General features: G+C 41.1%; 82 protein-coding genes and 4 pseudogenes. 37 read left to right on the forward strand and 49 right to left on the reverse strand.

The genetic code is table 11. The annotated features are described in order from the left end of the window. From IQ274_RS24895 to IQ274_RS24920, 6 genes are all read right to left on the reverse strand, one after another. On the reverse strand, positions 1–586 hold a 586-nt coding region (locus IQ274_RS24895; protein ID WP_194143766.1), incomplete at its 3' end, for a hypothetical protein. Between the two features lie 2 nt (positions 587–588). Continuing rightward, complete coding sequence (locus IQ274_RS24900) at positions 589–1,056, reverse strand: hypothetical protein (protein ID WP_194143767.1); 468 nt, start codon at positions 1,054–1,056, stop codon at positions 589–591. Positions 1,057–1,124: 68 nt separating this feature from the next. Then, positions 1,125–1,340 (reverse strand): hypothetical protein, encoded by a 216-nt coding sequence (locus tag IQ274_RS24905; RefSeq protein WP_194143768.1) that lies wholly within the window; start codon positions 1,338–1,340, stop codon positions 1,125–1,127. A 55-nt stretch (positions 1,341–1,395) separates the two neighbouring features. Beyond that, the gene (locus IQ274_RS24910) at positions 1,396–2,430 is read right to left on the reverse strand and encodes a tyrosine-type recombinase/integrase (protein WP_194143769.1); all 1,035 of its coding nucleotides are present in this window, start codon (positions 2,428–2,430) and stop codon (positions 1,396–1,398) included. Between the two features lie 233 nt (positions 2,431–2,663). Continuing rightward, complete coding sequence (locus IQ274_RS24915; protein ID WP_194143770.1) at positions 2,664–7,109, reverse strand: caspase family protein; 4,446 nt, start codon at positions 7,107–7,109, stop codon at positions 2,664–2,666. A gap of 32 nt (positions 7,110–7,141) precedes the next feature. Then, a complete protein-coding gene (locus IQ274_RS24920; protein ID WP_163937875.1) occupies positions 7,142–10,945 on the reverse strand; it encodes a caspase family protein in 3,804 nt (1,267 codons plus the stop codon). 1,079 nt (positions 10,946–12,024) lie between these two features. Here IQ274_RS24920 and IQ274_RS24925 point away from each other — a divergent pair. The 10 genes from IQ274_RS24925 (at position 12,025) to IQ274_RS24970 (ending at position 23,419) form a co-directional block, all read left to right on the forward strand. Then, positions 12,025–14,040, forward strand: a complete 2,016-nt coding sequence (locus IQ274_RS24925; protein ID WP_194143771.1) for an AGE family epimerase/isomerase — start codon at positions 12,025–12,027, stop codon at positions 14,038–14,040. A 10-nt stretch (positions 14,041–14,050) separates the two neighbouring features. Continuing rightward, complete coding sequence (locus IQ274_RS24930; protein ID WP_194143772.1) at positions 14,051–14,713, forward strand: DJ-1/PfpI family protein; 663 nt, start codon at positions 14,051–14,053, stop codon at positions 14,711–14,713. A gap of 16 nt (positions 14,714–14,729) precedes the next feature. After that, on the forward strand, positions 14,730–16,547 hold the full coding sequence (locus IQ274_RS24935; protein ID WP_194143773.1) for an EthD domain-containing protein: 1,818 nt from the start codon (positions 14,730–14,732) through the stop codon (positions 16,545–16,547). A gap of 80 nt (positions 16,548–16,627) precedes the next feature. Further along, entirely contained in the window at positions 16,628–17,554 is a 927-nt protein-coding gene (locus tag IQ274_RS24940; protein ID WP_194143774.1) for a nuclear transport factor 2 family protein, read from the forward strand. A gap of 115 nt (positions 17,555–17,669) precedes the next feature. Continuing rightward, positions 17,670–18,116 carry a nuclear transport factor 2 family protein gene (locus IQ274_RS24945; protein WP_194143775.1) on the forward strand — a complete coding sequence of 149 codons (447 nt, stop codon included), beginning with the start codon at positions 17,670–17,672 and terminating at the stop codon, positions 18,114–18,116. A gap of 99 nt (positions 18,117–18,215) precedes the next feature. Further along, positions 18,216–18,578 carry a carboxymuconolactone decarboxylase family protein gene (locus IQ274_RS24950; protein WP_194143776.1) on the forward strand — a complete coding sequence of 121 codons (363 nt, stop codon included), beginning with the start codon at positions 18,216–18,218 and terminating at the stop codon, positions 18,576–18,578. 70 nt (positions 18,579–18,648) lie between these two features. Further along, positions 18,649–19,221, forward strand: a complete 573-nt coding sequence (locus tag IQ274_RS24955) for a hypothetical protein (RefSeq protein ID WP_194143777.1) — start codon at positions 18,649–18,651, stop codon at positions 19,219–19,221. 19 nt (positions 19,222–19,240) lie between these two features. After that, positions 19,241–19,870 carry a DJ-1/PfpI family protein gene (locus IQ274_RS24960; protein ID WP_194143778.1) on the forward strand — a complete coding sequence of 210 codons (630 nt, stop codon included), beginning with the start codon at positions 19,241–19,243 and terminating at the stop codon, positions 19,868–19,870. A gap of 38 nt (positions 19,871–19,908) precedes the next feature. After that, complete coding sequence (locus tag IQ274_RS24965) at positions 19,909–22,428, forward strand: alpha-amylase family glycosyl hydrolase (RefSeq protein ID WP_194143779.1); 2,520 nt, start codon at positions 19,909–19,911, stop codon at positions 22,426–22,428. A gap of 94 nt (positions 22,429–22,522) precedes the next feature. Next, the gene (locus IQ274_RS24970; protein ID WP_194143780.1) at positions 22,523–23,419 is read left to right on the forward strand and encodes an SMP-30/gluconolactonase/LRE family protein; all 897 of its coding nucleotides are present in this window, start codon (positions 22,523–22,525) and stop codon (positions 23,417–23,419) included. A 327-nt stretch (positions 23,420–23,746) separates the two neighbouring features. Here IQ274_RS24970 and IQ274_RS24975 read toward each other — a convergent pair whose 3' ends face one another. The 3 genes from IQ274_RS24975 to IQ274_RS24985 form a co-directional block, all read right to left on the reverse strand. Continuing rightward, positions 23,747–24,115 (reverse strand): hypothetical protein, encoded by a 369-nt coding sequence (locus IQ274_RS24975; RefSeq protein WP_194143781.1) that lies wholly within the window; start codon positions 24,113–24,115, stop codon positions 23,747–23,749. Positions 24,116–24,960: 845 nt separating this feature from the next. Continuing rightward, positions 24,961–25,938, reverse strand: coding sequence for an aromatic ring-hydroxylating oxygenase subunit alpha (locus IQ274_RS24980; protein ID WP_194143782.1), 978 nt, complete (start codon positions 25,936–25,938; stop codon positions 24,961–24,963). Positions 25,939–26,050: 112 nt separating this feature from the next. Beyond that, entirely contained in the window at positions 26,051–26,344 is a 294-nt protein-coding gene (locus tag IQ274_RS24985; RefSeq protein ID WP_194143783.1) for a hypothetical protein, read from the reverse strand. A gap of 234 nt (positions 26,345–26,578) precedes the next feature. Here IQ274_RS24985 and IQ274_RS24990 point away from each other — a divergent pair, with 234 nt between their 5' ends. Together IQ274_RS24990 and IQ274_RS24995 are read left to right on the forward strand one after the other, a co-directional pair. Then, the gene (locus IQ274_RS24990; RefSeq protein WP_308189921.1) at positions 26,579–26,719 is read left to right on the forward strand and encodes an aldo/keto reductase; all 141 of its coding nucleotides are present in this window, start codon (positions 26,579–26,581) and stop codon (positions 26,717–26,719) included. Positions 26,720–26,882: 163 nt separating this feature from the next. Next, positions 26,883–27,806 (forward strand): annotated as a pseudogene (locus tag IQ274_RS24995) (Rieske 2Fe-2S domain-containing protein); the annotation flags it as partial. A gap of 192 nt (positions 27,807–27,998) precedes the next feature. Here IQ274_RS24995 and IQ274_RS25000 read toward each other — a convergent pair. Continuing rightward, a protein-coding gene (locus tag IQ274_RS25000; RefSeq protein WP_194143832.1) for an ISAzo13 family transposase occupies positions 27,999–29,221 on the reverse strand; the annotation gives its coding sequence in 2 pieces (ribosomal slippage) (positions 27,999–28,741 and positions 28,741–29,221; 1,224 coding nt in all). Between the two features lie 1,042 nt (positions 29,222–30,263). Here IQ274_RS25000 and IQ274_RS25005 point away from each other — a divergent pair. The 6 genes and pseudogenes from IQ274_RS25005 (at position 30,264) to IQ274_RS25025 (ending at position 36,683) form a co-directional block, all read left to right on the forward strand. Next, positions 30,264–30,689, forward strand: coding sequence for an SDR family oxidoreductase (locus tag IQ274_RS25005; protein ID WP_322745323.1), 426 nt, complete (start codon positions 30,264–30,266; stop codon positions 30,687–30,689). Positions 30,690–30,822: 133 nt separating this feature from the next. After that, positions 30,823–32,133: a glycosyltransferase gene (locus IQ274_RS25010; RefSeq protein WP_228058356.1), complete on the forward strand. Its 1,311-nt coding sequence runs from the start codon at positions 30,823–30,825 to the stop codon at positions 32,131–32,133. Positions 32,134–32,314: 181 nt separating this feature from the next. After that, positions 32,315–32,470, forward strand: a complete 156-nt coding sequence (locus IQ274_RS25015; protein WP_322745318.1) for a hypothetical protein — start codon at positions 32,315–32,317, stop codon at positions 32,468–32,470. A 363-nt stretch (positions 32,471–32,833) separates the two neighbouring features. After that, a pseudogene (locus tag IQ274_RS36720) lies at positions 32,834–32,980 on the forward strand (transposase); the annotation flags it as partial. A gap of 31 nt (positions 32,981–33,011) precedes the next feature. After that, on the forward strand, positions 33,012–36,098 hold the full coding sequence (locus IQ274_RS25020; protein WP_194143786.1) for a BTAD domain-containing putative transcriptional regulator: 3,087 nt from the start codon (positions 33,012–33,014) through the stop codon (positions 36,096–36,098). Between the two features lie 18 nt (positions 36,099–36,116). Continuing rightward, on the forward strand, positions 36,117–36,683 hold the full coding sequence (locus IQ274_RS25025; RefSeq protein ID WP_194143787.1) for a nickel-binding protein: 567 nt from the start codon (positions 36,117–36,119) through the stop codon (positions 36,681–36,683). A gap of 181 nt (positions 36,684–36,864) precedes the next feature. On the opposite strand, the gene IQ274_RS25030 is transcribed toward IQ274_RS25025, so the two are convergent. Further along, the gene (locus tag IQ274_RS25030; protein ID WP_194143788.1) at positions 36,865–37,890 is read right to left on the reverse strand and encodes a hypothetical protein; all 1,026 of its coding nucleotides are present in this window, start codon (positions 37,888–37,890) and stop codon (positions 36,865–36,867) included. A gap of 404 nt (positions 37,891–38,294) precedes the next feature. On the opposite strand from IQ274_RS25030, the gene IQ274_RS25035 reads away from it, so the two are divergent. Beyond that, positions 38,295–39,230 carry a hypothetical protein gene (locus IQ274_RS25035; RefSeq protein ID WP_194143789.1) on the forward strand — a complete coding sequence of 312 codons (936 nt, stop codon included), beginning with the start codon at positions 38,295–38,297 and terminating at the stop codon, positions 39,228–39,230. A gap of 142 nt (positions 39,231–39,372) precedes the next feature. Next, complete coding sequence (locus tag IQ274_RS25040) at positions 39,373–40,707, forward strand: DMT family transporter (RefSeq protein WP_194143790.1); 1,335 nt, start codon at positions 39,373–39,375, stop codon at positions 40,705–40,707. Between the two features lie 327 nt (positions 40,708–41,034). Here the strand turns inward: IQ274_RS25040 and IQ274_RS25045 are convergent, their stop codons facing one another. From IQ274_RS25045 to IQ274_RS25060, 4 genes are all read right to left on the reverse strand, one after another. Next, a complete protein-coding gene (locus tag IQ274_RS25045; RefSeq protein WP_194143791.1) occupies positions 41,035–41,445 on the reverse strand; it encodes a hypothetical protein in 411 nt (136 codons plus the stop codon). Continuing rightward, the gene (locus IQ274_RS25050) at positions 41,442–41,852 is read right to left on the reverse strand and encodes a hypothetical protein (RefSeq protein ID WP_190938091.1); all 411 of its coding nucleotides are present in this window, start codon (positions 41,850–41,852) and stop codon (positions 41,442–41,444) included. The genes IQ274_RS25045 and IQ274_RS25050 overlap by 4 nt, the downstream gene beginning before the upstream one ends. 160 nt (positions 41,853–42,012) lie before the next feature. Beyond that, entirely contained in the window at positions 42,013–42,669 is a 657-nt protein-coding gene (locus tag IQ274_RS25055; RefSeq protein WP_194143792.1) for a TVP38/TMEM64 family protein, read from the reverse strand. 4 nt (positions 42,670–42,673) lie between these two features. Further along, the gene (locus tag IQ274_RS25060; protein ID WP_194143793.1) at positions 42,674–43,276 is read right to left on the reverse strand and encodes a CDP-alcohol phosphatidyltransferase family protein; all 603 of its coding nucleotides are present in this window, start codon (positions 43,274–43,276) and stop codon (positions 42,674–42,676) included. 435 nt (positions 43,277–43,711) lie between these two features. Between IQ274_RS25060 and IQ274_RS25065 the strand changes: the two genes are divergently transcribed. Further along, positions 43,712–44,182: a DNA polymerase IV gene (locus tag IQ274_RS25065; protein ID WP_322745320.1), complete on the forward strand. Its 471-nt coding sequence runs from the start codon at positions 43,712–43,714 to the stop codon at positions 44,180–44,182. Positions 44,183–44,562: 380 nt separating this feature from the next. Here the strand turns inward: IQ274_RS25065 and IQ274_RS25070 are convergent, their stop codons facing one another. The 4 genes from IQ274_RS25070 to IQ274_RS25085 all read right to left on the reverse strand — a co-directional run bounded on the left by IQ274_RS25070 (position 44,563) and on the right by IQ274_RS25085 (position 49,460). Beyond that, entirely contained in the window at positions 44,563–44,748 is a 186-nt protein-coding gene (locus IQ274_RS25070) for a hypothetical protein (protein ID WP_194143794.1), read from the reverse strand. A gap of 86 nt (positions 44,749–44,834) precedes the next feature. Beyond that, positions 44,835–46,757 carry a response regulator gene (locus IQ274_RS25075; protein WP_194143795.1) on the reverse strand — a complete coding sequence of 641 codons (1,923 nt, stop codon included), beginning with the start codon at positions 46,755–46,757 and terminating at the stop codon, positions 44,835–44,837. A 57-nt stretch (positions 46,758–46,814) separates the two neighbouring features. Beyond that, complete coding sequence (locus tag IQ274_RS25080) at positions 46,815–47,264, reverse strand: response regulator (protein ID WP_194143796.1); 450 nt, start codon at positions 47,262–47,264, stop codon at positions 46,815–46,817. 225 nt (positions 47,265–47,489) lie between these two features. Beyond that, a complete protein-coding gene (locus tag IQ274_RS25085; RefSeq protein ID WP_194143797.1) occupies positions 47,490–49,460 on the reverse strand; it encodes a CHASE3 domain-containing protein in 1,971 nt (656 codons plus the stop codon). 212 nt (positions 49,461–49,672) lie between these two features. On the opposite strand from IQ274_RS25085, the gene dinB reads away from it, so the two are divergent. Beyond that, entirely contained in the window at positions 49,673–50,812 is a 1,140-nt protein-coding gene (gene dinB / locus IQ274_RS25090; RefSeq protein ID WP_228058349.1) for a DNA polymerase IV, read from the forward strand. Here dinB and IQ274_RS25095 read toward each other — a convergent pair. Beyond that, positions 50,783–50,986, reverse strand: a complete 204-nt coding sequence (locus tag IQ274_RS25095; protein WP_194143798.1) for a CopG family transcriptional regulator — start codon at positions 50,984–50,986, stop codon at positions 50,783–50,785. The genes dinB and IQ274_RS25095 overlap by 30 nt on opposite strands. Positions 50,987–52,667: 1,681 nt before the next feature. On the opposite strand from IQ274_RS25095, the gene IQ274_RS36725 reads away from it, so the two are divergent. Next, positions 52,668–52,898 carry a hypothetical protein gene (locus IQ274_RS36725; RefSeq protein ID WP_228058350.1) on the forward strand — a complete coding sequence of 77 codons (231 nt, stop codon included), beginning with the start codon at positions 52,668–52,670 and terminating at the stop codon, positions 52,896–52,898. Positions 52,899–53,284: 386 nt separating this feature from the next. After that, on the forward strand, positions 53,285–54,028 hold the full coding sequence (locus IQ274_RS25105; RefSeq protein WP_194143799.1) for a class I SAM-dependent methyltransferase: 744 nt from the start codon (positions 53,285–53,287) through the stop codon (positions 54,026–54,028). 175 nt (positions 54,029–54,203) lie between these two features. Here the strand turns inward: IQ274_RS25105 and IQ274_RS36730 are convergent, their stop codons facing one another. From IQ274_RS36730 to IQ274_RS25135, 8 genes and pseudogenes are all read right to left on the reverse strand, one after another. Next, on the reverse strand, positions 54,204–54,344 hold the full coding sequence (locus tag IQ274_RS36730; protein ID WP_228058351.1) for a hypothetical protein: 141 nt from the start codon (positions 54,342–54,344) through the stop codon (positions 54,204–54,206). A 110-nt stretch (positions 54,345–54,454) separates the two neighbouring features. Beyond that, positions 54,455–54,610: a hypothetical protein gene (locus IQ274_RS25115; RefSeq protein ID WP_194143800.1), complete on the reverse strand. Its 156-nt coding sequence runs from the start codon at positions 54,608–54,610 to the stop codon at positions 54,455–54,457. Positions 54,611–54,655: 45 nt separating this feature from the next. Further along, entirely contained in the window at positions 54,656–54,868 is a 213-nt protein-coding gene (locus IQ274_RS25120; protein WP_194143801.1) for a DUF1392 family protein, read from the reverse strand. Beyond that, positions 54,865–55,500, reverse strand: a complete 636-nt coding sequence (locus IQ274_RS36735; protein WP_322745324.1) for a DNA cytosine methyltransferase — start codon at positions 55,498–55,500, stop codon at positions 54,865–54,867. The genes IQ274_RS25120 and IQ274_RS36735 overlap by 4 nt, the downstream gene beginning before the upstream one ends. Further along, complete coding sequence (locus IQ274_RS37780; RefSeq protein ID WP_322745321.1) at positions 55,385–55,810, reverse strand: hypothetical protein; 426 nt, start codon at positions 55,808–55,810, stop codon at positions 55,385–55,387. Before IQ274_RS37780 ends, IQ274_RS36735 begins: the two co-directional genes overlap by 116 nt. Next, positions 55,780–56,076 (reverse strand): hypothetical protein, encoded by a 297-nt coding sequence (locus tag IQ274_RS36740; protein WP_228058352.1) that lies wholly within the window; start codon positions 56,074–56,076, stop codon positions 55,780–55,782. The genes IQ274_RS37780 and IQ274_RS36740 overlap by 31 nt, the downstream gene beginning before the upstream one ends. Further along, the gene (locus IQ274_RS25130; RefSeq protein WP_228058353.1) at positions 56,073–56,261 is read right to left on the reverse strand and encodes a hypothetical protein; all 189 of its coding nucleotides are present in this window, start codon (positions 56,259–56,261) and stop codon (positions 56,073–56,075) included. Before IQ274_RS25130 ends, IQ274_RS36740 begins: the two co-directional genes overlap by 4 nt. Positions 56,262–56,514: 253 nt before the next feature. Next, positions 56,515–56,838 (reverse strand): annotated as a pseudogene (locus IQ274_RS25135) (transposase family protein); the annotation flags it as partial. Positions 56,839–56,972: 134 nt separating this feature from the next. Here IQ274_RS25135 and IQ274_RS25140 point away from each other — a divergent pair. Further along, positions 56,973–57,377: pseudogene (locus IQ274_RS25140) on the forward strand (amidohydrolase family protein); the annotation flags it as partial. Between the two features lie 125 nt (positions 57,378–57,502). Here IQ274_RS25140 and IQ274_RS25145 read toward each other — a convergent pair. The 11 genes from IQ274_RS25145 to IQ274_RS25195 all read right to left on the reverse strand — a co-directional run bounded on the left by IQ274_RS25145 (position 57,503) and on the right by IQ274_RS25195 (position 66,252). Beyond that, entirely contained in the window at positions 57,503–57,850 is a 348-nt protein-coding gene (locus IQ274_RS25145) for a hypothetical protein (RefSeq protein WP_194143803.1), read from the reverse strand. Positions 57,851–58,063: 213 nt separating this feature from the next. Further along, a complete protein-coding gene (locus IQ274_RS25150; RefSeq protein WP_194143804.1) occupies positions 58,064–58,441 on the reverse strand; it encodes an ASCH domain-containing protein in 378 nt (125 codons plus the stop codon). A 10-nt stretch (positions 58,442–58,451) separates the two neighbouring features. Continuing rightward, the gene (locus tag IQ274_RS25155) at positions 58,452–58,832 is read right to left on the reverse strand and encodes a hypothetical protein (RefSeq protein ID WP_194143805.1); all 381 of its coding nucleotides are present in this window, start codon (positions 58,830–58,832) and stop codon (positions 58,452–58,454) included. A gap of 45 nt (positions 58,833–58,877) precedes the next feature. Continuing rightward, on the reverse strand, positions 58,878–60,242 hold the full coding sequence (gene dnaB / locus IQ274_RS25160; protein WP_194143806.1) for a replicative DNA helicase: 1,365 nt from the start codon (positions 60,240–60,242) through the stop codon (positions 58,878–58,880). 53 nt (positions 60,243–60,295) lie between these two features. Then, complete coding sequence (locus IQ274_RS25165; RefSeq protein WP_194143807.1) at positions 60,296–61,630, reverse strand: helix-turn-helix domain-containing protein; 1,335 nt, start codon at positions 61,628–61,630, stop codon at positions 60,296–60,298. A gap of 62 nt (positions 61,631–61,692) precedes the next feature. Further along, entirely contained in the window at positions 61,693–62,292 is a 600-nt protein-coding gene (locus tag IQ274_RS25170; protein WP_194143808.1) for an alpha-ketoglutarate-dependent dioxygenase AlkB family protein, read from the reverse strand. Continuing rightward, positions 62,280–62,978, reverse strand: a complete 699-nt coding sequence (locus IQ274_RS25175) for a hypothetical protein (RefSeq protein WP_194143809.1) — start codon at positions 62,976–62,978, stop codon at positions 62,280–62,282. Before IQ274_RS25175 ends, IQ274_RS25170 begins: the two co-directional genes overlap by 13 nt. Continuing rightward, positions 62,975–63,433, reverse strand: a complete 459-nt coding sequence (locus tag IQ274_RS25180) for a hypothetical protein (protein WP_194143836.1) — start codon at positions 63,431–63,433, stop codon at positions 62,975–62,977. Before IQ274_RS25180 ends, IQ274_RS25175 begins: the two co-directional genes overlap by 4 nt. A gap of 284 nt (positions 63,434–63,717) precedes the next feature. After that, positions 63,718–64,653 (reverse strand): hypothetical protein, encoded by a 936-nt coding sequence (locus IQ274_RS25185; RefSeq protein ID WP_194143810.1) that lies wholly within the window; start codon positions 64,651–64,653, stop codon positions 63,718–63,720. A gap of 343 nt (positions 64,654–64,996) precedes the next feature. Beyond that, the gene (locus IQ274_RS25190) at positions 64,997–65,272 is read right to left on the reverse strand and encodes a hypothetical protein (protein ID WP_228058354.1); all 276 of its coding nucleotides are present in this window, start codon (positions 65,270–65,272) and stop codon (positions 64,997–64,999) included. 167 nt (positions 65,273–65,439) lie between these two features. Continuing rightward, positions 65,440–66,252, reverse strand: a complete 813-nt coding sequence (locus tag IQ274_RS25195) for a hypothetical protein (protein ID WP_194143812.1) — start codon at positions 66,250–66,252, stop codon at positions 65,440–65,442. Positions 66,253–66,395: 143 nt separating this feature from the next. On the opposite strand from IQ274_RS25195, the gene IQ274_RS25200 reads away from it, so the two are divergent. Both IQ274_RS25200 and IQ274_RS25205 read left to right on the forward strand, forming a co-directional pair. After that, a complete protein-coding gene (locus IQ274_RS25200; protein ID WP_194143813.1) occupies positions 66,396–66,686 on the forward strand; it encodes a helix-turn-helix domain-containing protein in 291 nt (96 codons plus the stop codon). Between the two features lie 151 nt (positions 66,687–66,837). Further along, positions 66,838–67,791: a hypothetical protein gene (locus IQ274_RS25205; protein WP_194143814.1), complete on the forward strand. Its 954-nt coding sequence runs from the start codon at positions 66,838–66,840 to the stop codon at positions 67,789–67,791. Here IQ274_RS25205 and IQ274_RS25210 read toward each other — a convergent pair. After that, entirely contained in the window at positions 67,781–68,443 is a 663-nt protein-coding gene (locus IQ274_RS25210) for a peptidase M15 (RefSeq protein WP_228058355.1), read from the reverse strand. The genes IQ274_RS25205 and IQ274_RS25210 overlap by 11 nt on opposite strands. A gap of 308 nt (positions 68,444–68,751) precedes the next feature. Between IQ274_RS25210 and IQ274_RS25215 the strand changes: the two genes are divergently transcribed. Beyond that, positions 68,752–73,206 carry an NACHT domain-containing protein gene (locus IQ274_RS25215; protein ID WP_194143815.1) on the forward strand — a complete coding sequence of 1,485 codons (4,455 nt, stop codon included), beginning with the start codon at positions 68,752–68,754 and terminating at the stop codon, positions 73,204–73,206. 106 nt (positions 73,207–73,312) lie between these two features. Here the strand turns inward: IQ274_RS25215 and IQ274_RS25220 are convergent, their stop codons facing one another. Together IQ274_RS25220 and IQ274_RS25225 are read right to left on the reverse strand one after the other, a co-directional pair. Continuing rightward, positions 73,313–74,584 carry an IS1096 element passenger TnpR family protein gene (locus IQ274_RS25220; protein WP_194143816.1) on the reverse strand — a complete coding sequence of 424 codons (1,272 nt, stop codon included), beginning with the start codon at positions 74,582–74,584 and terminating at the stop codon, positions 73,313–73,315. After that, a complete protein-coding gene (locus tag IQ274_RS25225) occupies positions 74,577–74,753 on the reverse strand; it encodes a hypothetical protein (RefSeq protein ID WP_194143817.1) in 177 nt (58 codons plus the stop codon). Before IQ274_RS25225 ends, IQ274_RS25220 begins: the two co-directional genes overlap by 8 nt. 14 nt (positions 74,754–74,767) lie before the next feature. Between IQ274_RS25225 and IQ274_RS25230 the strand changes: the two genes are divergently transcribed. The 4 genes from IQ274_RS25230 to ybaK are packed head-to-tail and all read left to right on the forward strand — an operon-like array spanning position 74,768 to position 76,158. Next, positions 74,768–75,016, forward strand: coding sequence for a hypothetical protein (locus IQ274_RS25230; protein ID WP_194143818.1), 249 nt, complete (start codon positions 74,768–74,770; stop codon positions 75,014–75,016). A 12-nt stretch (positions 75,017–75,028) separates the two neighbouring features. Further along, on the forward strand, positions 75,029–75,283 hold the full coding sequence (locus IQ274_RS25235) for a hypothetical protein (RefSeq protein ID WP_194143819.1): 255 nt from the start codon (positions 75,029–75,031) through the stop codon (positions 75,281–75,283). Further along, positions 75,280–75,678: a type II toxin-antitoxin system tRNA(fMet)-specific endonuclease VapC gene (gene vapC / locus IQ274_RS25240; RefSeq protein WP_194143820.1), complete on the forward strand. Its 399-nt coding sequence runs from the start codon at positions 75,280–75,282 to the stop codon at positions 75,676–75,678. The genes IQ274_RS25235 and vapC overlap by 4 nt, the downstream gene beginning before the upstream one ends. Before the next feature lie 9 nt (positions 75,679–75,687). Next, a complete protein-coding gene (gene ybaK / locus IQ274_RS25245) occupies positions 75,688–76,158 on the forward strand; it encodes a Cys-tRNA(Pro) deacylase (RefSeq protein WP_194143821.1) in 471 nt (156 codons plus the stop codon). 26 nt (positions 76,159–76,184) lie between these two features. Here ybaK and IQ274_RS25250 read toward each other — a convergent pair whose 3' ends face one another. From IQ274_RS25250 to IQ274_RS25270, 5 genes are all read right to left on the reverse strand, one after another. Beyond that, positions 76,185–81,533 carry a DEAD/DEAH box helicase gene (locus IQ274_RS25250; RefSeq protein ID WP_194143822.1) on the reverse strand — a complete coding sequence of 1,783 codons (5,349 nt, stop codon included), beginning with the start codon at positions 81,531–81,533 and terminating at the stop codon, positions 76,185–76,187. Positions 81,534–81,591: 58 nt separating this feature from the next. After that, positions 81,592–83,082 carry a B12-binding domain-containing radical SAM protein gene (locus IQ274_RS25255; RefSeq protein ID WP_194143823.1) on the reverse strand — a complete coding sequence of 497 codons (1,491 nt, stop codon included), beginning with the start codon at positions 83,080–83,082 and terminating at the stop codon, positions 81,592–81,594. A 56-nt stretch (positions 83,083–83,138) separates the two neighbouring features. Next, positions 83,139–83,696, reverse strand: a complete 558-nt coding sequence (locus IQ274_RS25260) for an AAA family ATPase (protein ID WP_194143824.1) — start codon at positions 83,694–83,696, stop codon at positions 83,139–83,141. A gap of 168 nt (positions 83,697–83,864) precedes the next feature. After that, entirely contained in the window at positions 83,865–87,797 is a 3,933-nt protein-coding gene (locus tag IQ274_RS25265) for an Eco57I restriction-modification methylase domain-containing protein (RefSeq protein ID WP_194143825.1), read from the reverse strand. A 64-nt stretch (positions 87,798–87,861) separates the two neighbouring features. After that, complete coding sequence (locus IQ274_RS25270; RefSeq protein WP_194143826.1) at positions 87,862–90,708, reverse strand: helicase-related protein; 2,847 nt, start codon at positions 90,706–90,708, stop codon at positions 87,862–87,864. A gap of 763 nt (positions 90,709–91,471) precedes the next feature. Between IQ274_RS25270 and IQ274_RS25275 the strand changes: the two genes are divergently transcribed. The 3 genes from IQ274_RS25275 to IQ274_RS25285 are packed head-to-tail and all read left to right on the forward strand — an operon-like array spanning position 91,472 to position 96,855. Continuing rightward, on the forward strand, positions 91,472–94,138 hold the full coding sequence (locus tag IQ274_RS25275; protein ID WP_194143827.1) for an NERD domain-containing protein: 2,667 nt from the start codon (positions 91,472–91,474) through the stop codon (positions 94,136–94,138). 26 nt (positions 94,139–94,164) lie between these two features. Continuing rightward, a complete protein-coding gene (locus IQ274_RS25280; RefSeq protein ID WP_194143828.1) occupies positions 94,165–95,877 on the forward strand; it encodes a PhnD/SsuA/transferrin family substrate-binding protein in 1,713 nt (570 codons plus the stop codon). Between the two features lie 39 nt (positions 95,878–95,916). Further along, complete coding sequence (locus IQ274_RS25285) at positions 95,917–96,855, forward strand: 5'-nucleotidase, lipoprotein e(P4) family (protein ID WP_194143829.1); 939 nt, start codon at positions 95,917–95,919, stop codon at positions 96,853–96,855. A 181-nt stretch (positions 96,856–97,036) separates the two neighbouring features. Here the strand turns inward: IQ274_RS25285 and IQ274_RS25290 are convergent, their stop codons facing one another. Further along, positions 97,037–97,366, reverse strand: a complete 330-nt coding sequence (locus IQ274_RS25290; RefSeq protein ID WP_194143830.1) for a hypothetical protein — start codon at positions 97,364–97,366, stop codon at positions 97,037–97,039. Positions 97,367–97,527: 161 nt separating this feature from the next. On the opposite strand from IQ274_RS25290, the gene IQ274_RS37470 reads away from it, so the two are divergent. After that, positions 97,528–97,656 (forward strand): hypothetical protein, encoded by a 129-nt coding sequence (locus IQ274_RS37470; RefSeq protein ID WP_265578566.1) that lies wholly within the window; start codon positions 97,528–97,530, stop codon positions 97,654–97,656. A gap of 117 nt (positions 97,657–97,773) precedes the next feature. Here IQ274_RS37470 and IQ274_RS37475 read toward each other — a convergent pair whose 3' ends face one another. Beyond that, a complete protein-coding gene (locus IQ274_RS37475) occupies positions 97,774–97,896 on the reverse strand; it encodes a hypothetical protein (RefSeq protein ID WP_265578567.1) in 123 nt (40 codons plus the stop codon). A gap of 154 nt (positions 97,897–98,050) precedes the next feature. Here IQ274_RS37475 and IQ274_RS25295 point away from each other — a divergent pair, with 154 nt between their 5' ends. Beyond that, a complete protein-coding gene (locus IQ274_RS25295; protein ID WP_194143831.1) occupies positions 98,051–98,599 on the forward strand; it encodes a glutathione S-transferase N-terminal domain-containing protein in 549 nt (182 codons plus the stop codon). Positions 98,600–98,991 lie beyond the last annotated feature (392 nt).

The following is a 98,991-nucleotide window of genomic DNA, read 5'->3' on the forward strand; positions in this document are numbered from 1 at the left end:
CCAACCATACTTCTACCATCGGCATTTCCAACGCACATTGCAGTTTAACTAAAGAAATCTCATCTTTGACATTTATCAGGTAGTTAGCGATGGCGCTCTGCCATTTTGGTACATCTTCATCTGATGCTAGGTTGCGAACATCTTCTAAAGTTGTCACCTCATCGAGCATTGCCAAAACATTCGCTTTTTCAACAGGTGCTGCTACAGAATCACCCAACTCAGTAGGAGATGAAAATTGGTGTGGCCCATGTGGTTTAAAGGTTTGTGGTGTTTGCGGTTCAATCAAATCATCTAAATCTAGGTGCATTGTTGTCCGCACTAGACCAGCAAAAAGATCGGTGCTAATAATTGGCCCCAAAAGACTATTGCGATCGCGGGTATCTTGCAACAGCACTTCGGCACGAGACTTGAGAATATCCGCAATTTGACTGAAGGCAATACCTGCGGTTGATAACTGTGCCTCCAAGGGTAATTTTTCTAACTCGGCATCTAAACATTCCCACATCGGTGCTAGTGTTGATGTCGCTGGAGATTCTGACAACTCATCAAGCACATCCCAAATTGTTAATTGACGATATGTGGTCATCTCTAAGATTGTGGATGCAAGGGGCAAGGCCGCACTGGGCAGTAACTTGAGGTAATTTCAAACATATCCTTATATTGATATAGTGAAACACTATATTGTCTGGCAAAAGCCTGCAACACCTGATCTGTATAGGCGCGGATCTTGCCAGCCGTTAACCCAAAGCAGTGAATTGGTTCTAAGCGGCAAACAGGTTTTTGCCCCAACCAGAGTTCTGCGCCCAAGGCGTGCAATGGCTTATCTCCTGGTTCTTTATACAAGTACAGCACTGCAAAATATGTTGCTGGGGGTTCGATTGCGATTGCATCAATTTCTGCTGAATTATTCTGGGAGCGGTGGCGATAGAATGAGCGGCGATTGTGGCAGACTTTGGGATTCCAACACCCATCCCCTGCTGTTCCATGTAAAACTTTAGCTTGGGCAGTTGGTAACTTGGCACATAACTGACACTTGGGATCTAACGGCTTGGGCATCGTTTAGTCTATTGATTCCTCTGTAACATACTTCCACACCTATAGGGCGGCTTGGGTATGCGAGTATGTCACTTTTTGCTGTATCTACTAAAATCTGGTTGCGGATAAAATTGTTCTATACGCTTTTTTACTGTCTTACGTAGTTTTTCTTGACAAATAGGACAGTTCGTAAACATATTGGAAGCATCTGAATAACTAATTGTTTGACCACATAAACTTAATACATGAGCAAGATCATGTCCTAATTCTGGTACAAAGTGAATAATTTTTTCGGAATTGGACATAGTTTGTATTTCCTTAATTCAACGTATCCCTCTCCCTCTAGCCGATGAACATCCTCTACTGTTCTGCCTCCTCACCGATTGCCCGATAATAAGCAGCAATCGCCGCTTCTTGTTCGCTGCGAAGCGTATACCGCCGAAACGCTTTCTCGCTTTGATGCCCTGTTAATTTTCGTGCATGGCTGGGGTCAACTCCCAATAGCAATAAGTCAGTGGCGTAGGTATGACGAAAGGAGTGAGGGTGCAAATCCTCAATGTGAGCTATTTCACCAATTTTTTCTACAGCGAAGTAAATGCCGTGATAACTTAAGCGTTCACCTTTGTACGAAGCATGGTGTGAAATCATTAATGGGCTAAGGCTGTTTAACACTTCTCCTTGCTGTGAGCGCGATCTCAAATACTCTGCTAAAACTTCCCGGCTCTCTTTTTTTAGTGGTACTAGGCGCGGTTCATTGGTTTTGGTGTCTGGTAAAAATAGCAGCTTGCCATCAAATGAGCCAACATTTAGCTGTACAACTTCCCCAGCCCGGAGTCCATGACTGAGAATGTGGACGAGTGCTGTATCTCGTTGCTTTGTTTCTCCCAACAATTCCAACGCTGACCAAACCTGTTCCATTTGTTCTGGGGTTAAACTCTGGGCTGGTGGCAGTGGTACTTTTTCCAGTTTAATCCCCAGTGTAGGATTAGTAGCAATAATTTCAGGATACGTGTAAGACATCCATTTGAAAAAGCTTTTGAGTGCCGCAATTCCCGCATTAATGCTGCTTTTTGAAAGCGGTTTACCAACATCAGTCCGCAGTTCATCCCGCAGATATTCTTTATATAGTGCGAAGTGACGCGGGCGTAGCTCATGATAATGCAGCTCACTCCATACCAAAAACCGCTTTAGTTCTCGTTCGTAAAGCTTGCGGCTGTTGGGTGCGAGATTGTTGCTGCGTAAAAATTCCAGTACTTTTACCCACCGGATATCAGTGGGTGCAGCTATTTTTCCTGCCCTGCTTCTAGATTCTCCCTGTAGGGTTGATGGTGCTTGATCCTGTATGTGGATCAACTTGATTGGTGGTAGGTTGTCAAACTGAGGATTATTTACCATCTTGATCGCGATCGCCTAGAAGCAGTGTGGAACTAACACCCAAAATTGTATGTGACTTTAGGGAAAATCTGGCTAGCGTGTCACTAGAATGCTTCTCAATCTTGGTACTGAGGTGAATTGTTGAAAATGTTTACAAATCTTGGGTAAGTGAACTAACTGTCCTTTTATAGCCGCCATAATCGGACAGTCGCTTTCTGGGTTTTTCTTAGCAACTTAATGTCTGTAGTGATTTTTTACGGTACACTATGCGATCGCTGTATATTGTTTTGATAATCCTGCACTTCCTGGCGCGCCTGCTGCATCAAATTATCGAAAGATTGAATCCACCACAACTTAGCCGTACTGTCATCTCCAGCACTAGCCAGCATTTTACCATTTTGGCTAAAACTGACGTTCCTGACTTCGCCTTGATGTGCTTTCCAAGCGGCGAACTGTTCCTTATTTTGCCAGTTCCACAATTGCACGTTACCTTTTTGATCACCAGTGATAATCATCTTGCCATCGGGGCTGAATACTACTGAGTTCACTGCTGCACCAAAGTTCACAGCCACCACAAATTCCTGAAATGGTTGTGGTTTGCCCTGCAAATTCCATAACCTCATAGTACCGTCATCTCCAGCACTAACTAGTCGTTTGCTATCTGGACTGAATGCCACACTATAGACAGGGCCTAGATGACCTGGAATTTCTGCGAACAATTGCTGCTTTTGCCAGTTCCACACACGAATAATCCCGTCATTTCCGGCACTAGCCAATAGCTGATTATCTGGGCTGAAAGTGACTTTGCAAAAATGTTTTTTTCTGGGGAATTTATCCATACGGAATTTTGCCAGTTGCCGGTGCTTGCGCCAATCCCACACCATAACAACACCGTTTTCGCCCACACTAGCCACTAATGTGCTGTCTGGACTAAAACTAGCGTCGCATATATGCTCTGGATAACCAGGAGATTCTGCCATTGATAATGCTGTCAAATGCTGACCATGCAAGTTCCACAGATGGACATTGCTATCATCTCCAGCACTAGCCATAAACTGACCATTGGGACTAAAAGTAATGCTGTGGACTCGTTTACCATTATGTGCAATCCAGTTTCGCAACTTTTGACCCTTTAAGTTCCAAATACGGATGATGCCGTCATCTCCTCCTGTGGCGACCTGTTGACCATCCGGGCTGAAATTAATGCTGAGAACTCGCTTTTGAGATCCTTGTAATTCTTTCACCTGCTGATGATGCAAGTTCCACACACGGACGGTTTTATCATCTCCGCCGCTAGTTAGTAGTTGACCATCTGGGCTAAACCTGACACTTCTAACTGGGCCTTGATGCCCAGAAAATTGCTTCAACGCCTTACCCTGCAAGTTCCATAAACGGACAGTACCATCTCCGGCTGCACTAGCTACTTGTTTACTATCTGAACTCCACATTGCACACCAGATTCGGCCTTGATGCCCTGTAAAAGGTTTTCCCAACGCCTTACCCTGCAAGTTCCACAGGCGAACAGTTCTGTCTTGCCCACCACTAACTATTAACTGACCATTTGGGCTAAAACTGACACTGCTGACAGGCTGTTGATGTCCTGTAAAAGGTTTTTTCAACAGCTTACCCTGCAAGTTCCATAGGCTGATAGTACTATTTTTTCCGCCTGTCGCTAGCATCTGCTGATTGGGGCTAAAACTGACGCTATTGACCGAGTTTTGATTTGCTTTCCATCCTCGCAACTGCTGACCTTGTAAGTTCCAAATGCGGATTGTATCGTCATCGCCACCGCTAGCGATGAGCTGGCCATCTGGGCTAAAACGGATACTCCTAACTCGACTTTGATGCCCTTTCAATTCTGCTAACAGTTGACCCCGTAAGTTCCATAAGCGACCAATGCCGTCCTCTCCTGCTGTGACCAGTAGCTGCCCATCTGGGCTAAAATCGACGTATCTGACTGGATTTGTCTTCCATACAGCTTGCTCCTGACCTTGTAAGTTCCACAAGCGAACAATACCGTCCTCTCCGGCGCTTGCCAGTAACTGTCCATCTGGGCTAAAAGTGCTTCTGACAGTGCCTTGATGCCCTGCGATACGGTTGCGCTCTTTGACTGTATAGACTGCCTTTTGTAATGTTCCTTGCACCTGAGTTTTTAGCTGTTCTGGCTGGAATAACTGTACCAAGGGTTGATTGAGAAGTGTTCCTGCTCGTAAGCTGGCAATCATCCCATCTAATTGTGGAGTTCGCAAATCTAATTCTGCGTTTTCTCTAAACGTCCTGATTTGGGCAATTTGGGCATCTCTTAAATTTAACAGAGCGTAAAAAGTCAATCCACTTAACCCCAGCATAACTGCGATCGCAATGCGCCATCGCCAAGCCATATTCTTGCGTTTCTGCACAACGCTACGCTGTACAAACTCGGCTTCTAACTGGTTGAACCAATTTTCATTGGATTTAAGTTGTTCATTCAAGACATCGAGATAGGGATTAGCATTCCAAAGAAACTGTACCTGTTTTTCTTGACGTTGCTGTTGCTCATGATTTTGTGTCCGTCGCCATAACCTTGCTAGACCTGCATTGATTTTGTCAAACGAGTTTTCTACAACGTAGCAACTACTATCCAACCAATTCAAAACAGGTTCTAGCTGGTGTTGCCAACCTGATAAACGTTCCTTACTTTGAACCCTTTTCCACTCAGCAGCAGCAGGTGTAAGTTGTCGTTGTAGCATTAAATTTTCTGCTTCATCTTGTTTCCAAGCCAGTAGCTTTTGCCATCCCCGCACCAAGGCATCATGGGCAGGCTCTACATAGGGTTGACCCCCAGTATCTTGTCCTTGAACTAGCAGACGTGCTGCCGAAAAGCCTCGAATTACCTCTTGTACCCGTCCGTTTTCTGGTTCTGAGTACACCATCTCTGATAAAGGTACTCGTCTGCGTGCCAACTCACCTGCACCAACTGCTACCATACGCAGCATCACATGACTAATTGTTGGCGCGTAGGCTGGATCTTTTTTGACGAACTGATCATATTCATAGTCTGCTCTTTGGGTGAGACTTTGAATTACTCCTCCCAATTCTTCATAATCTACTTGTGTAATCGCTCGGTTATGTCGTTTACTTTCACGAATAGCTTTTAAATACTTGAGGTAGAGTTCACTTAAGGTAAAGGAAAGTAGCGGTAATGCACCTGGCATTTGTGCTACTTCATCTATTAACTCATCTACCAGACTGTGCGGCTCAAAATACATCACTCTCTTTGATGCTGGTTCTTCAATGCAAGAGCGTAATTCCTCCCGCGTCATTGCTGACACTATAAATCGGCTAGTTTGCCAATACGGTTCTAAGGCAAAATTTCGCAACTGAGGTTCAAAATCTGAACGCAACGTGACTACTAGACGAAAATTATCTGCGTATTGGTCTACAGCTTGGGCTAATACATCCAAAAATATTTGCCGTTCTTGCTCGTTCCGGCAAAGGGTGATCACTTCTTCTATCTGGTCAATTACTAGCAAAAATTTTAACTGAGGATAAAGCTGACTTTTATCTGCTAAACAGCCGAGCAGGCTTTCCCGTGATAGTGTGTTCTCTAAAGCGTTTAAGGGAAACTCCCCAGGACGCATGATTCCGAGAATTTGCCAATGCTGCTGACTTCGCAAGTATGGTATTAATCCCGCTTTTACCAAACTTGATTTACCTGTGCCAGAAGCCCCTAACACCACAGTTAGCGGCTGATTACTGACAAATTCGCCTAATTTTTCACTCAAGGCTTGTCTACCAAAAAACAGTTCGCTGTCTTCCTCCTCAAAGGATTCCAAACCGCGATAGGGGTTGAGTGATTCGTCTAGGGGTGGTGCTGGCGGTAAATTTAAGATATGCCCAGGAGTGAGAAAGATATACTCTCCTTTATCGTGTTTCTTTAGGGGCCAAATACCAGGGGTTTGTCGGAAACGATCTTTGATAGTAGTCGGCTCAATGCGATCGCGCAGATAAAGGTATAGTTTGGTAGCGGTAATTACCCCGTCTCCTGAAGGTTGACCATGAGTAGCAGGATATAAGTCAACTCCTTTTGTGAGAGCTTCTAACAAAGCGGCAGCAAAGGGTGAATGCTCCCCAACTTGACCACGGCAATCTGCATTGAGTGTATAAGCATCTAAAGCTTTTTGGTCGTAGGCAGCAGAAGTAATCACTTGCCATGCTGGGTCACAGATAAAGCGATCGTAGCGTTCTTGATGAATCACCTCTGGCACAGTTAACAAATCTCTGGTACTAGACCAGCGAAAAGTCCCAGCAAAACAGCAATCAAGGAATCCCAAAAAATGGCGACAAGGCAATTTTTCCAAAGCTTTTTGCAACTGGGTCATCGGTAAGTAAGTTTGAGTTTCTCCCAGGATGGCATCTTGGGGAATTAAATAACCCTTTGGCCCATCATCAGCATTCAGGGCAATTCCATGACCAGCAAAGTAAAACAATAAACGGTCATCTGATTGTACTTGTTCTGGCAGTGTTTTCCACAATAGTTCATTCAGGTTAGAGAGGGTTGCTACCTCATCCAAGCATACCCACACCTGATACCCATGCTGTTCGCGCAGAACCTGTACCAATTTTTTGGCATCATGAATAGCATTTTGAAGTGGAGAAATCCCGTTTCTGTAATTGTTAATTCCAATTACAATTGCCAAATTATGCAAAAACTCAGACATGATATCAGCCCCTTTTGATGTGGACTACTCAATCAATCTTTTAGGGACTTATTGAGTTGATTTTGATTTTGGGGTTCTGTGTAATTAGATTGTTGATATTGCCACAATCCGATCATTGCTATTGCTGCTAATACACCCAGCAACGCAGCAATTAACCATTGAGGTCTTCCTTTTCGCATTGATGAATTACCGATAGCGGTATTCAGAGTGCTAATCATTAAGGGACTATAGGCTTCAGCTGGAAGTGAATTTATGCTATTAAAGGACGACACAGGCGTGCTAAGTCTGTTTCTAGGAGATTCTCCTCCATCCTGTTGAATAGTGAAATAATCTCCTGACTTGACAGGACTAACCATAGCCATCTCTAAATGATCAACCTGAATGCAGGACTTACAAGTATTCGCCAATGCGGCTAATCCTTCGGAACAATTGAAATATGTAAAATGATCACAACTAACTTCTGAAACTTGGGGTGGAGGCTGACGTTCTTGACTCACACTTTTGATACTGTATACAGTTGCAGCTAGGTCGTTTGGTTGACCAAAGAAAGGTAAGCTCACTGTCTGATAAAACAACTTTTGCATTAGGCGCTCTAAAGGACTAGAATGCTGATGAGCTTCTGGTTTGATAGCGGTGGGAACAATTGATGTATTACCTGCAATAATCGTGTAAGGAACACCAGGGTCAGGGCTAGCTGCCAAGCTTTGCAAGAATTGAGAACCCGGACGCATTTCATCTAAAGCAACATTAATAGTTTTAATTGTCTCAACAGATTTAGTAATAGCCTTAAGCAACATTCCCAGAACTGGTACAGGCCAAGTAATGCTTGACAGACCATTTAACCCAATACTTAAACTAGCCAATGCCCAATCTTTGATAGTAGCCCAAGGAAAGCCAGCATTTGGTGTACCCAGCATAATTAAGTTTTGCACGATGCCAGCACCTGCTTCTTTTTCAATCAACCAACGAGAAACCAAGCCTCCCATTGCATGGGCGACAATGTGTAAGATTTTTCCGTGATTTTCTCCTAAACCAACTGCGGCAAGTTTTTGCTTCAGTAATTTGGCATTTTCTTCAATGGAGGTGTTGAGGCTTTCATAGTCAAAGGTGAGAACTAAATCATATAAGTCAGTAAGTTCTGCTCGTTGTATACTCCCCACCATGCTTTGAGTATCGCCGATGATGCCGTGGATGTAGAGAATAATTCGCTTTGCTTGGGCTACCCGTTGCTTAACTGGCTCGATTTCATTTGTGTAATTAACTATACCGTCTGGGTTAACATCTGCAACCGCTAAAATGGGGTAATCAAACTGTAATCCCAGGTTTTGAGACAATATTTTGTGAAAGAAAATGCGGATGGAACCGCCAAGACTACGCTTTCCTTCACTCACAGGTTCCGTTAACCTTTCCAAGACTATTTCTGTTGTGCCATCAGCAAGACTGTAAGCTTGTCCCAAAGGGAGAAAAAACTCTCCATCATAGCTGATTGGTAAGAGATATTCGTCTGATTCTAAGGGTGAATCAACAACTAGTTTTAAAGGATGATCCGGTGTGACAACAGATGGGTCTTTTACCTGATTCAACTCCAACACAGTTAAACCTGGATCAAAACCCCGACTAGCAGTAAATTGGAAGGGTTTGATTCCTGAATTATCAGCCATCAGCAGAGGTGGCAACAGATGATTACCTAGATCCCTGGTAGATTGGGTGACAGTTGTCAGCCTAACATTAGCATTTAAACTGGGATGCGATCGCAACCTGACACCAGACCCCAGAGATACACTGTCTTGTCCCCTGGGAATTGGTGTGCTGTTTTGTGGGTGGACAGTTGTGATCATGATTTGGCTTGTTACCCAGTCGTCGCAAATTTCCGCTTCGGGTTTAGCTTTGAGGTCGCGGGATGGAATCCTATTCATTAAACGGTTCAATGTGCCTTGGCCTCGTTGGGGTGTTGGTGTAGAACGAGAAGGTAAATCAAGCTCATCTTGTGTCAGCAAGGTTGCATCAAATTCGGCAGTGCTGACAATTAATTTGAGCGTATCTTTAACTTCAGTAATTCCTTGTTCCCGCCATAATTTTTCCGGCACTTCGGCATAAATTGAACTACCACCCAAAGCCCAAACTTCATCTCCTATCTTTCCACTTGGCTGTAACCAAATTCCTCCTGTTTCATACAAATCAGCACTGACTGCAAAACGATCTGTTAAATTCAAGAGGGTGCAATACACTGGTTCATTACCAGTATTTTTTAACTTAATTTGGAAATGAGGTTGCTGCCATTTGCCATTTTCTTGTTGATACTCTAGACGTATCTCGGCTTCTTGTCGCTCTTGCCCATCTTGATAAATCAGTATTTGCACTGCGTCGGGTGAAATTCTACTGGTAGCTGGACTAGAAAGTTCGTAAATATTAGTCCAACGGGCAATATGTTCTAATCTTTGTATTGCCTGCCCAGCAGTTGCCTTTGTATAACCTGAAATTGAGGCAACTAAAGGACGGTCATCGGCTGGTCTTGTAATCAGATATTGATTATTTTGAGCCAGCAATTTAAACTCGGCAGTTTCCGGTGTTATCTCTTCCCGCAGGTATAGAGATTGTTGATTGTGCGGCCCAGCCGTCAGCAGCGCGGTGCGTGCTAATTCTACTCCTACATCTTCACCAGTAATTAAAATTTTTTTAGGTGGTAAAGGTAGGCTAGTAACAACAGCCTTGAAAGTCATTTCTGTATTTAAGTCTGTAACACCGCTAATTTGAACTTTACTCAATTGCGGCATGACTTCAATGACTTGAGCTTCACCTATTGCCATTGATAATTGATGTAACTGTGCGGAGGGGAGATTAAAGGGAAACAATGCAAGTATTGTTGTTTCTTCTCCAGATGGTTGCCCAATTCCATGAATATATCCACCATCAATTACCCATGTATGGTTTTTGTGATAACTAACTGTAAAGTAGGGAGTATGTGCTGCGATCGCTCCTCCTAGAAATGGTTGGTTTAAATCACCCTCAACTGTTGCTTCGATTTGGGGAGACTGAGCCGCAATTTTGCTACGAACTAAGGCATTAGTGCGTTTAAACAAATCTCTATAACTGAGACTACCATTGGTTTTTCTTAAGGTATCTAGTAAAAAGTAAGAAAATGCCCCCCGATGTTGCCCATCTACAATGTACTCTTTAGCTTCCTCGTAATCTTGGCAAGCTGCAAAAAAGATATGTTTTCCTGGAGGTAAAATCCAACCAGCAGAATTTTTTACCAAACTGCGGGAATTAAATAGTTGATTAACTTCTGTCGCAGAACAAATAAAGCTTTCTAAAGGTCGCTGGCGGTCATCAATGGGTGCTTTACGAACAGATGTTTCTACTTCTAAATCGCCCCGAATACCAGAACCTGAATGGCAGCAGTCCATGATAATCACGATATGAGGGTTTTTATTTGCTACCTCACCAACTAGCTTCCCTAATTCTTTATCTGCTAAATCCCAACCTCCAGGTTCACGGCTGTCATAACACACTAGAGTTTCATCTAGCCGATCTGGTTCTAAAGTCCAAAATTCTTCAGGTGTTGCTTGTTGACTACCATGTCCTGAATAGTAAAAAAAGACAATATCTCCACTACGAGCTTGACACAAATGTTGACGGAAACCGTCCATAATTGCCTGACGGGTGGCATCTTGGTTTAAAAGTATGCGTAAATTTAGTGAGTAACCTTTGGGAGTTATTCGCCCTAAGAAATACTCTTTCAAATTTAAAATATCGTTGATACAGCCCTTTAAAGGAGGAATAGGATTGAGGTACTCATCAATACCAACCAGTAAAGCATAGATATTACGAGTCATGCTGAACTCACTTGTTAAACTTGAGAAGATGTAGTGTTTTTTTCCAAGCTAATTAGAAATCTTAAATTGAGTAGATTAAAAAATTTACAACCTTGGGAAAAATATTAGCAATATATCCTTGTTTTCCAACCCGATGATATGGCTTGATTGACTTATCACTTCATTAAGCAACAAACCCCATAACTTAAACCTACTCCTAAAGTAAGATTGTTATTATTTATTTTGGTAGATAATACAAACAAACTATTGAGCGACTTTAGTTAGATTAGATAACTAAGTAAAGATACAATAATAGGTCGCAAAAATATAGAATAAATTTAAAATCTTTGCTCATTTTGGTTACTTTAAGGAATAAGAAAAAATTTAACTATATTTGGTTACTTATTTCTATCTCAAGCTACATGAAAACATGAATCCGTATCTAAATACACTAAATATTATCTAACTTAAGATAGACGATTGTTACTTTCGTCTAAACTAAATTCATAACTAATAGCAGTAAATGCTTGAGATGAATTTAGAACAACTGAATAATCAATAAAAGTTGCAGTTCTATTAATATCTGTTTGCTAGAGTATTTTGTTAGTAAATCTTAATTTACACCTGAGAATAAATTTGAGGAGGTAAATCAAGGGTGTAAAATTAACGAAGGTTTTGCATTTACTTAGCAATGTTTAAATACGAAGCAAACCTGAAAATTTATTTTTTGGCAACTGTACTTCATTGCAATGTTGTATTAAAGAAATCACGTATTTATTTAGTTTTTTGGCATTTAAAAAATATTTAATTCTCACAAACTGAGAAACAAATAAAATCTAAAAAAATGGTCGTTAGGAGTTAACTTATCCAGTAATTAACATTACTGAAGATTCAATTCGACTAATTCATACCATTTCACCAAAAAAATGATACAGATGCAAACGCCCAAACCTATGCCACTTCTCACTTTCTTAATTTTGAATTTTGCGGAAAGTTCTGTAGGCGGGTTTTCCGCCGTAGAAAACTTTCCAAGACGAATGGGCGAATTTTGAATTGGTATCAAACCTAGATTGTGAATGCAAAGTAACAACAAGGAAGTTATGAAACAATTTACTGTTAACACAACCCTAATGGGCAAAGTTACTGATGTTGCACAAGAACAAGGCAGATTTAATATCAAATGCCGTAGTGGAGATGAATTCTTGGTTGCAGTTAGTACAGAAACACGATTTCAATTTCTACAAAATTTGGATGGTATAAACCGCGATCGCGTCCCAACTCCTGAAGATTTTCATCAGTCCTCACCATCTGATTTAGTGAGAAAATACATCCAGTCGGATAGCTTAGTAGTTTTGCAAGGGGTGTATCTAGAAAATAATGGTAGCCGCCAATATGATGCCCGCATTGTTAACTTACTAAATTCATATAGAGGTCAAGATGAATTAGTTTTTGAGCAAACTCACTGGTGGCTGACCCAAATTGCCCGTCTAGCAGATAGTTGGTTAGGCTTTTTATTTCCAAATAAACAAACCTATGAAATAGATGATTTTGCTCTTTACCGAACTAACCTAAATATCATCGGTTTACCAACAGATGATGAGATTCAAGAATGTGCTACTCTTTCCAGACTGATCTATGGTCTTTCCTCTGCTTACTTGCTAACTGGAGGTGAACGCTATCTTTCAGCGGCTCGTGCTGGAGTTCAATACCAACGTGAAACTTTTCGCAGTTTGACATCTGATGGCAAACATTGTTTTTGGGCATTTGGCAAGCGCAAGACAAAGTACAGTTATCAGTTGTATATACGTTCTCTCAATGAGGATGATAGAGATACAATCCCAGTTTACGAACAAATTTACGCTTTAGCTGGATTAGCTCAGTACTATCGAATCACTTTAGATTGGGAAGTACTTGATGATATCAAGCGGACTGTTCGTGTCTTTAATGATTTCTTCACTGATCCAGAATCAGAGTACGGTAAACATGCTTACGGTGATTATTTTTCACACCTTGATTATGTGACGTTAAATTGGGATAGTCCTGCTCTTGGTGATAACCAAGCCAGAAAAAATTGGAACTCGATTGGGGATCATATACCGGCTTATTTAATTAACGTGATTTTGGCATTAGAACCTTTGCCATTAACTGATCATGGTCATGAAGAAATCGGGAAATTTTTAGAAACCTGCAAAAAGATTCTCAAAACAGCCTCCACAATCATTGCCGATAGATTTACCGATCCAGATCCTAACGTTCCGTTTGTGAATGAGCGATTTTTGCGAGATTGGAAACCAGACCATAATTGGCGATGGCAACAAAATCGTGCAGTTGTTGGACATAATTTGAAGATAGCCTGGAACCTGACTCGTGTTGCTAACTATTATTACTCCTTAGCCGTCCAATCTGCTGCTGATAACGCGCAAGAAGCCGAAGAATCACTACGTTTAGCTGATAAGTTGATGAAGCTAACAGACAATTTAGGCATGAAGATGGCAGAGATTGGCGTAGATTTATTTAGGGGTGGAATCTTTGATACTTTAGAACGTAATCCTCAAAATGGAACGCCACTAGAATTTCCTTGGTTCAACACTAAAGACTTCTGGCAACAAGAACAAGCCCTATTAGCCTACTTAATTCTTCATGGTTGCAGTAATGAAAATCATGACCAAAAACAAGAGTATTTGCGGTTAGCACGAGAAACTGCCGCATTTTGGAATCTATTCTTTCTTGACCAAGATAATAAAGGTATTTTCTTCCGAGTCAGTGAGAGTGGAGATGCAATTACTTCAGGACAGTATGCACAAAAAGGCGGACATGCAATTTCTGGATACCATGCCTTTGAGCTAAATTATTTGGCTCATATCTATATCAGTAGCTATGTGACAAAAGAACCCTTCTGTTTGTATTTCAAACCTGACAAACATTGTCGCCAGCGCTCTCTCAATGTTTTACCAGATTTTTTTAGACCCAATACTTTGGAAGTTAGCAGAGTCAGCATTAATGGTAGCGATCGTACCACAATCGATCCTGATAATTTTCAAATTGAACTGGGAGAGAAAGAATTTGAACTTGGTTCAGAAGCAGAAATCATTGTGGAATTTACACCCAAGAGTTAGGGGATAAATTATGGTAAACGGGCTGCTAGAAGGAAAAAAAATCGCCATTCTTGTAGAAACTGAGTTCATTCCGGAGGAAATTACCGCCTATCAACAACGTTTTGGGGAACTTGGGGCGACTGTGCATTTAATGTCTCGGTTGTGGGGTCACGAAAGTTTGTGTTTTGTTAGTGATGTTGATATGGTGAGCAAGCCCTTAGAATACCTGAACGTAAACATTGATTTTCAAGCTGTAGATATTAATGAGTATGCGGCGGTGATTATCTCTGCTGGTTACACCAGTGTGCGTCTGCGTTATTTCCAGCCTCCAGAAGGTTGCCCCATCAGTCCAGAACTAGCGCGTACTGCACCGGCAGTCCAATTTTTTGCTCAGGCGATAGCAAATCCCAAGATTGTAAAGGGGGCTATTTGTCATGGATTGTGGCTGTTGACACCGATGCCAGAACTACTGCAAGGACGAAAAGTTATCTGTCACGAAGTTACCATCGCAGATATTGCTAATGCTGGCGCTGTTTATGTTCCGTCTGCTTCAGGAATTGTTGTTGATGGTGACTTAGTTACGGGGCGATCAGCTCATGATGTGAGTGCATTTATCGATGCGATCGCCAAACTGATTATCCAACACAATACAAAACCAGGGCAAAAACAGGAATTTATAGGAGCTACATCGTGACTTTAGGAGAAAAGCAATGAGAACAGCTAATTATGCACAGCAAGATCAAGCAGCACAAGTAGTTTTTTACGTCGCACTGTGGAAGAGAAAGGGAATTTCTTTAGAGTTGTTTGATGATTACTGGCGAAATGTTCACGGCCCAGTCTGCGCCCGTTTACCTGGTCAGTACGAATATTGGCAGTTTCATGTGGCTCACAATGAAGGAGGTATCTGGCCTAGCATTAAGGGTATAAATTATAATACACCCGAAGAAGATCAGTTTGATGGAATTGCTGAATTAACCTTTAAAACTGTTGCAGACCGTCAGACATGGTTTCAGGCTTCTACCATTCTTATGGATGATGAGCATAACTTATTTCGTAAGGCGATCGGTTATAATACTAACCCCGGTAACTCCATAACCTATGTTGACGGGATTGAAAACGCCACTCCTAACGGTTTAGTTGGTGTTGAGAAGTTTCATGTCATGCTCAAGAAAGCAGATGAAGTAAGCGTGAAAGATTTCCGTCAATATTTTAAAGAAAGCTTTGCTTCAGAGATGATCAAGAGTGACTTAGTGCTGAAGTTACGAATACATTTGTTTGAAGAAGTAGATAATTCCCGCCCAGACGCAGCCGGAGTATCTCATTTTGAACCACCTCAACAGCAGTATAATGCAGCATTTGAAATCGCCTTCTCAAACCGCCTAGAAATGGAACAATTCTTTGCATCAGAAACATATGCCGTAGCTATAAAAGACCAAGCAAAGTATATCAAACAAATTAGCCCCTTCCCAGAACGAACTGCTTACACCTTTGTGTATGGCGGTCAGATAACTCTTTCTGGTCAGCGGAGTTCTACAGTTGCCGATCTAATTACCAAAATAGGAGCTGCTAATCAAATCAAAGAAGACATCATTTCTCTGATGAATGGTTCTGAGAAACCTACCCAAAAATGCAAAATCTCTACTCCTAAAGAAAAAACTGATATCCAAAACAATACTCACTCTACTAAGTCTAGTTTGGGCTATTTACTCCAAGGTGTGCAACATGTCGGTGTAACCGTTGAGGATATGGAAAAGTCCCTGGAATTTTACACAGAGGTGTTAGGGGGAAAGCTTGCTGTGGGCGAAAGTGAGCTAATAGGTGATCTCATCCAAAACACTCTTTTCCAAAAAGAAGAACTGGATGCAATCACTGAGGGAATCGACCTTGAAATACTTGATATTCCCAACCTCAGAACTGGCAATAAAGATGCATTAGACGTAAAATTTGTTTCTTTTGGAAACATCGTTATTGAATTAATATATTTCAGAGAAGTAGGGAATCCTAACGCACCTCATAGTTCAGCTAAAAGCCTTTCTTCCCATATTGGTCATGTCAATGCTATGCATATTTCTTTTAATGTCAAAGAGGGAATTGATCTAAATGTATTTGCTAATGTTTTTGAAGAAGAATGTCACAAACGAGGGATGAATAATGTAGTTTGTAACCGCATTATTCACGTTAATTCTGAAAATGAGAGGCAAGCTGTTGCCCACTATTACAATTCTTTCAAATTTTGGAATGAGCCAGAGTTATTAGTAGCAGATAAACCACCTATAGACTGGAATAAAGATCCAATGGAAGGCTGGTCATTATTCTACTGCAAAGGGCCAAATGGGGAACAACTGGAATTTAACCAAGTCACCCGTAAGGTCAAAACTCGCTTCCAAGAAGCATTGCAGGAATATAACCAGGCCAATAACACCTCTTTCACCTTCCCAGATACCAAAGTTTCTCAGAATATTCTAGGTACCGGACAAAGTTTTAAAATTTCTGATATCCTTTATAGCCAAACCCAATACTCTACTTAACAGCAAATAAGGTATTAAATAGCAATGAACTTAAAATAAATCACCAACCTAAAAAAACGGTAAAAAATTGGAGAATCCACATGGATAACAAACTTCCAGGAACTAATACCGAGTTAGTCCAACGTGTCTTTGCCAGAGGTGAAGCTTTTGATTCGCAAGGATTTATTACCTTTTTTACTGACACACCTCTATATCAATTTGCTAACTTCGATGTGTCTTTGGATAAAGCATCAATCAAGAAATCGGCGGACGAATTATTCAGTAAAATATCGGCGGTTTACCACGAAATCAAGATGATTTGGGAAGTAAGCAATTTTGTCTTCGTCGAAATGGATGTCCTCTACTGGCGCAAAGATAATTCAATGGTTACACTTCCTTGCACCGACATTTTTCGGATCGAGGGAGAAAAAATCAGCGAACTGCGGATATTTATGGATGTGAATCCCGTATTTGATCCATCAATTCCCGTGACTGAAACAACTTCAGTATTTACTGAAAATGAAGGAAAGAAGTTTATACCTCCCGGTACAATGAAGAGGTTTTACACTGAATATCTAGATGGAAGAGAAAGAGTCTCCACGGGATTCGCCCCTAAGTGGTCAATAAATGGGCCAAAATGGCCAATAAGTGCAACATCTTCTGGCAACTTGCTCTCGAAGGCAGAAAACATGGTAGAGGTACTGACGGCAGAAGATTGGGAAGCGTTCTATCTCTATTTTACTGAAGATTTATTTTACAAGGTGGGTGCAAATAACCCCTTACATGGACCTAAAGCGGCAGCGGGATTTTTATCTGACTTTTATAAAATAATCAAACCGACAAAGCACGACATCAGAGGTACTTGGCAAATAGGAAACACGGTAATCATAGAGATGGATGCCAATTACAAGCGTGTGAGTGACGGCAAGAAAATAACAGTTCCCTGTACCGATATTTACAGATTCCAGGAATATTTGATCCAAGAATGGAGGGTTTACCCAGATATGTCCACCGTCGGATCTGCCTAATCTTCAGGTAACTTAATCCCGATTTAGATTATCGGTCTATCTAGATATTTCTCCAGTGAGTAGATATATAGACAAAATTAAAAAAGATCTCATGGGTATGAAGGAGAAAAACTAAATGTCAGCGCAAGGGATAATCACTGATCAAATGAAAGTAGTTCGCAGCCAGCTAAAATCAGCCGAAGGTGAGCAGGCCAATTATGATATCTTCGTTTCTTATTTTACAGAGGATGCAACATACCAGTTTAGTAACTTTGATGTCCGCTGTGGACGAAAGGCTATTAGGCAAATTTTTAATGACTTACATCCACTAGTCAAAGGTTTCTCCCAAGTAACTATTGGTCACGATATTAAGAGATTGGATGAACTAGGTAATAAAGTTTTTTGCGAAATGTACACTCTCTATTTCATTGATGGAGAAGAAAAACTTAGAATTCCTTGCTTCGGCGTGTACACATTTGAAGGCGATCTCATCAAGAGCTTTAAGTTGTTTATGGATACTTCTCCCTTATTGTTTGATACTTCTAAGTTAATTCCTTTTGGTAAGCCTTACAAGGGACTGTAAATCTAAATTACCAATAAGCTTGATATTAATAAAGCTAATGAAAAGGATAAACTATCTCTGTAACTTACTCAGTTTTGAATTTATGGATATGAGGATAAAATGGTTTCTGAAAATTTAATCAAAAAAAATGCAGTTCTTGATGATAAACAACTGCAAGCAGATTTGAAGGCTATTAACCCAAAGTTTGGTGATTTTGTGGTTCGTGTCGCAGGCGAAGCTTGGGGTCTACCATTAATCGACCAAAAAACCAAAGCTTTAATCACCATTGCTGTTGATGTAGTGAATCAGGATCATGTTGGCCCAGATAATCCCTTTGGCGCTCATGTTCACATGGCTATGCAGCAAGGTGCTACCCGTGAAGAAATAGAAGAACTACTTTTATTCTTATGTGTCTATGCAGGATTTAATAAAGCGGTTGGTTGTTTTGGTGCTTTGAATAAAGTTTTGGATGGTTCTAAATAACAAGCTCATGAAGAAGAATATTTGGATCACAAAAAACTCGAAGTAATCGCAAGTAAATAGGAAATAGATTATGAAAAAGCGTATTAATTATTACAAAGATTTAAGTGCTAATTATTCAAAACCAGGGCTAGTCTCTCCAGAATTAGCAGAAAAGCTGATCTTTGAAGCTGAAAAACTTATTTCCTTAAAAGAAGACCATTTTCCGACAATCACTCCAGATTATCCATTAGAAAAGGTTGAACAAGAAAATAAAGTATGGTGGCCTACCCATTGTGAAGCATTGAGACAAGGTAGAGGAGACATTTTAGCGGGAGAATATCGCCAAGAATTAGTTTATTTTTGTCAGGATGGACCCTATTACGGTCTAGAAGAACAAAAAGAACGAGAGCAACATTGGTGGGCTTTAATAGTCCAACCTGGTGTGACTATGTGCTGGCCAATTGTCATGTTTCATGGTGAATTTGTCTGGTTTGAATGGTATTGCCTTGATAATGCAACTAACGAAACAATTGCTAAAGGTAGTGTCGCCTGGTTGCGTCGAGGTCATCGGGGTGGGTGTTATATCAAGGGTGAACAATTGACTTTCTATCGTGATGTTTTTGCGCCTGATGAACTTTTGAAATTGATTACTACAGTTCACTAAAAAATAAACAGGGGATAATATGGCTACTGAAGGTAAAGGCAAAATTGGTGTACTTATTGAAGAGCATTTTGATCCATTTGAATTTCGGGCTTTCAATGAATACTTTCCTCAACAGGGTTATCAAGTTGATTACATTTCTCACTTATGGGGCAATAAAGAAATAAAATTTCACAGCAATTCTGAGGATGGGGTAATTAAAGAAAATGTAACTGTAACCACAGAAGTTAATGACATTAATCCAGCCGATTATAAGGCAATAATTTGTATTGGTGCCTATGCAATGGATCGGCTGAGATATCAAGAAAAAGTAAGAAAAGGTCAGCCAAGTCAAGCCCCAGCAGTTGTATTTATTCGTAAAGCCATGCAAGAACCTAATGTCAAAATAGCAGTGATTTGTCATGGTTTATGGCTACTTTGTGCTGCTGATGTTTTGGAAAATCGGCGAGTAACTTGCGCCCATAATATTCTGGTTGATGTAGAAAATGCTGGCGCTGAGATTATTTATGAAAATGATTTAGCTGCTGACATTGTGATTGATGAAAATTTAGTTACAGGCAGACATCCTGACCTTGTAAATAATTTTATGGAAACCTTGGTAAAAGAAATTGAGAATAAACAGCGCAGTCTTCATGCAGCGATGACTGTTTAAATATTGTAATTTTTGAATGTTCGCAAAGGGATATCAATATGGCTAAGATTCCTATTCAGTTTACCTATTTTACAGGTATCAAAAAAGCAATTTTTAACAATCCCCGTTTAATTGGCACTTGGGATGAAAACGGTCGCTATTCTCAACAATGGCGATCGCACCAAATGCAGCAAATCATTTGTGAAGATGGCTGCCCTGGCTTTCAAACTACGGTTGAACTTGATGATTCCCAAATTGGTTGGTTATTTTGCTGGGGTATAATGCTAGATAGTCCAGCCGGAAATAATTTATGGGGGATTCCTACTGAAATTAATGATTCTAATTCGCGCGATCGCTATCGTAGTTTTACTTTACAATCGCCTCAAAACGGTCAGTCTCAACAAGAGAAATATTATCTAGTTCATAGCCGCAGACTAGGCGCACAACCATATTATCTTCCTGGTCAATCTAACCCAGCGCTGCGGTTTGCTGTTTGGTCACCAAATGCTCAAAATGTGGAAGTTGTGTTTGGTAACAGCACTAGCGGGTATATTGCAGACGATGCTTTTCGAGATGATCCAGATTTCGGTATGAATCCCAACCTGGGGCCATTTCCTATGTTGCGGACAGAGGAAGAGATTTGGCAAACAGATGTCAAAATATCACCAGAACTAGCTGATTTCTCTCGCTTTGACCATTTTCCTTATATGTTTAGAATTGTCAATGAAGCGGGACGGGTAGTTTATCGCACTGATTTATATTCTCGTTGTCAAATTGGGAAAGGTAAGATAGATCCTGACGGTAAACCTTTTAGCGGTAGGTATACAGATAGAGAGGAAATCCCATTTTCAGGAAATTATCAAGATTTGGATGGTACTAAAAGCTGTTCTGTAGTTGTTAATCCAGATACAGTAACTAGACATTTTCAAGAAGCAGTTTGGCCCGAACTGGAATTCATACCCGACAAAGAGTTCTGGAGTAATGAGTTTTCACTAGAACGCCCTATTCCCCAGCGTGTTGAGGATTTAGTAATTTACGAACTCCATGTAGGGGCTTTAGGGGATGGTCAAAACAGACCAGGAAATTTTGCGGATGCGATCGCTTTACTCCCCTACCTAGTCGAACTGGGAGTTAACGCTGTCGAACTCTTACCGATGTCAGAATTTCGAGACGAAGTAAATTGGGGCTATGAAACATCTCATTACTTTGCTCTCGAATACAGTGCTGGTGGTAGAGACCAACTGAAACATTTTGTTAGGGAATGCCATCGTCATGGAATCGCCGTAATTTTAGATGTGGTGTACAACCACTTCAATCCTGATGGAGAACGGGCTGAATGGGCTTATGACTCAGATATCCCCGAACACAATATCTATTACTGGTATGAGGGTAACTCTGGCGATTATTTCTACACAGACGGCAGACGTTTCCCAGAAGGCGGCTATCTTGATAATTTGTCTACAGGTTTTGCACCTCGGTTTTATGAAGAGATGGTGCGGAAAATGTTTATTAGCAGTGCAGCAACTTTAATGGAGGAATTTCATGTAGACGGATTCCGGGTTGATCAGACAACTTCTATGCACCTGTACAACCAACTGCACGCTGATGGTAGGTCTGTAGGTAATGCCAATGTTTTTGGTGCTAAATTCCTCCGAGAATGGACAAGAACAATGAAGCTAATCAAACCAAATGCCATTTTGATAGCAGAGGATCATTCTGATGGGGAAGCAGTGGCAGAATCACCTGATGTTGGTGGTTTGGGCTTTGATGCCGCTTGGTATGCCAATTTTTATCATCATTTAATTGGTGATACTAGACAAGGAACGGAATATGCCAGATTAATTCCTACGGCTGGATATGGTACAAATGAACCTCTAGCGATGGATTACTTTGCAGGAGCGTTAGGATGGTCTGGGCATAATAAGGTTGTTTATCATGAATCTCATGATGAAGCAGGTAATGCTTTTTTTGAAGCAGGAGGGCAGAGAATTGAGTCTCGCCGCACCATTGTATCTGCTGTGAACGGCGCACCATTGATTGGGGAAACTCGACGTTATGCGGAAGCACGTTGTCGCTTTGCATTTGGTATGTCTGTTTTGTCGGCTGGCACGCCAATGTTTTTAATGGGTGAGGAAATTGGCGCACAAAAACCCTACAGATTCAGCGATTTTATCAATAACCGGGAGGATTTGTTAGGCGATCGCCTAACACATGGTCAAACATTATTCCGATTTTATCAAGACCTGATTCAACTACGCCGCAACTATTCAGGACTGCGATCTCACTTGATTGATATTCTCTACGTCCACAATGCCAACCGAGTGATTGCTTTCCGACGTTGGGATGTAACTGAAGAATTTTTAGTGGTCGCTAGTTTGAATAATCATCCCTTTTCTTCAGGGTATACCATTAACAATTCCCGAATTGGAGATGGTCAATGGCGCGAGATATTTAATAGTGATGCCGTGCTTTACGGAGGAGATAGTACAGGCAACTTTGGCGCTGATATCTCTGCAACTAACGGATCTATTCATCCCATAGTTCCAGCCAATGGATTTGTTGTGTTCCAGCGCCATTAGATGGATCTATGGGGATCAATCCAAAATGACTTTCAACTAAAGGAATTAGTATTTTCTTTGGTTGCTACCTCATGGAAATCTTTTGAGATGAATTATGTGTCAGTTTGTGCAAAATCAATTCCACAATGTTTTAAAAGCACGGGCCCGCTTGGGCGAAGGTCCAATCTGGAATGATAATGAAAAATTACTTTACTGGGTCGATATCTATAATCATCGGGTGCATCAGTTCCATCCTGCTAGTGGGAAAAATGTGTTTTTTGATGTAGGCGATGTAGTTGGAGCAATCGCTAAAGCAGGTAAAAATCAATTGATTATAGCGCAACGACATCGTTTAGCATTCCTAGATACTGAGACAGGTATAGTCACCCCAATTGTTGAGATTGAAACAGATTTGCCAGATAACCGTTTTAATGATGCTAAATGCGATCCTCAAGGTCGCTTTTGGTTTGGCTCAATGTCTTCCTCAGGAAAGGCTCAGTCTAGCCTTTATCGCTATGACTTTGATGGTTCATTACATGTGATGGAAACAGGACTAACTGTTTCCAATGGTTTAGGGTGGAGTCCCAATCACGAAACATTTTACTTGACAGATTCTCCCCAACAAAAAATATATGCTTACGACTTTGATACAGCCACAGGTAATATTAGCAACCGCCGTATTTTTGTTGATTTAACTGGTGAGTCTTTCTTTCCCGATGGTTTGACCATAGATAGTCAAGGATATATCTGGTCAGCAATGTGGAATGGATGGTGTGTGATTCGCTTCAGCCCAGAGGGTAAAGAGATTTTCCGGTTACAGCTATCAGTACCACTTGTGACTAGTTGCACCTTCGGAGGCGAAGATTTACAGACACTTTATATCACCACTGCCTCTATTGGCCTTAAGCAAGAAGACATCGAAAAAAGTTTTGACTCCGGTGATTTATTTGCCTTTCATACTGATGTTACTGGATTACTAACGTATAATTTTAACTTATCTAGAAAGGTATAAACAAGTTTATTGGTGATCGCATTAGCGAAAAACAAAAACTCGTTTGAAACTCAATACCTTCGTCAAAAAAATAGTATGAAGAGATAAGGACGATGTAGTAGAGTTATTGTCTTCCACAACGACAACTCAGAAGTTACAACTTGCCCTTGTTCGACATCTTAGCACTGTTACAATGTCTGCTACTGAAGATTAGCATGACTATGATTGCATCATTTTAGCCGTATCAGTTCACTACATATACTTAAATTTTTTTTTTAAATCAGATCGGATTGCTATAGAAACTCATATGTAAATAATTCTGTGTGATTAGTTATTACCCGAAACGGATTAGCGATTAGCTTTCATTTGGTCAAACCAGGCGATCGCAGCCAATGAACTACTGATTTTCTGTTGCCCTTGCTGTATACCAGTTGGTAAGCGACTTTGAAGCGATTTATTTAAAGCATCTTCTAGAGACGCAAGGTCTGAATATTTTTCTAAATGGTAACGGATATCATTACTTGTCGGAACATTTTTTAGAACTTTAGTAGTATTTTCAATACTATCTCTTTGGGTGGCAGCCCGAATTAAAATTTCAAAAATATTTTTTTGTTCACACTTACCTTGAGACTTTATAGGAATGTTTTCTGTTAAACAGTTAACTACTTCGTTCAAGGTCTTATTGTCAGTTAAAGCTGGAGTATTAGTTGCAGTCATAGTCAAACCAGATATTCCTTTAAGTCGATTCTCACGCAACTTTTTGACAAAATTCTCTGCAATCACAGCATAATCATATTCTGGTGTAAGATTTGCTCTTACCCTTGGCTGATTTATTAACTTTACTTATGCTACGATATCAACTCAGTTATTCAGTTCTAGTATTTAAAATCACTAATCTTTAATAAAAAATCACTTAGATAGGTATTCATTACGGAGCGATCGCAAAAGTTTTCGGTCTACTGAAATTAAGGTCAGGTATTGAACTTTCAAAGAAGCGATTGTGATTTAGCTCTTATGAACCAGCAGATCAAGCAACAGCGTTGCTTTCTGTTTCAGTTTACTTCACTGGTTGACTTTTGAAAGCAAAGTTGAGCAACCCGCTTTGAAACTTTGAAACTTTGAAAGCATAAAGCGAGCAACTTGCTCATCTTATGCTTTCAGTGACAGATACAGGAATGTGTGTGAAGACAAAATAAAATACCCTTATCTTTTATCCGATATCAACTCCGATTAATACCTTTTCTCCAGGCGGCTAAGTGTTTAAGGTATAAAAAAATACTTAAGCACTTAGGTTTAGTGAAATTTTGCCGCAGACTAGAATGGCACACTTGTTAATCGCAAAGCCCTGATATAACAAGATTTTTGAGTGTGGGGAGTGTGGGGAGAGGGGAAAGGGTGGGGAGGGTGGGGAGAAAGAGCAGAAATTGAATAACTGCACATCAATGAACGCTGCATTGCCTCCCACACCTCCCACCCTTCCCCATCCTCCCACACCCTGCCAGCAAGGAGGTTTCAGCTTTTCAAGCGTGCCATTCGTCAGGGGAGCAAAGCATAACAAAGTTCTAAATGGTGCCGAAAGTAATACCCTGTTGTTTGAGCCACTGACGGTATGCAATAGAATAGCGATCGCTCGGTAAATGTACTTCTGCTTGCAAATTTAAAGGTAAGCGTCGGGGTTGCTGGGAATTGACAATAGCAATATCTTGACTAGCAACAAGATTTTGAATATTTAGATAGACTTCAACTGGAATTTCACGGGCGCTGTTTACCATTAACCAATATTGGGCCACGCACTCATCTTCATCGACTGGCGTAATAGTATAGAAGACATTTAGACGATGCTCTCCAGGTCCAAGTTTAAAGTATGCCACTAGCGGACGGAAGATACGGTAATGGTAAGTGTTGAAAATCATTGGCGCTTCTTTCGGATTAGCCGAACTAAAATCTAGTTCCCACAAACCACATTTGAAACGAATCTGATCTCCAAGAGACTCTAATTCATAATGCGTCAACTCAGGACGACTAGCGTGGGCGAATAATCCCGAATGCATAATTGGGAAGTGTGCCGGATCGATAAAATTTTCCAGCGTCCGTAGGGGGCTAGAGTGATAGTGGTAGGGGCCACAGAAAATTTTGCGATAAACCGGATCGTCCCACTCAGAAAATGGAGCTATATCTTGTTTTGGTGTTCCTAAACAAACCCAGAGCAAATCGTAACGCTCAAGAAGTTGGTAAGTTTTAACACAAGCTCGTGCGGGAGGCGATTGGTCTGGATTAGCTGGAGCTAGTATACATTGGCCTTCGCTGTTAAAGGCTAAACCGTGGTACGAACAGACAAGGGTCTGTTTATTGACATATCCCAAAGAAAGACGAGCGCCACGATGAGGGCAAAGGTCTTGCCAAGCTAGAACTTTGTCGCCATTATGCCAGAGTACTAAATCTGAGCCTAATAAACGTTTGTGCAGAACTGTTCCAGGTTGGAGGTCTTGCGAGCGGGCTATTACATGCCAATCATTCAGCAAAATCTGGTCTTGCACCATGAGTATCGACACCCTTGAGGTCAAATACCTATATCTTAATCAGAGTGAACATGAAACTTGAACTTGATTTTGTCAGCGTTCTGGTACGCTGGGCGCTTGCTTTTCGCTACCATCAACTACAAAAATCATCTACCCGAATATCTCGCCAGACATCAGACACTTGCCAGCCGGAATTTCCCACCGATTGTACTGGAGGATTGTCAAGCAATGGAATATAGTCAGGAACTCTAGGCTCTGAAATTGCTACTGGTTTCTCCTCAACCTCAACCACAGGGGCAGTAGAATTGTCAGTATTAGCTTGAAGAAGTTGGTCTTCAGCCTCTTCGATTAGCTTCATCTGTCTCAGGGTAAGCTTGTCGGATTTTTTGATGATTTTTTTTGTATCTATATCATTAGAAGTTTTCATTGAATATTCCCTCGAAGGCATTGGTTTAAAATTTGGATGAGTAAATTTGGGATAAGTTAGGTATAAATAATTTGCACGAAATAAACACTCTACTGCAAAACTATGGAAAATACGAGTCCCTTGCCGAAGAATTTATTAATTGGACATAAATATCTTTTTCGGGCAGATGCCTAAAAGCGATCGCAGTAGGATCATTGTCTAGAAGTCAAAATTCTTTTGGGTTTTTGACATACGTTGACCTGTACCAATGCCATCGCTACGATTCAAAATACGCCTTTAGAAGAAACCATGACGGCACTCGCTGAGGTAGTGCGTCAGGGAAAAGCTCGTTACATCGGCTTTAGCGAATGGAAAAAGTTTTTGCCAAAAAGCTAGAGCTTTTGCTCTATAAGGAGAACCAAGTTCTTAATTTTGGATAAAGTCGAGCTTAGTAGCTATTCATAAAATCATTTATAGAAATGCGATCGCCATACAGCCAATGTTCATACTAGCTAAAATAAATCTGAGAGTAGGCAATAAAAATTAATAAACATCAAAAATGTTTGAGAAAGAAGTCAATATCAAAGATAGTTTTCACTCAAAACAGCCTGGGGGCGGCAGCGATCCGAATAGTTTTGATTGTAAAGAAACATGGTATCCCATCCATTACCTAGAGGACTTAGACAAATCAAAACCAACGCCTTTTACAGTGCTGGGAAGAAATATTGTAATTTGGTGGGATAGACTTGCCCAATCTTGGAGAAGCTTTGAAGACCAGTGTCCTCATCGTTTAGCACCGTTGTCTGAAGGCAGGATTAGTGACGATGGGCTTTTGGAATGTCCCTATCACGGTTGGGCTTTTTCTGGAGATGGAAATTGCCAAAGGATTCCTCAACAAGTCAAAGGTGGAACAGCAGAGATATCAAAACGAGCTTGTGTGGCATCATTACCAATTATTGAGAATCTTGGACTACTGTTTGTATACGTTGGTGAATATGAAAATGCTGCCAAAACCGAAGTCCCAATAATTGAACCATTAGAAGAATCTCCCGAAGGATGGGTTGTAATTAATACATTTAGGGATGTACCTTATGATGCATTAACACTATTAGAAAATATACTAGACCCTAGCCACATATCGTTTACACATCATAAAACGGTAGGAAATAGGGCAAATGCAGCACCTTTGGAACTTGAAGTGATTGAATCTGGGAAACATGGATTCAAAGGGATTTGGAAACAAGGTTTGAAACCAGGGCAATCAGGAGAGTTGTCTACAACCTTCGTCGCTCCAAGTTTAATGTGGCATGACATCAACTCCCCGCGTGGTAGAATTTTAACAGTTGTTTATGCTACACCCATACGTAAAGGAGAATGTCGTGTATTTGCACGTTTTCCTTTTAAGTTTCCTGATAAACTTCCAGGTTGGTTTATTAAGCTCAGACCGCGTTGGTATTACCACATTGGACAAAATGGTGTTTTAGGGACTTCCAAGAAATAAAATATACAGCCAGTAGAAATGATAATCATTGTAAGGGGGGAGTCTTGGGTTGCCGTTGGCAACCCAAGACTCCCCAAATACACATGAAAAATCTGCACTTTCCTGTCTTGACCCAAGAGTGCTATTTGATTATTAATTATAGCTAACGAAAACTTTAATAACTATTTTTTAAACCTATGTTGCTTCATAGTGAATATCAATAAACCATTTCCCTAAATCCGGGAAAGTTTCATGAGTTGAATCAGTCAAACGGTTGATTTGCTTCTCAATCGTTGACATAGCTTCTTTTGTCAGCTTAACTCCTAACTCATAAGTTTCAGTAACTAGTTTGACAACCGGATGTTTTCCATTCCAGGTCATATTATGAGCAAAATTTAAAGCGGTTTCTACTTCATCTAAAATGCTCCCATTCCAATAATTTTCTAGTACAGCCCAAGTCCGTTCGATGGGATTATATTTACTGTGATATGGAGGGTAGTAAGCTAAACGTAAATTCAGTTGATATTTTTGAGAAAATTCAACTATGCGTTTCATGAATTGTGTACGCCGAGAATTATTCTCTCCTCCATTATCTTGATTAATAAGCAGAGTTTTTATTTCTGGAAATCGCCAACTTTCTGATTCCCAAAAATCTGCTAAAATATCAACGATAAAATCACTCGTTACTTTTGATTCTGTAAAATATAAAAATAGTTCATCAAGCCCTGGAATAAATATACCATAAGGAGTCACGCTTGTTTTAGGGTGGAAGTCATGGTCATCAGTTTTTGTCGGCACTCGATTTCTACCACCACGGTCAAATGAGCCGATATTGACACGAGCTTTCGCATCCAAACTTAAACGTAAAATGCTTGGGTCTTCTATTGCCTCTTGATGAACTATAGCTAATTGCTCAAAGATTGCGTCAGTTTGAGGAATTTTTTTTGAGGTTGAATTTTGGCAACCCGTTTGAGGCGATATCCTAAATCATTTAACTTAACACGAATTGTTTCTGTAGTTGGCAATTCTTCATCTGCATAACAAAATTTCTCAATTAATTGATGTCTCACAACAGATGCACTCAGGCGCGTGTAGAGCCTTTGACTTTTAAAACTTGGATCTATCTGACTTTGACCATCAACCAACTTTTTGATATCTGATAAAAGATTTGGCAGATGTGATTCTGCTTTATAACGTCCTCGACCTCGATAATTATCTACACAAGTAATACCACTAGTTAATTCTTTAATTCCTTTACTAATAGTTACACGATTCCATCCTAACTCTTGCTCTGCTTTCAAGTGTCCTCCATGTCCTAATGCTGCAACTGTTTGTGCTAGAAATTTACGCTTGGCCGCACCCTTTAATTGCTTGGCAGTTTCCTTCAACAATTTTTTCAATGAATCCGTTAGTTGTATTGACACCTTAAACATCCCAAAATCGAATCATCATTGAATTTACTACAACTTGGGGTGGGATAGGCTGCCAACGGCAGCCTATCCCACCCCCCCCCCATAACAATGATTATCATTCTTAGAGACTGTATATTTTATTTTCTGGAAGTCCCTTAGAAGACGATCAAATTTTTCTCCACTATCAAGAAAGGTATCTTGAAGCTAAAGGAGGTAGCCCGAACTTTACTAAAGCTTTTTACCTTCCAACCAAAGCAGATAGTTTTGTATTTGAATTGCGTCAGTGGGTAAACCAATATAATGCTGAACCATTTGGCAAAGAGACTTTTTCTCCCCCATTGGCAAAGTCCGTGCTTCTGGAGAGGTATCATTCTCATACGGAAAAATGTGCCAGTTGTAGCTCGGCGCTTTCTATTATTGAGCGATTGAGATTTGGAAGTGGAGTTGCAACAGTACTTACTTTGGCTTGGACTCCAATGCTTTTTTTATTTTTTCAGACAACATCAGTTGTAGTAGTTGTGATTGAAACTCTAGCTCCCTTAATTTTTGCACTAGCATGGCTCGGACTAAGTAAGTTAGTTATTCAGTTTTATGATGGACGAACCTTACCTCCACGAAACCGACCCGAAAAAAACTGAAATCTAATAATACCAGAAATATACGAGTAAGCTCATCCTAATTACAGGCATAAGTAAAGGTCTAGGTTATGCGATGACCGAGGGTTTTATTCAACAGGGGCATACTGTTATTGGTTGCAATACTTTTCGGTTAAACCCAATAATCTCTCTTTTGGTCTGGGGAAAGGTTAAAGGGTAATGGGGAAAGGGAAATTCAAACCTTTTCCCTTTCCCCTTTCCCCCTTAACCGAAAAGTATTGTTATTGGTTGCGCCCGTTCATCAGATGTTATTGATAAAATACGCCAAAAGTTTAGTGCTACCAACGATTTCACATCTGTAGATGTAGCAAATGAACAGCTTGTAAAAAAATGGGCACTCTTTCGTACTTCAAAAATATGAACCGCCAGATATAGTAATTAATAATGCGGCAATTACCAATTATCCAGCGCCTTTGTGGGAAATACCATCTGAAGAATTTTCGGATCTAATAGATATCAATATCAAAGGAGTAGCGAATATAATTCGCCATTTCGTACCAGCAATGGTGAAAAACAAACGGGGCATTATTGTCAACTTTAGTTCTGGCTGGGGACGTTCGACTTCACCCCAAGTTGCACCATACTGCGCTTCTAAGTGGGCAATAGAAGGATTAACTCGTTCTTTGGCACAAGAATTGCCGAATGGTATGGCAGCTATACCCCTTAATCCAGGGATTATTCATACAGATATGCTCTCTATTAGTTTTGGAGAAGAAGCTGCTAATTATACACCCGTGTCCGATTGGGTATTGAAAGCTGTGCCATTTATTCTCAATTTAAAACCCAAAGATAACGGGATTCCCTTGACCATTTCATGAGATTGATCATGCGTGAATTGTTTTGACCAGTTACGAAAAAACGGGCTGATCTAAACTGTATTGGTTTATCGCCTAGACGCGCAGGGAATTAGTACAATTTTTGAATACTGGAGTTTTCAGCAGGAAAAAGCATTTGAGCCAAAGTCTACCTATAGCACCAAGCCGAAAACTGAAGATTACGATCCTAACAGTAGGTTCAAGAGGAGACTTGCAACCATACTGTGCTTTAGCTATTGGCTTGAAACGTGCTGGGCATGAAGTAACGGTTGCAACGCATGAGAACTTTGAGTTATTTGTTAGGAAGTTTGATTTAAAGTTTGCACCGATCGCTGGCAATATGGAAGAGTTTCTGCAATCCAAACAAGGGCAGCGATTGATTGCGGGAGAAAAGTTGAAAAAAGAAGAGGCAGATAAGCTTTTGCTTCAACAGTTGCAGTCTGCTTGGGTAGCGTGTCAGGGAAGTGAGGTGATTATCTACACGCCGCTAGCTATTTTTGGATATCATATCGCAGAGAAATTAGGCGTACCCTGCTTTTTTGCATCAGTTCTGCCGTTGACTCCTACAGGGATGTTTGGGTTTTTGAGATTTGCTCAAATAACTAAAAACCCGCTAAAGAAATTAATCAACTATGGCAGCTACTTGTTAGTAGAGTTCTTGCACTGGCAAAGATATCGTCAACTGCTCAATCACTTCAGAACAGAAACTTTGAAATTGCCGCCCTTACCATATTTGGGCAGACGCTTCAGACGGAAGACTCCGGCGAATGTATCACGAATCCCTATATTGTATGGATTTAGTTCGCACGTCATCCCAAAACCCCGTGACTGGCCTGCATGGGCGTATGTGACAGGGTTCTGGTTTATTGACCAAGCCTCCGAATATGAGCCACCCCTGGAACTAGAGGATTTTCTTGGACGAAAGCAATTACCTTTGTGTTTTGGGTTTGGGAGCATGACGATGCCCAATCCAGAATATCTCACACACTACATCGTGGAAGCCTTAAAGAAAACCCGTCAAGGCGGGATTATATTATCTGGCTGGGGAAATGTTGGAAGAACAGTGAATGTAAAGGATTCGCTACGAGTGTTTGTGATCAATGAAGTTCCTCATGATTGGTTATTTCCCCAAGTGCCAGCAATAGTACATCATGGAGGAGCTAGTACAACGGCGGCAGTGTTACGTTCGGGAACACCATCAGTTACCGTACCTTTTTTTGCAGATCAGCCAGTTTGGGGTGAAAAGTTAACTCGGTTGGGAGTCAGCCCTACGCCGATACCGTACCACAAGGTGTCAGAAGAAACTCTAGCGGCAGCGATTGAAATCGTACTGGGCGATGAGGTGATGCGGTGTAAAGCCCAGGAGTTAGGCCAGAAGATTAGAGATGAAGATGGTGTGGCGAATGCTGTTGAAGCATTCCATCGGCATTTGGGGTTGATTGGGTGAGAAATCCCAGACAATTGAAGGAGAAGTCAGAAGACAGAATTCAGAATTCAGAATCACTTTTGTTGGGGATTCAAACCCCTTTACTCATCTGCTTTTTTGTTCAGGAGTCATTCTGGCTCCTAACTCCTGACTCCTGAGTTTTTTAAATTAAAATACATCATCACACCCACAACAGCAGTAAATGTCCCAAGTTAAAGTTGATGCGGTACTCTGTGTCAACGGCAGTGTCCTAATAGTTTTTTACACCCAGGGCATTGCTGGCAGTTTCGGATTATCAGCCGGACTCTTGGCATATTTGGAGAGCAAAAGTTGTACTACAGTGCGGAAACAGCTTTGAGGATTGGGTTAGAGTGGTTGCGGGATGAATGGTAATGAGTGCGTATATGCAATCCAAGGTCAGCATTAGTAGTTTGCGGTACTTCACGACAGCCTTGAGCGCACTTCACTCTTGGGAGCGATCACAAGAAGGTAGGCGGGTACGCCATCGCACATAATTGTCCCTGTTGTGTGGACTTATTCGGGGTGATGATGGGATGCCGCAGAGTGGCGAATGTAAACCAATGGTTTACACGCATCTGACTGGGTTACATCAGGGGTGGTGTTGGTACTTGCGCTTAAGAGGATATTTATAAAGTAAATCTAAAGAAGAGGAAATAAGGTTAAACAAAAAAGATAAGATACTCCTAAAGAGTATATATACGGTAATAAATTCGCTCTTGCTATCTGGCTGATGATTCAAGCTCATGTTGAGGTTATTCAACGTATTGGCAAAGAATTTGAGGTTTTACCCAAACCTTGGATAGTGGAAAGAACATTTGTATGGTTTAGCCAGTACCATCCCATAAATAGTCTGCAATAGTCTTATCCTGTTAACACCTGTGTCTAAAAGCCTCGATATTAAGCTATTTGGGGAATTTTACTTGGCTGCCGATGGATTACCCATTCAGGGCATCAATTCGGAAAGATTACAGGCTCTGTTGGCATTTATTCTCCTGCATCGGGACACGCTACAACAGAGGCAGCAGGTTGCTGTGCATCTTTGGTCTGATGCAACCGACACGGATGCAAAAGCCAATTTACGGCGACGGTTGCATGAATTAAAGCAAGTAATTCCTGGTGTCGATCGCTGGTTGCATATTGAAACGAAAACAATCCAATGGCTATGCAATGATAACTGTCACATTGATGTAGCCCAGTTTGAAAGCATAATCGCCCAATCTGCTTCTTTTGCCCTTGCTGCCCAAATCCAAGCTCTAAAACAGGCAGCAACGCTCTACCAGGGAGACTTACTCCCCAGTTGTTACGACGACTGGATTATTCCTTATAGAGAACAAATGCGGCAACAGGCGATCGCTGCGTTAGATAGGCTAGTCACCCTGCAAACCACTCAAGAAGACAATCGTCCGGCGCTCTTTTATGCCCAACAATTGCAGCGGATTGACCCACTTTATGAACCCGCTTATTGTCACCTGATGCGCCTCCATGCTCAACAGGGCGATCGCGCCAGTGCCCTGCGAGTCTATCACCAGTGCATGACTACACTGCAAGCTGAGTTGGGAGTCAATCCCAGTCCTACAACTTGCAAGCTTTATGAAGAATTGCTGCTCCTGGACGATGCCCCGCCACTACCTACCTGTACAGCAAGTACCCAAACCCAAGCACCAGACTTTTTCAATTTAATTCCTATTCCCTCACCAATTGCTGTGACAGCAGAACTCCCCTTGATTGGTCGTGAGGCACAATGGGCTGCCATTGTGAGTTGGCGGTCGCAATGCCAAAAGCAGGATCGGGCGGATCTGTTGTGGCTCTTGGGTGAACCGGGTATCGGCAAAACCCGACTGTTAGAGGAATTGGCAAAAACTGTCCAGAGCAGTGGCAGCTATGTGCTTTGGGGGCGGGGATTTGAGGCAGAAATGTTGCGTCCCTATGGCGTGTGGGTAGATATGTTTCAAGCGATCGGCGCGACGAAATTTCTGGATGAACTCAAATCTCTGGTGCTGAATGTGGAGTCGGCAGCCATCTTGAACCGTGGGCGATTGTTTGATTTAGCGGTTCAGTTCATTACCCAATTAGCGGAAACTGCCCCTGTACTGGTGGTGCTGGACGACATCCAGTGGTTGGACGAAACTTCAATCTCCTTTTTGCACTACACGGTGCGCTTGCTCAATCGACAGAAACCTGTTTGGTTTGCCTGTGCTGCCCGCAAACGAGAAATCGCAGGCAACAAACCAGCCGATAAGTTTATTCAGACTCTGCACCGGGAACATCGCATTTGCACAGTGGAACTAACACCCCTCGATCGCCAGCAAACTTTGGCATTGGCTCAAGCCGTCGGATATACCGCTGATGGCGATCGCATTTTTACCAGTAGTGGTGGCAATCCCCTGTTTGCTCTGGAAATTGTCCGCGCTCAAGCTCAAGCGGATCGCACAGCAGTTGACACCCTAGAAACGCTGATTCAAGGGCGACTGCGGCAATTAGATGAAACAACGCAGGAGTTAATGCCTTGGATGGCGGCGTTGGGACATAGTTTCAATCCCAACACTCTGGCAAAGGTGGCAGATTGCCCCATACCACGGTTACTTAGCGCTATCGATCGGTTAGAACAGGATGGCATCATTTGCCCCGGTAGCGCGATCTCTGGCGAAGTTTCCTACAACTTTGCCCATGACATTGTGAGACAAGTGGCTTACGAGCATTTTTCCGAACCCCGACGCAGGATGATTCATACCCACATTGCTCAATCTTTGAATGCGATCGCCACTCCTACTTCTCCACTGATTAATGATGTTGCTCGCCATGCCGATCTGGGCAGCGACCATGCCCTGGCTGCAACCGCCTGTTTGCAAGCAGCAGAGCGTTGTTTGCGAGTCTTTGCTTATGGGGAAGCAGCTGAACTCACCCAGCGAGGCATTCGTCATTGCCAGTATTTAGCCACAAACGAACGCATTCACCTCCACTTGAATTTGCTAAAGACCAGCGTGAAAGCAGGAGTGCCTAAGCAACAAGCGGCTGCGCTCAAGCAAGAATTACAATCTCTGATCCAGGAAGCCGCAATCTTGAGACTACAAGAAGATGAATCGACCGGGCTGGAAGCATTGATTGTCCTGAATTATGACCACGGTAACTTAAGTGAAGTACAGCAGTATTCGCTACGGGCCGCAGAACAGGGACGCACCGCCAGTCCTGGCACCACTATGTATATGCTGGCTCACACTGGGTCTTGTCTGGCAGAAATTGGGCGAGAAATGACCCGCGCCGAAGCACTCTTATTAGAAGCCCAATCTATTAGCGATCGCTTGGGCACTTCTGCCATCGATATTCCCTTTGGACTGGGTTGTGTCCGTCGTTTCCAGGGGAATACCGAACAGGCAAGCTCGCTGCTGCGTCAGGGCTGGCAAATGGCACAGGTGGCTCAAGACCATTGGCGCGAATGTACCTGCCTCACCAATCTAGTCATGTTGGAATTAGAAACTGGCAACCCATCTGCCGCATTAAATGACGGCAATGAGCTGATTCATGTGGCGGCACAAATGGGTGAAGGAAGTGAAGCTCCCCATGCAGCTGCTTTGAATGCTCTCACTCAATACCTACTCCAGAAGCAGAACGCCACAGAAATTCTCGAGCAATCGTCCCAGGTACTTCAACGCATTGATTCCCCTCGGATGCTGGCTTATGTCCAAACGATCGCCGCCCAATGGGATTTAGCACATGGGAATCTGATACAAGCGATCGCCCGTGCCGAGAAAGCTCTAGAAGCTGCACAGGTGGTGAATAATCCCAGCGAAATCGCCCTAGCCTGGTCTGTAATTATCCAAGCCAATCATCAACGCGGCAATCTCAATTGTGCCCAGCGGCATTTTGCTGACTTGAAAACTCGGCTCAAGGATCGCACCTTAAGTGCCCAGGCTCAACAATCCATTGCTGCTTTAGAGGCATATCTGCATGAACCAATTCACCTGTGATCAAGGAGGAAAACTACCGTGGGATTTGCGATCTCAGAAATGTCATTTTCGCCGCCGCTCTGTGTGCCCATGACCTATGACCGTTGGATGCAGGTTACGCAGAGCTTGAATGGGTGTATCGAAGCACGGAATATCCAATGGCAGTATTCCTTGGTGTCAGCGCAAGGCGATCGCTCCATTTGTGTTTATCAGGTTCCTTATACAGATGCAGTACGTGAAGCCTACCGTGAAGTGGGAATCCCATTTCAACGGATATGGCAGGCAGATATGTGGTTGGAGCAAAATCCGACAAACTTGCCTCAGAGCTGTTCTCTAGCGATCGCAGAGGTCAATTTCGATCCACCGATGACAAAAACAATTTATGAGTCCAGCAAGCGTCAGGCAGAAGGCTGTTTTCAGGAATTGAACGTTCAACATGCCTTTTCCGCAGTGTCTATGGATGGAACCTACTCCATTTGTGTTTTTTTGGCTACCACTGCTGAGGATGTGCGATCGCTCTACCGTAAAATTGGTCAGCCCTTTGAACGAGTTTGGAAAGCAACTTTTATCCAACCCAATACTGATAAGACTTCTCTCACTTCCTAATTTCACAGATTCTGTTTATAGTCACCCATACCTTTACAGTAAAAGCAATCAGAGATCGCCAAACCCGCTTTACCCAACGCGACCAGAACTTTGGCTAATGACTGTAAGCTAGTCTATAAACTCTTATGGGATAAGAGGCGTTTCCAATTCAGATTAGGCATAAATTAATTTTATTAAAAACTTAACGATAAGTATTACGTATACTATTAAGCCACTCTCGATCTAAATCTAGTGTAATAATACGAGTTTGACCATCCAGAGTTACTATTGCTTGAATTTGCGACATAAAATCATTTTTTAAATCGAGAGCGCGTGTTGGTGACAAAATACCTCCCTCAGCATAAAGCTCAAATAATTCTATAGGTAAATCAAAAGAAAAAATATTGATGCCGTTATAACGCAAATACCATCCTTCATTATCCCAAATAATGCGAACTGTATATTGCTCTTGCAAGTCATGAATTGATATATCGGGGTTAGGTACTAGAAAAAGAGGGAATTGCCTTCCTATCATTGCTACTACACCTCCCTTCACTCGGTGACATTCTTGACAAAATTGTTTCAATAAGTTGCCTGCGTCTAAATTTTCAACAGCTTGGTTTATATACTCATAATTTTGATTTTTAATACAGACTCGAATTGCGTTACGGAGTTCAGTCATATTCACTTCAATATTATTCCTACCATCTCTTGCTCCAAAGGCTTCGTACGTTACTTTTCTAATTGACTGAATAATAGGTTGAATAAACCTTGATTTTGCTAATGGAATTAGGTAAATATCTTGTGCAAAGGCATATCTTTCAGCAGGATCTGTATATCCAGTTGCTGAAAATACAGCATATTGATAATGATATCTTTTCTTAATTAGCACTCCATTTATTGAAAACCAATGTTCTTCGACATCCTTTAGTACACCAACAGCATTTCGTATTACCTCAATTCCTACACAGGTTTTATCATCAGAGTAGCATTTAGCCTCAATAAGAAGACGTTGAGGATGAGAGAATGGATGTGCAATAGCAAAATCTGCAACTGCATCTATTTGATGTTGTCCACCACGCCCTAAAACCTCCAATCCAGAGTGACCATTACGAAGCGTTGGGTCGTCAGTGCTAGCTTTTTCAACAGTTATGTAACCAGATATCTTAAGTAAGTGAAGCAGTGCTTCTTCTAACAACATTCCCCGAATTTGTGAAATAGTAGACATTTATATTTCCCTAAATTAACCCTGCTCTACTAGAAGTTCTACAATTGGTTAACCTAATCTGCTGTTTCTTAAAGTGAACTGCATAGGTTGGATCAACTTGGGTTAGCTACCTCTGAGTGATAAATTTTTAAGGTCTTATCTAGAATTCCCGGAAAAGTGCGCTATTTAACACACTAATACAAAATATCTTGCTCCTGATTGCAGCAATGTTCATACGGTATTGAGCCGAGATTTAAGTAATTTTCTGCAAGATGGACTGGAGCCTATCTTGCCTTTAATCAAGCTTTAAAGGAACGCTGTAAAGCTACTGAACGATCCTCAAATGATTTGCGGACGATTTCAGGACGGTAGGCTGAATAACCTGGTTATAGAACAACAAACAAGCATTCATCAGAAGAATAACCATGACTACCACTTTACCCAGTCCCAATCAAGCTTACGAACAATCCCTTCTCCGTGCAACCAAAGTCAACTGGAAGATTGAAGACATCATCGGTGGCGACAAACGCCTAGATTTCAGTAAGCGATTTCTACCAGAAGCTTTGGCGCAAGTGAATAAAATTTCCTGCCTGAATGAAGCTGAAAAACTAGTTCTCAACCAGATTCGTGGCAATAGCTATTTGCACCTATTTGGTCTGGTAGAAGAGTTCATCGTTCCCTGTGTAATCAACCATGTGAAAACGACAGGATTGGAAAACATCACTGCCACCCAAGCCCTGCTTCACTTTGCTGAAGAAGAGAGTAAGCACATTTACTTGTTCCGCCGCTTTGCCGAAGAGTTTGAAATTGGTTTTGGTTGTCGCTGTGAAGGTATCGGCCCCGTGCAAGACATTGCCAATGCTGTGCTTGAGCATCGTCCTTTGGGTGTGGTGTTGATTATCCTCTACATTGAGTGGATGACCCAATATCACTACCTGGCAAGTGTCCGCGATAACTCCAGTGAAAGCTTAGATCCACAGTTTTGCAGCCTGCTACGGAATCACTGGCTGGAAGAAGCCCAGCACACGACTCTGGATACCCTGATGGTAGAGCAGTTAGTACAAGAGTTGGAATCTGACGAAATCGAAGCCGGGGTAGACGATTTCTTCAAACTGATCGAGTTCCTCAACGGAGGTCTAATGATGCAGGTGAAACTGGATCTGGAAAGCCTTGCCAGAGCAACGGGTCGCACCTTCACCGAATCTGAGAAGCAAGAAATCATAGCCATTCAAGAACGGTCTTATAAATGGACGTTCGTTGGCTCTGGAGTCAGCCATGCTAAGTTTTTAGAAGTCTTCAACCAGTTTGGAATTACTCGGCAAGCAGAGCTATTAGAGGTATCTAAGAGCTACTGCACATAATTAGCTGGCGATCGCTTTCAACCCTGCAAAATGAGCGATCGCTATCTTTGTAACCCAGCACAACCTCTGACTTTTTTCAGCAATAACCTAAAATGTTTTATTCCATACTGAATTTCAAAATATTTTAGTTGAAAATACTTATATGCCACCTCCACGCACTCTGATTCTGACCATCCTCGCTATGCTGGCCTTTGCTAGCAACTCCCTACTCTGCCGCATGGCGCTCAAGCATACCAATATTGATGCCGCTAGTTTCACCTCAATTCGCTTGATTTCTGGTGCTTTGGTGCTTTGGCTGATAGTCCGGTTACGAGGAGAGACAATCGCCAAAGCAGGCAGTTGGTTCGCATCGCTGGCACTGATTTCCTATGCTGCCTGCTTTGCGATCGCCTATGTCAGCTTATCGGCTGGAACAGGTGCTTTACTCCTGTTTGGCTCAGTGCAAATCACCATGATTAGCTATGGGTTGTGGATGGGGGAACGGTTGCGATGGTCTCAGAGTATGGGGCTAATTCTGGCTCTAGCTGGATTAATTGGGTTGTTGTTGCCAGGAGTAACAACCCCACCCCTGCCAAGCTCATTATTGATGCTATGCGCTGGAATGTCATGGGGCATCTATTCTTTGTTGGGCAAAGGAGTTGCGAATCCGACGCAGGTCACAGCCAGCAATTTTCTCCGGGCGGTACCGTTTGCCATTGCTCTAAGTCTGTTTACTTATCCTCAAATAACATTGGATCTGACTGGAGTTGGTTATGCGATCGCCGCCGGAGCAATCGCATCTGGGATGGGCTATGCCATTTGGTATCATGCCTTACCAGGCTTGCAAGTAACGCAGGCGGCGGTAGTACAACTGAGTGTGCCAATCCTGGCAGCACTCGTCGCCATCCCGTTACTCCAGGAACCCATGACCCTACGGCTCGGTTTAGCAGCGATCACTGTTCTGGGCGGTATTGCTCTAGTGATTGGACAGCGGCAACGGGCTGGACAAATTCCTGCCAATGCCAGTGAATTTGTAAAGAACCAGTCACGCGATCGCAGATTTCTTACCCTTTCTTTGCCTATCAGACAAAGACTGGTCTGGAGTTTATGGCTGATGACTTGGTTGGGACTGCTGGCTGGCTTAATTTCACGACAGTGGTACGAGGGTGTAGTCTGGTTCTCAGCAGTCCATGCTCTGCTCTTCATCTATCTTGAGCGATTCAATCTAACTGCTTTCCCAGTTCAGGTACGGCTAGCCTATGTAGCATGGGTCGCGATCGGCACTTATATTCCTTACATGCACTGGCTGATGTGGATTACTACCGTTGCTTTAGCTACCAATCTCTTTATGAGTTACTGTCCCTTAGCTCGCCTGCTTTCCCTATTACCCCTCAACCGCAGTGAACCTCTTTCCTTCAACTTGGTAAGCCGGGTCTTTCTCAGCCCGCCAATGAAAGGGCGATTCATACCCCAGCAACGAGGCTTTAAACCCGAATAATAACTTTAAGTAAGTCAGTGTTAAAAATTACCGTTATGACAATGTATTCAATGTTTATACAGAGGTGTAGATATCTGGTGTTGTATAAACTAAATTTTAGTGAAAGGTAATAAATGTAAATTTATATACTCTATTGAGATGAATAACTCAGTAGAGTATTTTCGTGAGAGTCACTCCTCTTGAGGAATCGTCTTGTCTTGTTGCAACCCAACAAAACCTCTTTCTAACAACATAAATTGAAAACTGCGGCTGCCCTGTCAAGAAATGCGATGCCTGCGATTCTTGCTAGTCTACGCACTTCTTGAAACATCTATAGTTGTGATTCTCTCAATTGTAATCATTGCTATTAGGAGCCGATAGTTGAATCATCTCAGTAAAACGTGAATATTTAACCGCATCGGTAGGGGGATAATCTGCCGACACTGCAATTAACCCAATTTTGATATCCTCGAAATAAATCACACCGCCAATACGTCCTTCAAGAAAGAAAGCTCCATGAAATAAATGATATGGAGCGATATAGATTAGCAAAAAGTCACTAATCTTTATTGCCCTATCAAACATCTGCTGACAAGTTTTTTGGAGGACAGCATCTAGATATTCATTATAGGCAGGCTCACCCATGTCAGTGAATTCCGGTTGATCCGCAAAATGATCCATATAAAATAGCCAGATATTAGACAAGTCTGCGTCATTCGTGAGTTTCTGCTTAAGTGACTGCAATCGGTCGATATTCATTGTGTAACAGGTGTACCGTTTAAAGTCATCACAGGATCGCGATCGCAAAGGCTAATATCAGCTTTCCAACGGGAGGGGAATTTTGAATCAATGAAAGTGACTTTAAATCTGCCCCAATGATAGGTAGGTTTCCCATCTGCCCCTTCTCTATAGGTATCGCAACGTACCGATGAAGACTTTTGTACCCAGTAGCCATTGTATGAACCTCGGTCATTAAACACTCCTGCTAAACCATCAATGAAGATTACTCCATCGCTACCATAACGCCACACGGCAGTTTTATTACGATCTTCTTGATAAACCACTTTATATTCTTCCGTTTTCCAAACCTCATCTGCTAGAGCTTTTTGAGGCGCAGCAGTGCAAATCAATAAGGCTAAAGTCAGAAGAACATAGTTCTTTTTCATAAAATTGACTTTGATAAATTCAAAATTTGGCATGAATTACGAGGTCAATTTTCTCACAGTTTTATGCGCTTATTGAGAAAATAAGAGGTTTTGGGGCTAAAACGCACATATTACCGCAAGATTAGATTATTTTTGATAGCTCAACTAAAACGTAGCGCTACTACTTCCACCAGGGTTTAAATAACAATGGTGACACCGATAAAAACACCAAAAAAACCGACGCGAGTATAAACGAGGAGGCATCGCTTCCTTGTAAAGCGGTTTTTCCAGAAGCACCCAACCAGGTATAAGCAATCGTGCCTGGAATTACTCCAATGAAGGTTGCAAGGGTATAAATCTTCAGGTTGATTGTGGTTAGTGCCAATAAAAAGTTAATAATATTAAACGGAGCAATCGGAGCAAAGCGTAGAGATAGAACTAAAGAAAAGGGATTGCGTTCGAGTGCTTTATGCCATTTTTCCAGCAGTTTATTTTGAGCGAATTTTGCTGTTGCCCAATCTCGAAATAGGTATCGAGTCAGACAAAATGCTCCGACTGCTCCCAATGTTGCGGCTAATGTAGACCAAAGGCTTCCCCATCCCAAACCAAAAGCTACGCCTCCAGTTAATGTATGAATTGTTATCGGCAAACCTAAGACTGTGACCAATACGTAGGTGGAGATAAATAAGGGAACAGCCCAAATACCTAATCTTTGCAACCAGACTGAGAGAATCTCTTGATTGAGTAAATTACGTAAGGGAGTTGTGAAAAAGAGTAAGATTGCACCCAGCAGTAGTAATATCTGGAAATTTTTGCGGAGTAAGTGTTTTAATCCCACGGAGCTACACTCCGTCCTGACTGGTTGGTGAGCGCATCAATGTTTTACGTAATTCCACTGCATGAAAGATACTCAAAATATCACATTGCCAAGTTGGTAACAACAACGTCATGGCAATTTCTTCTAAACTATTGAGCCAACAAAGCGCGATTGCAAACCAAAGAATGTTCGCGTAACCAAAACCAAATAACCCGACTGTCGCCGTAAGTAGAGCTAATCCCCATGCTTTAGCAGTGTAGGTATGGAAACTAGGGAATTTCTGAAACTTGATTAAACTAATTGTGAATAATATTAGTTGGATAGTAATCGCGGATAATAAAGGTACTCGAAAATTGATGATTACTTGGGGATATACTAACCAAATACTGATCGCCACACACAAATACAAACAAATATCAGCCCAGCTATCTGCTTGACGAAGTAGGGCTGTACTAACCTTTAAGCGACGGGCAATGATCCCATCAAAAACGTCTGAAAGTACGGCAATAACATAACCGATGATGAACCAAAAACTGGTTCTATGGTCTAAAGCATCGAGAACTAATAAAGGAGCTAGAGCGAAGCGCATTCCCACTAAAGTAATCGGAAGATGTGATAGTTTTATCATCGTTCCCCACTTTCCTAGCGTTAATTAAACTAGTATAAACACTATAATGATATTGGCAAATTCGCTACAAATATAACAATATTCATAGCAGCACTTTCCACCTGGGTGAGTGTTTGGGGAATGTCAAAGGATATTGTGTCAATTACTTGTGTGGTCATCTCTTTTGTGCTAGTGAGTCACCAAACAGTAAGGGCATAAAAGCTCAGTCTTACCACTACCAATATCTTCAACACAGACTAATTGTCCATCTGGAGCTACACCAAATTTGAGCCACATTGTCACGCTTACTCATTAACAGAAAAACCAATCGGGGCTGATAGTAGAAAGTTCAAGCAAGCTTTAAATAATTTGCATATCTGCAACATTTGGCTCAAACTAGTGCTAGTGTACTATAGGATTTCTAATTTAGGATTTAATTTGCTCGTGGCATAGTGCGTGAAAAGCGAGACTGCTTGTGGTGGAGCTACCTTGGGACAAGAATCTGTCGCTAGAACCAGGAAAATAGTTCACGTTGATATGGATGCCTTCTACGCATCGGTGGAACAGAGGGACAACCCTAGCTACCGAGGCAAACCGTTAGTAGTCGGTGGCAGTCCGAATCAGCGAGGCGTAGTTGCAGCAGCCAGTTATGAAGCCCGTAAGTTTGGCATTTATTCCGCAATGCCGTCAGTAACAGCGATCGCCAAATGCCCCGGACTGATATTTGTCAGACCGAGATTCGACGTTTACCGAGAGATTTCTGCTGCAATCCACGCTATATTCAAACGCTACAGTGATTTAGTGGAAGGAGTTGCGCTAGATGAGGCATACCTTGATGTACAGAGAATAAGCAAAACAACGCACGAATATGACCTATGCTGTCAAGGGATATCAGAAGATAGCGGCAGTGATGAGAGCGGATTATAGCAGGAGTGATTGCCCTTACGCAGCGTTTCATGCGATCGCTGTAAGCAAAAGTTACAGTATTTATACAAAGGTATAAATTTTTGCCAAAGTATAAATTAAATGTGGTAAAAGATGATTATAGTAAATTTATATACTCTATTGATGTAAATAACTCGGTAGAGTATTTTTGTGAAAGTGCGCCTAACGTAAGCGATAGCCCAAGTGGGTTGATTGTCGTGTTCAGGGCTTTCATTGACGGCGCTTGCATTTGATTACAAGTTCGTGCCTTACCCATCGTTTTCAACAATCGCTGTTAGTAGATATTTAAATATTCAATTCGTTTATTACTGCATTATCTCAAGTATGGACGAATACCTGTATTTAGTTGATTCATCCCGCATTTATGCAACGCCGAAAATGATAACCTTTGGCATGAGTTTGATAATTGGTGTGTGAAATTTTTCCTCATCAGAAACAGCACCAATCACAGTCAAATCCCCCTGAGTTTCCAAAACTAGCGACTCTTCAGGAATCACCCCAGCGCTATTACTAACTTGAACGTGAGTTCGATGGTTATAAAAAGGCAAAAAGCTTGCTAGATAAGAATTTGATTAACTAGAAAAAATATAAGCGCTCGCTCGCTAAGATCGATTGAGAATTGGTAAAAATGCTATCAGGTTAGCTTTACAAGTTCGGCAATAACTTCTACTAACTGGGCAATGTCTACTGGCTTGGATAAGTGTGCTTGAAACCCTGCTGAAATTGCTTGTTGCTTATCCAAGTTTCCGGCATAGGCTGTCAAAGCGATCGCTGGAATTTGCCCTCCTTGTGATGGCAAACTTCTAATTTGTTCTAGCAGCATATAGCCATCCATTTCGGGCATTCCAATATCTAACACTAATACATCCGGCTGAAAATCCGTCAAAGTTGAAATAACTTCAAATGGAGATCCTACACTTATTACTTCGGCTCCATACTCTTGAAGTATAAAATAAGCTAATTCCTTAGAATCAACTTCATCATCTACTACTAAGACTCGAATACCATTTAAATTTAGGTGATGATCAAACTCTTTAATGTTTGTATTTGTTTGAGTCTGCATTGTCATTAAAGGTAGTCTGACAGTAAAAGTACTACCTTGCCCTTCACCAAAACTTTCTGCCCGAACTTGACCACCATGCAACTCTACCAAATGTTTGACAATTGCCAGCCCCATGCCTAGCCCACCAAATTTTCTAGTAGTCTTGCTATCTGCTTGACGGAATTTATCAAACACGTAAGGTAAAAAGTCGTGGCTAATTCCTTGACCGGTGTCGGTGACTTGGATCTCGGCTTGTGTATCAGCTTGCTCTAAGCGAATTTCTACAGAACCACCAGCAGGTGTAAACTTAATAGCATTAAACAGCAAATTCCAAAACACCTGCTGTAAACGAGTGGGATCTCCCAAAACAAAACATGCATTCGGTGTCAAAACACTGTGCAGTTGAATGTTTTTGGCTTGGGCTGCTAACTGAACACTCTCTAGCACTAGCGAAATTACAGATACTAAATTTACAGAGTAGATATTCAGGCTGAGTTTACCTTGTAGAAGTTGAGAAATATTTAAAAGGTCTTCTATCATCTGAGCCAACAGTTTTGCATTGCGCTCAATAATAGCTAAAGCTTCAGTTTTTTTAGGCTCTTTTAGCTGGTTGCTAGTAAGTAGCTTACACCAACCAAGTATAGGATTAAGTGGCGATCGCAACTCATGAGATAAGACGCTAAGAAATTCATCTTTAATTCGGTTAGCTGCTTCTGCTTCTGTCCGTGCAGCTTGTTCTAGTTGCAGCAATTGTTCTCGCTGTTGCTCTACCTGCTTACGTGCCGTAATGTCCTCAATGATGCCATCAATTACTGTAATCTGATCGTTGGCGTTCACAGTCTGACTAATTCGCACCCAAATTTCATTGCCATCTGCTCGCCGTAAAAGTACTTCGCGTTCGGGTGAATCGCCAGTTTGCTTGAGTTCTTGTAAGAGTTTGGCATAATCTCCTGGCTGAAAGTAAGGCGCAAGGTTGTGGCTTTCTGAAATTGTATTCAAGGAATTTATACCCAACAGATACAGAAATGCACCATTACTTTCTAATAAAACATCATCTGCTGTCAGCCGATAAACTCCTACATTTAGCTGATCGAGCAGGGTTTGAAAGCGCAATTCTAGACCTTGAACTTTACGTTTAGTTGCAGCTCGTTCTACTGCTAAACGTACCGCTATAGGTAAGCGCATATAATGACGCGCAGACTTAACCACGTAATCGTCTAACCCTGACTTCATTGCCTTTACAGCAATTTCTTCTGAACCGCTATTAGTAAACATTACTACCGGCAATTCAGGATAACGGCTTTTAAATTTTTGCAGAACAGTTATACCATCACTCCATCGCAGTTGATAATCAGTAATTACTACATCAAAATCTCCTGTTGATAATGCCTCCTCTAGCTCTTCTGGACGAATAACTTGCTTAATCTGAACATCAGAAAACTCTTGTTCCAATGCGTGAATTGCTAACAAGCGATCATGAGGATTATCGTCTATTAGAAGAATGTGTAATACCATTTCAACGTGAGTTCTTTAAAGATAATGTACAAGCTTAATAAAAATAATTGACGCAGTTCACATTTTTGGTTTTTCATTAAAAACTATCCAATGCCGATTAAGAATATCGATAATTTCGACTAAATTATTAAAGGCAACAGGTTTGACCATATAGGCGTTAACACCTAAGTCATAAAGGTGATTAACATCCCCATATTCCCGCGAAGAAGTCAGAACCACAACTGGCATCCGCTTAAGTATAGGTTGCTGCCGTAACCACATCAAAACCTCAGCCCCAGAGCGGCGCGGAAGTTTGAGATCGAGTAATACCAGTACTGGTAAAGGATAATGGCTACGTTCGCTATAAGGTTTCTCTCCAGATAGGTAAAGCACAGCTGCATCTCCATCATTCACTACTTGAAGTGGGTTAATAATGCCAGCTTTGCGAAAAGCTCTTTGGATCAAAAGAATATCTTTTGGGTTATCCTCTACTAATAAAATTGTGTCCTGTGCTTGCGAATAATTCATTTTATGCCTGTAGTTAATAGCAATTTCATATCTCAGCAACTTCTCCTAACTAATTAAGATTTTGCACTTACTTGACTCTTTATTGGTGTAGCTCCTTGATCTAAAATTGTGTTATTTAACTTTATTTAGGATTCACTTCAAATATGTCTCAATGCCCAAAAGCACTGAGTATTTCCCTCTAATAAACTTAAGCAATTCTCAAATCTTTGTCTTCTCTCCCAAGTATTAAGAGCTAATGGAGTTATTCGCCAAAATAGCTTTTGGTAAACTAAAAAAGAAGCGACTACCTTGATTTAACTGCGATTCTACGCCAGAGAAACCACCCATTTTTTCTATACATTTACGTATAATGGCTAACCCAATACCTGTACCCGGATAAACTTCTATACCATGAAGTCGTTCAAATACTTGGAAAATACGTTCCTGATGTTCTGGTGCGATGCCGATACCATTGTCAACTACCCACAATTTGATCCAACTTTTATCTTCTTGGATGTACTCTTCGGAGTAAATATGTATTAAAGGTAATACGCCTGGTTGGACAAACTTGAGCGCGTTGCTAATCAAATTTATGATTGCTTGGATCAGTGTAGAATAGTGAGCCATTACCTGTACTAAAGGAATGTCAACTGTAATTTGAGCCTGTTTTTCCTGGATTTGTTCTTGTAATTTTTTGAGTGCTTCGTTAACTACAACAGCTAAGTCAACAGGTTGAATTTCGATTTCGCTTTGACTCAGACGGCTGTAAGACAGCAAATCAGTAATTAAGCTGTCCATTTGCATAGCACCTTCATTAATATATTTGAGGTAGCTTTCTCCAAAAGAATCTAGTTGACTGCCGTAGTCTTCTAGTAATGCCTGAGCAAAGCCTTGTATAGTGCGTAAAGGTGCGCGTAAGTCATGAGAAATGGAGTAACTAAAAGCTTGCAAGTCTTGATTACTTTCTTGTAATTGTGCAGTGCGTTCCCAAACACGATGCTCTAGTTCTTCGGCATAAGCTTGCAGTTGTTGACGGAGTTGAGATTGTTGAATGGCGATCGCTAACTGTTCTGTGACTTCACAAGCCATCTGTTGATTTTCGCTGTTAAAAGCCTCAACATCAGTGCTGGCAAGATAAAGTTCACCTATCAAAGCTCCCTGAATCTGCATCGGAATTGTTAAGCAACTATGCAACCCTGTCGCCAACATTTGCTCTAGAATTGGCGATCGCTGCTCTAATTGAGCAATGTCTCGAATCAAACGAATTTGTCGCTGCTGTACAACTTCAGTAGTAGCAAAGTCTTCCATTGGCAGTGCCATAGCCTCAGCAGACTGGAATACGCCATCAGTGACACTTTCAATCACCTGAGTTGTTTTGGTTTCTAAATCGAATAACACCAAAAACGCTTGTTGGCAATTTATGAGTTGACGCAACCGTTCTAGAGCAAATTGTATAATTTGATTACTAGGTGTGGCTGATAAAATCGCCCGATCAATTTCATGCAAATCAGCAAGGCGTTGGGCAGAGTGTTGAACAATTTGAGTTTGCTCAATTGCAGTTTTCAAAGCACCTTCATAAGTTGTTGACACCTTCAAGATTTGTCGTCGAATGAATGCAGTTAAAATAATGCCAATTCCCAGTGCCAAAAGAAAACTGCTTACACTTAGCTGTATTGTTGTCTCACGTACCGTTTCATTGCGCTTGGCTAGTAGCTGTTCTTCTATGGCGATAAAATTGTTAATGTTACGGTAAATAACGTCCATTCGCTGTTTACGAGCTTTGAGGTTTAACAAAGATACCTCGTCGCCTAGCTGATAACGTTTCAATGGCAAAGATACTAAAAGCTTCCAATTATCATATTGGCTAATCAGTTGATGGACATTTTGCTCTTGACTAGGATTATCCGACACTAAATCACTTAATTCTTGAAAAACGGTATCAATAATTGGACTAGCTTTTAAATAAGGCTCCAGGAATTGTTGCTCCCCCGTGAGCATATAGCCACGTAATCCTGTTTCCAAATCTTCTAGCAGTTTCTGGGTTTGGTATGCCTGACCAATTACCTGGTGTGTATGGTCTACCCATTGCAATGCTGAAAACAAACGGCTAACTTGCCACTGCGAAATCCCAGAAAACAGTAGCAAAAAAAGGCTGGGTAGAGCGATTACCCTAGTGACTTGACGTTGAAATATAGTTCTAGCATTTTGAAGTCGCATACCTATTATGCTAGTTGTTCTGCATTTAAATTTACAACTTACTGCTGTCCTCAAATCGCGCATGTGAATATTTGCTAGTATGTCCAACGACTTATATCTTAAGACTTTGGAGCGATCGACTAGAGCAAAGCATCCACTAACAAAGACCTCGCAAGCTAGGCAAGAAAGATGTTTTTAAATCTACTCTAAAATGTTGAAATCTCTCCCTGGTTTTGCGTAGTAAAACCAGAGAGAGATTTATCAAACTCACGTTAGATTACTGTCAAGTCGTCAATATAGTTCACGTTGATATGGATGCCTTCTACGCATTGGTAGAACAAAGGGACAACCCTAGCTACCGAGGAAAACCGTTAGTCGTCGGTGGCAGTCCGAATCAGCGAGGCGTAGTTGCAGCAGCCAGTTATGAAGCTCGTAAGTTTGGCGTTCACTCTGCGATGCCTTCAATAACAGCGATTGCTAAATGCCCCGGACTGATATTTGTTAGACCGAGATTCGACGTTTACCGAGAGATTTCTGCTGCAATCCACGCTATCTTTAAACGCTACAGTGATTTAGTGGAAGGGGTTGCACTAGATGAAGCATATCTAGATGTTACTGAGAACCGACAAAATATCCCCTACGCTTCTACTATCGCAAGACACATCAAAACTGCGATTTTCCAGGAAACTCAGTTGACAGCAACCGCAGGCGTGTCAATTAACAAGTTCCTAGCGAAAATGGCATCAGGACAGAACAAGCCCAACGGACTGACGGTTATTTTACCAGAGCAAGCGATCGTATTTGTAGAGCAGCTAGCAATTGAAAAATTCCACGGTATTGGAGAAGTTACAGCAGCGAAGATGCACTCACTCGGCATTCATACTGGCGCAGACTTAAAGGAGCGATCGCTGACTGACTTAACACACCATTTTGGGAAAGCAGGTAATTATTACTACAAGATTGCCAGAGCAGAGGATGACCGCCCAGTTGAAGCAAATCGAGTTCGTAAGTCCATCGGTGCAGAAACCTCGTTTGCACAAGACTTAAGTGATGTCGGCCAAATGTTACAAGAACTCGAACAGATTGCCCAAATTGTCGAGCAACGGTTAGAGCAGCACGAAACACGAGGACGCACATTAACTCTGAAAGTTAAGTTTTCTGACTATCAGCAGCTAACCCGCAGTAAGACAATGCTTGCTCCCGTCAGCGAACTCTCTACGATTTTTGAGATAGCCAAAGCGCTGTTTGAGTCGATTGATCTGGAAAACCGCAGTATTAGGTTGTTGGGGATTTCGTTGTCTAACCTGGATAATCAAAAACAATCTCAAGCGATTCAATTGCCATTATTTCAGAATGGGAACATCATATTTTAGCGTAGGTGTAGTCTGTTCAGACGCTGACAACTCGGTTATGGAGAGAGAGCGAATCAACTCCCGAATCACATCAGTTGCAGGTCTACCTGTACTTGCACAATATTTTTCAAGTTTTTCGCTTTCAACTGATGCAAGATTTATTGTGATTCGTTTGATAGCCCATTTTTTGTTCATGACTTGCCCTAATAATTAAATTTAATGAATTATCTAGACTTTAAATGCCAAGTGCAATACTTAACAAATATATAGATGTTAACCACAGCATACTTGCCGTCAAACTATTTTTAGCACATCTCTCTCCAGAGTATTTACTTGTAGTCAAAAACTTCACTGATAAATCATTTATATGAACTTTAGAACATTTGAAAGGAGCTTGCATTTTTCGTAAATATTGTTAAGCAAAGCGCAATCGAAGTGAGCCAAGCAAGAGGCGTATAATCAGCAAGTATTGCCAATTGAATTTAGTAAACCTTATCTTCATACAATTGTATCTAATATTCATTTGCTCTTTACCCAAAGGTGAAATTGACTAACTACTCTGGATGTAGACTTTCATTCAAGCACTATATTCAACTCTATAACTTAAAGAAACCTTAATGCCTCTAGAAAATTTTCTAGGAGCATTAAGGTTTAATAATTTTGGTTCTTCAGTAGCTGTTATGCCAAATTATTAGTTAGACATCAAAACTAAGCTCGACAATAAAGCTCAAAAGCCCGAATCAGTGCTAAACCCCATAAATAACTAGTAAATAGTGTTGATTTCTCTTGCTTAGTAAGCATTTCATGGCTTTTTTGAAGGTAATTTAGCATGATAGATATATTAATTTTTATTCAGTCAGAACTTAATTTACTCACAGAAATTATCAACCCTCAACTCGCGCCACACATCGGACGGTTGCCACCCGGAGTTACCCACGGAGCGGAGGGGACGGTAGTGTTCGAAATGTATTCGGATTCGGAAGCGTAGTCTTCAATGTACACAGGTGAATTTGGTTCAATTACTGTTTCAAGAATATTTTGGCTCTCAGGCATATCAATGGGTTCAGTCGGTGGTGGGGTTACTTCTGCTTTCTTGCGAACTGTGTTAGGGTTTTTTTGATGAGTCGTTTCATATCTATAGGAATCATTCGGCTTTCCACAAAGAACAGATATTCCAGAATACAAGAACTTATCAGCGAATCAGAGACATTTTGCCATAAAGTTGTATGGGCGTGGATTGCTTTTTAGGGACGGGAGCGGAGCGCGATGCCGAATAGCCATTCGTAGAAACAGATTTAACAATAGCTATGATGTTGTCTACTTGCATATCCGAATGGCACTAAGAAAAGATGAAACCTAGTCAGGGCAGGGTGTAGGGGGTAGGGTTGCAGGTTCGTTTTTAAGATAATTAAATTTTAGTTGCGTCAAGAAGTTTAACATCTTCTTATTCCCCACACCCCAATACCTGCAACCCCACACTCAAAAGCCAGTTATATCATGGCTTTGCGCTTAACTTAGTGCTATTCTATTCTGAGTCTGAAAGATAATCACCCAACAGTCCATCAACAAGTAAAAAATTCGTTTGAGGCAGCACAATCCATTGGATTTAAAGATATTGATATCAGTATTAGTCAACGTATTGAAAAAGGACATTACCACATCGAAAAACGTACAGTTTACACCGTACCTGTGTCGCAGATTCCCGGACTTTATCAACTAGATTTATGGGGAGAACTAAAAACAATAGTCATGGTAGTACGTTCGATTCAGCATTGGAATAAAACAACACACGAAGTACAATTTTACATTACTAGTCTTATTAATGATGCGAACAAGATTGCTAATGCAATTTGACAGCATTGGGGAATAGGAAATTATGTTTATTGGACATTGGATGTTACCTTCCACTCTTGATGAATGCCGAATTCGTTCTTTACACAGTCCACAAAACTTTGCTTTACTACATCGCATTGCTCTTAATGCATTAGAGCGAGAATCGTCTTTTCGTCGCAGTATTCGCCAAAAATCACGACGGGCAGCTATGAACGATCGCTATATGCTTTCTGTGTTAGCTGCGGCTCTCTCAAACTCAGTACTTCTGCCATAAATCCCTCTGTCAATAGGGGAATGGCACGCTTGATAACGCCAAACCAATTACCTATAAGGCTTTTGGGTGTGGGGTGTTGGGTGTTGGGTGTAGTGAAGAAGGAAAATATTTATGTTCGTACTCGATATTTGGTTTTCTTAATTTTTCCCAACCCCCAACCCCCGACCCCCAACACCCGGACTACACAAGCTTTCAGCTTTTCTTAGTGCCATTCGTCAATAGGGTTTGAGACGCGCTAACCCTGGATTAACACTTGTTTGGGTAGGAGCAACTGGCTCCAAATGCAACCAAAACGAATAATATTGTAGAAACAATACCATTGCCAAAAAAGTGGTGCAAGAAAGACTTATTTTAATACTTTTGAATAATTAGCAGATGAGGAAAAAATGGCACAAGTATATGATTCCATAGCCCAACAGTATAAACAATTTTGCTCTTCGCCGTTTGCTATATATGTTGAGACTTATACATACTTAAATCTCATTGGCGATGTAAGTGGAAAATCAATTTTAGATTTGGCTTGTGGAGAAGGAATTTACTCTAGGTTACTCAAACAAAATGGTGCGGCACGTCTAGTGGGAGTAGATATTTCCTCAGAAATGATTAAACTAGCAAGGCTTGAAGAAGATAAACAACCACTCGGTATTGAATATATAATCGCTGATGTGATGGATGTAGGCTTTATTGAAAACTTTGACATTGTGGTGGCTTCCTTTTTGCTGAATTATGCCTCAACAAAGGATCAACTATTGAAAATGTGCCATACCATCTCAACCAATCTTAAACCAGGCGGTCGATTCATCGGTCTTAACAATAATTTAGACTTGCTGCCAGAGTTTTATCATAAAAGTGAAAAATATGGTCTTGCGAAGAGTTGTCTTGGTCCGCTTGAAGAAGGTAGTCCCTTAACCTTAACATTGACAATTGACTCAGAGGGCAACAAAGTCAGCTTTGATAACTACTACCTGAGCAAACAAACATATGAATGGGCTTTGAGAAGCGTTGGTTTTGAGGATATCCGATGGCATAATCCACTAGTTGCTCCTGAAGGGGTGAAGAAATTTAGCCAAGAGTTTTGGGAGGATGGCATAAATTACCCTTATTTTGTAGGTATTAGCTGTCAGAGATAGCTGTTAGCATATCAATGCTCCTAAATATCGCCCCCAGCACTTGACCTCTACGCACGCCATAGACCAACACCCGTTCGCCAAGTTAACCCAAATCTGCTATTACCCCATTTACACGCTTTACTTCTGTATCAGTTTAAGTTACTTGAAGCAATCGCCCAAACCCAAACCTCACACCTCACCCTAGCCACTCCACCCAATCAGGAGCCGCCGCAGTCAACTGCTCAAACATCACAGGTGCTTGCTCATCAATTGCCATCATCACACACCAACGCTCGTCACTCATGAGCGTAGAGAGGAACTGTTTGATCGAATCCACTCCATGCGCTACCCGTAACATCGCAAGCGTAGCGTAAGACTTGACCTGCTGTCACCAGGAATCACAGGGATTAAGTTGTCCGTCCACACCCCCGCAATTATTATTCCCAATTACATTAGCAGGGGGGTTGGACGGAGCATCAATGCCATACATAGACTGTATCCTAGCCGCATACGCCGCCTGCGCGTCCCTTCCTGCTGTCGCCGCCTTTCCCTATCCTCCCTGAGCCGTTGCCGATACTCGACTAACTCACCGAGTCGAAACACAGGTTTTTCCTTGGTGTTCGGTTGTAAGTTACCTGTAGCAATAAGTTAACTTCCCAAAACAGTAATATTGGTATTACAAGCGAAGATTTCATATTTCCAGCCATGTTCTGACCACTCCACACCAGTGCAATAACCAAAAGCTTTGGCAGATTTAACATAGACTCGCTCTAACAGGCTGACTAGCATGGGCGGGATTTGTTGACCCCAAGGTGGAGAGGTGTACCAGCACTGTTCTAAGTTTTGGACAAGGTTAGTCATACAGTCACTCCTAATAATTTGCTCTGTGCAGATATAAATAGTTGTGTTGCGAACAAAGGAGGTACGGAATAGCCGATGATTGACCCAGCCGTAGCAGCTTCCGGCGGAAATTCGTACCGGCTAGGGAAACCCTGTAAAATGGCTGCACCTTGAATTGATAAGGACTTGACCGTACCACTAGGCAACCAGATATCAGCGAACTTACTACGGTTGCAACCTTTGTGATCTGTGAAGTGTGAGCGCAATATCGTATTGCAAGGTAAATGTCCGGGTTTATATTTGGACTGTGAACGTCCCCCAACTCTTTCTATTAGCAGTGGTGTCGGCGCATTCCCGGCTAAAAATTTCTCCAAAGCTTGCTGTTGTTTGGGGAGTAGTTGAGAATCGGTCATCATGGGAATGAGATGGGCGATCGCCTCGTACCACCCTATTGGTTTTCTGGGAGTTGGTAAGGCAATGTGAAAATCCTTGCTTGCAACCAGAACTAACCGCCGCCGTGCCTGGGGTAGCCCAAAGTCAGCCATGTTGACCACGCTGTAATCGACCGAGTACCCCTTTTGTTCCAAAGCATTCAGGATGATGGCAAAACTCTGACTGTTCTGATAGCGCGGCACATTTTCCAGCGTAAACACCCGTGGCTGCAACTGTCGGATGGCTTCTGCCACCGCGATGGCGCGAGCGCCCGCCGGAGGCGATCGCAGCCGTCAGATCATCAGCCGTTTCAATGCCCTTACCCGCTTTGGCTGTGTGAGCTTGACTGAAGTTGGCGCATACCGGGGAGGCATGGAGATAGTCGGGGCGGCGGGGAAAACCTAGAAATCCTAACCGTGCTACTTCTTGCACTGTTAGCTGGATGACTTTGCAGCCATATTCCCTGAAATTGCGGTGATGGTTGAGAGCGATCGCTTTACTCAAATCTGGTTTGGTGGGGTCGAATTCCACGGCAATGACTGGGCGAATACCATCCCCGCTTCAATCCCGCCGCCACCAGCGAATAGTACTACAGCGATTGGGGCATCATCTGGAAGAACTGGTTTTAATTTTGTGTCATCAAAATTTTTGCAGACATCTAAAATTTTTGGTGATGTCTTTTTGGATTCAAGGTACGGATAAAGGCATCCAACTGATTCCCCCTGTGAGGCTTTGACCACTTTCTCTAAGAATTTTTCGGGTGTCGCAGATAACTTAGCTATTACTGTTTTAGTCATGCAGCCACCTCCATGACCAAATCATCGGGTACTTCAAAAATCCCCAGTTGACCAATGTAAGGAATCGGTGTAATCTCGCGCGGATTCTCCAGCTTCCAGTGGTATTGCCCAGCCATTCCCCAACCAGATGCAACTTGTGAGAATCGGCAATCAACTATTGTGACAACGCCAATAACTTGTCCCACACGGAGCCTAGTCCTGAAAAATTGGGCAGGCTTTTTTGGATAGTCGTTTAGCTTCACGATAGAACTCTTGCATAAATATTTTCAGGTATAATAAAGGGTTATTTCTCTCACGTTAGAGAAGTTCAAATAACCACAATTTGCGAAATTTCTAATATTATCTGTTGCCAGAAAAAAGCAAAGCAAAAAATTGATATAACAAACTGATTCAGCAATTATTTATTGACTGAATTATCAAGATTAATTAAGCTTTAATTTAAGCTTTTAAAGCTAATTCATGATTGTATATTCCGGCAATCAAATTAGACCTTAATCCAAATCTGCGATGGCGATTTCAGTATTGATTAGATAAAATATTGAATATTTTTAATCGACGATTAACGTGTTCAACAACAATTCTTAATCGGTTCAGTTCTCTATTATATTGCTTCTGTTCCTTTGTCAACTTTTTACCTTTCGGTTTTTTAATTGGTGTTTCACTTAATTGATGAATTTTTCTAATTCCTTGATAGCCTTTATCTGCAATAACTTTGAGCAATTCCTGCATGGCTACGTTCCCAAATGCTGTACCAAATAACTTAAGCTTCAATCGGGACAGTAAAAATAACGTTTTTCGGCGATTTTCGGGTTGGAGAGCGATTTTATTTTTGTAACCCTTCCGTAGCAAGACTTTGATAGGTTACGTGGCGGCTGATAGCAGCTTCGCTACTTTTCCCCGAACAAAAAAGAAGTGCTAAAGACCCAAATAATATTTGGTTGGCAAAGTCTGGTTTTGGCGGTACGGAATATTTACTTTCTGGTGTATTTAGTGAAGGTAGTAAGCGGGGAATGTCCCACAATCATATGGCTAAGTTACTATCTTGGAACCCATCCCGGCGTTTTGGTTTGTTAGAAAAAGGTGATATTGCCGTTGGTTACGATGCTGACTTAGTGTTGTTAGACCCCAATGAAACTTTTGTGGTACGTGCAACTGAGTCAGAGTCACAACAAGGTTACACACCTTTTGAAGGAGTAGAGTTAACAGGACGAGTCAAAACTACCTTTTTACGGGGGAGGAGAATTTACGATCAGGGACAAATACTCAGTGTTCCCAGTGGAGTTTATTTAAAACGCAGATGAAAGCAGCACGTATTCATGACTACAGTGGTTCGACTTCTGTACGGTTAGATGAGATAGAAGTTTTGCAACCAGGGCCTGGTGAAGTCAGAATTCGGGTAGGTGCTGCTGGCATTAACAATTCTGACTTACCAGCCGCAATTTGGCTCGGGAGAAATATATGGCTTAGTTTGACCCTCGGGAGGACGAGAACTAGCCCAAGAGAAGCTGTCACCGAAAACGCAACCTAGTTGGTAGGTTTGTGCACCTATCTTAGCCGCAAAGGTAGCACAAGTCTGAGGATTCCAAGTTGCTGGAACTGAGATAGTGTCACGCCAGTTACCGCTAACCACAGCACTACAAAGCTTAGTTCCAGGTCCAATAGGTGAAGATGGATCATCTTGACCAATAGCTGTTCTCAAATCACCTAAAATGCCCGCAAGGCTCAACACTACAGTTAGTAAAATCAGTCCTACAAACACTCCTATTTTTTTCATTTGCCACATTCCTCCAAATTCTAAAGTATTGAATTCCACGGATAGCCATTCGACTACACTCTGACCCGTGGCTTAGAGACATAACTGTTTATTTTGTGGAATTTTTCTATTTAACTACCCTAAATCGGCAATTATGCAGATTTTCCCCCCATAACTGCAAATTTTTCCATATAACATCCTCTATTAAAACCTTTTGCAAAAATTTTTTACACATCAACGCCAAAATGCGAGGGTTAAAAACTGTAAGTAACCGCTGGAAGCAGGGACTTTCGGTTGCTGCCAGACGATCACAAAATATCTGCTAACTTTACCACAAAACACTTTTGCAAGAGTTCTGATTAATTTGTGGAGTATGAAGCCTGCCCAATTTTTTGCGGCAAATTCGAGACGTAGAGAGATTAATTCGGGGATTACTACCCCCATGCTTTGACAAAATTCTTTTGCCTCAAAGTACTCTTTTTTGGTACAGGTTTTGGCAGCGTGAATCAGAATGTCGCCGCGATAATGAATGGGCCAGCCTCGGTTTTCAATATCTTTGAGAGCATAAATTATTGCCCATGCCCAAGGCTGACGAACGGATATCGCTTTCATGTACCACCTTCTAAAAATTCAGTAGTTGAATGTATGCGTCTAATGCCGCGATCGCCGGATGTGGATGTATTTGCGACTTCAGCCCATTGCAGATTGTGGCAATAGTTCCAAGCTCTATGAAAGTGAAATGAATATTGGACTGACGGTCACAACAGCGATGTAGAACTGTTAGAAGAACAAAATTCAACTGTCTGAGAATTACATCTTCAGCTACATGAAGTCGCCAAGTAAGGTTTTCTGAAGAAACCGAACGCCAGGGGTTATCGAAAGAACATTTTTCAACTTCGGGCAGGACTTTTACCTTATACCTGTAATTTCGGTCAGTGGTAGAGCATTCATCTGGAGCAAGAGCCGCCCATCGTTGTAGAAGCTGTTGGTAAGTTTCAATCATTCTCAGTTCCCTCGTAAAAGACAATATTTATCCTCCAGTAGAGCCTTAAAAACTACGACCACGAGATAAATTCTTGAATCTGGTAAACTGATGGTCAAATAAAAGCTTGACTGTACCAGTGGGGCCATTGCGTTGCTTGCGAACGACTAACTCAGCAATGCCACGATCTGGGGTATCGGGGTTATACATTTCTTCACGGTAAAGCATGATCACAACATCACTGTCTTGCTCAACAGCACCACTGTCTTTTAAATCACTTAGTACAGGGCGTTTATCGTTACGGTGTTCAACTTCGCGGTTGAGTTGGGACAAAGCCAGTACAGGCACATCCAAATCTTTAGCTAATCTTTTTAATCCCCGGCTGATTTCACCGACTCGTTGAGCCATGTTCACCCGTGAATCAGTATCAAGAGCCATAAGTTGTAAGTAGTCAATGATCACAAGCCCAACACCACCGTAATGGGATGAAATTCGGCGGACTTGGCTACGGATTTGATTAAGAGAAGGGCAAGATTCGTCGTTGATGAAAATCTGTTGTTCGCTTAACTCCGCGATCGCCACGCTCAAAGGTTGCCACTGACTGTCAGAGACATTCCCAGTTTCCAAGAAGTTATTTTCAATGCCAGATTCGCTGCTCAAGAATCGCTGTACATACTCATCAGTAGACATTTCCAAGCTGAAAACGCAGATCGGCATCTTCCCAGTTTTAGCAACATTGAGAGCGAGATTACCAGCCAAAGCGGATTTACCAACAGAAGGACGAGCAGCCAGTACATACAACCGCCCTTTGCGAAAACCACCGCCGAGTATACTGTCCAGGTCATAAAATCCACTGCTTGTTGCTGGTGAACCTGTACCAGCATGACGCGCTTCAATTTCGGTAAAAGTGTCGGCTAGGGCATGAGAAATATGAACCAAGTCAGAGGCAGAATGCTCAGACTTAATGCTGTAGACTTTTTGTTCGGCTTCGTCGAGAATTACAGGTAAATCGGTTTCGGTGGCATAGCCGAGTTGAACAATCTCAGTGCCAGCAAGGATTAACTGCCGCCTTTGGTATTTTTCCATTACCAAGTCAGCTAAAACATCGATGTTCACAGCTGACACAGTACGGTCAACTAGACTGGCCAGTTTATTGCGTCCACCGATACGGAACAATAAACCATTATCAGACAACCAGTTGGTAATGCAAAGCAAGTCTGTTGGTAATCCTTGGCTGTACAGTCGTAGGGCTGCTTGATAGATGTCTTTGTGGGCATTGATGTAAAAAGCATCTGTCACCAAGCGATCGCTGATTCGGCTCATGGCACTTGGGTCGAGCATGATGCCACCGAGTATTACTTCTTCAGCCTCAATGCTTTGTGGGGGTAAGCGGTCTTGTTGCGATGTGAAGTTTGATTTGTCTTGTGTCATAGTTCACCTCATTTGAAAATTTTGATTTCTAGAAAATCTAGATTCCATATTGTTCATGCAGCTTGCGGATGTAAGTACATATACATTTGAGGATGCGTAAGTTTTAACCAATCCAACCATTTGAGCGTTGCACCTGGGTCTTGTTGGTCATAACGGCTGCTGAAAGAAGCGATCACTTTGTCCTTGCCAACTTCATCCATGCGGTCTAGAAGTTCAGAGAATGTGGCTTTATGCCAATCAAGAGAACGATTTGAGTAGTAACCGATGGGTTGTGTTTCATCCGGTTTTTGTTGTGTTGTTGGTTCTGGTATTGCTGAGGGTTTAACAACTTGTGACCAATAGCCCAGTAATTCTTCTAGTCCGGCTTTAGAGCCTTCTAAGTTACTAATTGACTTGATGACAGTGGGGATTTTCTCTTGCCAAGATTCACGCTCACTCCACTTAGCCCTCTGTTTTGCGATCAACTCCACCAGTCGGCGATCGCAGGTTTGGTAAATCTTGTCTCTGGTAGCGGTACGCCAGGGGAAACGCCAACCACGTATTTTGATTTCTGTCCTGTATACGGCTGGTAACGAGTCAGTTGCCATGATGCTTGGGTCTACTAAAACCATGTCAACCAAGTCTTCAATTGACTGAAATTTTGGTTTTTTAGGATTGTTCGATTGTTCGTTTTTATCGAACGACCCCGCCGCAATAGTTGATCCTTTTGAGGGGTTATCGGTTTGTTGCAAAGACTCAGAATTTTTTGACAAGGAAGCGGGTTGTTGTGGAGTTGGTTCTTCTGGGGTTGATTCTTCTAAGCTTGGTTTTTCTGGAGTTGGTTTTTCAAGGTTTAGTTGTTCAGTTTCACACACACACGATTCTTGGGCGGGAAGTGCATTCTGAGTTGGGGGTGTTTCTTGTATGTGTTTTTCTTCTAATTTATTTTCTTCTAATTGTTTTTCTATATGAGGGGTGGATGACCCACCTATGGATGACCCACCTATGGACGATCCACCTATGGATGACCCACTTACGGATGAACCACTTACGGATGACTCACTTACGGATGACTCACCTATGGATGAATGATTTTCTCGAAATAACTTTGTGTCTTCTTTGCTGGTAAAAATGTAATATTGCCAGTCAAACTTACCATTGTTCGGATTGTTCTCTTGAACTCTCACTAAATAGTCATTTTGTTCAGCGTTTTTGATAGCATTACGGATTTTGTCTCGTTTGTACCCCAAATGTTTTTCGATTACCGTAAAATTAATATCAAAGTTTTCATCGTGAGAAGCTACCCAAGAAATTAACCTAAATGTTGAATCAGTAACGTTGTGATCACGAATTAAACTGTTGGGAATTGCAGTAAACTGTTTAGAGGGTTTACCATTACGAAATCCCATAAAATCCTCCTTGAATATTAATAATCTTGGATATAAACCTCAGCAATAGCGATAACTTGAGGTCATCTTTTACCCCCAACGTGGGGTCGAAAAGTTAGATTAATCCGTGTGCTAACGACCTTATTAGTCTTCGGAACTTGATGCAGATGAGTACTCTGACAACCTGGAAGCATCACCAGCAGACTCCCATGCTCCAGCCAAAAGTCAGTCGGTTTACTCCCGATGGGCTTGATTTGGAATTTACGAACCGAACCCAGACTGATGGATGCGATCGCAGGATTTAGCCCCATCGAAGATTCATTGTCGTTGTGCCAGCCGATAGAATGCTGTCCACTCCTGTACTGATTGCCGATGACAATGCGGAAGCGGTAGCCAGTAGCCGCAGTAATCCTATCTCGCAGTTGGGCCAGCGATGAAGTCCAAGGTAATGGTTTGAGTAGTACGCTCTTAGAGTAAAGGTAATCACAGCCTTCATCGCCATAAATGCACTCTAAGCGCGGAACAGGAATAGTTTTACCCAGCATCCTGATTTGATTTTGTTTCCATTGCAGTTCTTGGCAATGTTGGTAGAGTTCGTCGGCTTCTTCCTTGTTCAGAAATTCTGGATAATAGTTGACTGGTAAAGTAGGAGCAGATTCGGGGAATAAAGTTAGTTGTTGCATAATTCTCCTTTGGCAATCGCTTGAACAATTTCTTCTGCCCGTTCTTGTGAAATAGCCTGTTCTGGGTTCTTGTAAAATCCAGCGATCGCCGACTTGGGACGAATAATAATTTGCTGCCCTATTGCGCGTTTGTCCCACACAAAGCACGAGATGGTAATGTTGTCCGTTGCCCAACGAGTACCCCGTTTGTCTTTCCGAAAGCAGAAGCGAGGCAGAACCAGTACAAGTGACGGCGGGTGCTGCTGTAAAAAATCCGCCCGATCATCACAGGGTTCGAGAAAGCTGGTAAGTAAAAAAGCGGCAACACCCACACGCGCTTTCTGGTAGGCATTCTTGATAATTGGTGCAGCGAACTCCGAATATGGTGGATTAGTGCAGATCCAGTCGCAATCGGGAAACTTAGCCCATGATTCGGATAGTGTTGCATCCATTTGGTAATCAGCCGCTTTATGTGGATCAATATCGTTCGTCCAGATTCTTTGGGTGTCAGGCCACACTCTTAGTAATGACGCGATCGCTCCATGTCCCACACACGGCTCACCAATCACACCTGACAACCTAACGTGACGTAGTAGCTCAGTAGTGAACCATGAAGGTGATTCGTAAAAGTTCAGTGGATGTCTACCAACAGTTTCTATAGATGCACTTGTATCTGGTTGTGGTGTCAGCAGTCGTGCAACAGTCATACTTCATCCTCGCTAAATTCAATGTGGTTTAAAGTCTGAAGTTCAACAGCTAATCCACTTAAGAAATTTTGGAGTTCAACTGTTGCTAATTCTTTGGATATCTCTTTTTCTGATGTGTAAATAAGTTGCTTATGATGCCCAAAATAAACTTCTGTACGAGTTAAGTTTTGCTCTGTATCAGTTAACAGAGTCAAAGTAAATCTTCCCAGTTTGCAGAAGTAATACTGACGGCGATCGCAAGGGTTGCCTTGATGCCAAGTAATACAAGGTTTTGAATCAATGTGAGCGCTAATAGATTCAAAATCAACGTGGAAAATGTTCATCTCAGTCAGCATCTCGCCACTGTTATAGCGGTCTGTTATATGCTGCTTAATTGCTGTTAATGCTAAACCGTCAGGAATATTAATGTGAGCTTCCGATGTGATTTTTTCAACTACTGTAACTATGGCTTTCATTGTTGTTACTCTAGAGATGCAATGAGTGTTTTTGTGTGGCGATTGTTACTTATTGAGCGGCAATCGCTTTTTATTTTGATTGTTAGGAATCTTGAAGTGACGACACTTTCTCAGGTGTGTATTATTTGCTAGAGAAATCCTCTTTGTAACAAATAATTTCAAAATACTGTTAGTTGCTTGACTGCATGAAGAAGAAGCTTTTAATGTTATTGGTAATATTCGATGCTTCAGCAAAAAATTCCATCTTTAGTTAGTGAACGTTTCTGTGGTGGGGGCGTTCGCTTTCACTTGGTCAGCACTGGTTCCTTCTTGCTAGCGAAAGCCCCCGCCTGCCTTAGCGCTGCTCCAGGACTGGGATGAGCAAAGAACTCTTCTACAGCCTTTGTCAACCCAGCCGCAACAGCCGGTTCGTGGCAAGCGTAAACATAGATGGGCTGTTGAACTCCATTAACCAATCGTGTTTCTTGGCGATCGCCTAACTGTGGGTAGAATGTTCTCACCCATGTGCCCAAGTGTCCGCGATAATGGGAGCCTTTAGTGGGAACTGTCTTGCCGAGTTCGCTCTCTGCAAAATTGACCACGCCCATCCACTTTTCTTGTGTGCTGGTTAAGGACTGTCTGTTGTAGTCAGCTATCAGATTGGCGGCGAAGTCTTTGCAATTCTGTTCCATGTATGGGTTGAGTCTGCCACCGGTAAGTTCGGCTAAAGTCTTCATTGCCTGTACAAAAGTATGTAGCCGTTGCTCGACTGGAGGGAGGGCTGGGATAGGTGAATGAGTTTGAGAGGGAACACTTTTAATGGCTGCAACTAAGTCTAAAATGATGGTTCTAACTTGTGCTGCGATTGTGGATTGCTGTAACATCATTGCGATTCTTAACGCCCCAAGAGCCGAAAAAACTCTCGCCTGGGATGTTTTTGATGGTAGACAGAGCATCTGTCGAGCATCCCTTAGCTCTTTACCTGTAAGGGTTTTAGTTTCTGTAGCTTGGAATTCTGAGTGATTGACTCTGTAGATTTCTTTGACTGCGGATTCTGTGACTGAAAAATATTCTGCAATCATTCCAGTAGTCGCCCAACCATTACCCTCCCAGACAGCGAACACTATTGCCTTGGCTTTGCTTAGAACCATTTCTGCGCGTGAATCATCAAGGTTAGAAAGTGCAGAAGTTCTCAATGAGGGAGACTCGATAAAAACATTTTGATTCAAAGGTAAATTCATATTGACTCCTAACGAAACTTCCAAATTTTAGATATTGATTTCAACACCACTTCTTAAGTCATGTTTCACCTCAGCAAAAGTTTCATTGATTAATGCTTTGTGTGTGATAATTAGAAATCTGTAGCGGGAGAAAAACTTCCGTGCGTTCATCTAAAGTAATGGCATTCCTTTAGGTGAACGCTTTTGTATTAACCACAAAGGTGAGAATTGGAAGGGGAAAGGGTAAGGAGGAAAGGCTTTTCTCAATACAGTACAGAGCAAGTATTTTTAAATATGGATGTTCCCATTACCCTTTAACCCTTCTCCTTTTTCCCTATTATTCACGGTCTAACTCCTTACTTCCTTAGCCATTGTTTGCATCCTTAGTTAATGCGGTTAACTGACGGTTGAGAATGCTTATCTGCTGTTGATAAAAGTCAATCTCTGCGGTAATTTGCTGAAATAATTCTTCTGGTGTGAGCGGCTGAATTTGATTCTCTTGCAAGTAAGATATTTCATCAGAATTTTTATTAGGCATCAGCACATAACGCCAGCCATCATCAAATTGTTCAGCCAACTCTGTACCCAAAGGATAGTAATAAAGTCCCAAGATGATGCCCTGTTGTGTACGCTGTTCCAAGTTAAAGCGAGGGTAGGGCCAGTGTTGAGGGATCGAGATTGTGGGTTGCATATTGATTGGTGAATGAAGGGACAATGAAGCAGAGGTGCAGAGGAGCGGAGGAGCAGAGGAGAGATTTGTACAGATTCTTTCCTCTCTGCACCCCTGCCCCTCTGCCCCCTGCCTCTTTACGCTGTAACTAACTCCGTTCTCTCCAGCAGCCGTTGCAATCTATCGCCAGTTAGCTGTTCTAACGGCTGATCTAAAAAATATTCATCAAAAATGGATTTACCATCAGTAGACACGTCCACCATCGACAGCGATCGCACAGCATCAAGCACGGAGTTAGAATACTGCTGCTGGACTGAATAACGCCTCTTTACCCACCAGTTACCATCAGTGCATCCGACTTGCCCCAGTTTCACGCCGTTGTTGTTGTAAATGCCATCATCAAGAATTTCAAACCCGTAATTCTGGCACTCGTTGAAGATATGCGCCATGATTTGGTTTTCGGTCGTGGGGGATGTTGCTTCTTGTTCCTGCACAGGTAATGAACCGTCTTTATAGTGAGTGCAGATGAAGCGATCGCAACGCATTAGAGTGTTAGCACGAAATACTTCTTTGTCGTTGACCATGACCACCCAGGGTTGCGTTAAGTGGTTGTAGTCATGGCTGATGTTGGCTATCAGTTCATCACCAGCGTAATATTCGTGATGGTCAAACGAGATTTCGATTATTGTGAGGGATTCGGGTGCGATCGCTTGCGCTTGGTCAGCGATGTAGTTGTCGAGTTCGGCTTGAGCGAGGGCTTGTTCGTCGGGGGCAGCAGGGGCGACTTTCTGAATCTTGCTTGCCTGATAGTTAACAATGGCGGAAATCCAGGCATCCTTACAGCGTTTGTCGCTTACTTCGACTGTGCAGGCGATTTCACTGTAGATTTGCTTGAGTCGGGCAATCGATTTCAGTTGCAGCTGTTGTTGGCTGTAGATATGGTATGTCATGATTGATTAAGTTCCTAACGGGACAGAAAGCGCTTTAGATTCGCAGTCAGGGCGCTTTCTTTATATATCTATTATTACGTATTGCGTAATGCTTGTCAAGCAATGCGTAATGGTTTAAATTAGAGATAATTCTTTGGAGGCGTATGACTATGGATTTAATGAAAATTATTATTGAAGTGGAGTTTACTGGTATCGGAACTGCTTTGAAAAAGGCAAGAGAAGCTGCGGGGATGAGTTTAACCGTAGCTGGTGATTACGCCGGAATGAGCGGGGCAAATTTTAATAGAATTGAGAACGAGGATACAAAGGGTGTACCTTTAGATACTCTCATCAGGGCAGCCAATGCTGTAGGGTTGGATTTAAAAGAGTGCTTAGGTGAGTGGATTCAGCATATTCCTGGGGTTAATTTAACAGAAAATTCTAATGGCAATTAACCTTCAGGCTATTAATCCTCTTGCCTTACCTTCAGCTTTTCTAAAGAAGCGATGCCTGCGGTGGGCAATACCGGAGCAGTTATTAACTACTTCCAAAATCTACGTTGCAATTGACTCTGAAAAAATATTGTTGAACTAGAGGGGTGGGATAATGGCTAAACCACCTTCTAACCGCAAAAAAGCCACCTCTGCTGTATCTAACAATTTAAAAGCAACCCCTAGTTCTGCCAAAGACACCTTTGATCCAGAAAATCCTGCTACAGCAACGATTACGGTTACTGCTGCTGAAGTAGAGGAGTTGTCCGAAACGGAAGAACGCGATCGCCTTCACCTAGAGCGCCGTGTGGAAAGAGCCTTTTTTGAGGCGGGTAGAGCCTTGGCAGAACTGCGCGATCGCCGACTGTATCGATCCACGCATTCAACTTTTGAAGAGTATTGCAAGGACAGATTTGGGTTTGAGCGTCGTCATCCTTACAGATTAATTGAAGCTGCTGGAGTTGTAGATAATTTGATCAAAATGTGTCCAAATTGGACACAAAATGAAATTGAAGATGATCCTGCGAGAGTCCACTCCGATCAGCGACAAATCTTGCCTACCAGCGAGGGGCAAGTCAGACCGATGACAAAGCTTGAACCCCAAGAACAGCAGGAAGTGTGGGTAAAAGCGGTGGAGCAGGCAGGGGGTAAAGTGCCACCAGCTAGAATCGTTAAAAACGTAGTGCAGCAAATAATGGAACGCACCCAAGTACCCAACACTTACCAGTTAGGTGAAGTTTGCCAAATTCTCGCAAAGGACAACCCCGAACTCAGGGGCAAGGGTGGGTGTTGGGGGATTGTCAGCGTAGTGAACGAGTTTAGTTGCACTGTGAGAGTCTGGGATGGCGAGTACGCCGTTGGGTTACAACACCTGAAGTCTTACAATTACTTGCCTGCCGAGTGTGAGCAGATGCGGGTGATTTGCGATCGCATCAATCGGGTGTATTCGAGTGGGCTGGAGGAATCAGTGCAGAGGTTTTTGGAGTCGCTGGGGAAGCTGAATCGTCCTTATTTGACGACGTTGGAAGAAAAACTTTTGAGCCTTCTAGAGTCTGAAGTTAAAGTGTAATAGCTAACTGCGTTGTCAACTCTTCATAAAACTGTTTATGTGAACCTGAATAATTTTCTGCGCCTAAACGTGTTAAATATCCCTTTTTGCTTGTGTAAGGATTAGGGATATAGCTGTAAATGTATAGTTTTCTGCATTCGGGATTTTCAGACCAACCAATATTGAACGCAGCATACTTGGGAAAAAAGGTGATTGCATTGTAATAATCAATGTAATCGTGAATCCACCATGCTAAAGCTGTCCAATCGGCAGCTTTCTCATAATAATCAATGAAAGAATTCACAATAATGCAGGCTGTAGCACCCATATAACCTTTAGCGTCTGGAACATCCCAGATATGAACTGCATAGTTAGATTCGTTACTAGCACAATTGTACTGGTTTTTATTTTCTGCACCTTTAGCATTGACAGCAGATGACCGATATCCAGAGCGAATGCTGATTCTTCCGAAAGCTTGTTGAATTGGTTCTAGAACTTGTTCACAAAGACTTTTGCCGGAGGCGATCGCCAAATCAGGATTATCTGGTATATTTGGAATCCCTTCAATTTGAGAAATTTCTGAGTGCAGAAAATCACGCATAAAAAAGTTTTTTGACAAACGTACTCGACCTAATTCTTCCAATGATTTGACAGTTTGTGGTCTTTTCATCATTGTTAATTTAATTCGACGCGATGAATACCCGCGAATATACCTTGAGTGATGGAATGGAAACGATGCCTGCGGCGAACTACGCCGAAGCAGTGATCAACTACTTCCAAAATCTACTTTGCAATCAACTCTGAAAAAATATTGTTGAACAGGAGGAGCAAAGCGACCGCCTAGTAAATTACAGTTATCAAATGTATTCTTTCGATAATCATTGGGAAAGTATAAAATAAAACTGTTTTTGGCAGTATATTATTTGTAACAGTAATTAACCCTTAGTTAGCAAGATAGCTCTGTGTTTTTGGAGTATTTTAATGAGCTTGATTAACCTGGATCTGGTCTTCAACGCAATTACTAGCATCGCCAACCCTTTGATTAAAGAAAAAATTCTGCGTTCGGAGACTGTAATTAAGTTACTCCAGCAATTTAACCTCGATCCAGAGCATCCACCTGCTGATTTTAGTGGTGTTTATGCTTACACCCTAGTAGAATATGGCGTAGGCAAACCTAAGCCATTGCTCGAATTGTTCCGACAACAAGCAATTAAACAAGCTTTTCGCACAGCATTAGACCACAATAACCCCTCAATTCTGCTTTCTGAGGTTGATGCTTTTTTAGATACCTATACCTTGGGTGATGAGATTAGTAGTTTGGAACTTGATGTCAGGCGAGAAGTGGCTGAATTTGCAACTGTATTTATCGAAGTTGCTAAACGCACTCGCACACCCTCTGATGTTTTACTAAACCAGAAAATTGGTTCTCTACATAAAAGGATTGCTTGTATCCAAGAACAACTGGAAAGATTGCCAACGCTGGAGGGGATTCGGACAGAAATAGCAAGGTTGGCAGTAGAGAATTATCCTGCACTACCAGGAACTGCAACTGAAAATCAATGTAGAGCGATCGCACTAGCCCAGCAGATGCGAGGATGGTTTGAAACCTTGGGCTATGACTTTGAAAAATATGAAATCTGGGCAGAAGAATATTTTGAATGGATAATTCACATCCCAGTACGTCGCAGTTATGACCGTATTCTTATACGTGGCGTTGCAGGAGAGGTGGGACTGAGTGATGTCATGGCGTTGCGTTCCTCAGTTGAAGAACAAAAAACTGATGAAGGATGGCTGGTGACTACCCGTCGGATTTCCCGTGCCGCAAGGGATGAAGTCAAGAAAGAAGAAAATCGTCACCTTGACTGCTTTACATTTGACGAACTGATTGACTTAGATGCTGACTTTAATGGTTATATTGACTGGTTAGAAGCAGAAATCAAACGCCGAAAAATTGATACCAAGTATGTACCGCTTGCTTGTACAAAAGAAGAAATTGACCCAATTACCAAGCGGCGGATTGGCATGAGTCGTTATGAGGAAGAAGACGGCTGGATTGATGGATATATCGATCTTTGGCTTGATGACCCAGCCAAAGAGCATATTTCAATTCTGGGAGAATTTGGTACAGGTAAAACTTGGTTTGTATTTCACTATGCTTGGACTGCATTGCAACGTTACCGCAATGCCCAAAAACGTGGCGTTGAACGTCCCCGTCTGCCTTTGGTAATTACCCTGCGTGACTTTGCCAAGGCACTAAATGTTGAGAATGTTTTAGCAGGTTTCTTTTTTACCCAACACAATATCCGCATCAACAGCGAAGTCTTTGACCAACTTAATCGTATGGGTAAGTTGCTGCTCATTTTCGATGGCTTTGACGAAATGGCAGCAAAAGTTGACCGTCAACAGATGATTAACAACTTTTGGGAACTGGCGAAGGTGGTAGTTCCCGGTGCTAAAGTCATCCTCACCTGTCGTACTGAGCATTTTCCAGAGGCGAAGGAAGGACGTGCTTTACTAAATGCAGAACTGCAAGCATCAACTAAAAAATTAACTGGAGAAACACCGCAATTTGAAGTCTTGGAATTGGAGAAATTCAATGATGAGCAAATTCGGCAGGTGCTTTCATACCAAGCTGAACCAGCAACAGTTGAGCAGGTAATCGGCAATCCGCAATTATTAGACTTAGCCCGTCGTCCAGTAATGACTGACTTAATCTTAGAAGCTTTGCCAGATATTGAAGCGGGTAAACCTGTGGATATGTCACGGGTTTATCTTTATGCAGTACGGCGCAAGATGGAACGGGATATTAAAGCGGAGCGTACTTTTACTTCTTTGGCTGATAAACTGTACTTTTTGTGCGAACTTTCTTGGGAAATGCTATCTAGTAACCAAATGAGCCTGAATTATCGGCTGTTCCCAGAACGCATTCGTCGCTTATTTGGTTCTATTGTTCAAGAAGAGAAGGATTTAGATCACTGGCATTATGACATGATGGCGCAGACGATGCTTGTCCGCAATGCTGATGGTGACTATACTCCAGCGCATAGGTCGTTATTAGAGTTTTTTGTGGCGTATAAATTTGCAGCAGAGTTGGGTGCGTTAGCTAGCGATTTTAGGGAATTAGCTCAAACACAGTCAGGTTTTGATAGCAGTGCTGCGCCTGTTGATTATACTTGGTCTGGTTATTTTTCGCGTCAAGGGAGTAGTGAGGCGATGCCTGCGGCAACCCCTTTGAGTAATGCACCCCTTAGAGAATTTAGTAGTGAGCCTTTGGAGAAGTTAAGGCAGACTTTTGGTAAAGCGCCTTTGACAAAAGCAGTGATGGATTTACTTTTACCGATGTTGGGTAATAATGATCACCTGATTAAAGTTATTGAAGCAACGCGCTTTAGAAATGAGGATGTGGTTGGTTATGTTGGCGGAAATGCAGCAACGTTAGCAGTCAAAGTTGATAAGGGTTCATTGGAAGGGAGAGATTTTAGTAGCGCGGTGATTAAGAGCGCAGATTTTACTAGTGTGATTTTGCGAAATGTCAATTTTAGAGAGGCAAATCTAGCTGATTCAGTTTTTGCAAATACTTTAAGTCAAATTTTTTCGGTAGCGTTTAACTCTGATGGGCAACTTTTGGCGATGGGTGATGCTGCAAATATTCGCTTGTGGCGAATTACTGATAAACAACAAATTCTGACTTTTTACGGGCATCAAAACTTAGTATATTCAGTAATTTTTAGTTCTGATGATCAAGTGCTTGCTAGTGCAAGTACTGACTGTACACTAAAGCTTTGGGATGTTAAATCGGGAAGATGTATACAAACGTTACTTGGCCATACTGCTACAGTTAGAACAATAGCGTTTAGCCCAGATAATCAAATTATTGCCAGTGGGAGCGAAGACAAAACAGCAAAATTGTGGGATGTAAAAACTGGTGAATGTTTGATGACCTTTTCAGCCCAAAATAGCCTTGTAAGGGCAATTGCATTTAGCTCCGATGGTGAAATATTTGCTTTTAGCAGTAGCAACTATACTATTAATTTGTGTAATATACGTACATCTCAGAGCCAAAAGATTTTACAAGGACATATCAGCTATGTAAGAGCGATTATTTTTAGCCCTAATGGAAAAATTATTGCCAGTAGTAGTCACGACTGTACAATCAAGCTATGGGATACAAACACTGGTGAATGTCTCAAAACTTTGCATGGACACACAGACGTAGTTAACTCAATTGCTTGTGATTCTGATGGAAAAATTATCGTTAGTGGTAGTACTGACCGTACAATCAAGCTATGGGATATAAACACAGGTGAATGCCTTAAAACTCTACAAGGGCATGATAATTGGATACAATCTGTTGCTTTTAGCCCTGATGGTCAAACTCTAGCTAGTGGAAGTCAAGACCATTCTGCAAAGCTTTGGGATGTAAACACAGGTGAATGCCTTTACAGTTTTCAAGGATATGCTAACTGGTTAAAGGCAATTGTGTTTAATCCTAGTGGACAACTCGTTGCTAGTGGTGGACAAGACCATATAGTTAGATTGTGGGATACCAATACAGGTAAATGTACAAAAGAGTTACAGGGACATACTGATTGGATACGATGTCTAGCCTTTAGCCCTGATGGTCGAATTCTCGCCAGTGGGAGTAATGACTTTACAGTTAGGTTATGGAATATTCAAACAGGAGAATGTAGCAAAATTTTACGAGGAGATACTGGAAAATTATCTTCAATAGCATTTAGTCCTGATGGGCTTAAACTAGCAATTGCTTCTGGTCAGACAATACAGCTTTGGGATTTTGATATAGAACAAAATATTTATGAAATAATAGCGCATAAAGGCTCTATAACAAAACTTGCTTTTAGTTGTGATGGTCAAATTATTGCTAGTCTTAGCTATGATGACACTGTAAAACTTTGGGATGTTCCAACGGGTAAATGCTTTAAAACTTTAACAGGAAAGAAAAATTGGTCAAGATCGGGTGCTTTTAGTGCTGACACAACAATTATTGCTACCTGTAGTGATGACTATATAGCAAGGCTTTGGAATATTTATACTGGTCAATGCTTAATGACTTTGGAGGAACATACTGGGCAAATCAAGGCATTTGCTTTTAGTTGTGATGGTCAGGTTCTTGCTACTGGAAGCGATGATTTAACTATCAAGCTTTGGAATGTACACACAGGTAAAAGCTTAATCACATTGCTGGGACATACTAGAACAATATCATCAATTAGTTTTAGTCCAAATGGTAAAGTTTTTAGCAGTTGTGCCGAAGATGGGCTAATCAAAATTTGGAACATCAATACGGGCGAGTGTTTAAAAACTCTGAGAAGCGATCGCCCTTATGAACGCATGAACATTACAGGCGTTAAAGGCTTAACTGAAGCTGAAAAAGGAACACTTAAAGCATTAGGTGCGGTGGAAGATGGAGAATAAATCAGGAATGATATGCAAGCTATGTTTAGTCGATGCACTGCCAATTATGACACGTTTTTCTTGTGGGATCGCCTACAGAGGGACGTAGCCCATCGCAGTAGCAAATCTATTGCCAGCCTTCTCCCTCTTCGCCATATTGCGCTGGCGGTTCACCATGAGATTTAAGAATCTTGGGCTTTTTCATTTTGTCATTGGCTGGTTCAATTTTCTCCACATATAAATCAAATTCCCACTCTTGCAGTAAATCAAAGATAAATTGTAAATGACTGCCTACCTCTAAGGATAAATCGCCTAAACGAAAATCGCAGGTATCAGGGGGAATTTCGACAACAGGATGATTAAATTCCAAAGTTCTTCCTAAACGGTCTTTGTGAATAAATCTGTAGAGGTGTTCTGGATCAAAATCAAATGCTTGCACAATCGCGGCAGCAACTTCATCTAAATTGAAATAACTAGGAATAGCAATCCGTCGCCAAGCATCCTGTAAATTAGCTTTAAATATATAAACCCCATCAGTAAAACCGCCTTCAGCAATCACTAAAGTTTGTGACCATTCCGGGAAATAGGGTTGGAGATAAGGTTTTAAACTGTCAAAAGCTATGCGAAAATCTAACCGAAAAGTGGCGTAATCTTCTACTTGGATATTTGAGCGACTTTCTGTTAATACAGCCATAAGAGCATTACCCCAAGCCTTGGGGTTTACATGAGTAAAATGCCAGCCTTTAGCGGCTTGTGGTTTTCCTGATGTCAGTTCAATTAATCCAAATAAATGTAAGAGAGCAAGATTGTGAAAACCAGGATAATAAACTAATTTATCTTGTTCGGAGTAATTATTAATTTTTAATCCTGATGATGGAAGATTGTTCCAAAATAATAAACAGCGATATGCTTGGTCAAACATATCTCTTTGGTCGCCTAAGAGTTCACTTTCTCCCCAAACTAACCAAGATTCTAACAGTGTGAAATATCGTTCTGTGTGGTTTAATCCTTGCCAAATTTTCAGAATTTTTTGGTCTAAAACTAACTTGCTCTTTTTACTTTCGGTAATAACTTGAGACAGTCCAGAGGCGCGGAGAAGGAAATAAAGACCGTGAATATAAGGATAGGATTTTTGTACAGGACGTTTAAGGTTAATATCTATGGGATAACTCAATTGTGAGTTAAGTTGTTGGAGATATTTAAGGGACAATTGGTGATAAGTACTACTAACTTCAACGCCGTTGGGTTGGAGAAATTCTAAAATAGTTTGAAAATCCCGCAGAATTGTTCCTGGAATATTTTGACTAATGGTTTGCTGTTGAAGTAGTTCTTTTTTATCTTCCGTCAGTGGTAGTTTATCTCGGATTTGATCTGGAATGAGGGAAAATAGGTTACTCATCTGAGTTGAAAGGAGGAATTTGTATGGCGGTTAATCTCACAACTTGGCCATTTTGCCAAATGCTAATAAATTCTACTAAACGGCGGTGTCTTTCAATAGCTTTTTTCATAGCGAGTTTAACACCTGCGTCAATTTGGCGAGATAATTTCTGAGGAATTGGCTTATTCATCCGAATCTCAGCAGATGCAGTTAATCAGCAATGGTGCTATTTCTCTCACAGGAAGCGATGCCTGCGGTGGGCTACGCCTACGCATTCATAGGCTATGGGAAAATCAAAACTTGGAAGATGCCTCAAGTGCTGTCTTAAAGCACTTGGGAGAGTTGAAGCGACCGTATTTGACAGCTATGGAGAAGAAGCTGTTGAGTGTGATTGAAAAAGAATACGGCATTATAGATGAGATACCCCGTAATTTTCAATCAACCAAGGACTAGGAGAAAACAGTAATGCAAAGTATTAAGTTATGTTCTCATGTTGGGGGTGATGGCATTTTGCACCTTGAGATTCCTGTTGGCATAACAGACAAAGAAATGGAAGTCGTAGTGATTTATCAACAAATAGAACCATCAGCACCCCCAAAAACACCCGAAGAATTGGGATGGCCAGCCGGATTTTTTGAACAAACGGCTGGGTCATTAGCAGATGACCCAATTCAAAGATATCCCCAAGGTGAATATGACACTAGGGAGTCATTAGAGTGAGATATTTGTTAGATACCAATGCTTGCATTGTTTATTTGAACCGTCCGATGTCTGGGGTGAGGCAAAGGTTGGAATCGCTATCACCAGCAGACATTGCTGTTTGTTCAGTAGTAAAAGCTGAACTATTTTATGGTGCAATGCGAAGTAACAATCCCACACGGACTTTAATATTGCAAGAAGCATTCTTAAATAATTTTGTATCTTTGCCTTTTGATGATCGGGCGGCTCGGATTTTTGGCACAATTCGGGCAGAGTTAGGGAAGGTTGGTACACCAATTGGGCCTTATGATTTGCAAATTGCGGCAATTGCTCTAGTGAATAACTTAACATTAGTTACGCACAACACAAGAGAATTTAGTCGCGTTAGTGGACTGGTGATTGAGGATTGGGAGTAAGTAAGAGCAATGAAAACGAATGCTGCTCGACTACTTGATAAACTAAGTATTCCCTATCAAATCCTCAGCTATGAAGTAGATCCTGATGATTTGGCAGCTGAGAGTACAGCGCACAAAGTTGGTCTTCCGCCAGAGCAAGTTTTTAAGACTTTAGTAGTCAGAGGTGACACAACAGGTATTTGTTTTGCTGTTGTACCAGGAAATGCTCAGTTGGACTTGAAAGCTTTAGCTCGAATTTCAGGAAACCGCAAGGTTGAGACAGTTGCTCTCAAGGAAGTTCAGCCACTAACAGGATACATCCGTGGGGGTGTAACGGCTTTAGCTAGCAAAAAAGACTATCCTGTTTACCTTGATGAAACTGCAACTCTATTTGAGCAGATTACTGTTTCTGGTGGAATGCGAGGTATGTTGCTTCTGCTATCGCCAGATGATTATTTACGTGCCGTCAGTGGCACTTTGGGAGCAATTGTACAAAATTAAGGGTCAGTGGATAGATTTGTTCTAGATTATAAACTTGCTAAAACAAGCAATTCAGTTTGCCAACCTTCATTATGGCTTAAGGTAAGGACAGTATAACCAGTCTCGTACCTAAGATTATCGCGCTCAATTTTATCTTGCTTGCGCTTTTCAGGGCTATCATGAACTGAACCGTCACAAAAAACAGCGATCACCTCCTCCTCATAAACAAAATCTGGTTTACAGTTTGCCTCTGGAATAAATTTCTGAGCAGCATCGGGTAATTTGTACCCCCGTTGATAAATTTCTTGCAAAACCACACGCTCAAAATCAGAGTTAGGGTCTGTCTGTTCCAGCAATTTTTGATATTGCTGATCGCGAGAAAGCCCTTTGACCTGAGTAATAACGCTACTCTCCAGTAAGAGGTCAAGCCAAGGTTTGATGAGGTGACGATTTATCAGTGCATGGTCAAATTGATTGCGGTAAGAGAGCAAGCATTCATAGCAAGCTTGAATACAACTGTCTTTAGGTTGTGTAAAATGACAAATGTCGAAAGCTGCATCAGCAATTTTCTTAAATGCCTCTGGTTTTTCTAATAACTGAGAGAGTACACCTGCACCACCTTCAGCAGCTTCCCAGAACAGTAAATACTTGCCTTCGCCTAGTCGTTCTGAGTCGAGTTCATCAGCTTCTAATTTATAGACGGCTTGAATTGCAGTTTCTAAAGTGTATTGCAGGGTGGCAATAAAAGCTTCTCTATCCTCAACAGGAACATTTAATGGCTCAACAATCAAGATATTGCAAGTATCATCAACCATTAAATTCACTTCGGTATGCAAGCTGTCGGGTGTCTGTTGAGTCTGTGGATTTTTATGGTCGCCCCATACCCCCGTTGTTGGATTGAGCTTAAACCCTCGTTCTTCTCTATTCTTCTTCAGCCCCCGATTAATTCGCCAAATAGTAGCTGTGGCTCCATAAGTTAACTTGAACAGTGGTGTACCGTCAGCAGCTTGAACAATGGCCGATTCCCGCTTTTGGCTAGCGTAGCGGAAATGAGTAGTGATGTTGTAGCCGTACTTGAGCCGTTCTTCTTCGTCACAGGTAATGCGTTCTCGACGACGAGCGATCGCAGTTTCCATTGGCAGTACACGAGTCAATTTGGCTACATTGCCATGAGCATCAGGTTTAATTTCTGCACCGCAGTTTTCACAAGTGTCACGAAAATCGCCGTCGTGGTAATACCCGCAGTTAGCGCAGACACTCATCCGTTTATACTCGCCTTCAATGCCACCAACGGGAACTTTTGTTTTGGCCACCATGAATTTACTACCTTCGTAGTAAAGGATATTATTGGGAGCAAATTCCCGTAATGCCATTGAGCGGGGGCGAGAGATGAATTCACCACCTTCACCAGCAGGAATAAATGCTCGGACTGGCAGGCGAGGGAAGTTGAACCCTGGTAAAAACCCCTCGGCAGCAAAGTAACGATAGGGATAAAATTCAAACTGGGAATTACTCTTGCCTTGGCTGTGTCCTACGAGTAAATCAATTTGTCGTTGTGCTTCTCTTGCCTGTGCTTCAGCGTTGCTACGTTCTTCCTGGGCAACATCACCTCTAGCAAAACGGTCAATAGTGCGACGGGCAGATTCTAACTGGTTGACTGACTCTATATATAAATCTCGCCAGCGCTTACAGGCCCGGTCAAAAGCATTCAAAGCATTTTCGATGGTATTCTGTAACCAATTTACAGAATACCAAGAAGCTTTTTGCAGATCCTCTTGGCAGAAAAAGTCTGAGAAGATAGACTGAGCGGCTTGCAGACATTGGGTTAATTTGGCTTGGCCCAGGGTAAGTTGTTGGCGAATACTGTCTTTGAGGGGATAGTTTTCTAATTCCAAATCCAAGATTTTATTCATGGAATCTTCCAGGTAAACCCCAGTATGTGCCAGCCAAATCGAGTAAACATGAGATTTAATTAAATCCTGGTTGGCTAATTCTAATTTTGGTGGAGCAACTACCCCAGCAACCATTTGATTTTGGCGTTTGAAAAAGTATTGATCGTGACCGCTACCAATAGAAGCATAAGTAATGACTAAAGCTTGCTGTCCACTTCTACCAGCACGACCGCTACGTTGAGCGTAATTAGCGGGACTGGGGGGAACGTTTCGGAGATGGACAACGCTAAGGTCGGAAATGTCGATCCCTAATTCCATTGTCGGAGAGCAAAACAATGCAGCTAATTGTCCTTGACGAAATTTTTCTTCCCGTTCTTGACGGTCTTTGTTGCTTACCTGTCCGGTATGCTCTCGCCCTTCCATTGTTTGGATTTGCAAGGCGTTGGTTTGGTAAAAACCTTGGAAAAATTGGTTAACGGATATATTGGGTTTATCGTTACCCTGCAAGCGACGGGATGTTAAGGGATCGGTAGGGATTTCCTTGAGGTTGGTTGCTTTCCATAGTAGTGAGTCTATGCGTAGCTGTACCTCAGATTTTTCTTGCACTAGGTAGCCAGCATCACATAAAGCATCAATTAGAGTAGTGATTAAGCTGTTGAACTCTACATCTGTTAAAAGTTGGCTGCGGAGCGACCATGTATTTGGCGAACGCAAAAATCGTCCAATTTTACTTCTAGTAGTAAGTTTAACTTTCGCTTTTTCATTACCACCAGTGCTAATAGTTGCCCAAGTTGCCAAGTATAAATATTCGTTCTCATCGAATACCCAAGGTTCTTTAAGGGCTTGAATGACTTCGCTTTTGAGTGAATCTTTCTGGTCTGGTTGTAAAAGTTTGGCATCAATTGCCAATTCTCGTCGCAAATGGTTGAGGAATGCTTGGGTAATGATGAAACGTTCTTGAGGACTGGCTTGCAATAATAAAGAATGGCGGTGTTTTTGCCATAGTTTATCGTCAGCACAGGCTTCTTGGAGTCCGTCATACTCAATTATCAACAGTCCGCACTGTTCAAGGTTGGGTTGGACGATGCGCCATCCCCGACGCAAGTCTTCGTAAAGACGATATTCAATCAGTTTACGAAAGGCTTCTTCATTGCGTCGCTTCCCAACACCAAACTCTGCTGCTTGCTTGGCATAGTCGTTTTGAGTAATTCCCATGTATTGGACGACTACACTAGCTAATTCGCTGTGGGTGAGTTGTCCTTTGGCTTGAATTGCACCTAAAAGTGCAGCCCGTAAGAAGCTGGTTTGGACAAAATCATTGAAATGTCCCGCTTGTAAAGACGCATCTTGACGGTTATCGGTAAAACTGAGGATTTTGGCAGCTTTGGTTTTTTCCCCTGTAAAGACTTGCTTGAGGCGGCTAGTGGTAGAAAGACAAAGTAGAGTGGTAGCGGTACTGCGTCCTTCACTACTGAGGCGAGAGAGTTTAGCAAATTCGTTTCGCTTTTTGTCATGAAGTACGCCGCAGTTGAGACAGGTCAAAAAGGGTTTGGGAATAAACCAACAAGTGGTTCCTTGCAACAGGGAGGATGTAACTTTACCATTGGGTAGAATTTGGAGTTTTCGGGGAATAAATCGCGCAAAGTCTTTTTTGGCAACCCGTCCTTTCTTTTTGGTTTCACTAAACCAAGAGTCAGGAAGTCTATCTTCATCGCTTGTATCCCAAAGTTCTGGTTCATCGAGGATGAGATAACCTTCGGTAATATCTGCATCGTCAGGACTAATATCTAATGCAGTGGGCAATTGAGGCAGGATAATATGCTTATCAGCATCGTAGCGAACGACATAGTAATCCTGTCCGCATTCCCGGCAAAAAACGAGGGGATAAAGTAGGCGGTTGTCGGTGGTTGTATATTGACCTTCGAGGGTTAAATGGCGTTTGTCTCGATTTTCAATAGTGGCGTAAACGCTTCCCCCTTGGGAAATGAACTGATGTAGGCGAAAGGCAAGTCCATTAGTTTTGCTTCCCCACAGGAACATCTGTTTGAGGACTGTTAAACAAGTTTCCTCTAGAAGCTGGGTTTCTTGGGCAAGTTTGGTTGCACCTGTTTCTAAGCTGATGGGTTGACGGCGAACGAGATGCCCTTCTCTTTCTTCTAAACCGAAGTTCATCTCGATCCAGTAGCTTAGGGAATGGTTTCGGAATTCTGTTAGTGTTTGTTCTAACTCGGTTGGTAAACCTGCCAAGATTCCTTGGCACAGTTGTTCAATAGTAGGTTCAACACGTTGGATAGAACGTTCTAGGGTTTCATCAATAACATTGTTGGGTTTAATTTCCACGCCAAATAACTTACTAGCGACATCTGCCACAACTTGGCGGCGTTGTTCGCGGGAACCGACCGTTGACATGGTGGCACTTGTGCCAATGCAGAGTAATTCGTCATTACTTTTGCTACGTTGACGAAGTTTGCGGATCAATATGGCAACGTCTGCACCTTGTCGTCCCCGATAGGTGTGTAATTCATCCAGTATCAGGAATTTTAAATTGGGAGACTCAACCAATTTATTCTCGTGAGTGCGTGAGAGCATTAACTCTAGCATCACGTAGTTGGTGAGTAAAATATGGGGTGGATTGTTTTGAATTTCGGTTTTCCTGGTTAAACTTTCTTGCCCAGTGTATTTTTCAACACGAATATGAGTATTCGGAACTTGGCGTAGAAATTTGTCGAGTTCTTCTTTTTGGGAGTTAATTAAGGCATTCATCGGATAAACCAATATTGCCCTGACTCCTGAAATATCAGGATGACGCAGTAAATCATCGAAGATCGGCACGACGTAAGTCATGCTTTTACCGGAACCTGTGCCTGTAGTAACAACGTAGGGTTCTTGGCGTTGTGCAGTTTCAAATGCTTGCTTTTGATGGTAATGGAAGGTGAAGGGTTCGCCGTTTTTTTTGTAGAAATATTTTTCGCAGTCTGGATGAAGGGTTTGCTGTTGTACTAATTCTTTGACTGTTGCACCCTTTTTATAGCTAGGATTGAGTTGTACTAGGGGGTCAGTCCAGAGTTGCCCCTTGTCTAATTCTGCGTCTACAAATTCTTTGACTTTGCGATCGCGGATTTTGAGGAAGCTTTCTATATAGCGGCGGTAGTCGCCTATTACCTCGTTGCGGAAGTTAAAAATATCAAGGGAATCAGGAATTGATAATTGGGACGACGTGCCTTTTTGTTGTGTGGGGGTGCGTCCTAAGCGATGGTCAATGTATTGGTAAAGTTGGTTGGCAAAGGTGTCTGTTAGGGTGTTAGTGTCAAAAATCTCTGTTAGTTCTGCATCATCCCATTCTTGGGGAACATGGGTGAAAATTAGGTTTAGTTGTTCAGAAGTGATAGAAACAATATTTGTACAATCAACTAATGCTAATCTTTGTCCGATGAGGGAACTAATAGATAAAATAGCTGGTTCTGGCTGTTTGATTAATTCTTGTAGTTTGACCGGGATTTTCATAATTAAAAGCTGATATGTTAATATAAAAACTGCCTAAAATAGCGATTAGTCTCATGTTTTACATTCCAGCTTTTAAGTAATCCCAAAGTATTTGCCTATTTGATTCCGTTTCTTTCAAATCTTTGGAAAAAGGTAAAGAATCAATACCAAAATGAATAGCAGCATCGACAAAATCGGTGTAGGAAATTTCTGGAGAAAAATAACCATATCGCTTTTGAGTATAGAAAGTGTCGATAGTCTGAAAAGATTTAGCAAACAAAACTCCTAGCTCTTGGAGAGAATCATAGGTTAATTCCGAACTAGGGTTAATAGGCCATAGATGTCTTGACTGCCAAACTGCATCTGTAATAATATTTCCTCCATAACGCTTAATTTCTTCTTTTATTCCCCCTTCTAAAGATGAGCCAGGATAGAGCAAAAGAGGATATGCTGAAACACTAGTTACATAGGGTATATTTTTAGTAAGATAAGAAAATGTTGTTGCTATTGTTTCTAAGGTATCTCCTATATAAAAAAGAATATTGAGCTTGATAATAATACCTAGATCATAGGCAGCACGCAGTATTTCAGATGCTCTGTCAAGATACCTTTGGGGATCGCGAGTTTTACCCATTCGGAGAAGAATATCAAAAGAAGCACTTTCTAATCCCAAATCCAAAATTCGACAGCCAGCTTTTGCTAATTTATCGAGACGGTTTGGAGTTAAATATTCTACACGTGTGCTAGTTCTCCAGGTAAAATTTAAACCTCTCTCTTGACGTTGAATAGCTAACTGGGATATTTCTTCATCTTGCATGAGAAACATAGGTGTTTCTAGATAAATACAAATTTCATTATCCCCATATATATCAGTAATATATTCCGCTTCATCAATAATAGAGGGGATGTCCTTTTTACGCACTCCAGTTTTTGCAGAAACACAGAATTCACAGCCGAAAGTACAACCTCTACCAACTTCCAAACTTGGTGCAAATGTCTGAAAATTTGGATAGAGGCTATAGTTAAGTCGAGTCATTTTTTGAGGATTGAAAGCTAAATCATAATGAGTTGAGCAAATCTCTCCATTAAGATTACGATAAACAATATTATTAACTGTATCAAGAGGTTTCTTGTTAGTAATATGGTCAACAAGTTGACACAAAACTTCCTCGCCTTCACCTCTGACTACGACATCTATCGCTGAACATTCCAATAATACTGTTTCTGCAATTTGTCCAACATGATCTTTACCACCAACAATTATAGAAATAGATGGAAATCTCTTGCGAATTGTGCTAGCTATTTTTAGGCAAGGAGGATAACTAAAACCACTGACGCAGGATAAACCAATCACTTGAGGCGAAGTCTGCTCAATTTCTTGTAAAAGTTTTATTAAACAATCTTCTTCAGGATGGGATTGAGGGTCAAAAATACCAACATTAAATCCTCTCTCTGTCATATAAGAGGCGATTACTAAAATGCCAAAATTCAGCCTTTTTAAAAAGGAAAAAGCTAAATCATAGGGTTTTTTACCTAAATCGATTGGGATATTAACTAAAAGTAAATCCATTATTTTACCTATTGTTTTATTTTTTGAGTGTTTAGTAGCTGTTTAGATTTGTTAAATTAAGAAACTTTTGTAACTAAATTAGTGAGTAAAGTTTCCACTTTGTGAAATAATTCTTCTGATAGACCATCATTAATAATCATAAAATCTGCTATAGCTATAGTTCCACCTAGCTCGATTTTCTCAATCTCTCTATAATCTCGTGCTTCGGCTTCATCTCTTTTAAATGGTCTTGTTGTTCTAGAAGCTAGGCGTTTATAACGGATATGCTTGGAAGTAAATAAAGTTAAGACTACTAATTTATCACCGAACTCTTTTTTCAGAGATTTATATTCACTAAAGCTTCTTATGCCATCAATGATAACAAAAGAATTTTTCATCAATTTAGCTTGAATCCAAGGTAAAGACAGTTTTACACAAGCATCCATTCCATACTGATTTCTGATTTCTTCTCTAACTATTGGCTCTGTCAGGGGCGTAATTTCCAGTCCGCGTTTTAAGATTTCTTCTCTGATTAAGTCTCCAAAGCTTAATACAGGCAAGTTATGATTTTTAAAATATTCAGCTACTGTACTTTTACCAGAACCAGCCATGCCAACAATTGCTAATACTTTCATTGCTTACCAATCTAATTTTATTAAGAAGAAATTGAATAAAATCTAATATGCGTCTTAATTACAGCAAACTTCAGAAATCTTGAGTAAGATAGGCTAAGTATCTAGTTTTGATTCTAGATTTTGTACTTGGTTTATCTACAATCTGCTGTAAGAATAATCAGGTTTAATTTAGGTGTCAAACATTCTATCCCAGACCTCCAAAACTAATCTCTGTGTGCGGTATTCACCAAACTGTTTAATTTCGTTATTCTTTAAAACGCGGAATGTTTCGCTGGGGAAGTCTGCGCCATAGATATCAGCAGGGTCTAGGATATATCGCAGTTCATCACGGGTGAGTCCGTATAGTTTGGCGTAATATGCGTCTAATTCTGCTCTTAATAATGCGCGTCTGTTGGGGTTCCAAATGAAGGGTTCACCGTCGTATCCCATATCTTTGGCGAAGGGTTGCAGATCCCAGGCGGTGTAGACTAATTCGAGTACGCGATCGCTAATAAATTTGATATCTTCTGGGGTGTATGATTCTGGGGGAAGTATGGGAAGTTGTTTGAGGATGAAATAGCTGAGTGAGATAGCACCTATTTTTTGGCGTACAATATAATCAAGAATCAGACTATTGAAGTTACCAAGTAATACAGATGGATCTATTTTTGAACTAAATCCGAGGGCAGGTAATTTTCTTGAGACTGCAACTTTAGGTATAACTGTAGTAATGCAAGTTCTCTCATCTGTACCTCTAGCAACATCTCGCCAGACTAAGAACCAATTCTGCTTATAATCTACATACTTATCAAATAAAGAAGTGATAAATTTTTTTGGGATAAAATAGCGAGGATCAATGTGAAAATTTTGATTTAGCTTTTCTATATCAGAAGCTTCTCTAGCTTTACCTTCCGATGTTGCTGTTTGACTAACTCCTTGAAAAGTTGCAAACCTATGGTCATAAAAATAGATTAGTTTTGCTTCATATAAAGGAATATTCCAATCATAATCGCGTTCTTGCCAAGGAAATTTTAGGAACTCAGCATGGTCGCTAGCATCCACTAATCTCATATAATATGTATTCCAAGGTTTAATACCTGTCTTTTCATTCTCTAAAACAGGAACACGCTGATAAATTTTCTTGGTTAATTCTGCATCCTTACTAGTTCTAAAAACTGGACAGGTTAAGGTATTAGGATTAATTAAGGCAATATCTTGAGGTGAAAGCTGAAACAGACGAGCTTGATTATCTAGTTGTTTTGCTTGAGTCAGAAAGAAGGCAAAATTCCCCCGTTTGATTGGTTTACCACTAATAGCAAGTAAAGAAAATTTCATCCGGCTATCTACAGCAGTAAATAAAGCTTCTCGATTTTCAAAATCATACAGACTTGCTAAAGCTTCTTTCTGCGTCAAATCTCCAAAAAACTTTTTACAAGTGTCGTCAGTTGCAATTCCGGTAGGAACAATTACCCCAACTCTTCCATCAAATGAAATCAACTTTCTCGTAGTCTCAGCAAAAATAGCATAAGTATTGATGTCTCCCACCGCAGTTAAAGGAAATCTACCCGACTCCCGAATAAATTTTCCTTGTGCTTCAGCATCATGCTTTGCATCTTCAAAAACTTGTGCTAACTCAGGATTTTTCTTAGGTAATTCCTTAATCAACTTCTCCCGCGCTGCCTTATTTATAGCGTTAGCAATTTCCGCACTTTGAGAAGCAAAAAATTCTTTCTCTTGTAACTTAATCCGTTCCCAAGGCGGATTACCCAACACACAATTAAATCCGCCTTGCTCAAATACTTCTGGGAACTCTAAACACCAGTGAAAAAAGTGTTTTTCTTCAGCTAACTTATTCGCTGCATCTACAATCTTATTTAATTCATAGTTCGTAATTCGTAATTCGTAATTTTCGTCTGATTTACGAATTTTTTCTACTTTTTCACGCTTTAAACGGTTTAATGCTTCGGTCGTAGGTAATAACTGCAAATGATGCTCAGTTAGCGACATAAAAAACGCTGCTGTCCATAAATTGCAAGCAGAATGTCTCAACCACCAAGTAGATTCTTGCAAATTCTCTTTATATTGCTTTTGCTTATCTTTAACTTGTTGTGGTGTGGTTTCAGGAATTACCCCCAACTGCCGCCACATTTCTGCATAATCTACGCTATCAGTTTCTAACTTCTCACCAATTGATAGTTGTCCTGCTTTCTCTCGTTCATTTTTATTCCGTTTTTTAAGCTGTGTAGATAGTTTTTTATCATCACCTGTTACTGGCTTAAACGCTTCATCAGGTATTCCTTCATCTAAACAACTCAAATCCATCACTCCCACAAGGGAATTACCACACTTAATCCTGTGGTCTAAAAAGTTAAGAGGGAAGCCACGAGAAAAACCTTCAATCCATAAGGCTACTTTGCACAAATCAACGGACAAGGGGTTTAAATCCACCCCATAAATGCAATTTTGGATAACATCTCGAATCGCTAATTTTAAAGGTTCACTCCCTGGTTCAGCTTCCCCAGTGCGAATTTTAGCTAATTCTTTTCCTACCCGACGTGCCGCCGCTAAGAGGAAATGTCCAGAACCACAGGCGGGGTCTACAATTTTGAGGTCGAGAAGTGCTTTTTCTAATTCTTGATGGTTACTGAGCGTAGTCGAAGTATTGCTTTCTGCGTTCCGAAGCTTTTCTTTTGTACTACGAAGTTTTTCTTCAATTACAGGTTCTAAAGCTGTTTTTATCAGTTGTCCCACTAGCTGCGGTGGTGTATAGTAAGAGCCAGTAGTTTTCCTCTCACTACCAAATGCTAATTTGAATTCGTAATTTTTAGGAGAGATTTCTGGGTGAAAATCAAGGAGACTTTCATATACGCTCCCCAATTCTTCGACATCTAAGGCAGTATAATTTACCCGTCGTAATTGCCCCTTATCTTGATATAACGATAACTCCCGAATCGCTACTAGCAAATCGTGATTATCAATAGCACAATCATCTAAAGCTGGTAGAGTGTACGAACCAAATAAGTCGCCATTTAATGGTGATAATCCTAAATATTTTCCCCGCCAATTTTCATCAAACAGCAAGAATGTAACCCGCAAACCCTGCCATAAATCTTGAAAACCTTCCCGTCGCCAATGGGGACGCTCGGCTAACTCTCGCAGTCGCTCAATGCTGTAATATTCTCGATAGATTCGGGCTTTCTCTACATCATTCCCAATTAATAAATTACGGGACTCTGCCACCATCAAAAACAGTAAGCGATAAATCAGCCGCAACAGTTGGCGATAAAAAACTAATTCGTAATTATTAGAGAATTTTTGGCGGAGGTGTTCGTTTTGTGGATGTTGGAGAAAACCTGTGCCTAGCTGTATTAGTGCTTTTTCTACCCCATCTCGGAGTCTGTCGCGTACCCGTCCCCCCTGTTGCAGTGCTTCTTGGTGGTAATATTCCAGCAAGCACTTATCCGCATCATCCATACCTTCAGGCAAGCGGGAACGGTGAAACAATCGATAAAATAACCCAAACTCAGCAAAGTTCTCACCACTGAGAATTTGCTCTAAGTCAAATTCGATATAAGTAAGCCGAGTCATCAACGAAGAGTCACGCAGTAACCGCCAGCGATAACCATTGGTTGCGATCGCCCAAAGATGCTCTGTCTTGTTAAGATATTCCTGCACCAGCGCGTGTGCTGATAATCTGGGTGTCCCACTGGGAGGACGTTTATCGATTTCTAGCCGACAACCAATAATGTGAATAGGTGGCTTATTTTCTCCTGGTTCCGCACGGTGAGAAATCGCATAAGTTTTGTCCTCTACTACTTCGGCTGTTGCAGTATATACAGGTTCATAACCTAAACTTTGCAGTAATGGCACTGTCCAAAGTTCACGGGTAATTGTAGTAGCCGAGTTATTCTCATCGAGCCTTGCCAATGCGCGTTGAAATGCTGCCCAGTATGCTTTAGCATCACCCCAAGCAGTAGCAATTTCATCTGCTAATTTATCAGTTTTATTAAAACCAAAATCTTCTGGTGATTGCCCTTTGATGCTGCCTTCTAGCATTTGGGCAGTCATATCTGGAGCTAGTAAATTTCCTTCGATTTGAATCGCAGTTAATGTAGTTTTCATATTTGGAGAATTAAAAATAAAAGATTACTGGCAGGTAGAAGTACTTTGCACGACTACCAGCCTTTTACTTACGTCCGGGTTGGAGGATGAAAATACCGAGAATATCCATCGGCAATTGGGGAGTGACGCGAATTCGGCCTTCTTGGGTCATTGTTCTGACGCGTCTATGGCTTTGTAAAAGTTCTTCTGCTCTTTCTCTGGCAAACTTTTCCAAATCTGGCTGGAGTTCTTCTAACCTTTGAAGTAAATCAGCAATTTCTATCTGCTTCATAGCTTTACTAACATCGCTGACTGGCTTGGCTTGTTGCAGTAGTGATGTCGCTTCCAACTGCGTCAACCAGCTAGGACTAGACGGCGAACCTGTAAAGCCAATAACCGCGCATTCTTCCGCTAGTAGAGATGTGGTATTTAGCGTTTCTGTAGTACGTTTAGAACTGTTTAACAAATGCCGTAACCTTACCAGCAGCAAAGTTGTGCGCTTTTGTACCGCATTAGTTGTAGTAAAGCCGCATCGTGCTGCGATCGGTTCATTTGTGTGGGAGAGTGCATCTTCTAGGATGTACCGTGCCAAGCCTTCCACTAAAGGGTGATTCCGGCCTACGTATTCCACATCCTCCGGTGCTGGGGTGGTAAAAGAGAGTAAACGCGACTTATCTCCTAACGTTGACTTGAGAAAATCCGGTGGTTGGGAAAGTAACCATCCCTGCTTTTTCTTAATTAAAGAACAAGATATGCGAAGGCAAGCCGACAAGACAAACCGCTCTACATCCTGCTCATTCCCTAAAATCTGGTCAGAGTCAATTAATTCCTGTTCTACTTGCTCAGGCTTAATAGCACGTTGAGCAAAGCGAGTCCGATTGGTTTTTTCACGTTCTACTGCCTTGTCCCAATTCTTATGAACTTTATCAACCGCAGATTCTTCTTGAAACTCAAACAGCGATAACTGAATAACCTCAGTAGTACGTTCAAAAAGGGATTTAAATACTGCTTCCGCTACAGTAGTACTTTCCATTGGTACGGGAACAGTAATTCCTAGAGACTTGTGAATCTGCACAGCTTTGCGAATCAGAACATCCAGAACTGCACCATCAACAGGATTATCTCGACCATAAAGCAAGCAGGCTTTCACCTTAGTTGCTGTTTGACCGTAGCGGTCAATACGTCCTTCGCGTTGTTCTAACCGGTTAGGATTCCAGGGTAAATCGTAGTGAATTACTGCACTGAAGTGCGTTTGCAAATTTACCCCTTCACTCAAACAGTCTGTAGCAACTAGCACTCTTTGGGGATAAGATTTTAACTCTTCTAGTCGAGTTTCCCGCTCATCTTCAGAAAGTTCTCCAGTAATCGCAATTACACGGATCTGACTACCTTTTTTCTCTAATTTCTGTCTGAGAGCATCAGCTACATAGTTTGCCGTAGCAATATAGCGACACCAGACAATCGGGTTCATCTGGTCTTTGAGGAAAGATTCTACCGTAGCAATGCACGATTGCAGCTTTTGGTCTTTGCCACCTTGCAACTTCTCTGCTGCTTGCACAAAAGCTTTAAGTTTACGTTTGTCTGCGTCTTTGTAACTCTGCTGTCCCTGTTCTATGACCAAAGTTGGCGAAGCATCAACCGCTTGTTCTTGCTCTGTGGGATCGTGAACATAAGAACTCATCAAATCTTCGTCTAAATCAGCCAGTAAGCGTTCGCCTGATTTACTAACTTGGCGATTTAATGTAGCGATCGCAGCCGCAGGTGAAGACATAACACAGCGAATCAAAGCCAAAGCCGACCAGTATCTTCCCCGACGTTGAGCATGACTCATATCAGCCGTAGTCGTTTTCACTAGACCATGAGCAAAATCATAGACTTCATCAAATAGTTCTTTGTACTCTTTCGATAACTTATATGACTCCTCGCTTGACTCTCGTTCAGGAAAAGGAGTTTCATTCCCTAGCCAGAGCTTGACATCTGCCCGTCTGCGCTGAACAAAATGATTGGCTAAGTGGTCACGTTGTTTGTCAGTTAAGCTATTGAGATTGAAATGCTCAAACTCCGGCTTCAGCAAACCTAAAAGTGAGAGAAAAGATTCTTCAATCCCACTGTGAGGAGTAGCTGTAAGTAACAGTAAATGCTGTTCTTGTTTTTTAGCAATTTCTGTAATTAGCTGATGTCGTTGCTGCTGGGATGTAGTAGTTTTATTTGGACGGGCGCAAGTATGTGCTTCATCCACAATTACTAAGTCAGGGCAGTGAGTTATAAAACTAGCACGCCGACTGTCTGCTTTGGCATAGTCTAAGCTCACAATCAGGTGGCGATAATAACTAAAAACACTGTCATTATTTGGAATGTTCCGCTCTAACTTGGAAGCTGTGCCAGAACGTACTACCACCGCATCAATATGAAACTTTTCACTTAATTCCTGCTGCCATTGATCGCACAAGTGTGGTGGACACAGTACTGCAATTCGCTTAACTTCACCTCGGTCTAGCAATTCACGAGCTATTAGTCCAGCTTCAATGGTCTTACCAATACCTACGTCATCAGCTACAAGCAGTTTTACTGTCTCTAACTTTAGTGCCATCAATAAAGGAACTAACTGGTAAGGACGGGGACGCAATGACAACCGTCCTAAACAGCGAAAAGGCCCAGCACCGCTACGGAGTAAAAGACGTGCAGCATCCATAAGCAAGAGTGCGGCTGCATGGTCTTGTACGCTAGTAGCTTGAGGTAGAGGAAATGTAGCTGATTCAATCTTCTCTAGCTCTTCTTCTAAAAGCTTGTGGTAGATACCAGCAATTTCATCCTCATTGCCTGAAAGGGGTCGTAGACGAATAACATCTTGATTTTCTGAAGGTAGTATCACCCATTGCCGACTGCGACAGGTGACTATTGAACCAGGTGAATGGTTCACAGTTTGTGCCATTGTTAGCCTATATTAGTATTGAAAATTTGGCAGCAGATTAATTAGTAAAAATAGTAGTAATTACTGAATTAATACTTATGAGCAAGCAAGTAGTATGCTCACAAGTCTATTCCGTTTTAAAGTACGCTTAAGTACAATGTAACTAGTGGTATTACGTAAATAAGTTACTTTATAAAAAATTTTATTAAGGAAAGCAAGGGAGAATTGATGCGATCGCAGTCATAGAGAATTTTCCAAAGGCTACCCAAAGCCCAAGGTAAACACATCTAAAGTATAAAAATCCTCTAAGACTTGGGTTTGGGTATTTTATAATTTAGCCTGTTTTTTGAGCAAGCTCCCTTATTCAGTAAGGGTCTGGTAAACAACCGTGCGTTCGCCCTGATCCAAAGCCGATTTAATACCTGGTGTTGCATTTACATCAGTTGTGATCGTTTGAAAAGTTGCGTCAAGATTCACTTGACAATTGAGATGTTAGAAAAGCTACTGCTATGGGAAAACTTGAAATAAGACCCTGTGCTGAAAAATCTTTCTGTGATTCGTCAGCCCAATGCTACCAATTACAAGATTACACAACAGGAGTGGCAACGTGTACATGAGTTGAAAGGATAGCAATGGTAGCGGTTGCTCTTCAAATTCTTAGAGGAAACCCAGGCGATCGCACACTGTAATCAGTGTCACGCATTCAGTATTATTCAAAGGATTTTTTGTACTGATATCAACTAATGGTGTAGCGATCGCAAAATATCAATTTCAGGAGCATCAAATGGTCAACAGCAGAAATACCCAAGCAACTAAAACATCTAATAGAGGAGCAATACTAAAAGTTTTAGCTAGACTAGCAACAACAGGAATAATTAGTTTTGGAATTGGTGGAGCAGTTACTTTTGACCGTTATAGCAACTATTGGAATCAAACAATATTTCGCGTTCAGACTGTTGATTTTAACATTTTATCTCATACTCTACCAACGAAACTTTCTTATGCAATTATTAAAAATAAACCAGAAGAAGTACAACGTACTTTAGATAGTAATTATAGTTTATTTGGATTAATCGTTACAGACTCTAGTGGACAAAAAATAATTTCGTATTCAGGTAAAGATTCTGGAAAATCCTCATCTTGGAAAGCGGCTCTAAATCCACAAGAGTTAACAAAACATCCATACGATGTGTTGCTTGATCCTCCACCTGCATTTGCACAGTGGACTTATAGCAATTCTCATGCTACTGAACGCAGTGCTATAAGTGTCACTAATCAGGGCCGTGTTATCGGTAGGGTTTACTATGTTAGGGGTGTAAGGCCAACGTTTCAAAAGGATATTGCAACATTGGTAACTAATCCTTTTTCTGGAAGTAGTAGGATTCAAACTTACGCAACAAGTCTAATGGCTTGTTTCGGGGCGACTTTGCTTGTCTGGAGTGGTTTGGAGTTTATACTTTATAAAAAGCGAGTTGATAAAAAGAAAGCAGAAAAAAGAGAAGATGAATTAGAAAATATCAACAAAGTTTTAGAAGTTCAATTAGCCGAGAGAATAAATGAACTAACATTATTAAAAAATCAAAGAGAGGAAGAAAAGAATGAATTAGTTAGAGATGCTAGTAGAATGCGTATTTTAAATAATAGGCTTAAACAGGAAATTTATCAACTCAAGGAATCTCTGAATAATCTCCCAAAAAATACAGAAAATTTATTAACTCTGCAAACTGAACTAGAAAAAACTAAGTTAGAAGCACAAGAGAATCTAAACAAACAAAAACAGTACCAACAACGTATTGAAAAACTAAATCATCATTTACAACTTGCTCAAACGAAACAATTAGAAGCTAATCAATTATATAAACTGAAAGAAAATGAATTAGCTAAACTTCAAGAACAAATGAAGAATATTGAAAATTCTCGTTTATTAGCTAAATCAGAGTTACAACAACTACAAAGCAATGAAAAAAAATCTCAAGAAATTGCTACTAGACTGGAACAAGAATTAACTAATCAAAGACTTGAACAACAGCAACTTAACAATAAATTGAAGATTTTGCAAAGTTCCTTATTAGAGTCTCAACAACGCGCTAAACAGGCACAAGCTGAATCTGACAAAACTAGATTAGAGGCACAACAAAATCTCAATAAACAACAACAGTATCAAGCACATATTGAAAAACTAAACAGAGATTTGCAGATTGCTCAGGAGAAGCAACTAGAAAATAATCAACCAAAAGCAATTGAATTAGTTCAACTAAAGCAACAAATATATGATGCTGAATCTGAATTACAAAAATTGCGAAATAATGAAAAAAATTCCCAAGAAATTGCTACTATTTTAGAAGAACAGTTAATTAATCAAAGTTTAGAACAGGAACAGCTTAACCATCAACTAGAACTTTTACAAAGTTCTCTGTTAGAATCTAAACAACGTGCTAGAAAGGCACAAATTGAATCTGAAAAAGCTATATTAGAAGCACAGCAAAATCTAAATAAGCAACAGGAATATGAAGAGCAAATTAAAAAATTAACTCAGGATTTATATATTGCTCAAAATAAACAAGCAAGAACTAATGAACTAAAAGAAAATGAATTATCCCAACTTCAGCAGCAAATACAGGAAATTGAAAACTCTCGTTCTTTAGTTAATTCTGAATTACAACAACTGCGAAATAATGAAACAAGTTCCCAGAGAATTATTACTGCCTTAGAACAACAGTTAGCTAATCAAAACTTAATGCAAGAGCAACTTAATACTCAACTAGATATTTTGCAAAATTCTCTATTAGAATCTCAAGAGAGAGAACAACAATTAGAACAACGTGAAAAACAGAAACAAGCTGAATTAGAAGCTTTGGCTAAAGAGCTTGAGATTATTACTGTTGAAATAAAAGGTAAACATCCTCTCAATATTTTTGAATTATCTATTAAAAACTCTTTAGTAAAGCATTTTTCTTCAGAAAGAGTATTAACACAATTTGATGTAGGTAGCGGAAGACAAGGAAGTAAATTTACTGATTTTATAATTGTTACAAATAAGTGCTGTATCGTTGTAGAAGCTAAATCTTATAAAGGAACAATTGAATCTGTTGGTAATCCGCGTAATACTGGATGGACTTGCGATACAGGAACTAGAAAACTCTATATTTATGCTTGCTGGGGAGAAAACCCTTATCAGCAAGTTAAAACTTATGTAGATTCTTTATATAAATATGTAAATTCATCAAACTGGGGTAAATTTCCTGTGTATGGTATTGTTGTATTTCCAGCAAACTCGGATATTAATAATAACATTGAATCGAATATAGGTGGTTTTTATAGAGTAGCTACACTAAATAATTTGATTACTGTTATTGAACAATTAGACAATCAAGCTTATTTACAAAATGCAACAAGATATCAAAAAATCTTGCAGAAACTTACAGGCATATCTAATCAACAAGCAGCTTAATCATAAAAATACAGGTGATATCTATTGTGTCTAATTCTAAAAATAGCTATATTTTCATAAAGCTTCTAGCATTTATTGGAATTTTGGGTTTATCAGGTTGTCCATCTAATTCTCCTAAATCCGCAGTCTCCTCACCTTCTCCTGTTATTACAAATAAACAACAAAGCTTACAAACAAGTTCTTTAACTATAGGAATTTTGAGTAAGCCCAGTTACTATGAAGAGTTAACAACTTACCTACGTGAGAAATTGGGTAATAAAGTACAAATAGTTATTGATGGTGATGAATCAATTCCTTATGAAGAAGCCCGAAAAAGGATGATAAATAAAGAATGGGATATTGCCTTTACTTTATCACCAATACTTTCTGTAGCTGCTAAAAATAACGATTATCATTTTGCAGCGCGAATGTTTCCAAATAATCCTCCATATTACCAAGCTACTTTATTCACAAAATCTACTAGTAGTATTCAATCTCTCAATGATTTAAAATCTACAAATACTATTGCTCTTGGAGATTTCAATTCAGCATCTAGTTTCTATGTACCTGCTTATGACTTATTTGGTAAAAGTCTCAGGGTAGACATGGGGCATCGAGGAAAAGATATTAAAGACTTAGTTAAAACTGGAAAAGCTGATGTAGGTGCTGCTGCTTATGAAGCAGTTACAAATGATAAAGATTTGAGAATCATTCATTTAAGTAAGGAAATTCCCGGCTCTAATGTTTATTTATCACCTAAGCTTTCTGAATCTGACCGTCAGATAATTACAAAAATTTTACTTAACGCACCAGATAATATTAGAAAACAAGCTAATTATGGTGGTGGGGAGGAATCTGACTATTCACAATTAATAAAGATTTCTCAAAGAACTGAAGAAATATTGAGATGTGCAAATTTTCAGCAAAATCCGGTTAATTTTTACTGTAGTAATAGTTCCCTAAATCAAAAATCTAATAATTCTAATAATACTTCAGAAATATTAGGGCGAATTAATGGATGGACTCGCCAAACTAATGAAATTGAAACTTTCAAGTTGTCAGGAAAAGATAATAAAGTTTACCAGATAATTATACCTCGAAAAATCCTGAATCAAATTCCTGGTGCTTCTAATCCAATTGCTTTACAAGGTAAAGAAGTCAAAATCATAAATGTTGCACCCCAAAAAGCACAAGGACAAGTGTTTGAATTAAAAATTACAGAACCTAATCAATTGAGTTTATTAGAAAATATATCTAATTCTTCTACTCAGTCAAGTTATCAAGTTAAACAAGTTGATGATGGCGATACAATTACTGTCACTGATGTATCTAATCAAGAGATCAGAGTGAGATTTGCTTGTATAGATACCGCAGAAGTACCTCATTCGGATGCAGAAAAAAATAGTGATAGTTCTGCTGATACAAATCAGTTCCTATGGGGCAATAAAGCTAAAGAACGACTAAAAATATTAATACAACAGGGTGGTAGTCAAGTCAAACTGAATATAGTAGATACTGATTTTTATGGGCGTAAAGTTGCTGAAGTACGTTTACCAGATGGCACTTTTGCCCAACAAGTATTAGTTAAGGAAGGATTAGCTGTGGTTTATCGAAAATACCTGAAAAACTGCCCTAGTGCTGGTATTGTAGAACAGGCTGAAGCCGAAGCTAAACAACAACGTTTAAATATCTGGGCAGATTCACAATTTACTGCACCTTGGGATTGGCGTTCGCAGAAAAAATCCTCAAAAAAATCCTAAACTTTCCCAAAGAAAATCATTATAACTACCAAAATATCAATGTCTAAATTATCCACTAAATTCTTTGCTGCTCCCGCGTTGTTACCAGTGCTACTCCTGTCACAATTGCAGCAAGATACACAAGGAGGAATTAGTAACCAACAATTAAATGAGCAATCAATGTTGGCAGTTAATTGGGTGCAACAATCTGGAGAATATAGAGCATTAACTTATCAAGCGTTCAATATAGCCAAACTCACTTTTGATACCGCTAAATCAAAAAATATTACCCGTCCCGCCATCATTGTTGATATTGATGAAACAGTTCTTGATAATAGCCCCTATCAAGCAGGGCTATTAGATACTAATAATGGTTTTGAAATTACTACTTGGAATCAATGGATTAAGGAGGAGAAAGCTAAAGCTGTACCGGGAGCAGTTGAATTTGTTAATTATGTAAATAAAAATGGGGGTAAGGTATTCTTTATTTCTAATCGAGATGAAAAGAGCGCTAAAGATGCTAAAAGCAATGATTTAGAAATAGCTACTATTAACAATTTAAAATCTGTGGGGTTTACAGGAGTAAACGGACAGACAGTATTGTTAAAGGGGGAGTTTACCAAAAAGATTGACGGCAAAGAGAATACTTCTAAACAATGGCGAGTAGAAGCTGTTAAAAATGGCAATGCTGATGGAAAAAGATATACAGTAATCGCCTTGATTGGGGATAATCTAAATGACTTTGATGAAACTATAGGCAAGAATAACCAACAACGTCGGGATCATGTAGACAAGAACCGTAATTTTTACGGTATGTTTAATATCACAAAAGGGATAGTTAAACCTGCTTACATTGCAATACCTAATCCTATGTATGGAAACTGGGAAACAGGGATTTATAACCCACTGATATTAAAAAAACAAAGTCCTTTTGATATGACCCCAGGAGAAAGAAATCAACAACGTCGGGAATCTTTAAATCAGTGGTTTGGGAAGTAATATCAAATTCGATAATTAATTACAAATTTTATAACTTTCCAAAACAGTAAAAAATTTTCTCCTATAGATACTCCCTGCTGATCCCCCCCACCCAATTCTCGGATGCAACGAAGCAATCACTCAGGTTTCAAAAAATATACCAATTTCTAAAACTTAATTTTGGAAACAATTTAAACTATTATTAATCTGATAATAAGTCTGTTAAATCCCTACCATATATATAATAGGGGTTTCGGTATTCTTCTGGAATATCATTCATTGATTCACTATTTTCTTGAAGATATTTACTATTACTCTCTTGAAACCTTTTAAGTTTTTGATGTATGGGTGAAGATTTATCTTTTTTACCACTATTAATATAGTTTAAAATATCTTCCCTTAATTTATTCAATCTATTATGAGTAGCTAAAAGATTATCTGAAGATAGAGTATAAGCCGTTCTATAGTCATGCCCAGCCTCTCTCAATCTCTTCCATTCTTCCCATCTGGACTTTTGATTTAATGGTTTCATCGGATTAAATCTATCGCTATAATTACCAGTATATTTAAATTAGTTTAATTATTATATATTACCTACCTAAATAATCCCTTATTTTGCTACACCAGACATTGAGCGCATAACAGCATTCGAGAGCATGAAAACCACCGACGCGATCGCCCCCCACCCCAACCATGACCAACATCCATAACCTCGGCATCACCGATACTGAGTATGCCCAGCTACTAGCCCAAGGCTACGACCCCAACCTAGAACACCAGTTGGTTGAGCTTGGCGAGAGCTTAGACGAAGCTTGTTGCTAGCGCGAATAGTGGGACTGACACAAGACAAAGCACCCCAGACAGACGAGGAGTGGGAAGAGTTCATGGCAGTGTGGGAGCATAGTTACGATGGTTCTCTTGGAAAGTGAGCGATTGCCCTTACTCGATTCCTAAAGGAAAAGTTTTGGTTGACAGTCGAATCTGGAAATCGCTCTTTACACCAAGCGATCGCTCCGCGCGTTCGGCATCGCTTTCCCGGATCACCCCTGCACCCCTAATCATATTTAAGAGCTAGTGTCCAGACGGATAAGCGAAGAAAAAAAGTGATCGCCTACCTGTTCAGTATTGCTTTTATCTCTCTATCGGCTAATACCCTAATTTCTCAATCAAAGCTATATTACCATCGGAAAATGCCAAGATTTTGGGATAATAGCAGATGATTGATCTCTACACCTTCACCACGCCCAATGGACGCAAAGCTTCCGTTATGCTGGAAGAAGTTGAATTGCCCTACAATGTCCATAAAATTGACATTACTCAACAACAGCAATTTACACCTGAATACATCGCCATCAATCCCAATAGTAAAATTCCGGCCATTGTTGACCAAGAAACCGGGATTAAAGTTTTTGAATCGGGTGCAATTCTAATTTACCTAGCCGAAAAAACAGGCAAACTATTACCTACTGAACAAAAAAGCCGTTTTCAAGTACTACAGTGGCTGATGTTCCAAATGGGAGGAGTCGGGCCAATGTTTGGGCAACTTAACCACTTTAAACGTTTTGCACCCGAAAAACTTCCCTATGCTATTGAGCGTTATGAAAAGGAAACTTTACGTATTTATGGTGTCTTAGATAAACAACTGCAAGACAATGAATTTATCTGTGGTGACTATTCTATTGCTGATATTGCTACTTATCCGTGGGCAGCGATTTATGAATTTCAGGGTTTAACACTCGACAACTATCCAAATCTCAAACGCTGAGTGGACATGGTGCAGCAACGTCCGGCTGTGCAACGCGGAATGCAAGTTCCTTAAATGCAGGAGGAGGGATGAGTCAACAATGGGGATGATCCAAACTCCATCCCAGCCAACAGTAAAATCATTCGCTCGTAAGTAACCGCAAAGCAATCCCAAGTATTACTGGATTACGGACGGCATCCGTGGCTTTGACCAGATACACTAGGGACTGCTGGCGATGGAGTACTCTAAACATTTAGTCTCAATGCCTCTCTAAATTGGACTGGTTCTAGGGTGTTGATTTTGTGGGAGAGATGCTCAAAATTCTTCATGCAGTTTCTATGTCGTCAGTTGTGGCAGAAAACAAAATTCTTCTTTTCGAGAGCATAGATTGGCCAAAAACTTGAGCCGCCCAG

Origin of the sequence: Nostoc sp. LEGE 12447 (assembly GCF_015206985.1) — a bacterium.
Lineage (GTDB): Bacteria > Cyanobacteriota > Cyanobacteriia > Cyanobacteriales > Nostocaceae > Nostoc.

Coding starts and splice junctions, on each gene's coding strand:
- IQ274_RS24900 (WP_194143767.1), bottom strand. CDS start 1,056: ATGCCCAAGCCGTTAGATCCCAAGTGTCAGTTATGTGCCAAGTTACCA.
- IQ274_RS24905 (WP_194143768.1), bottom strand. CDS start 1,340: ATGTCCAATTCCGAAAAAATTATTCACTTTGTACCAGAATTAGGACAT.
- IQ274_RS24910 (WP_194143769.1), bottom strand. CDS start 2,430: ATGGTAAATAATCCTCAGTTTGACAACCTACCACCAATCAAGTTGATC.
- IQ274_RS24915 (WP_194143770.1), bottom strand. CDS start 7,109: ATGTCTGAGTTTTTGCATAATTTGGCAATTGTAATTGGAATTAACAAT.
- IQ274_RS24920 (WP_163937875.1), bottom strand. CDS start 10,945: ATGACTCGTAATATCTATGCTTTACTGGTTGGTATTGATGAGTACCTC.
- IQ274_RS24925 (WP_194143771.1), top strand. CDS start 12,025: ATGAAACAATTTACTGTTAACACAACCCTAATGGGCAAAGTTACTGAT.
- IQ274_RS24930 (WP_194143772.1), top strand. CDS start 14,051: ATGGTAAACGGGCTGCTAGAAGGAAAAAAAATCGCCATTCTTGTAGAA.
- IQ274_RS24935 (WP_194143773.1), top strand. CDS start 14,730: ATGAGAACAGCTAATTATGCACAGCAAGATCAAGCAGCACAAGTAGTT.
- IQ274_RS24940 (WP_194143774.1), top strand. CDS start 16,628: ATGGATAACAAACTTCCAGGAACTAATACCGAGTTAGTCCAACGTGTC.
- IQ274_RS24945 (WP_194143775.1), top strand. CDS start 17,670: ATGTCAGCGCAAGGGATAATCACTGATCAAATGAAAGTAGTTCGCAGC.
- IQ274_RS24950 (WP_194143776.1), top strand. CDS start 18,216: ATGGTTTCTGAAAATTTAATCAAAAAAAATGCAGTTCTTGATGATAAA.
- IQ274_RS24955 (WP_194143777.1), top strand. CDS start 18,649: ATGAAAAAGCGTATTAATTATTACAAAGATTTAAGTGCTAATTATTCA.
- IQ274_RS24960 (WP_194143778.1), top strand. CDS start 19,241: ATGGCTACTGAAGGTAAAGGCAAAATTGGTGTACTTATTGAAGAGCAT.
- IQ274_RS24965 (WP_194143779.1), top strand. CDS start 19,909: ATGGCTAAGATTCCTATTCAGTTTACCTATTTTACAGGTATCAAAAAA.
- IQ274_RS24970 (WP_194143780.1), top strand. CDS start 22,523: ATGTGTCAGTTTGTGCAAAATCAATTCCACAATGTTTTAAAAGCACGG.
- IQ274_RS24975 (WP_194143781.1), bottom strand. CDS start 24,115: ATGACTGCAACTAATACTCCAGCTTTAACTGACAATAAGACCTTGAAC.
- IQ274_RS24980 (WP_194143782.1), bottom strand. CDS start 25,938: ATGGTGCAAGACCAGATTTTGCTGAATGATTGGCATGTAATAGCCCGC.
- IQ274_RS24985 (WP_194143783.1), bottom strand. CDS start 26,344: ATGAAAACTTCTAATGATATAGATACAAAAAAAATCATCAAAAAATCC.
- IQ274_RS25015 (WP_322745318.1), top strand. CDS start 32,315: ATGTCCCAAGTTAAAGTTGATGCGGTACTCTGTGTCAACGGCAGTGTC.
- IQ274_RS25030 (WP_194143788.1), bottom strand. CDS start 37,890: ATGTCTACTATTTCACAAATTCGGGGAATGTTGTTAGAAGAAGCACTG.
- IQ274_RS25035 (WP_194143789.1), top strand. CDS start 38,295: ATGACTACCACTTTACCCAGTCCCAATCAAGCTTACGAACAATCCCTT.
- IQ274_RS25040 (WP_194143790.1), top strand. CDS start 39,373: ATGCCACCTCCACGCACTCTGATTCTGACCATCCTCGCTATGCTGGCC.
- IQ274_RS25045 (WP_194143791.1), bottom strand. CDS start 41,445: ATGAATATCGACCGATTGCAGTCACTTAAGCAGAAACTCACGAATGAC.
- IQ274_RS25050 (WP_190938091.1), bottom strand. CDS start 41,852: ATGAAAAAGAACTATGTTCTTCTGACTTTAGCCTTATTGATTTGCACT.
- IQ274_RS25060 (WP_194143793.1), bottom strand. CDS start 43,276: ATGATAAAACTATCACATCTTCCGATTACTTTAGTGGGAATGCGCTTC.
- IQ274_RS25075 (WP_194143795.1), bottom strand. CDS start 46,757: ATGGTATTACACATTCTTCTAATAGACGATAATCCTCATGATCGCTTG.
- IQ274_RS25080 (WP_194143796.1), bottom strand. CDS start 47,264: ATGAATTATTCGCAAGCACAGGACACAATTTTATTAGTAGAGGATAAC.
- IQ274_RS25085 (WP_194143797.1), bottom strand. CDS start 49,460: ATGCGACTTCAAAATGCTAGAACTATATTTCAACGTCAAGTCACTAGG.
- IQ274_RS25095 (WP_194143798.1), bottom strand. CDS start 50,986: ATGAACAAAAAATGGGCTATCAAACGAATCACAATAAATCTTGCATCA.
- IQ274_RS36725 (WP_228058350.1), top strand. CDS start 52,668: ATGTTTATTGGACATTGGATGTTACCTTCCACTCTTGATGAATGCCGA.
- IQ274_RS25105 (WP_194143799.1), top strand. CDS start 53,285: ATGGCACAAGTATATGATTCCATAGCCCAACAGTATAAACAATTTTGC.
- IQ274_RS25120 (WP_194143801.1), bottom strand. CDS start 54,868: ATGACTAACCTTGTCCAAAACTTAGAACAGTGCTGGTACACCTCTCCA.
- IQ274_RS36740 (WP_228058352.1), bottom strand. CDS start 56,076: ATGACTAAAACAGTAATAGCTAAGTTATCTGCGACACCCGAAAAATTC.
- IQ274_RS25145 (WP_194143803.1), bottom strand. CDS start 57,850: ATGAAAAAAATAGGAGTGTTTGTAGGACTGATTTTACTAACTGTAGTG.
- IQ274_RS25150 (WP_194143804.1), bottom strand. CDS start 58,441: ATGAAAGCGATATCCGTTCGTCAGCCTTGGGCATGGGCAATAATTTAT.
- IQ274_RS25155 (WP_194143805.1), bottom strand. CDS start 58,832: ATGATTGAAACTTACCAACAGCTTCTACAACGATGGGCGGCTCTTGCT.
- dnaB (WP_194143806.1), bottom strand. CDS start 60,242: ATGACACAAGACAAATCAAACTTCACATCGCAACAAGACCGCTTACCC.
- IQ274_RS25165 (WP_194143807.1), bottom strand. CDS start 61,630: ATGGGATTTCGTAATGGTAAACCCTCTAAACAGTTTACTGCAATTCCC.
- IQ274_RS25170 (WP_194143808.1), bottom strand. CDS start 62,292: ATGCAACAACTAACTTTATTCCCCGAATCTGCTCCTACTTTACCAGTC.
- IQ274_RS25175 (WP_194143809.1), bottom strand. CDS start 62,978: ATGACTGTTGCACGACTGCTGACACCACAACCAGATACAAGTGCATCT.
- IQ274_RS25180 (WP_194143836.1), bottom strand. CDS start 63,433: ATGAAAGCCATAGTTACAGTAGTTGAAAAAATCACATCGGAAGCTCAC.
- IQ274_RS25185 (WP_194143810.1), bottom strand. CDS start 64,653: ATGAATTTACCTTTGAATCAAAATGTTTTTATCGAGTCTCCCTCATTG.
- IQ274_RS25195 (WP_194143812.1), bottom strand. CDS start 66,252: ATGACATACCATATCTACAGCCAACAACAGCTGCAACTGAAATCGATT.
- IQ274_RS25200 (WP_194143813.1), top strand. CDS start 66,396: ATGACTATGGATTTAATGAAAATTATTATTGAAGTGGAGTTTACTGGT.
- IQ274_RS25205 (WP_194143814.1), top strand. CDS start 66,838: ATGGCTAAACCACCTTCTAACCGCAAAAAAGCCACCTCTGCTGTATCT.
- IQ274_RS25210 (WP_228058355.1), bottom strand. CDS start 68,443: ATGATGAAAAGACCACAAACTGTCAAATCATTGGAAGAATTAGGTCGA.
- IQ274_RS25215 (WP_194143815.1), top strand. CDS start 68,752: ATGAGCTTGATTAACCTGGATCTGGTCTTCAACGCAATTACTAGCATC.
- IQ274_RS25220 (WP_194143816.1), bottom strand. CDS start 74,584: ATGAGTAACCTATTTTCCCTCATTCCAGATCAAATCCGAGATAAACTA.
- IQ274_RS25225 (WP_194143817.1), bottom strand. CDS start 74,753: ATGAATAAGCCAATTCCTCAGAAATTATCTCGCCAAATTGACGCAGGT.
- IQ274_RS25230 (WP_194143818.1), top strand. CDS start 74,768: ATGCAGTTAATCAGCAATGGTGCTATTTCTCTCACAGGAAGCGATGCC.
- IQ274_RS25235 (WP_194143819.1), top strand. CDS start 75,029: ATGCAAAGTATTAAGTTATGTTCTCATGTTGGGGGTGATGGCATTTTG.
- ybaK (WP_194143821.1), top strand. CDS start 75,688: ATGAAAACGAATGCTGCTCGACTACTTGATAAACTAAGTATTCCCTAT.
- IQ274_RS25250 (WP_194143822.1), bottom strand. CDS start 81,533: ATGAAAATCCCGGTCAAACTACAAGAATTAATCAAACAGCCAGAACCA.
- IQ274_RS25255 (WP_194143823.1), bottom strand. CDS start 83,082: ATGGATTTACTTTTAGTTAATATCCCAATCGATTTAGGTAAAAAACCC.
- IQ274_RS25260 (WP_194143824.1), bottom strand. CDS start 83,696: ATGAAAGTATTAGCAATTGTTGGCATGGCTGGTTCTGGTAAAAGTACA.
- IQ274_RS25265 (WP_194143825.1), bottom strand. CDS start 87,797: ATGAAAACTACATTAACTGCGATTCAAATCGAAGGAAATTTACTAGCT.
- IQ274_RS25270 (WP_194143826.1), bottom strand. CDS start 90,708: ATGGCACAAACTGTGAACCATTCACCTGGTTCAATAGTCACCTGTCGC.
- IQ274_RS25275 (WP_194143827.1), top strand. CDS start 91,472: ATGGTCAACAGCAGAAATACCCAAGCAACTAAAACATCTAATAGAGGA.
- IQ274_RS25285 (WP_194143829.1), top strand. CDS start 95,917: ATGTCTAAATTATCCACTAAATTCTTTGCTGCTCCCGCGTTGTTACCA.
- IQ274_RS25290 (WP_194143830.1), bottom strand. CDS start 97,366: ATGAAACCATTAAATCAAAAGTCCAGATGGGAAGAATGGAAGAGATTG.
- IQ274_RS37470 (WP_265578566.1), top strand. CDS start 97,528: ATGACCAACATCCATAACCTCGGCATCACCGATACTGAGTATGCCCAG.
- IQ274_RS37475 (WP_265578567.1), bottom strand. CDS start 97,896: ATGATTAGGGGTGCAGGGGTGATCCGGGAAAGCGATGCCGAACGCGCG.
- IQ274_RS25295 (WP_194143831.1), top strand. CDS start 98,051: ATGATTGATCTCTACACCTTCACCACGCCCAATGGACGCAAAGCTTCC.